Origin of the sequence: Kitasatospora sp. NPDC087314 (assembly GCF_044744365.1) — a bacterium.
Classification (GTDB): domain Bacteria; phylum Actinomycetota; class Actinomycetes; order Streptomycetales; family Streptomycetaceae; genus Kitasatospora.
The window spans coordinates 380209-467772 of sequence record NZ_JBIUYE010000006.1 but is presented as its reverse complement, the minus strand read 5'-3'; the positions used below and the strand labels follow the sequence as shown (position 1 = coordinate 467772).

Annotated in this window: 96 protein-coding genes and 6 pseudogenes; 48 read left to right on the top strand and 54 right to left on the bottom strand. The window is 72.6% G+C overall.

The window, feature by feature from the left end; translation table 11 throughout:
• Nucleotides 1–62 precede the first annotated feature (62 nt).
• From ACIO5E_RS16565 to ACIO5E_RS16550, 4 genes are all read right to left on the bottom strand, one after another.
• Nucleotides 63–557: an SRPBCC domain-containing protein gene (locus ACIO5E_RS16565; protein WP_400667912.1), complete on the bottom strand. Its 495-nt coding sequence runs from the start codon at nucleotides 555–557 to the stop codon at nucleotides 63–65.
• 628 nt (nucleotides 558–1185) lie between these two features.
• Nucleotides 1186–2661 carry an FAD-binding protein gene (locus tag ACIO5E_RS16560; RefSeq protein WP_400667910.1) on the bottom strand — a complete coding sequence of 492 codons (1476 nt, stop codon included), beginning with the start codon at nucleotides 2659–2661 and terminating at the stop codon, nucleotides 1186–1188.
• Between the two features lie 1685 nt (nucleotides 2662–4346).
• Nucleotides 4347–5984 carry a flavin-containing monooxygenase gene (locus tag ACIO5E_RS16555; protein ID WP_400667909.1) on the bottom strand — a complete coding sequence of 546 codons (1638 nt, stop codon included), beginning with the start codon at nucleotides 5982–5984 and terminating at the stop codon, nucleotides 4347–4349.
• Between the two features lie 17 nt (nucleotides 5985–6001).
• Nucleotides 6002–6889 carry a class I SAM-dependent methyltransferase gene (locus ACIO5E_RS16550; RefSeq protein ID WP_400667907.1) on the bottom strand — a complete coding sequence of 296 codons (888 nt, stop codon included), beginning with the start codon at nucleotides 6887–6889 and terminating at the stop codon, nucleotides 6002–6004.
• 1457 nt (nucleotides 6890–8346) lie between these two features.
• Between ACIO5E_RS16550 and ACIO5E_RS16545 the strand changes: the two genes are divergently transcribed.
• The 3 genes from ACIO5E_RS16545 to ACIO5E_RS16535 are packed head-to-tail and all read left to right on the top strand — an operon-like array spanning nucleotide 8347 to nucleotide 10363.
• Nucleotides 8347–8607 (top strand): hypothetical protein, encoded by a 261-nt coding sequence (locus tag ACIO5E_RS16545; protein WP_063350787.1) that lies wholly within the window; start codon nucleotides 8347–8349, stop codon nucleotides 8605–8607.
• Nucleotides 8608–8627: 20 nt separating this feature from the next.
• Nucleotides 8628–9611 carry a 3-oxoacyl-ACP synthase III family protein gene (locus tag ACIO5E_RS16540; RefSeq protein WP_400667905.1) on the top strand — a complete coding sequence of 328 codons (984 nt, stop codon included), beginning with the start codon at nucleotides 8628–8630 and terminating at the stop codon, nucleotides 9609–9611.
• Between the two features lie 38 nt (nucleotides 9612–9649).
• Nucleotides 9650–10363 (top strand): SDR family oxidoreductase, encoded by a 714-nt coding sequence (locus ACIO5E_RS16535; protein WP_400667903.1) that lies wholly within the window; start codon nucleotides 9650–9652, stop codon nucleotides 10361–10363.
• 266 nt (nucleotides 10364–10629) lie between these two features.
• On the opposite strand, the gene ACIO5E_RS16530 is transcribed toward ACIO5E_RS16535, so the two are convergent.
• The 3 genes from ACIO5E_RS16530 to ACIO5E_RS16520 all read right to left on the bottom strand — a co-directional run bounded on the left by ACIO5E_RS16530 (nucleotide 10630) and on the right by ACIO5E_RS16520 (nucleotide 12618).
• A complete protein-coding gene (locus ACIO5E_RS16530; RefSeq protein ID WP_400667901.1) occupies nucleotides 10630–11424 on the bottom strand; it encodes an MBL fold metallo-hydrolase in 795 nt (264 codons plus the stop codon).
• 381 nt (nucleotides 11425–11805) lie between these two features.
• A complete protein-coding gene (tpx, locus tag ACIO5E_RS16525; protein ID WP_400667900.1) occupies nucleotides 11806–12306 on the bottom strand; it encodes a thiol peroxidase in 501 nt (166 codons plus the stop codon).
• A gap of 177 nt (nucleotides 12307–12483) precedes the next feature.
• On the bottom strand, nucleotides 12484–12618 hold the full coding sequence (locus tag ACIO5E_RS16520; protein ID WP_400667898.1) for a hypothetical protein: 135 nt from the start codon (nucleotides 12616–12618) through the stop codon (nucleotides 12484–12486).
• Between the two features lie 126 nt (nucleotides 12619–12744).
• On the opposite strand from ACIO5E_RS16520, the gene ACIO5E_RS16515 reads away from it, so the two are divergent.
• Nucleotides 12745–13125, top strand: coding sequence for a hypothetical protein (locus ACIO5E_RS16515; protein ID WP_400667897.1), 381 nt, complete (start codon nucleotides 12745–12747; stop codon nucleotides 13123–13125).
• Between the two features lie 66 nt (nucleotides 13126–13191).
• On the opposite strand, the gene ACIO5E_RS16510 is transcribed toward ACIO5E_RS16515, so the two are convergent.
• Nucleotides 13192–13764 (bottom strand): TetR/AcrR family transcriptional regulator, encoded by a 573-nt coding sequence (locus tag ACIO5E_RS16510; protein WP_400667895.1) that lies wholly within the window; start codon nucleotides 13762–13764, stop codon nucleotides 13192–13194.
• A gap of 119 nt (nucleotides 13765–13883) precedes the next feature.
• Between ACIO5E_RS16510 and ACIO5E_RS16505 the strand changes: the two genes are divergently transcribed.
• Nucleotides 13884–14324 carry a nuclear transport factor 2 family protein gene (locus ACIO5E_RS16505; RefSeq protein WP_400667893.1) on the top strand — a complete coding sequence of 147 codons (441 nt, stop codon included), beginning with the start codon at nucleotides 13884–13886 and terminating at the stop codon, nucleotides 14322–14324.
• Nucleotides 14325–14455: 131 nt separating this feature from the next.
• Here ACIO5E_RS16505 and ACIO5E_RS16500 read toward each other — a convergent pair.
• Nucleotides 14456–14983, bottom strand: a pseudogene (locus ACIO5E_RS16500) (transposase); the annotation flags it as partial.
• A 666-nt stretch (nucleotides 14984–15649) separates the two neighbouring features.
• Here ACIO5E_RS16500 and ACIO5E_RS16495 point away from each other — a divergent pair.
• Nucleotides 15650–16444 (top strand): oxidoreductase, encoded by a 795-nt coding sequence (locus tag ACIO5E_RS16495; RefSeq protein WP_400667892.1) that lies wholly within the window; start codon nucleotides 15650–15652, stop codon nucleotides 16442–16444.
• A 412-nt stretch (nucleotides 16445–16856) separates the two neighbouring features.
• Here the strand turns inward: ACIO5E_RS16495 and ACIO5E_RS16490 are convergent, their stop codons facing one another.
• Nucleotides 16857–17933, bottom strand: coding sequence for a phosphotransferase family protein (locus tag ACIO5E_RS16490; RefSeq protein WP_400667890.1), 1077 nt, complete (start codon nucleotides 17931–17933; stop codon nucleotides 16857–16859).
• 251 nt (nucleotides 17934–18184) lie between these two features.
• On the opposite strand from ACIO5E_RS16490, the gene ACIO5E_RS16485 reads away from it, so the two are divergent.
• Both ACIO5E_RS16485 and ACIO5E_RS16480 read left to right on the top strand, forming a co-directional pair.
• On the top strand, nucleotides 18185–18685 hold the full coding sequence (locus ACIO5E_RS16485) for a hypothetical protein (RefSeq protein ID WP_400667888.1): 501 nt from the start codon (nucleotides 18185–18187) through the stop codon (nucleotides 18683–18685).
• The gene (locus tag ACIO5E_RS16480; protein ID WP_400667886.1) at nucleotides 18682–18996 is read left to right on the top strand and encodes a hypothetical protein; all 315 of its coding nucleotides are present in this window, start codon (nucleotides 18682–18684) and stop codon (nucleotides 18994–18996) included. The genes ACIO5E_RS16485 and ACIO5E_RS16480 overlap by 4 nt, the downstream gene beginning before the upstream one ends.
• 57 nt (nucleotides 18997–19053) lie before the next feature.
• On the opposite strand, the gene ACIO5E_RS16475 is transcribed toward ACIO5E_RS16480, so the two are convergent.
• A complete protein-coding gene (locus ACIO5E_RS16475) occupies nucleotides 19054–19905 on the bottom strand; it encodes an RCC1 domain-containing protein (RefSeq protein ID WP_400667884.1) in 852 nt (283 codons plus the stop codon).
• Between the two features lie 135 nt (nucleotides 19906–20040).
• Here ACIO5E_RS16475 and ACIO5E_RS16470 point away from each other — a divergent pair, with 135 nt between their 5' ends.
• Entirely contained in the window at nucleotides 20041–20364 is a 324-nt protein-coding gene (locus ACIO5E_RS16470; RefSeq protein ID WP_400667882.1) for a hypothetical protein, read from the top strand.
• A gap of 139 nt (nucleotides 20365–20503) precedes the next feature.
• Here the strand turns inward: ACIO5E_RS16470 and ACIO5E_RS16465 are convergent, their stop codons facing one another.
• The 3 genes from ACIO5E_RS16465 to ACIO5E_RS16455 all read right to left on the bottom strand — a co-directional run bounded on the left by ACIO5E_RS16465 (nucleotide 20504) and on the right by ACIO5E_RS16455 (nucleotide 22123).
• Complete coding sequence (locus tag ACIO5E_RS16465; RefSeq protein WP_400667880.1) at nucleotides 20504–20758, bottom strand: hypothetical protein; 255 nt, start codon at nucleotides 20756–20758, stop codon at nucleotides 20504–20506.
• Nucleotides 20759–20942: 184 nt separating this feature from the next.
• Complete coding sequence (locus tag ACIO5E_RS16460) at nucleotides 20943–21194, bottom strand: hypothetical protein (RefSeq protein ID WP_400667878.1); 252 nt, start codon at nucleotides 21192–21194, stop codon at nucleotides 20943–20945.
• Between the two features lie 134 nt (nucleotides 21195–21328).
• The gene (locus tag ACIO5E_RS16455) at nucleotides 21329–22123 is read right to left on the bottom strand and encodes an NAD(P)-dependent oxidoreductase (protein ID WP_400667876.1); all 795 of its coding nucleotides are present in this window, start codon (nucleotides 22121–22123) and stop codon (nucleotides 21329–21331) included.
• Nucleotides 22124–22188: 65 nt separating this feature from the next.
• Here ACIO5E_RS16455 and ACIO5E_RS16450 point away from each other — a divergent pair, with 65 nt between their 5' ends.
• Nucleotides 22189–23085 carry a LysR family transcriptional regulator gene (locus ACIO5E_RS16450; RefSeq protein WP_400667874.1) on the top strand — a complete coding sequence of 299 codons (897 nt, stop codon included), beginning with the start codon at nucleotides 22189–22191 and terminating at the stop codon, nucleotides 23083–23085.
• Between the two features lie 199 nt (nucleotides 23086–23284).
• Here ACIO5E_RS16450 and ACIO5E_RS16445 read toward each other — a convergent pair whose 3' ends face one another.
• On the bottom strand, nucleotides 23285–23632 hold the full coding sequence (locus ACIO5E_RS16445) for an ArsR/SmtB family transcription factor (RefSeq protein ID WP_400667872.1): 348 nt from the start codon (nucleotides 23630–23632) through the stop codon (nucleotides 23285–23287).
• Between the two features lie 265 nt (nucleotides 23633–23897).
• Complete coding sequence (locus ACIO5E_RS16440; RefSeq protein WP_400667870.1) at nucleotides 23898–24770, bottom strand: BTAD domain-containing putative transcriptional regulator; 873 nt, start codon at nucleotides 24768–24770, stop codon at nucleotides 23898–23900.
• Nucleotides 24771–25328: 558 nt separating this feature from the next.
• Between ACIO5E_RS16440 and ACIO5E_RS16435 the strand changes: the two genes are divergently transcribed.
• From ACIO5E_RS16435 to ACIO5E_RS16380, 12 genes are all read left to right on the top strand, one after another.
• Complete coding sequence (locus ACIO5E_RS16435) at nucleotides 25329–26540, top strand: aminotransferase class I/II-fold pyridoxal phosphate-dependent enzyme (RefSeq protein ID WP_400667868.1); 1212 nt, start codon at nucleotides 25329–25331, stop codon at nucleotides 26538–26540.
• A 110-nt stretch (nucleotides 26541–26650) separates the two neighbouring features.
• Entirely contained in the window at nucleotides 26651–27889 is a 1239-nt protein-coding gene (locus tag ACIO5E_RS16430) for a beta-ketoacyl-[acyl-carrier-protein] synthase family protein (RefSeq protein ID WP_400667866.1), read from the top strand.
• On the top strand, nucleotides 27886–28761 hold the full coding sequence (locus ACIO5E_RS16425) for a MaoC family dehydratase (protein WP_400667864.1): 876 nt from the start codon (nucleotides 27886–27888) through the stop codon (nucleotides 28759–28761). The genes ACIO5E_RS16430 and ACIO5E_RS16425 overlap by 4 nt, the downstream gene beginning before the upstream one ends.
• A gap of 5 nt (nucleotides 28762–28766) precedes the next feature.
• Entirely contained in the window at nucleotides 28767–30248 is a 1482-nt protein-coding gene (locus ACIO5E_RS16420; protein WP_400667862.1) for an AMP-binding protein, read from the top strand.
• Nucleotides 30249–30288: 40 nt separating this feature from the next.
• Nucleotides 30289–30561 carry an acyl carrier protein gene (locus ACIO5E_RS16415; RefSeq protein ID WP_400667860.1) on the top strand — a complete coding sequence of 91 codons (273 nt, stop codon included), beginning with the start codon at nucleotides 30289–30291 and terminating at the stop codon, nucleotides 30559–30561.
• 3 nt (nucleotides 30562–30564) lie between these two features.
• On the top strand, nucleotides 30565–31596 hold the full coding sequence (locus ACIO5E_RS16410) for a hypothetical protein (RefSeq protein WP_400667858.1): 1032 nt from the start codon (nucleotides 30565–30567) through the stop codon (nucleotides 31594–31596).
• Entirely contained in the window at nucleotides 31589–32458 is an 870-nt protein-coding gene (gene trpA / locus ACIO5E_RS16405) for a tryptophan synthase subunit alpha (RefSeq protein WP_400667856.1), read from the top strand. The genes ACIO5E_RS16410 and trpA overlap by 8 nt, the downstream gene beginning before the upstream one ends.
• 19 nt (nucleotides 32459–32477) lie before the next feature.
• Nucleotides 32478–32852, top strand: coding sequence for an ectoine synthase (locus ACIO5E_RS16400; protein WP_400667854.1), 375 nt, complete (start codon nucleotides 32478–32480; stop codon nucleotides 32850–32852).
• Between the two features lie 95 nt (nucleotides 32853–32947).
• Entirely contained in the window at nucleotides 32948–34093 is a 1146-nt protein-coding gene (locus tag ACIO5E_RS16395) for an acyl-CoA dehydrogenase family protein (protein ID WP_400667852.1), read from the top strand.
• Nucleotides 34090–34815, top strand: a complete 726-nt coding sequence (locus ACIO5E_RS16390) for an N-(5'-phosphoribosyl)anthranilate isomerase (protein WP_400667850.1) — start codon at nucleotides 34090–34092, stop codon at nucleotides 34813–34815. The genes ACIO5E_RS16395 and ACIO5E_RS16390 overlap by 4 nt, the downstream gene beginning before the upstream one ends.
• Complete coding sequence (locus tag ACIO5E_RS16385; RefSeq protein WP_400667848.1) at nucleotides 34812–35516, top strand: indole-3-glycerol-phosphate synthase; 705 nt, start codon at nucleotides 34812–34814, stop codon at nucleotides 35514–35516. The genes ACIO5E_RS16390 and ACIO5E_RS16385 overlap by 4 nt, the downstream gene beginning before the upstream one ends.
• On the top strand, nucleotides 35513–36442 hold the full coding sequence (locus ACIO5E_RS16380; protein ID WP_400667846.1) for an alpha/beta hydrolase: 930 nt from the start codon (nucleotides 35513–35515) through the stop codon (nucleotides 36440–36442). The genes ACIO5E_RS16385 and ACIO5E_RS16380 overlap by 4 nt, the downstream gene beginning before the upstream one ends.
• 59 nt (nucleotides 36443–36501) lie before the next feature.
• Here ACIO5E_RS16380 and ACIO5E_RS16375 read toward each other — a convergent pair whose 3' ends face one another.
• From ACIO5E_RS16375 to ACIO5E_RS16365, 3 genes are all read right to left on the bottom strand, one after another.
• Nucleotides 36502–36936, bottom strand: a complete 435-nt coding sequence (locus ACIO5E_RS16375) for a hypothetical protein (RefSeq protein ID WP_400667844.1) — start codon at nucleotides 36934–36936, stop codon at nucleotides 36502–36504.
• A 92-nt stretch (nucleotides 36937–37028) separates the two neighbouring features.
• Nucleotides 37029–37820, bottom strand: coding sequence for a hypothetical protein (locus tag ACIO5E_RS16370; RefSeq protein ID WP_400667842.1), 792 nt, complete (start codon nucleotides 37818–37820; stop codon nucleotides 37029–37031).
• A 186-nt stretch (nucleotides 37821–38006) separates the two neighbouring features.
• Nucleotides 38007–38960 carry an NAD(P)-dependent alcohol dehydrogenase gene (locus ACIO5E_RS16365; protein WP_400667840.1) on the bottom strand — a complete coding sequence of 318 codons (954 nt, stop codon included), beginning with the start codon at nucleotides 38958–38960 and terminating at the stop codon, nucleotides 38007–38009.
• A 111-nt stretch (nucleotides 38961–39071) separates the two neighbouring features.
• Between ACIO5E_RS16365 and ACIO5E_RS16360 the strand changes: the two genes are divergently transcribed.
• On the top strand, nucleotides 39072–39752 hold the full coding sequence (locus ACIO5E_RS16360; RefSeq protein ID WP_400667839.1) for a TetR/AcrR family transcriptional regulator: 681 nt from the start codon (nucleotides 39072–39074) through the stop codon (nucleotides 39750–39752).
• Between the two features lie 61 nt (nucleotides 39753–39813).
• Here the strand turns inward: ACIO5E_RS16360 and ACIO5E_RS16355 are convergent, their stop codons facing one another.
• The 4 genes from ACIO5E_RS16355 to ACIO5E_RS16340 all read right to left on the bottom strand — a co-directional run bounded on the left by ACIO5E_RS16355 (nucleotide 39814) and on the right by ACIO5E_RS16340 (nucleotide 41915).
• Nucleotides 39814–40461 carry a hypothetical protein gene (locus ACIO5E_RS16355; RefSeq protein ID WP_400667837.1) on the bottom strand — a complete coding sequence of 216 codons (648 nt, stop codon included), beginning with the start codon at nucleotides 40459–40461 and terminating at the stop codon, nucleotides 39814–39816.
• A 158-nt stretch (nucleotides 40462–40619) separates the two neighbouring features.
• The gene (locus ACIO5E_RS16350) at nucleotides 40620–40811 is read right to left on the bottom strand and encodes a DUF397 domain-containing protein (protein ID WP_400667835.1); all 192 of its coding nucleotides are present in this window, start codon (nucleotides 40809–40811) and stop codon (nucleotides 40620–40622) included.
• A gap of 70 nt (nucleotides 40812–40881) precedes the next feature.
• Nucleotides 40882–41088, bottom strand: coding sequence for a DUF397 domain-containing protein (locus ACIO5E_RS16345; RefSeq protein ID WP_400667833.1), 207 nt, complete (start codon nucleotides 41086–41088; stop codon nucleotides 40882–40884).
• Complete coding sequence (locus ACIO5E_RS16340; protein ID WP_400667831.1) at nucleotides 41073–41915, bottom strand: helix-turn-helix transcriptional regulator; 843 nt, start codon at nucleotides 41913–41915, stop codon at nucleotides 41073–41075. Before ACIO5E_RS16340 ends, ACIO5E_RS16345 begins: the two co-directional genes overlap by 16 nt.
• 116 nt (nucleotides 41916–42031) lie before the next feature.
• Here ACIO5E_RS16340 and ACIO5E_RS16335 point away from each other — a divergent pair, with 116 nt between their 5' ends.
• From ACIO5E_RS16335 to ACIO5E_RS16325, 3 genes are all read left to right on the top strand, one after another.
• On the top strand, nucleotides 42032–42232 hold the full coding sequence (locus ACIO5E_RS16335) for a hypothetical protein (RefSeq protein WP_400667830.1): 201 nt from the start codon (nucleotides 42032–42034) through the stop codon (nucleotides 42230–42232).
• Complete coding sequence (locus ACIO5E_RS16330) at nucleotides 42232–42477, top strand: hypothetical protein (RefSeq protein ID WP_400667828.1); 246 nt, start codon at nucleotides 42232–42234, stop codon at nucleotides 42475–42477. Before ACIO5E_RS16335 ends, ACIO5E_RS16330 begins: the two co-directional genes overlap by 1 nt.
• A 74-nt stretch (nucleotides 42478–42551) precedes the next feature.
• On the top strand, nucleotides 42552–43019 hold the full coding sequence (locus ACIO5E_RS16325; protein ID WP_400667826.1) for an NUDIX domain-containing protein: 468 nt from the start codon (nucleotides 42552–42554) through the stop codon (nucleotides 43017–43019).
• Between the two features lie 72 nt (nucleotides 43020–43091).
• On the opposite strand, the gene ACIO5E_RS16320 is transcribed toward ACIO5E_RS16325, so the two are convergent.
• The 3 genes from ACIO5E_RS16320 to ACIO5E_RS16310 all read right to left on the bottom strand — a co-directional run bounded on the left by ACIO5E_RS16320 (nucleotide 43092) and on the right by ACIO5E_RS16310 (nucleotide 45904).
• Nucleotides 43092–43763: a DUF6875 domain-containing protein gene (locus ACIO5E_RS16320; RefSeq protein ID WP_400667824.1), complete on the bottom strand. Its 672-nt coding sequence runs from the start codon at nucleotides 43761–43763 to the stop codon at nucleotides 43092–43094.
• Nucleotides 43760–44410: a hypothetical protein gene (locus tag ACIO5E_RS16315; protein WP_400667822.1), complete on the bottom strand. Its 651-nt coding sequence runs from the start codon at nucleotides 44408–44410 to the stop codon at nucleotides 43760–43762. The genes ACIO5E_RS16320 and ACIO5E_RS16315 overlap by 4 nt, the downstream gene beginning before the upstream one ends.
• Nucleotides 44411–44521: 111 nt before the next feature.
• The gene (locus ACIO5E_RS16310; RefSeq protein WP_400667820.1) at nucleotides 44522–45904 is read right to left on the bottom strand and encodes a pyridoxal phosphate-dependent decarboxylase family protein; all 1383 of its coding nucleotides are present in this window, start codon (nucleotides 45902–45904) and stop codon (nucleotides 44522–44524) included.
• 259 nt (nucleotides 45905–46163) lie between these two features.
• Here ACIO5E_RS16310 and ACIO5E_RS16305 point away from each other — a divergent pair, with 259 nt between their 5' ends.
• Entirely contained in the window at nucleotides 46164–47660 is a 1497-nt protein-coding gene (locus tag ACIO5E_RS16305) for a multicopper oxidase family protein (protein ID WP_400667819.1), read from the top strand.
• A 108-nt stretch (nucleotides 47661–47768) separates the two neighbouring features.
• Here ACIO5E_RS16305 and ACIO5E_RS16300 read toward each other — a convergent pair whose 3' ends face one another.
• Complete coding sequence (locus tag ACIO5E_RS16300) at nucleotides 47769–49262, bottom strand: FAD-binding protein (protein WP_400667817.1); 1494 nt, start codon at nucleotides 49260–49262, stop codon at nucleotides 47769–47771.
• Between the two features lie 61 nt (nucleotides 49263–49323).
• The gene (locus ACIO5E_RS16295; RefSeq protein WP_400667815.1) at nucleotides 49324–49659 is read right to left on the bottom strand and encodes a hypothetical protein; all 336 of its coding nucleotides are present in this window, start codon (nucleotides 49657–49659) and stop codon (nucleotides 49324–49326) included.
• A gap of 263 nt (nucleotides 49660–49922) precedes the next feature.
• Between ACIO5E_RS16295 and ACIO5E_RS16290 the strand changes: the two genes are divergently transcribed.
• Entirely contained in the window at nucleotides 49923–50222 is a 300-nt protein-coding gene (locus tag ACIO5E_RS16290) for a YciI family protein (protein WP_400667813.1), read from the top strand.
• A gap of 176 nt (nucleotides 50223–50398) precedes the next feature.
• Entirely contained in the window at nucleotides 50399–52039 is a 1641-nt protein-coding gene (gene pgm, locus ACIO5E_RS16285; RefSeq protein WP_400667811.1) for a phosphoglucomutase (alpha-D-glucose-1,6-bisphosphate-dependent), read from the top strand.
• 63 nt (nucleotides 52040–52102) lie between these two features.
• Here the strand turns inward: pgm and ACIO5E_RS16280 are convergent, their stop codons facing one another.
• A complete protein-coding gene (locus ACIO5E_RS16280) occupies nucleotides 52103–53329 on the bottom strand; it encodes an MFS transporter (protein WP_400667809.1) in 1227 nt (408 codons plus the stop codon).
• A gap of 140 nt (nucleotides 53330–53469) precedes the next feature.
• On the opposite strand from ACIO5E_RS16280, the gene ACIO5E_RS16275 reads away from it, so the two are divergent.
• Nucleotides 53470–53802: an ArsR/SmtB family transcription factor gene (locus tag ACIO5E_RS16275; protein WP_400667807.1), complete on the top strand. Its 333-nt coding sequence runs from the start codon at nucleotides 53470–53472 to the stop codon at nucleotides 53800–53802.
• A gap of 184 nt (nucleotides 53803–53986) precedes the next feature.
• Nucleotides 53987–54700: an HAD family hydrolase gene (locus ACIO5E_RS16270; protein ID WP_400667805.1), complete on the top strand. Its 714-nt coding sequence runs from the start codon at nucleotides 53987–53989 to the stop codon at nucleotides 54698–54700.
• A gap of 88 nt (nucleotides 54701–54788) precedes the next feature.
• Here ACIO5E_RS16270 and ACIO5E_RS16265 read toward each other — a convergent pair whose 3' ends face one another.
• Together ACIO5E_RS16265 and ACIO5E_RS16260 are read right to left on the bottom strand one after the other, a co-directional pair.
• The gene (locus ACIO5E_RS16265; RefSeq protein WP_280677697.1) at nucleotides 54789–55211 is read right to left on the bottom strand and encodes a tautomerase family protein; all 423 of its coding nucleotides are present in this window, start codon (nucleotides 55209–55211) and stop codon (nucleotides 54789–54791) included.
• A gap of 46 nt (nucleotides 55212–55257) precedes the next feature.
• A complete protein-coding gene (locus ACIO5E_RS16260; protein WP_280677696.1) occupies nucleotides 55258–55959 on the bottom strand; it encodes an SDR family oxidoreductase in 702 nt (233 codons plus the stop codon).
• A gap of 129 nt (nucleotides 55960–56088) precedes the next feature.
• On the opposite strand from ACIO5E_RS16260, the gene ACIO5E_RS16255 reads away from it, so the two are divergent.
• Both ACIO5E_RS16255 and ACIO5E_RS16250 read left to right on the top strand, forming a co-directional pair.
• Nucleotides 56089–56703, top strand: coding sequence for a TetR/AcrR family transcriptional regulator (locus ACIO5E_RS16255; RefSeq protein WP_400667802.1), 615 nt, complete (start codon nucleotides 56089–56091; stop codon nucleotides 56701–56703).
• Nucleotides 56704–57648: 945 nt separating this feature from the next.
• Nucleotides 57649–58128 carry a hemerythrin domain-containing protein gene (locus tag ACIO5E_RS16250; RefSeq protein WP_400667800.1) on the top strand — a complete coding sequence of 160 codons (480 nt, stop codon included), beginning with the start codon at nucleotides 57649–57651 and terminating at the stop codon, nucleotides 58126–58128.
• Between the two features lie 166 nt (nucleotides 58129–58294).
• Here ACIO5E_RS16250 and ACIO5E_RS16245 read toward each other — a convergent pair whose 3' ends face one another.
• Nucleotides 58295–58459, bottom strand: coding sequence for an RICIN domain-containing protein (locus ACIO5E_RS16245; protein ID WP_400667798.1), 165 nt, complete (start codon nucleotides 58457–58459; stop codon nucleotides 58295–58297).
• Here ACIO5E_RS16245 and ACIO5E_RS16240 point away from each other — a divergent pair.
• Entirely contained in the window at nucleotides 58425–58832 is a 408-nt protein-coding gene (locus ACIO5E_RS16240; RefSeq protein WP_400667952.1) for a polymorphic toxin-type HINT domain-containing protein, read from the top strand. The two genes, ACIO5E_RS16245 and ACIO5E_RS16240, sit on opposite strands and share 35 nt — an antisense overlap.
• 116 nt (nucleotides 58833–58948) lie before the next feature.
• Here ACIO5E_RS16240 and ACIO5E_RS16235 read toward each other — a convergent pair whose 3' ends face one another.
• The 3 genes from ACIO5E_RS16235 to ACIO5E_RS16225 form a co-directional block, all read right to left on the bottom strand.
• Nucleotides 58949–59614 carry a nitroreductase gene (locus ACIO5E_RS16235; protein WP_400667796.1) on the bottom strand — a complete coding sequence of 222 codons (666 nt, stop codon included), beginning with the start codon at nucleotides 59612–59614 and terminating at the stop codon, nucleotides 58949–58951.
• A 100-nt stretch (nucleotides 59615–59714) separates the two neighbouring features.
• Nucleotides 59715–60554: a transposase family protein gene (locus ACIO5E_RS16230; RefSeq protein WP_400667794.1), complete on the bottom strand. Its 840-nt coding sequence runs from the start codon at nucleotides 60552–60554 to the stop codon at nucleotides 59715–59717.
• Between the two features lie 72 nt (nucleotides 60555–60626).
• Nucleotides 60627–60848 (bottom strand): hypothetical protein, encoded by a 222-nt coding sequence (locus ACIO5E_RS16225; RefSeq protein ID WP_400667792.1) that lies wholly within the window; start codon nucleotides 60846–60848, stop codon nucleotides 60627–60629.
• 430 nt (nucleotides 60849–61278) lie between these two features.
• Here ACIO5E_RS16225 and ACIO5E_RS16220 point away from each other — a divergent pair, with 430 nt between their 5' ends.
• Nucleotides 61279–61779 (top strand): hypothetical protein, encoded by a 501-nt coding sequence (locus ACIO5E_RS16220; RefSeq protein WP_400667790.1) that lies wholly within the window; start codon nucleotides 61279–61281, stop codon nucleotides 61777–61779.
• A 119-nt stretch (nucleotides 61780–61898) separates the two neighbouring features.
• Here ACIO5E_RS16220 and ACIO5E_RS16215 read toward each other — a convergent pair whose 3' ends face one another.
• The 3 genes and pseudogenes from ACIO5E_RS16215 to ACIO5E_RS16205 all read right to left on the bottom strand — a co-directional run bounded on the left by ACIO5E_RS16215 (nucleotide 61899) and on the right by ACIO5E_RS16205 (nucleotide 63107).
• Nucleotides 61899–62099, bottom strand: coding sequence for a DUF397 domain-containing protein (locus ACIO5E_RS16215; protein ID WP_400667788.1), 201 nt, complete (start codon nucleotides 62097–62099; stop codon nucleotides 61899–61901).
• 156 nt (nucleotides 62100–62255) lie between these two features.
• Nucleotides 62256–62470: pseudogene (locus tag ACIO5E_RS16210) on the bottom strand (NUDIX domain-containing protein); the annotation flags it as partial.
• A gap of 46 nt (nucleotides 62471–62516) precedes the next feature.
• Complete coding sequence (locus tag ACIO5E_RS16205; protein ID WP_400667786.1) at nucleotides 62517–63107, bottom strand: DUF5919 domain-containing protein; 591 nt, start codon at nucleotides 63105–63107, stop codon at nucleotides 62517–62519.
• A gap of 561 nt (nucleotides 63108–63668) precedes the next feature.
• Here ACIO5E_RS16205 and ACIO5E_RS16200 point away from each other — a divergent pair.
• The 4 genes and pseudogenes from ACIO5E_RS16200 (at nucleotide 63669) to ACIO5E_RS16185 (ending at nucleotide 66110) form a co-directional block, all read left to right on the top strand.
• Nucleotides 63669–63917, top strand: a complete 249-nt coding sequence (locus tag ACIO5E_RS16200) for a hypothetical protein (RefSeq protein WP_280677675.1) — start codon at nucleotides 63669–63671, stop codon at nucleotides 63915–63917.
• Between the two features lie 78 nt (nucleotides 63918–63995).
• Nucleotides 63996–64115, top strand: a pseudogene (locus ACIO5E_RS16195) (VOC family protein); the annotation flags it as partial.
• On the top strand, nucleotides 64092–64379 hold the full coding sequence (locus tag ACIO5E_RS16190; protein ID WP_400667950.1) for an HAD-IA family hydrolase: 288 nt from the start codon (nucleotides 64092–64094) through the stop codon (nucleotides 64377–64379). The pseudogene ACIO5E_RS16195 and the gene ACIO5E_RS16190, both read left to right, overlap by 24 nt.
• 162 nt (nucleotides 64380–64541) lie before the next feature.
• Nucleotides 64542–66110, top strand: coding sequence for an AMP-binding protein (locus ACIO5E_RS16185; RefSeq protein ID WP_400667784.1), 1569 nt, complete (start codon nucleotides 64542–64544; stop codon nucleotides 66108–66110).
• A 141-nt stretch (nucleotides 66111–66251) separates the two neighbouring features.
• On the opposite strand, the gene ACIO5E_RS16180 is transcribed toward ACIO5E_RS16185, so the two are convergent.
• A complete protein-coding gene (locus ACIO5E_RS16180; RefSeq protein WP_400667782.1) occupies nucleotides 66252–67139 on the bottom strand; it encodes an NAD(P)-dependent oxidoreductase in 888 nt (295 codons plus the stop codon).
• A gap of 48 nt (nucleotides 67140–67187) precedes the next feature.
• On the opposite strand from ACIO5E_RS16180, the gene ACIO5E_RS16175 reads away from it, so the two are divergent.
• Nucleotides 67188–67538: a winged helix-turn-helix transcriptional regulator gene (locus ACIO5E_RS16175; RefSeq protein ID WP_400667780.1), complete on the top strand. Its 351-nt coding sequence runs from the start codon at nucleotides 67188–67190 to the stop codon at nucleotides 67536–67538.
• A gap of 286 nt (nucleotides 67539–67824) precedes the next feature.
• Nucleotides 67825–68304, top strand: a complete 480-nt coding sequence (locus tag ACIO5E_RS16170) for a hemerythrin domain-containing protein (protein WP_400667778.1) — start codon at nucleotides 67825–67827, stop codon at nucleotides 68302–68304.
• 64 nt (nucleotides 68305–68368) lie between these two features.
• Here ACIO5E_RS16170 and ACIO5E_RS16165 read toward each other — a convergent pair whose 3' ends face one another.
• The 3 genes from ACIO5E_RS16165 to ACIO5E_RS16155 all read right to left on the bottom strand — a co-directional run bounded on the left by ACIO5E_RS16165 (nucleotide 68369) and on the right by ACIO5E_RS16155 (nucleotide 70568).
• Nucleotides 68369–69178: a hypothetical protein gene (locus ACIO5E_RS16165; RefSeq protein ID WP_400667776.1), complete on the bottom strand. Its 810-nt coding sequence runs from the start codon at nucleotides 69176–69178 to the stop codon at nucleotides 68369–68371.
• A gap of 65 nt (nucleotides 69179–69243) precedes the next feature.
• Entirely contained in the window at nucleotides 69244–69750 is a 507-nt protein-coding gene (locus tag ACIO5E_RS16160; RefSeq protein ID WP_400667774.1) for a SigE family RNA polymerase sigma factor, read from the bottom strand.
• Between the two features lie 164 nt (nucleotides 69751–69914).
• Nucleotides 69915–70568: a TetR/AcrR family transcriptional regulator gene (locus ACIO5E_RS16155; protein WP_400667772.1), complete on the bottom strand. Its 654-nt coding sequence runs from the start codon at nucleotides 70566–70568 to the stop codon at nucleotides 69915–69917.
• An 82-nt stretch (nucleotides 70569–70650) separates the two neighbouring features.
• Here ACIO5E_RS16155 and ACIO5E_RS16150 point away from each other — a divergent pair, with 82 nt between their 5' ends.
• On the top strand, nucleotides 70651–71592 hold the full coding sequence (locus tag ACIO5E_RS16150) for an alpha/beta fold hydrolase (protein ID WP_400667770.1): 942 nt from the start codon (nucleotides 70651–70653) through the stop codon (nucleotides 71590–71592).
• A 25-nt stretch (nucleotides 71593–71617) separates the two neighbouring features.
• Here the strand turns inward: ACIO5E_RS16150 and ACIO5E_RS16145 are convergent, their stop codons facing one another.
• From ACIO5E_RS16145 to ACIO5E_RS16095, 11 genes and pseudogenes are all read right to left on the bottom strand, one after another.
• A complete protein-coding gene (locus ACIO5E_RS16145; protein ID WP_400667768.1) occupies nucleotides 71618–72409 on the bottom strand; it encodes an SDR family oxidoreductase in 792 nt (263 codons plus the stop codon).
• Between the two features lie 126 nt (nucleotides 72410–72535).
• Entirely contained in the window at nucleotides 72536–72739 is a 204-nt protein-coding gene (locus ACIO5E_RS16140) for a hypothetical protein (protein WP_400667767.1), read from the bottom strand.
• A 125-nt stretch (nucleotides 72740–72864) separates the two neighbouring features.
• The gene (locus ACIO5E_RS16135; RefSeq protein WP_400667766.1) at nucleotides 72865–73074 is read right to left on the bottom strand and encodes a DUF397 domain-containing protein; all 210 of its coding nucleotides are present in this window, start codon (nucleotides 73072–73074) and stop codon (nucleotides 72865–72867) included.
• Nucleotides 73059–73673 (bottom strand): DUF5753 domain-containing protein, encoded by a 615-nt coding sequence (locus ACIO5E_RS16130; protein ID WP_400667765.1) that lies wholly within the window; start codon nucleotides 73671–73673, stop codon nucleotides 73059–73061. The genes ACIO5E_RS16135 and ACIO5E_RS16130 overlap by 16 nt, the downstream gene beginning before the upstream one ends.
• Before the next feature lie 18 nt (nucleotides 73674–73691).
• A pseudogene (locus ACIO5E_RS16125) lies at nucleotides 73692–73847 on the bottom strand (helix-turn-helix domain-containing protein); the annotation flags it as partial.
• Nucleotides 73848–74015: 168 nt separating this feature from the next.
• A complete protein-coding gene (locus ACIO5E_RS16120; RefSeq protein ID WP_400667764.1) occupies nucleotides 74016–74789 on the bottom strand; it encodes a class I SAM-dependent methyltransferase in 774 nt (257 codons plus the stop codon).
• Between the two features lie 296 nt (nucleotides 74790–75085).
• A pseudogene (locus tag ACIO5E_RS16115) lies at nucleotides 75086–76210 on the bottom strand (DUF885 domain-containing protein); the annotation flags it as partial.
• The gene (locus ACIO5E_RS16110; RefSeq protein ID WP_400667948.1) at nucleotides 76171–76797 is read right to left on the bottom strand and encodes an AAA family ATPase; all 627 of its coding nucleotides are present in this window, start codon (nucleotides 76795–76797) and stop codon (nucleotides 76171–76173) included. The gene ACIO5E_RS16110 and the pseudogene ACIO5E_RS16115, both read right to left, overlap by 40 nt.
• On the bottom strand, nucleotides 76794–77456 hold the full coding sequence (locus tag ACIO5E_RS16105; protein ID WP_400667763.1) for an AAA family ATPase: 663 nt from the start codon (nucleotides 77454–77456) through the stop codon (nucleotides 76794–76796). Before ACIO5E_RS16105 ends, ACIO5E_RS16110 begins: the two co-directional genes overlap by 4 nt.
• A gap of 192 nt (nucleotides 77457–77648) precedes the next feature.
• Nucleotides 77649–78194 (bottom strand): DUF6328 family protein, encoded by a 546-nt coding sequence (locus tag ACIO5E_RS16100; RefSeq protein ID WP_400667761.1) that lies wholly within the window; start codon nucleotides 78192–78194, stop codon nucleotides 77649–77651.
• 29 nt (nucleotides 78195–78223) lie between these two features.
• The gene (locus ACIO5E_RS16095; protein ID WP_400667759.1) at nucleotides 78224–78787 is read right to left on the bottom strand and encodes a MarR family winged helix-turn-helix transcriptional regulator; all 564 of its coding nucleotides are present in this window, start codon (nucleotides 78785–78787) and stop codon (nucleotides 78224–78226) included.
• Nucleotides 78788–78836: 49 nt separating this feature from the next.
• Here ACIO5E_RS16095 and ACIO5E_RS16090 point away from each other — a divergent pair, with 49 nt between their 5' ends.
• The 6 genes and pseudogenes from ACIO5E_RS16090 to ACIO5E_RS16065 form a co-directional block, all read left to right on the top strand.
• Nucleotides 78837–79760, top strand: a complete 924-nt coding sequence (locus ACIO5E_RS16090; RefSeq protein WP_400667757.1) for a DMT family transporter — start codon at nucleotides 78837–78839, stop codon at nucleotides 79758–79760.
• 399 nt (nucleotides 79761–80159) lie between these two features.
• Nucleotides 80160–82283 (top strand): elongation factor G, encoded by a 2124-nt coding sequence (fusA, locus tag ACIO5E_RS16085; protein WP_400667755.1) that lies wholly within the window; start codon nucleotides 80160–80162, stop codon nucleotides 82281–82283.
• A 188-nt stretch (nucleotides 82284–82471) separates the two neighbouring features.
• A complete protein-coding gene (locus tag ACIO5E_RS16080; RefSeq protein ID WP_400667753.1) occupies nucleotides 82472–83368 on the top strand; it encodes a neutral zinc metallopeptidase in 897 nt (298 codons plus the stop codon).
• A gap of 73 nt (nucleotides 83369–83441) precedes the next feature.
• The gene (locus tag ACIO5E_RS16075) at nucleotides 83442–83702 is read left to right on the top strand and encodes an oxidoreductase C-terminal domain-containing protein (protein ID WP_400667751.1); all 261 of its coding nucleotides are present in this window, start codon (nucleotides 83442–83444) and stop codon (nucleotides 83700–83702) included.
• Nucleotides 83699–84853, top strand: coding sequence for a Gfo/Idh/MocA family protein (locus ACIO5E_RS16070; RefSeq protein ID WP_400667750.1), 1155 nt, complete (start codon nucleotides 83699–83701; stop codon nucleotides 84851–84853). Before ACIO5E_RS16075 ends, ACIO5E_RS16070 begins: the two co-directional genes overlap by 4 nt.
• Nucleotides 84854–84905: 52 nt before the next feature.
• Nucleotides 84906–85081 (top strand): annotated as a pseudogene (locus tag ACIO5E_RS16065) (IS630 family transposase); the annotation flags it as partial.
• Nucleotides 85082–85211: 130 nt separating this feature from the next.
• Here ACIO5E_RS16065 and ACIO5E_RS16060 read toward each other — a convergent pair.
• The gene (locus ACIO5E_RS16060) at nucleotides 85212–87542 is read right to left on the bottom strand and encodes a tetratricopeptide repeat protein (protein WP_400667749.1); all 2331 of its coding nucleotides are present in this window, start codon (nucleotides 87540–87542) and stop codon (nucleotides 85212–85214) included.
• Between the last annotated feature and the right edge of the window lie 22 nt (nucleotides 87543–87564).

Here is an 87564-nt window from a genome sequence, read left to right as displayed (position 1 = left end):
GGTGATGGTGACGGTGTGGGGGCCGGGGAGTTGGTGTCCGGGGTGGTCGGGGTGGTCGGGGTTCATCGGGTGCTCCTGGGGGTGGTGGGGGTGGTGGTGAGGTGGGTGTTGAGGTGGGTGAAGGCGTTGTGGGTGGCGGTGGAGTGTTGGGTGCCGATGTTGGTGAGTTTGGCGAGGAGGGTGAGCCAGCCGTGGGGGGTGGCGGTGAAGTGCATGGTGAGGCGGGTTTGGGTGTTGTGGTGGAGGGGGGTGAGGGTGTAGGTGGCGTGGCCGCGGAAGGCGCCGTGGGTGTAGTCGGTGGCGAGGTGGCGGTTGGGGGTGGTGTGGGTGGTGGTGGCGGTGAAGCGGATTTTGGGGCCGCCTTTGGTGTTGCCTTTGGGGTGGACGGTGATGTGGGTGGTGCCGCCGATGTGTTCGGGGCTGGTGGTGCCGGGTTGGAAGGTGTTGTGGGGGGTCCACCAGGTGGTGGTGCCGTTGAATTCGGCGATGAGTGCGTGCCAGACGTGTTCGGTGGGGGCGTGGATGATGGTTTCGTTGATGATGTCGTAGGTGTGCATGGTGGGTTTCCTTTCCGGGGCCGTGTTCGGGGTTTGGGTGGTTGTCCGGTGGTGTGGTGATTGTTTTCGGGGTTTGTTCTGTGGGGTGGCTGTTTCCTTGCCGGGCCTGCTGTTCTCTTTTTCTGGGTCCGTGGCGTTTTCTCCGGGTTGGGTGATGCTTTTTCTGGGCCGGTGACTCCTTTCTGGGTCTGTCGCCTCATTGTTCTGGGTCCGTGAAGTGTTCTCCGGGCCTGTCGTCCATTTTTTGGGCCTGTGGCGCGCTTTCTCTGGAGTTGTCGTTCAGTGTGGGTGGGTGTGGCGCCCTTTTTTGGGCCTGTGATGTCTTTCTTTGGGCTCGCTGTTCCCTTTCTTGGGTTGGTGGTGCCCTTTCTGGGGTCGTGGTGCCCTTTCTGGGGTCGGGGTCTTTTGTTGGGTTTGTGGTGTGGTGTGGTGTCTGGGCTGGTGTTGTTTTCTCGGTGGCTGTTGTTGCTTCGGGGTTTCTGCTGGTCCTTCGTGGTGTTTGTTGTTTGTTTCTGGGTGTTTGTTGTTTCTTTTCGGGGTTTGTTGTTCTGTTTTTTTGGTGTTTCGTTTATTTGGGGGTGTGTTGTTTTGTTTTTTGGGGGGTGGTGTTGGGGGGTGGGGTGGTGGTTTAGGTGAAGATGTTTTGGCCGGGGGTGAGGGTGTGGGTGGGGTCGTATCGGTTTTTGTGGGTGGTGAGGTTGTTCCATTGGGGGCCGTAGTGGTGTTGCCAGTCGGTTTGGGTCATGTGGGGGATGGCGCCGACGAGGTAGCGTTTGGCGCCGAGGGTGGTGGCGTGGTCGTAGAGGGTGCGGTTGCGTTGGAGGTGGGGGGTGGGGTTGGTGCCGGGGTGGGGGAAGGTGAGGAGGTCGAAGAGGTAGGTGGTGGGTTCGTTGGGGGTGATGGCGTAGGGGTGGGTGAGTTTGTTGGTGTGGAAGGGGTAGAAGAGGAGGAGGCCGGCGCCGAGGTCGTCGGGGGTGAGGGTTTGGGCGGCGGTGGTCATGAAGGTGTGGGCTTGGGTGGCGGGGAGGAAGAGGCTGAGCCAGGGTTTGGGTTCGTTCCAGTAGCCGAGGTTTTTGATGGTGTCGGCGAAGGTGTCGGCTCGGTAGGTGTATTCGCGGTAGGTCTGGTCGGTGATGGTGGTGTCGGTGGTGATGGGGGTGAGGTTGTGGAGGAGGGGGGTGGGGTTGGGGGGTGTGGTGCCGTTGTAGTAGGTGGCGGTTTCGATTTTGTAGCGGGGTGTGGTTCCGGGTTGGGGGATGACTTCGCCGACTTGGCTGTGGAAGCGGCCGTCGTTCAGGAGGGTTTCCTGGTCGGTGAGGTAGGTGGTGAGGTTGTTGTAGTAGAGGTTGAAGACGAGGGCGCGTTGGGGGGCGGGGATGAGTTTGACGGTGGCGCGGACGATGATGCCGAATTGGCCGGCGCCGGCGAGGGCGGCGTGGAAGAGGTCGCGGTTGTGGGTGGGGGTGGCGGTGAGGAGGTGGCCGGTGCCGGTGATGATGTCGATGGATTCGACGGTGTCGGCTTGGAGGCCGTATTTCTGGACGGTGGAGCCGATGCCGCCGATGCTGATGGTGCCGCCGATGGAGAGGTGGAGGTAGTCGGTGAGGCAGGGTGGGGTGAGGCCTTGGGTGAGGGCGGCGTCGGTGAGTTGGGCCCAGGTGACGCCGGTGTCGACGGTGGCGTTGGTGGGGGTGATGGTGTGGATGCGGTTGAGGCAGCGGGCGTCGATGCTGATGCCGCCGGCGGCGGAGGCCTGGCCGTAGTTGGAGTGTGATTCGAGGTCGTTGCCGGTGCCGCTGCGGCCGTTCATGGCGACTTTGAGGCCGTTGTGGCGGGCGTAGTTGACGATTTTGACGATGTCTTGGACGGAGCCGGGTTTGAGGACGGCGTGGGGGGTGGTGGTGGTGAGGCGTCCGAAGTCGTGGCTGAATTCGGTGAGGGTGGTGGTGTCGGTGGTGAGGGTGCCGTCGAGGGTGGGGACGGTGGCGAGGTGTCCGGTGGTGGGGGTGGTGGTGGCCCAGGTGCGGGTGGTGGTGTTGTAGCCGATGACGGTGGCGGCGAGGCCGGTGATGAGGGTTCGTCGTGACAGTGGTGTGGTGGTCATGCTGGTTCCTTTCGTGGGTGGGGCTGGTGTGCGTGAGGCCCGCTGGGTGGCGGGCCTCTTGTGTTGTCCACCCCGCCACCCAGACGCCCCTCCGCCCCTCCGCCCCTCCGCCCCGTCGCCCCGTCGTCCCGCCGCCCCGCTGCCCCGTCGTCCCGCCACCTCGCTGCCCCTCCGTCCCTCCGTCCCGTCGCCCCGCTGCCCCTCCGTCCCGTCGTCGTCGGGAGGGGGCTCGGTTGCGGTTTGTGGGCGGCTTGTTGGTGGCCTGGGTGGCCTGGGTGGCCTGAGTGGGCCGGTGGTGGTGGCCGGGGTGGCCGGGGTGGCTGTGGTGGCCGGGGTGGCTGTGGTGGGTTGGTGGTCGTGGTTGGTGGTTGGTGGTTGCTGGGGTCTGGTTGGTGCTGTGTCTGTCGGGTGGGGGTGGTGCCCGTGGCCGGCCTGGTGGGCCGGCCACGGTGGCGGCCTGGTGTGGTGCTGGTGGTTCGGGGGTGCGGTTGTGGCGGGTGTCGGTGTCGGTGTCGGTGTCGGGGTGGCGGTGTCGGTGGGTGGTGGTCGAACGCGGGTTCCGTTGCCTGTTTGTTCCGGTTGGGCTGTCGTCCGGGCTTGGCGGGGTTTCGGTGTTCGCGTGTTCGTGTGGTGTGGTCTGGACTGCGCGGGTTCCGTTGTTCGGGTGCCCGTGTCGGGTGGGCGGTAGCTGAACTCGTGTTCTGCGTCGTCTGTTTGTGCCGGTAGGTCCGTCGTCCGGATTTCGCCGGGTTCCGCCGGCTGTCTGCCCGTGTCGGGTGGACCGTTGCCGAACTAGCTATTCCCACGGCCTGTTTGTGGCCCGTGGCCGGTTGCCCGGTTGCCCGGTTGCGCGTGGCCTGTGGCTCGTGGCGCGTTGCCCGGTTCCGGTGGCTCGTCGCGCGTGGCGCGTTGCCCGGTTCCGGTCGCTCGTCGCTCGTCGCTCGTCGCTCGTCGCTCGTCGCGCGTGGCCCGGTTCCCATTGCGCGTTGCCCGTGGCTCGCTGCCGGTTGCCCGGTTGCCCGGTTGCCCGGTTGCCGGTTGCCGGTGGCTTGTGGCCGGGTTCCGCGGTTTTAGCGGTCTGCCCGTGTCGGGTGGGCTGTTGCCGAACTCACGCTTTCTGCGGCCTGTTTGTGGCCCGTGGCCCGTAGTCCGTCGTTTGTCGCTTGTCGCTCGGTGCGCGTGGCCCGGTTCCGGTGGCGTGTTGCGCGTGGCCGGTTGCCCGGTGGTCCGGTTGCCCGTGGTCCGGTGGTCCGTGGCTCGTTGCGCGTGGCCGGTTGCCCGTGGCTCGGTTCCGGTGGCCCGTTGCCTGTTGCGCGTGGCCCGGTTCCGGTTGCCGGTGGCTTGTGGCCGGGTTCCGCGGTTTTCGCGGTTTGCCCGTGTCGGGTGGGCGGTTGTCGAACTCGCGCTTTCCGCAGGCTGTTTGTGTCCGGTTGTCCGGTTGTCCGGTGGTCTGTGGCGCGTTGCCCGGTTGCCGGTTGCCGGTTGCCGGTTGCGCGTGGCCTGGTTCCGGTGGCCTGTTGCGCGTGGCCGGTTGCTGGTTGCTGGTTGCTGGTTGCCTGTGGTCCGGTGGTTCGTGGCCCGTTGCGCGTTGCGCGTGGCCTGGTGGCCTGGTGGCCTGGTGGCGGGTGGCCTGGTTGCTGGTGGCTTGTGGCTTGGTTGGGGTTTGGGGGTGGGGGTGGTGGTTGTTAGGTGGGGTTGGGGGGTTGGGGGTGGGTGAGGGTGGTGGTTTGGTAGTTGGGGAGGTCGAAGTGGCGGGTTTGTTTGCGGAAGCGGAAGGTGTAGGTGGGCCAGATGGAGGGGTTGTTGCCGTGTTTGTCGGTGTACCAGCTGGTGCAGCCGCCGGCGTTCCAGACGGTGCCGGTGAGGTGTTTGGTGAGGGTTTTGTTGTAGGCGGTTTGGGCTTCGGGGCGGATTTCGAGGGAGGTGAGGTGGTGTTTGTCGAGGGTTTTGAGGGCGTTGATGATGTAGGTGATCTGGGCTTCGATCATGACGGTTTGGGAGGAGTGGCCGAGGGTGGTGTTGGGGCCCAGGAGCATGAAGAGGTTGGGGAAGCCGTGGATGGTGGTGCCGCGGTGGGCTTGCATGCCGTGGGTGGTCCAGGTGTGGTGGAGGGTGTGGCCGTCTCGTCCGTGGATGCGGTGGGCGATGGGGCGGTCGGTGGCGGTGAAGCCGGTGGCGAGGATGATGGTGTCGACGGTGCGGTGGGTGCCGTCGGCGGTGGTGATGTGGGTGGGGCCGATGTCGGTGATGGTGTCGGGGATGATGTCGACGTTGGGTTGTTGGATGGCGGGGTACCAGGTGTTGGAGAAGAGGAGGCGTTTGCAGCCGACGGTGTAGTCGGGGGTGAGGCGTTGGCGCAGGTCGGGGTCGGGGACGGATTTTTTGAGGTGGCCGGCGGCCATGTTCTTCATGCCGGTGGTGCGTCCCGGGCGGGACATGAAGAACGCGACGATTTCGCGGCCGTGTTTGTTGAAGTTGCGGCGTAGGCGTTGGTAGCCGGGGAGGTGGCGCAGCATCCAGGTGTGGCGGGGGGTGTTGGGTTTGTCGGGTTTGGCGGCGACCCAGGGGGGTGTGCGCTGGTGGAGGTGGAGTCGGGCGACCTGGGGTTGGATGGCGGGGACGAATTGGATGGCGGAGGCGCCGGTGCCGATGACGGCGACGTTGCGGCCGGTGAGGTCGTGGTCGTGGCGCCATTGGGAGGAGTGGAAGACGGTGCCGGTGAAGGTGTCGAGGCCGGGTAGGTCGGGGATGGCGGGTTCGGAGAGGTAGCCGGTGCCGGTGATGAGGACCTGGGCGGTGTAGTGGCCGTGGGTGGTGTGGATGCGCCAGTGGTGGTGGTCGTGGTCCCAGGTGGCGTCGAGGAGTTCGTGGCCGTAGCGCAGGTGGGGTTCGATGCCGAAGCGGTGGGCGGTGTCTTTGAGGTAGGTGTGGACTTCGGCCTGGGTGGCGAAGGTGGATTTCCATTCGGGGTTGCGGGCGAAGGAGAAGGAGTAGAGGTGGGCCTGGACGTCGCAGGCGCAGCCGGGGTAGGTGTTGTCGCGCCAGGTGCCGCCGAGGTCGTGGGCGCGTTCGAAGACGAGGAAGTCGTCGGTGCCGGTCTGCAGGAGGCGGATGGCGGTGCCGAGTCCGGAGATGCCGGCGCCGATGATGGCGGCTTTGAGGTGGCGTACGCGCAGGGGGCTGGGGGTGGTGTGGTGGGGGGCGGTGGCGGTGTCGTCGGCGGCTTCGGGCACCGCGGTGGCCGGGGTGGCCGGGGTGGCCGGGGTGGCGGGGGTGGGGTCGTCGGGGTTGGCGGGGGGGGGGTGTTCGGCGGTGGTGGTCATGGACCGGTTTCCTCTTGTCAGGCGCGGCGGGTGAGGGTGACGCGGAAGTTGTTGAAGATGTGGTCTTCGAGGGTGTAGGCGAAGATGTCGAGGTAGCGTTCGAAGCGGGCGACGGTGGTTTCGTCGGCGAGGGTGACGGCTTCGTCGCGGCGGGCGGCCAGGAGTTGGAGCCAGGCGCGGCAGGCGCGGGCGAAGGACTCGGGTTCGTTGCGGATCTCGGTGACTTCGAAGAGGCCGTCGAGGCCGGCGGCGAGTTCGGGCAGGCGGGGGATGTGGCAGCCTTCGAACTCCTCGCGCTGGAGGAACTTGAGGTCGTCGAGGAGCTGGCGGCGCAGTGGGGGGTTCTCGACGGTCATGGTGTGCAGGACGAAGCGGGCGCCGGGCTTGAGGAGGGAGTGGACCTGCTTGAAGAAGACGCGGTAGCGCTGGGTGCGCTCCTTGGGGGTGAGGGAGGAGAGCACGAAGTGTTCGAGGGCGTTGATGCAGAACGCGGCGTCGTAGGGGTCGCCGTCGGCCTTGTGGTCTTCCCAGCTCTCGACGCGGGCGTGGATGGCGGGGTTGCCGAGGGCGGCGACGAAGTCGGCCTGGGTGCGGGAGAGGGTGACGCCGACGGCCTGCTGGACGCCGTGGACGGTGGTGAGGCGGTTGAGCATGGTGCCCCAGCCGCAGCCGATGTCGAGGACCTTGGCGGTGCCGGCGGCGCGGGCGAGGTCGGTGAAGACGTCGAGCTTGCGTTCCTGGGCTTCGTCGAGGGTGGCGAGGAGGTCCTCGCCGTCCTCCCAGTAGCCGCCGGAGTACATCATGGTGGGGCCGAGGATGAGCCGGTAGAGGTCGTTGCCGACTTCGTAGTGGTGGCGGATGGCGTCGACGTCGGGGTTGATGGAGCGGGTTTCGGCGGTGGTCATGTGGTGGGCCCCTGTTCTGGTGGTGGGACGGGTGGGGTGGTGCGGGTGCCGGGCCCGGTCGGGGCCGGGCGGTGGTGCGGGTGCGGGCGGGCCGTGGTGGCACGTGGCCGGGGGTGTCCGGCCTGGTGTGGACGGGGTTCGTCCTGGCCGGGCGGCCGGTGCCCGCCCGGGGGGCGGTCGGTCGTCCCGGGCGCGGGCGGTTGTGGCCTGCCGGGTGTGAAAGGCCGTTCGGGATCCGGCGGTTGGTGCCTTCCTGGTGTGAACGTCCTTGCGGGTGAAGCTGGTTGGTGACCGGCTTGGCCTGGGTGGCCTGGGTGACGCTGGTTGGTGACCGGCTTGGCCTGGGTGGCCTGGGTGACGCTGGTTGGTGACCGTCCTGGCCGGGTGGCCGGGTGGTCGTGGTGGCCGGGTGGTCGGGTGGTCGTGGTGGCGGCGGGTGGTTGGTGCCTGCCGGTGCCGGGCGGTCTTGCGGGGGTGGGCGGGTGGCCTTCGTCCGGGTGGCCGAGTGGGTCGTTCGTGCCGTGGGCGGTTGGTGTCTTCCGGGTGTGAACGGCCCTGCGGGTGGGTCAGGTTGGTGACCGTCCTGGCCTGGGTGACGCTGGTTGGTGACCGTCCTGGCCTGGGTGGCCGGGTGGCGGGGGCGGGTGGTGCCGGCCGGGCGTGGACTGCCGTGTGGGAATGGGTGGGCGGCGTGGTGGGTGGGCGTTCGCCTGCCGGTGTGGCCGGGGCGTCGCGTCCGGTGGGTGGTCGGTGCCCTGGTTCCTTGGACGGCCCGGCCCTGGAACGGGTGGCCGCTGCCCGTTGCCCGCTGTCCGTGTGAACGTTCCTCCCGTCGTGGACGGTTGGTGCCCGGCTGTTTGAGCGGATGTTCCCTGGCGCCGGTGGCCGGTGCCTGCCGCCTGTGTGATCGGCCTTCCCGCCGTGGGCGTCCGGTGCCCGGTGCTGGGCCGGCCGGGTGGCCGGGTGGCCGGTTGGTCGTCGTGCCGTGGGCGGTTGGTGATCGGTGTCCGCCGGTGTGGGTGTCCTTGCCGGCCTGGGCGGTTGGCTTCCGTCCGGGTGGCGGGGTGGCGGGGTGGCCGGGTTGGTGGGTTGGGTGTCGTGCGTGTGGGTGCGGTGTCTCGGGTCAGGTAAGCGTGTGTCTCGCAAGTGGTGCGCAAGCGTGGGTGTGGGGGTGGGGTTGCGGGGCGTTTGCGTGGGGGTGGGTTTCATGCGGTTTCGACAAGACATGTGGCCCCGATGGCCTTGCCGGGATGTTTCCGGGGGTTTCGGGTCGGCGTTGCCGGTGTTCTGTCGCCTGTGTGTCCCCGTTTTTTGGTGTGGTGTGTGTGGGGGTGCGGTGGGTGGCGGGGCGGGTGGTGTCGGTCCGGGTTCCCGGGGGTTGTTCGTTCCGGGTCTGTTCTGCTTCATCACGTGTTGGCGTCCCTGCAGGGGGCGTCCAGGGAAGGAAACGATCACTCATGTCCGACATCCCCACCATTGAGGACCTGGCCGCGCAGTTGCAGGCGGTGTCCGGGGCGCAGGAGATCGACGCGGACGCGGCGTTGCAGCACATCGCGGACGTGGATTCGTTGGATCTGATGGAGTGGCTGTACGGGTTCCAGAACCAGTACCCGCACATTCCGGCGGACGAGTCGTTGTTCGCGGACATCGATGACACGACGACGTTGCGGGTGGTGCACGAGCGGATTCTGGCGCTCGTGGGCCAGGCCGGCGTCTGAGCGCGCGGCCGGGGACGCAGATGAGCGGCTTCGACGTCACCGGGTGGGGGATCTCGGTTCCCGAGCGTGTGGTGACCAGTGCGCAGCTCGCGGAGCGTTTCGGTGTGGACGAGCACTGGATCGTGTCGCGGTGCGGGATCCGTGAGCGGCGGGCGGTTTCGGCGGGGCAGACGACGGCGTCGATGGCTGTGGAGGCCGGGCGGCGGGCGTTGGAGCGGGCGGGGTTGTCGGGTGCGGACATCGCGCATCTGATCGTGGCGACCGCGACTCCGGAGCAGCCCTCGCCGGCGACGTCGGCGTTCGTCCATGACGAGCTGGGGATCGCGGGCAGTGCGCACGATGTGAACTCGGAGTGTGCGGGGTTCGTGTACGCGTTGGTGACGGCGGTGGGTCTGCTGCGGATGGACCCGCGTCCGATCCTGGTGATCGGTTCGGACACGCACACGCTGACCGCCGATCCCGGGGACCGGGATCTGTCGATCCTGGTGGGGGACGGGGCGGGGGCGGTGGTCCTCGAGCCGGGTGAGGTGGACCGGATCCTGGCGTGGAACCTGGGCGCGGACGGCTCGTGCAAGGACAGTCTGAAGGTCCTGGCGGGGGGTTCGCGGATGCCGACCAGTGAGGAGACGGTGCGCCGGGGTCTGCACTACGCGCGGATCAACGGCAACGAGATCTACCTGAACGCGGTGCGGTACACGGTGCGTACGATCCGCGAGACGTTGGAGCAGGCGAAGCTGACGGCGTCGGATGTGGATCACGTGGTGCCGCACCAGGCGAACATCCGGATCATCAACTCGGTGCTCGGGCACACGGGGATCCCGGTGGAGCGGCTGGTGACGAATCTGGAGAAGTACGGGAACACGGCGTCGGCGTCGATTCCGATCGCGTTGGCGGAGGCGTTGGACGCCGGTCGGATCCAGGACGGGGACACGGTGTTGCTGGCCGGGTTCGGTGCGGGGATGACGTGGGGTTCGGTCCTGTTGACGTGGGGAGGGGCGCGGTGAGCGGCAAGGACGTGTTCGGGGTGCGGCCCGTCTCGCCGGTGGCGCTGGTGACCGGTGCCTCCGGGGGGCTGGGGCGGGAGCTGGCGTTGGAGCTGGACGCGGCCGGGTGCCGGGTCGCGGTGCACTACAACAGTGCCCGTGAGGCCGCCGAGGAGGTGGCGGGCAAGCTCGCGGGCGATCATGTGCTGGTGACCGGTGACGTGGGTGACTACGCGCAGGTGACGGCGATGTACGAGCGGATCGTCGCGGCGCTCGGGCCGGTGGACGTGCTGGTCAACAACGGGGCGGTCCGCAAGGACGCGCTGATGGCCATGCAGGATCCGGTGCAGTGGCGGCAGGTGATCGACACGAACCTGGTGGGGGCCTTCCATACCGCGCGGGTGTGTGTGCCGGCGATGCTGCGGGCGCGGTGGGGGAGGGTGGTCAACATCGTGTCGCCGTCGGCGTTGATCGCCACTGCCGGGCAGACCGCGTACGCGGCGTCCAAGGCGGGGCTGATCGGGCTGACCCGCACGCTGGCGGCGGAGTGCGGGCGCCGGGGGGTGACGGTGAACGCCCTGTCGCCCGGGTTCATGATCACGGGGATGACGGACACGCTGCCCGGGCACGTGGTCGCGGGGATGCGGGAGAAGGTGCCGGTGCCGCGGTTCGTCACCCCGCGTGAGGTCGCCCGTTCCATCGGGCTCTTCCTCGACCAGGACTGTATGACCGGTCAGGTCATCAGTATCGACTCGGGCGCCTCCATCACCTGACCCGCCCGCCCCGTGCGAGCCCGCCCCGTGCGCGCCTGTGCGTGTCCGTGTGCGCCTGTCCGGCCCGTCCCCGTCCCCCGGGGGCGGGCCGGCGGCGTGGGTGGCCGGTGGCTCCGGGGGACGTGGGGCGCGGTCTGGACGGTCCGGTGGCCCGGAGCCCGGAGCCCGGAGCCCGGGTGACCCGGTGGCCGGGTGGGCTGGAGGGGCTGGGCCCGGGGGGCCTGTCTGGGGGTGGGGTGGTGGGTCTGGTTCGGGTTGGTGTGGGGTCAGATGGCGACGAAGCGGCGGTCTGCGTCGCTGGTGATGATGCGTCCGAAGCGCATGCCGGGGAAGTGGGCGGCGGCGAGGAGGTCGCCGGTTTCGGCGGCCTGGTCGGCGATGCGGTTGCGGGCGGTGGATGCGGCGGCGGGGTCGACGTCCCAGATGACCTGCCAGTCGCGTTCGCTGAACTGGACCACGGAGTGGACCACGTCGCCGAGCAGGATGGCGCGTTGTCCGCCGTCGGAGAGGACGTAGACGGTGGAGCCGGGGGTGTGGCCGGGGGTGTGGACGGCGTCCAGGCCGGGGGCGATCGTGGTGTCGGTGTCGAACAGTTCCAGCCGGGGGCCGAGGGGGGTGAGCTTGTCGACGGCGTGGGGCTGCGGGTCGGGGCCGGTGACGAAGTGCTGCCAGTCGGCGCGGTGGGCGCGGTAGAGCGCGTTCGGGAAGACGGGGGTGCCGTTGTGGGTGGCCCAGCCGATGTGGTCGAAGTGCAGGTGGGTGAAGACGACGTCGGTCACGTCCGCGGGCGTGATGCCGTACCCGGCGAGGGAGTCGAGCAGGGCGCCGCCGCGGTAGCGGCCGTCGTCGAAGGCGCCCACCCCGGCGTCGACCAGCACGAGGCGTTCCCCGGTGCGCACGCAGAACCCGCCCAGCGGCAGGCGCAGGGTGGCGTCGTCTTCGCGGTGGTGGTCGTGGCAGGCCCACGGGTCGTCCACGCCTGGGCGGGTGAGGATGTCGGCGGCGACCTCCACGCCCACGCCGTCCGTCACCGCGAGGACCTCCATGCTGCCGATCTTCACGCCTGCCTCCGCGCCCGGGACGGACCGTGCGTCCGCCGACCACCGGCTGCAACCGGCCCGGGCGCCGCACCATTCCCCACCATTCCCCGGCGCGACCGGCGCGACCGGCGCGACCGGCGCGACCGGTGTTCCCGGGGTGGCCGGGGTGGCTGGTGTTCCCGGGCGGGGTGGCTTTCGGCCCGTTGTGTGCCGGGGGCGTCGTGGGGCGTCGTGGGGGCGTCTTGGGGTTGTGGTGGGGGAGTTCACCGGGCGGGGGTGGGGTGGTGGTGGGGACGGCGCCGGCCCGCCCCCCGTTGCTGTGGCAGGGGGCGGGCCGGGTGTGGTGCGGGTGCTGCGGGGTGCGGGGTGTCGGCGGGGCCGGTGTGTGCGTGCCGGGGGCCGTCAGTTGAGGGCGGCGAGGGCGGCGTCGTAGTCCGGCTCGTCGGCGATCTCCGCGACCAGTTCGGTGTGCAGGACGGTGTCGTTCTCGTCCAGGACGACGACGGCGCGGGCGGTCAGGCCGGCCAGCGGGCCGTCGGTCAGGGCCACGCCGTAGGACTCGTGGAAGTCGCGTCCGCGCAGGGTCGACAGGACCCGCACGTTCTCCAGGCCCTCGGCGCCGCAGAAGCGGGCCTGGGCGAAGGGCAGGTCGGCGGAGATGCACAGCACCACGGTGTTGTCCAGGGAGCCGGCCTTGGCGTTGAAGGTGCGCACCGAGGTGGCGCAGGTGGGGGTGTCGATGCTGGGGAAGATGTTGAGGATCTTGCGCTTGCCGGCGAAGTCCTTCAGCGAGGTGTCCGCCAGACCTTCGCCGACCAGCGTGAACGCCGGTGCCTGGCTGCCGGGCTGGGGCAGCGCGCCGCCGACCTGGACCGGGTTCCCCTTCAGCGTGACCTGAGCCATGAAAAGCCTCCTACCAGCGGTGGAATGTGGTGACAACGCCGTTGATCCTACTGCGCGCCCGGTGCCCGGCACGCCCGGTGACCACCGGCTGGACAACGCCCCCGCCTGCCCGGCCCGTCGCCGCTCCCGCCCCGGCCCGTTGTCCCGGCCGTTGCCGGGGCGTGTCCTGGCGGGGTGTCAGGTGGACCAGAACGGGTCGTCGTAGCGGGGGATGACGTCGAGGTTGCCGTTCGGCAGGGTCGGCTCGGGTACGTAGGTGCCGAAGGGGTCGCGGTCGCGGATGACGGGGAGGGGACGGCACCTACCCGTCACGGTGTCCGGTGAAGCGTCCGGCGATCCGGCCTCGGCCCCGGAGGTGAGCGGCGGTGAACTGTGAGCACCGGACCGGCCCGCCCGGCCGAGTCCCCAACACCCCCTCAACGCAAGGAGGACTGCGCCATGAAGAAGACCACCACCCCGGCGAAGGCCCCGGTCACGCTCGACCCGAAGAAGGTCGCCGCGCTCCGGGCGAAGGTCAGCCGGCTCGTCGGCACCGGCGCGCTGACCGCCGCCCCGCACACCTACCCACCACTGAGTGATCTCCGGGCGGGCGGGCGGCCCCAGCCGTCCCGCCCGCCCGGGCCGCCGCACCCCGGTCCCCGTACAGAAGGAGGAAAAGCCGTGGACACCCGCCTGGAGCTGACGTTCCTGGGCCACCGGACCTGGCTGGTCCAGGGCGGCGGCCACCGCGTCCTGATCGACCCCGTCCTCAAGAGCGCGTTCGGCCTGCCCGGCCGGGCCGAGATGATTGATCCCAAGGGGTCGGTCGGGCACCGCTGATGGTCGCAATGGCGGGCTGCCCGGGCTCCGTTGCGCAAGGCTGGGAGATGCCGACACGCCGCCGGTTCAGCGTGGCCGCAAGCCGTCGAAGACCACCTCGAAGATCCGTTCCCGGGCCGCCGGGTCCGTTGCGAGGTGCTCCATCGCCCTGCTGGTACCGGCCAGCAGGGCGATCAGTTCCGGCAGGCCGAGCTCCGGGCGGACCGCCCCGGCCTGTTGCGCTCCGGCCAGTAGCGCGGCCAGCTGCGTCTGGATCGCCGTGCCGGGCTCCTGCAGGGCCGCGTGCGCGTCCACGCCGGCTGTGGCGAGTGCCCGGGTGAACTCGCCTTTGCCTGCGGATTGGTCGATCACCAGGCGGAAGCAGGCGAAGAATGCCTCGGCGGGCTCGGCCTCGGCGGCCAGCCGTGCGGTCCGGGCGGCGATCGCCTCCAGCCTGCACACCATCACCGCCTCCAGCAGTGCCTCTTTCGTCGGGAAGTGCCGGAAGAGCGTGCCGACCCCGACCCCGGCGACCCGGGCGATCTCTTCGGTCGGCACGCCGATGCCGCGGGTGGTGAACACCTCCGTGGCGACGTCCAGCAGCCTGGCCCGGTTACGGGCCGCATCCGCCCTCAACGGGCGCTCCGTGCTGCCACTCATCCCTCCCGCTCCTTCCTGTTCGCAGTAGAGCCGCACTGGACAACCGGAGCGGCTAGTCCGTATCTTCGGAAACGGATTCGCTAGTCCGATTCTAGCGACGGATCCCGTGGGGGTTGATCATGCCCGAAACGCTGTCACCGAATGAGGTCTTCCAGACGCTGCTCGAGGGCATCGGCGAGGGGCGGTTCCTGGAGCTGGCCGGGCTCTATGCGGAGGACGCCGTGGTGGAGACCGTCTTCGAGCCGGTCGGGCCGCGCCGCATCCAGGGGCGGGCCGCACTCGCGGAGCGCTTCGCGGAAGTCGCCGCGAGCAGTCCCGTGGAACTGACCCCAAGGAATGTTGTGATCCGGGTGACCGACGACCCGGAGGTGATCGTCGCCGAGTGGGACTACCAGGTGCACCACCGGGTGACCGGGCGGACCTTCGAGGCCGCCAACATCCAGGTGCTGCGGATCCGCGACGGCCTGATCGTCAGCAGCCGGGATTTCCACGACCACCTGGCCCTTATCGTGGCCGGCGGCAACCTGCAGCAGCTGATCGCGGCCCTGGACGGCAAGTAGCGCGCGTGCAGGGCCGGGGCATGCCTGCGGGAATCCCGGCCTGCGGCGTGTTCCGCCGACGGCAGTCTCGGCCGGACCCGCGTGAAGACGGCCGCTCCGACGCCCCGTCGTGCCGACAAGCTGCTTCCGGGTCAGTGATCGTAGGCGGTCAGTGACCGCAGGACGGGCTGGCCGGTGTGGTGGTTGTGCCAGCTGGCGGCGGTCAGCACGAGGATCCGCTGGAGCACGCGGACGATCACGCCGGCGGGGATGCGGCCACTGTGGCGCTCGAGGTCGAGCCGTCCCTTGAAGGTCTCATGGATCGACTCGATGACCTGCCGCAGCGGCTTGAACCGCTGCGATCCGGCCCGCTCGGCCTCGCCCTTGCGGGCCGGACGCAGTAGCCGGACGCCCAGCTCCGTCAGTTGCGTCTCGAACTCACGGCCGAAGTAGCTCTTGTCACCGATCAGCGTCTGCCCGGGACGGTCGTCTACGAGTGCGGGCTCGGTGGCGAAGATGTCGAGCAGGGTCTCGCGCTCGTCGGCCTTCGCCCCGGTCAACGCGAAGGCGACCGGCAGCCCGCCGAGGGTGCACACCAGGTGCAGCCGAAGCCCCCAGAAGTAGCGCGAGTGGCTGGCGCAGTAGCCGTACTGGGCCCATCCGGCCAGGTCGGAGCGCGGTGGAACGTCGTCGGCAGCTCCTGCCAGATCTTGGTCGATCACTTGCTATACGGGAGGTCCCGTCCTCATGCCCGCAGTTCCGGCTGGCATCACTCTCTTGACGGACCCGCACGAGCCTTAACTCCGTGGCATTGCCTGTTCATCTCCTTCTCCAACCTCGGCATCACCGCCGGCAGCGCGGCCGGCGGCCTCGTCGTCTCCACCCTCGGCGCACGCCACCTGCCCTGGGCCGGAGCCGGCTTCGCCCTCGCCGCGCTCACCGCCGTCCTGCTGCACCGCCGCCTGGGCCCCGCCGACGCCGCGCCCGAGACGGCGGCCCCCGCGGCCGCTACGCCCGGACCCACCCGGGCCTGCGCCGGCTGACGGCGGGCCGTGGCCGGCCCGGGCGGGCGCGACCACGGCGGCGGGCGCCCGTCCCACACGGGCAGGGCGGGCCGGGCCGATCCGTCCCGGCCCGCCCTGCCGGCGCCGCTGCGGGGCGCCCACCGCCGCGCACCGGCGTGCGGCGACAGCGGGTCGTCGGCGCCGGCGCGGGTGGACGGGATTTCCCGGGACCGGACTCGTGGCGAGGGCCGGGGGCGGGCTCCCGTTGCGTGATACTGACAATTCGCCCTGACCACGTCGGGGGTCTTCCGGTTTCGACTTGCGGTACGGGAGTGCATGCCGATGAACCTGGGTCTCACCGACAAGGTCGCTGTCATCACCGGCGCCGGCAAGGGCATCGGGTTGGCCATCACCGAAACCCTCGGCCGCGAAGGCGCCCGCGTCGTCGCCGGCAGCCGCACCCGAACCCCCGAGATCGCCGCCCTGTGCGAGCGGTACGGGGGCGCGTTCGTTCCCGTCGACCTGGCGGAGGCCGGCGGCCCCGACCTGCTGGTCCGTACCGCCGCCGAGCGCCACGGCCGGATCGACGTGCTGGTCAACAACCTCGGCGCCACCAGCGCCCGCTCCGGCTTCCTGGACGTCGACGACGCCCAGTGGCAGCGCGTCTTCGACCTGACCTTCTTCAGCGCGGTCCGCACCAGCCGCGCCGCGCTGCCCCACCTGCTCGCCGACAGCGGCGGAGCGATCGTCAACGTCAGCTCCGTCAACGCGCGCCTGCCCTTTCCCACGGTGGTCCACTACTCGGCGGCCAAGGCCGCGCTGAGCAACCTCACCAAAGCCCTGTCGGAGGAGTTCGCCCCCCAGGGCGTACGCGTCAACTCCATCGCCCCCGGTCCGGTGCGCACCCCGTTCTGGACCGCCCCCGGCGGTCTCGCCGAGACCGCGGCGGCCGGCACCGGCAAAAGCGCCGAAGAGGCCCTCGACGAGGTCGTGCCCCGGCAGATGGGCATCTCCACCGGACGCATCACCGAGCCCCGGGAAGTGGCCGAACTCTGCGCCTTCCTGGCCTCCGCGCGCGCCGCCAACATCACCGGCGCGGAATTCGTCATCGACGGCGGCCAGATCAAGACCACCTGACCCCCGCCCCGCCGCCGCGCCACACCCGGCGAAGGATCCGCAGCCCCGAACCGGCCCCGGGCCAGCCCCGAACCGGCCCGGCCGCCCCGTCCGGCATCAGGCCGCCCTGGCGCCCCGACAGCAGCCGGCAGGTCCGCCGCAGCCGCTCGGACCTCCGCGACCCGGCCGCCTGCCGGATCCGGCGCTCGCGCTCCTCCCCGCTCCAGGCGCTCCCCGTGCTCCTGCCCGGACCCGGGGCTGCGCCGCTCGCCGGGTACGGGCACGGGCACGGGCCTGGGCCTGGGCCTGGGCCTGGGCGGCCCTCGGCTTTCGTCGCCAGCCCCTGACGGTCCGCCGCCGGGAAGGGCCGTCCACCGGGAACGGAACGGCCCGCCGCCGGGGCCGGCGGCGGGCCGGGTGCGGGTCCCCGGGATCAGGCGTAGCGGTCGAGCAGGGCCTCCAGGTAGTCCTCCAGGCGCCGGGTGAGCAGGGCCGGCGTCAGGTCGGTGCGGCCCAGCTCCCGCCACGGCACGGCGACCTTCTCCGCGTCCGGGGCGAACGCCAGCGCGTCCAGCAGCCGCCAGTACAGGTGGTCGCCCGGATCCGGTGCCAGCGTGCCGCCGGCCGCCCGGTAGTGGTCGGCGAAGCCCAGGCCGGTGTCCGTGCCGTGGAGCAGGGCCAGGGCGGTGGAGCAGTGGGCCACGTCCAGGTCGGCCGGGCCCCAGGACGTCTCCACCCAGTCCACGACCCCGCTGACGGCCAGGTCGGCGCCCTGCCCGGTGAACAGCACGTTGCCGGGGTGGAAGTCGCGGTGCAGGAAGCACGGCCGGTGGGCGGGCACCTCGCGGCGGATCACCTCCACCGCCCGCCGCCACACCCCGGGGCGCGCCGTGGCCGCGGGCACCCGCACCCGCTCCGGCGCCGTCCACGCCTCCCAGGCGCGGGGGCGGGCGTGCGGCGCCACCGGCAGGGCGTGGACCGCGGCCAGCTGCCCGGCCAGCAGGGCGGCCCGGCGCTCCACGTCGCCGTCCTGCGCCACGCGCACACCGCCCGGCAGCAGCGACATCACCAGTGAGGGGTGGTCGCAGAACTCGCCTTGCGCGTCCAGGGCGTGCAGCCGCGCCGCCGGCACGCCGCCGTCCGCGAGCAGGCGCAGCACGTCGGCTTCACGGGTCAGCAGGGCGGGCGCGTGGCGCCGGTAGAAGGGCTTGACGAACGAGCGCAGCACCAGCGCGTACCCGCCCGAGGCCGCGCCCGCGTCCGCGTCCGCGGCCACCCCCGCGTCCGCGTCCGCGTCCGTGCCCGTCGCCGTCGCCGTCGCCGTCGCCGTCGCCGTCGCCGGATCCGGGCCGGCCCCCGGGCCGTTGCCGGTGTCGATGTCCAGGCGCCGCATCCGCGAGGTCCAGCCGCCCCGTAGCTCGGTGACCGCCCGGACACGGTGGCCGGGGGGAAGGCCGCGCTCCACCCACCGCAGGGTGGCGGCCCAGTCCCGGTCCCGGTCCCCGTTCACGGGCGCCGCCCGGCGGGGGAGTGCACCGGGCGCGGGTGCAGGCGGTACGGGGTCCGGCGCGGGCGGATACGGTCGCCGCAGCCGGAGGTGCCTGGCGACCCCGGTGGGGGGACGGCCGGCCCGCGCGGATCGGACAGCGGTTCGAAGGCGCTCATCCGACGAAGGATACGAACGCCACCCACCCGCCGTCACACCGGTTCCCCCAAGGCCCCTGTCCGGCCGTCACATCCGGTCCCGACGCCCTGGCGGCCGTGCGCGCCGGCCTGGCCCGCCTGCCCCTGGACGACGACCACGCCGGTTACCTCGCCGACCTCTTCGCCCACGAGGCCACCGCCCGCATCGCCCAACGGCGCACCGAGGTCGGCGCGCTGCGCGCGATCGCCTTCGTCGACGTCCACGCCCACCCGATCTCGCCGCTGCCGACGCCGCTGCCGACGCCGCTGCCGACGGCGACCCGCCGGAGCCGGCGTGAGGCGCCTGTGCGCCCGGGCCGTGCGGTGGTGGTGTCTGTACGACCAGTTCTCCCTCCCCGTACGGGCGTTGAGTCGCCGGCGCCGCGCCGTCCGCGCCGAGGTGTGGCGCCGGACGGCCGCCCCCGGCAGCGCGCACGCCCTGCTGCGGGCCGTCGCGGACCGCGGGCCTTCGCGGCCCCCGTCCTGAGCCGCCGCCGGTCAGGCGACCAGGCCCGGGAGGACCTCGGCGCCCGGGGAGCCTTGTCCGGCGCCCGGGCGGGGTGGATCGGCGGGGCGTGATGCTGTTCGACGTCAACCTCAACTCCCTGCAAGCCGCGGTGATACCGGACGGCATGCGCAGTCGCGTGGCCGGCGCCTACAGCACGGTGAACTACGGCATACGCCCCGTCGGCGCCATCACCGGAGGCATGCTCGCCACCCACATCGGACTCAGGACCACCCTGATCACGGCCGCCGTCGGAGGAGCGCTGTCGCTGCTCCGGCTGCTCCCCTCACCGATACCGCGCATCCGCTCGCTGGCTCCGGACGGCGACGGCGTCGAGGACCGGGCCGAGGACGGCGGGCTGGTCTTGGGACTGGAATCAGAATGACGTCTCCGGGGCTCGGGAATGACGGCATGTGAGTTCGCGGTGGCGCGGCCCGGAGGCCTATGGAAGCTGGACTCCGGACCAGGCATCGACTTCGCACTGTCCGTCGGCATTGTTCCCTGCGGTCACGACTGTGCCGTTGGCGCGCAGGCCGAGGGTGTGCGTTGAACCGGCCGCCACGGCGACAATGTCGCGCCAGTCGCCGACTTCGCACTGCCCGTAGCTGTTGTCTCCCGTTGCGAGGACCCGTCCGGACGCAGTGACCCCGACGGTGTGGTGGCTGCCCGCGTCGAGCGCCACCACGTCTTCCCACTCATCGACCTCGCACGCCCCAGTTGCCCGGTCTCCGGTCGCTACTGCCCGTCCGTCGGCTCTGAGGCCGACGGTATGGAGATACCCGGCCGAAATGGCGGCCAGGTCACGCCACCCTTCAACGGCACACTGCCGTCGTCGGTTGTTCCCCGCGGCCAGTGCAGAACCGTCCGACCGGACACCGACCGAGTGCCAGTCACCACACGAGAGGACGACCATCTCGCGCCAGGACTGCACGTCGCACTGTCCTTCCGAACTCCGGCCAACCGCTAGCACGCGGCCATTCGCGAGCAGCCCGAGCGTGCGGCGCCAGCCTGCGGCCACGGCCGTGACGCCTCGCCATCCGGCGACATCGCATTGCCCATCGCCATTCCACCCCGTTGCCAGCACCGTGCCGTCCGACCGGAGTCCCACCGTGTGAGACCTGCCCGTGTTCGTCGCGGTATGGACGTTGCCGGCTGCCACCGCGACGACGTCTTCCCATCGCTCGACACGACATTCAGCGGCTGCGGTATCGCCCACGGCGAGAACGGTTCCGTCCCGGCGCCGTCCGACCGAATGACGCCTTCCGGCCGCCAGCGCCGACGAGTTGGCGAGCATTGCGCCTCCTTGCGCTTGGCGCGGGTTCGAGACATGGAAGTCCACCTTACTTTGGACTGGAATCAGTGCGGGGTCCTCAGTCGTCGCCAGCAGATGACGGCACAACCGAGTGTGATGAAGGCCTGATGGGGGCAGGTGTTCCCCCGCTGGACGCTGTTCCTGTCCGGACGACGGGTCCCACGCCTGCTGCCCTTGATTCCGGCCTGGCTGACCGGCATCCCGCTGACGATGTACGGGGCCGTCCTCACCGTCATGGCCCCGCTCATGGCCGTCGGCGTGCTGCCCAGGAGCAAGCCGTCCCCGCCGTTCACCTCCGGCTCGGGGACCACCTGGATGGTCGAGTTCGGCGGCCTGGCGTTCGGCGGTCTGGGCATCGGCCTCGTCGTGGCCGCTCGCTCCTACGCCGCCCGCACCCGCCCCGTCTGTTCCAGCGCCCTGGAAGTGACGCAGCCCGAGTAGCCGGGTATCGGAATGTCAACTTCCTGCTGGCGATCGACGCGCAGTCGGCGACGGTTCCCGATCGAAGTGCTCAAGCGCATCGCGTCAAGCCCGCTTCCTTCCCGGACTGAACGGCCCGGCCGCCAGAGGAGGCTGACGTTCATGGCCGACCTGGTTCCGCAGCGTCGGCGAGGCCGGCGGCACGCGCGGTGAGGTAGGTGGTCCAGTCGCGTTGAGCGTGACGGGCCCACATCAGTGCGGTGTGGATGTGGACGTCGAGGAGGCCGGCCGGCACTGGTGCGGGCAGGTCGGTGGCGAGAGCGATCAGGGCCGCGGTGCGCGCCGCTCTGGTGTGGACGCCCTGACGTACGAGCTGGTCGTTGAACGCTTTGCGGCTGAGTGGGTGACCAGGCACGACGCCGGGGAACAGCCACGGGGTTTGGCCGGTGAGGGTTCGGACCAGGGCAGAGCGCTGGCGTGGCGCGTCGGCACGTTGGTGAGGGAGTTCGGCCAGGCGGGGTGGGATCCACAGTCTCGCCTGGCCGAGCCGGAGGAACGTCTTTCCCATGGGTGCCGTGGATCTGGCCGGTGGTCAGGTGTCACAGGCGTTCGCCGGGGATGCCGTAGCGGAGGACGAGGGAGCCGGCGACGCGGACCTCCGGCGGCAGGGCGGTGTCGGTGAGGCAGCGGCGGAGCTGTTGCCGGCGTTCTTCCTCCGTGAGGACCGCGGCGGCGGTGGCGGTGGGTGGCGCGGCGACCGTGTGCGGGGCGGTGAGGCCGCGTCGGGCGGCCCAGTCGAGGAACGGTTTGATCTCGTAGCGGGGGCGGTTCGCGGCGAGCCGGGTGTCCAATCCGAGCCACCGGGATCCACCCGGAACAACACCGCGAGCGGCCACAGCACCGTGTACACCGCGATGCACGGCGACGTCCACGTCCACCACGAGGCCGGCCAGGACCCGCCCGGCACCTGAACCCTGCGGCGGGTCTACCCCCGCCGCAGGGCGTCCACCACCGCCGACAGGTCCTGTTCGGCGATCGACGGGTCCGCCAGCAGCACCTCGCGGGCCGCCGACAGCACCGGTCCGCCGCCCGCCAGGGCGAGGTCCTTGGCGGCCAGGCGGACCGGGAAGTCCGACTCCGTGCTGTGCGCCCGGGCCACCACCCCCGCGAGCGGCCCGGCCGCCAGCACCTCCCGCGCCTGCTCCCGCGGCACGCCCAACTCCTCCGCCACCGCGAGGACTTCACCGACGACGGTGACGGAGGCGACGATCGCGCCGATCACCACCAGCTTCAGCGCCGCGCCCGCCCCCGGGCCGCCGCAGCGCCGCACCCGGCCCAGGTGCTCCAGGACGGGCTGCGCGCGGTCCAGGTCGGCGTCCTCGCCGCCCGCGAAGACCACCAGGTCGCCGGCGGCCGCCGGGCCCACGCTGCCGATCACCGGCGCGTCCACCAGGGCGACGCCGTACGGAAGCCGGGCGCGCAGTTCGGCGCTGGCCCGCGGGCCGATCGAGGACATGTCGATCCACAGCGTGCCCGGCGCGAGCCCCGCCGTGAACCGGTCGGCCACCTCGGCGACGGCCGCCGGGGTGGACAGCATGGTGACGACGACGTCCGCGCCGCGCACGGCCTCGGCCGGGGTGGTGGCCCCGGTGGCCCCGGCGAGGCCACCGGCGCGGCCGGGGGAGCGGTTCCAGACGGTCAACGGGTGGCCGGCGGCGGCGAGTCGACGGGCCATCGGCAGGCCCATCCGGCCCAGCCCCAGGAAAGCGATCTTCTTCATGGCCACCACGCTAGGCAGCCACGAGACAGGCGACAAGCGAATGTCTCGCATGGTAGTCATGCGCAATGGACATGGCTTGGCTGGACGTCTTCCGCACCGTCGCGCACCTGGGCTCCTTCACCGCCGCCGGGGAGCGGCTGGGCTTCACCCAGTCCGCGATCTCCCGGCAGATCGCCACCCTGGAAGGCGAGCTGGGCACACCACTGTTCGACCGGCTGGCCCGCGGGGTGCGGCTGACCGAGCACGGCCGCGCCCTGCTGCCGCACGCCGAGGCGATCCTGGAACGGCTCGACACCACCCGGCGCGACCTCGCCGCGCTCACCGACCTCACCGCCGGGCGGCTGCGGGTCGGCGCCTTCGACAGCGCCAACGCCGCCCTCGTCCCCGGCGCCCTCGCGGCCTTCCGCGCCGCCCACCCGGACGTCGCGGTCAGCCTCACCGAGGGACTCTCCGCGCACCTGCTGGACCTGCTGGGCGGCGGTGCGATCGACCTCGCCCTGATCGCCTCGTACACCGAACCCGCCGATGACACCGAGCAGTTCGACTACCGGCTGCTGCTGGAGGACCCGGTGCTGGTCGCCCTCCCGCGCGGCCACCGCCTCGCCCGGCGCCGCCGCCTGCGGCTGGCCGAACTCGCCGACGAACCCTGGATCGCCGGCCGCCGCAACGCCGAGACCACCCTCCTCGCCGCCTGCTTCCGCAGCGGCTTCCACCCCCGCATCGAGTACGCGGTCGCCGCCTGGAGCGCCAAACTCGGCCTGGTCGCAGCAGGACTGGGCCCCACCCTCATCCCCTCCCTGGCCGCCCGCGCCGCCCGCCCCGACCTCGCCCTCATCCCCCTGCACCCGGACGACACCCCGGTACGGCACGTCTACACCGCCACCCTGCGCGGCCGGCGACTGCCGCCGGCGGTGGCCGCCTTCGAGGCCCTCCTGAGGCAGGCGGCCGGGACCCCCGGCTAGGGCCTGTCGTCAAACCCCCGTCGTCCCTGTCTTCGAGGGCCTCGACCGCGTCTTCGAGGGCCTCGGCGCCGTCGCCGAGGCCCACCGCCACCTGGAGGCCGCCGGCCAGGTCGGCACGATCGTCCTCACCGTCGAGAACCGACCCGCCCCGCCCCGCCGCCCGGGCCGCACGGCCGGCACCGACAGGGCCGAAAGGCCGTCAGATCGCCCGCCGGGCCTCGGCGTCGGCGGCGGCGACCACCGCCGACAGCAGGCCCGGGAAGCGCCCCTCAAGCTCCTCGGCGCGCAGCGCGTTCATCTTGGTGGTGCCGACGTAGTACTGGCGCAGCAGCCCGGCCTGGCGCAGCACGTTGAAGTGGTGGGTGGAGGTGGAACGGGAGACCGGCAGGTCGAAGGAGCCGCAGCTCAGGTCGGCGCCGGCGTGGGCGAGCCGGCGCACCACCGATCTGCGGGCCGGGTCCGCGAGCGCCTCCAGCACCTGCTGGACGCTCAGGTCCTCCACACCAGGGTGCACGATCACCCGCGCCGCCACGCGTGCCCGTCCCACACCCACCACCCCTTCCCAACGCTCGACCCCCGTCCCGGTCCGGTGAAAAGCCGCGCCACGCGCGCGACTTCGCGCCCGACGCTACTACGGGCAAGCCACCCGCCACGCCCACCGCAACACCTCCGCAACACGCGCACCCGCCCGCCGCCGCACCCGCGCCCCCTCCCGCACCCCCGCCCCCCCCGGCCACCGCCCGCATGCGCGAGGGCGGGCGGCCCGCTCGACCCGGGGCCGCCCGCCGCACCGCCCCCGGGGGGCCCGCTTCTCAGGCGGCGCGCACCGGCGGCCCGACCGGCCGGGCCAGGCGGGCCAGCGCCAGCGGCTCGAAGATGCCCATCAGCACCGGGTCCACCGGGCGCACCACCGCCGGCACGGGCGCGACGGGGGCGGGGGAGCGCAGCAGGGAGAGGTAGAGCTCCTGGGTCTCGGCCGCCGGGTCGATGCCCAGCTCCTCCGCGAGGACGTGGCGCAGCTGCTGGTAGCAGCGCAGCGCCTCCGCCCGGTTGCCGGCCGCCGCCAGCGCCTCCATGCGGCAGCGGTAGGCGCTCTCGCGGAACGGGGCCCGGCGCACCGCCTCGTCGGCCCAGCGCAGCGCGTGGTGCTCCTCGCCGAGCGCGGACGCCGACAGGCTCGCCGTCTCCAGCGCCGACATCCGCAGCTCCTCCACGTGCTCGCGCACCCCGCCCGCCCACTCGCCCTCGTGGTCGGGCAGGAACGCCCCGCGCAGGTTGGCGATGGCGCCGGCGGCCAGCTGCTGGGCCACCGCGTACGAGCGGGCCCCATACGCCTCCCCGGCCTCCCCGACCGCGCCGGCGGCGGCCTCCAGATCCACCGCCGCGTCCGCCGGCAGCCGCAGGACGTAGCGCCCGCCCTGGGCGATCAGCGGGGTGGCACCCGGGCCCTGGCCGGGCGCGGCGACGAAGGCCCGCACCCGGGAGACCACGCTGCGCAGCGCGGAGGCCCAGGTGTCGGGCAGCCCGTCGGGCCAGATGGTGTCGGCCAGCTGGTCGCGGCTGGTGCCCGCGGAGCGTTCCAGGACCAGGCGGGCGAACGCCACCTGGGCCTGGGCGCTGGACAGGTGCTGCGGGGCGCCGTGGTCGTGCTCGATCGTCACAAGGCCTGTCAGGCGGATCAGCATGAGGATGTCCCCGATCTGCCGGACGGACTGTCTTCCCGGAAGCCGTTCAACGTGCTCCAACCCCCTTGAGCCAAAGCGGAGCCGACGGCTCGTGACGCCGGGCCGACGGCGTGGGAAACCTGGACCGGAAATACCGCCGACCAGCCGTTCGGTTTCGGCGGATTTCGACCATACATTCGGCGCATCACACGGTGTCAACACTGGTTGGCAAAACATACCCACCGGCCGGTCCATCCGTCGTGGACGCAATGTTTCTGCACGTCAGAGCGTTACCGCAGGCCGGGAAGGCGCCTATTGCGGACGCCTTGCGCATCCTGCCGTAGAAATGTAGCCATCCTTGAGCACCCCGCGTGAAGCCTTCGAGAAAACACCGCCCCGGACCCGCCGCAAAAGGGCCGCAGCGCAATAGCGGAAACAAGTGGAAACAAGCCGGCGGCAAACCGGCCGCACCGCAAAGGCCCGGCAGGAACCCGGGCCCCAACGCCCCAACGCCCCAACGCTTCAAAGCCCCGGAGTGCCCGGGAGCCGCCCCGCCCCCGCCGAGAAGGAGACCCGCACGTGAACGCCACCGGAGCATGGGACCGCCTGGAGCCGAAGCTCGCCGCCACCCTGGACCGCGTGGCCGCGCTGGAGTCCGACCCCTCGCGCCGCAACAGCTTCGTCGCCTACACCATGGAACGCGACAGCGCCTACTGCGACCTCGACGGCGAGCGCCTGCTCATGATGTCCGGCTACAGCTACCTCGGCCTGGCCGGGGACGAGCGCGTGGTGGCCGCCGCCAAGGCCGCCGTCGACGTCTACGGCACCGGCAACCACGGCGTGCGGGCCCTGGCCGGCACCATCCCGCTGCACGAGGAACTGGAAGCCGAGGTCGCCCGCTTCGCCCGCCGCGAACGCGCCCTGGTCTTCGGCTCCGGCTACGCCGCCAACGTCGGCACCGTCGGCGCCCTGGTCGGCCAGGGCGACACCGTCCTGATCGACAAGTACGACCACGCCAGCATCGTCGACGGCTGCCGCCTGTCGGGCGCCACCGTCACCCGCTTCCGCCACAACGACGTCGACCACCTGGAACGCCGCCTCAAGGCCGCCTCCCCGACCGGGGTGCGCCTGGTCATCGTCGACAGCGTCTACTCCATGGACGGCGACATCGCCCCGCTGCCCGCACTACGCGCGGTCTGCGACGCCCACGACGCCCTGCTGATGGTCGACGAGGCCCACGCCCTGGGCGTCATCGGCGCCACCGGCGGCGGCATCGAGGAGCACTTCGGCCACCGCTACCGCGTCGACGTCAAGCTCGGCACCCTCTCCAAGGCCATCCCCTCCATGGGCGGCTGGGTCGCCGGCAGCCACGAACTCATCGGCCACCTGCGCTACGCCGCCCGCCCGTTCCTGTTCTCCGCGGCCCTGGGCCCCGCCCAGACCGGCGCCGCCCTGGAGTCCCTGCGGATCCTGCGCCGCGAACCCGAACGCGTCACCCACACCCAGGTCCAGGCCCAGCGCCTGCGCGAGCGCCTGAACGCCGCCGGCATCTCCACCATGGACTCCTCCACCGCCGTGCTGCCCGTCATCGCCGGCTCCGACGACGCCGCCTACGACTACGCCACCGCCTGCCGCAAGGCCGGCGTCATCGGCCTGCCCGTCGTCACCCCCGCCGTGCCCAACGACCTGGCCCGCCTGCGGATCGCCGTCACCGCCCGCCACACCGCCGCCGACATCGACTTCGCCGCCGACGCCTTCCTGACCGCCGCCGCCCAGACCGGCCTCATCTGACCACCCGCCCCGGCCGGCGCCCCAGCGCCCCGCCCCAGCGCCCCGCCACAGCACCCCAGGCCGGCGCCCCGCCCCAGCGCCCCCACCGACGCCCGGACAGGAGAAGGACCATGGCAGCACGCCCCACCCGGCCCCCGATCGCCGTCACCGGCCTGGGCGTCATCAGCCCCGCCGGCCACACCCTCGCCGACTTCTGGCACACCGTCCGCACCGCCACCCCCACCGCCACCGCCCTGACCGACCCGCAACTGGCCCGCCACCGCGTGCGCCTGGGCTGCAGGGTCACCGGCCTGCCCGAGAACGGCCCCGTCCCCGCCAAGGACGCCCGCCGCCTCGACCCCTTCGCCCACTACGGCACCCTGGCGGCCCTGGCCGCCCACCAGGACGCCGGAGCGCCCGAGCCCGCCCCCGGACGCAGCGCCATCGTCGTGGGCACCGCGGTGGGCGGACGCACCACCAGCGACCGCGAATCCGCCCTCTACACCACCGCCGGCCCGCTACGGGTGAGCCCGCTGATGCCGCTGGTCACCATGCCCAACGCCGCCGCCGCCCAGATCGCCATGCGCCTGGGCTGGAACGGCCCGGCCCTGACCATCGCCACCACCTGCGCCTCCAGCGCCGACGCCATCGGCCACGCCGCCCTGCTCCTTCAAAGCGGGCGCGCCGACGTCGTCCTGGCCGGCGGCTGCGAGGCCACCCTCACCCCCGTCACCCTCGCCGCGTTCGGCAACCTCGGCGCCCACTCCCAGCGCAACGACGACCCCGCCCGCGCCAGCCGCCCCTTCGACACCGACCGCGACGGCTTCGTCATGGGCGAAGGCGCCGGCTTCCTCGTCCTGGAACGCCTCGCCGACGCCCGCGCCCGCCACCGCACCCCCTACGCCCTGCTGGCCGGCTACGGCTCCAGCGCCGACGCCTACCACCTGTCCAACCCGCGCCCCGACGGCGCCGGCGCCGTCGCCGCCATGCACGCCGCCCTCGCCGACGCCGCCCTCACCCCCGCCGACATCGCCCACGTCAACGCCCACGGCACCTCCACCGTGCACAACGACCGCGCCGAAGCCGCCGCCCTGCGCACCGTCTTCGGCCCCCACGGCGTGCCCGTCACCTCCACCAAGGGCGCCATCGGCCACCTGATCGGCGCCGCCGGCGCCGTCGAACTGATCGCCGCCGTCCAGGCCATGAACACCGGCGAAGTCCCTCCCACCGCCAACCACGAGCACACCGAGCAGGGCCTGGACCTCGACGTCGTCCACGGCAAACCCCGCCCCATCCGGCCGGGCGCGGCCCTGTCCAACTCGTTCGGCTTCGGCGGCCACAACTCGACCCTGGTGGTGACCCCCGCATGACCACACCCGCGACCACACCCGCGACCACACCCGCGACCACGCCCGCCCCGACCGCACGGCGCACCCGCCTGACCGTCCGCGGCCAGGACCTCGCCGCCTACCGCCAAGCGGCCCGCACCGGCCTGCCGCCCGCCACCGGAGCCGCCACCACCGCCGCCTCACCGGCCCACCCCTTCGTCCTGGCCCACACCCTCGCCCAGCACACCGTCACCACCCTCACCCACGGCGACCCGGGCTTCACCGGCGTGGTCCACCTCGCCCAGGAGATCCACACCCTCACCCCCCTCACCGCCGGCACCGACGTCGACGTCCACACCGAGGTCACCGCCGCCCGCCGCGAGGCCCGCGGCACCCGCCTGGCCCTGACCACCCGCCTCACCACCACCGACAAACGGCCCCTGGCCCACCTGACCACCGCCGCCCTGCTGACCGGCGCCACCACCATCGAACCCTTCGGCACCCTCGCCCCCACCGCCCACCCCGGCAGCGTCCCCGACACCGAACCCCTCACCCTCACCCACACCCTCACCCCCCACGACGTCACCGCCTACGCCCACGCCGCCGGCGACCTCAACCCCCTGCACCTGGACGACGACGCCGCCCGCGCCGCCGGCTTCCCCGCCGCCATCGCCCACGGCATGCACCTGCTCGCCCTGGCCACCGAAGAGATCACCGACCGCTACGGCGCCGGCGATCCCGCCCGCCTCACCGCCCTGGGCGCCCGCTTCGCCGCCCCCGCCACCCCCGCCACCCCGCTGCGCCTGACCCTGCAGCCCTACGACCGGGCCACCGTGGTGCGCTTCACCCTCGCCACCCCCACCGGCACCGCCGTCAAAGCCGGCTGGGCGACCCTGGCCCCGGCGGGGGAGTGAGCGCCGTGACCACCCCCGCCCCGCCGCCGCTGTCGCTGCCCGACGCGTTCACCGCCCACGCCCGCACCCGGCCCCACGCCACCGCCCTGCTGTGGCACGAACGCGCCGTCACCTACCGCCAGCTCGCCGACCTCGCCGAACGCGAACGCACCCGCCTGCACACGCTGGACCTGGCCCCGGGCGAACCGGTGGGACTGCCGGGCGCCAAGTCACCCGAGCAGATCGCCCTCGTCCTGGCCTGCCTGATCGAGCGCCGCCCCTTCCTGCTGCCCTCCCCGCAGCTGGCCCCCGCCCTGCTCGCGGCCCTGTTCGCCCAGGCCGGCGCCCGCCACCTGCTCGCCCCCCTCGGCCAGGACACCCCCGCCCTGCCCGCCCCGCCCCGCCCCGCCCCCGTGCCCACCCTCGCCGCCGGCACCTCCTTCCTGCTCACCACCTCCGGCTCCACCGACCTGCCCAAGATCGTCCCCCTCGCGCAGACCGCGATCGACCGCTTCACCGCCTGGGCCCACGACACCTTCGACCTCGGACCCGGACGCGTCGTCGCCAACTACGCCCCCCTCAACTTCGACCTGTGCCTGCTGGACGTGTGGGCCACCCTCGCCGCCGGCGGCACCGTCCTGCTCATCGACCCCGCCCACGCGCTCAACGCCCGCCACCTGCTCACCCAGCTCACCCGCCACCGCCCGCACGTCCTGCAGGCCGTCCCCCTCGCCTACGCCCTCCTCACCCAAGCCGCCGGCGACCAGACGGTGCTGGACAGCGTCGAACACGCCGCGTTCACCGGCGACGCCATCGACGCCCGCACCCTGGCCGCACTGCCCGCCCTGCTGCCACACGCCGCCCTCTACAACATCTACGGCTGCACCGAGACCAACGACAGCTTCCTGCACCGCCTGGACCGCCTGGACGCCACCGCCGCCCTGCCGGTACCCATCGGCACCCCCCTGCCCGGGGTCCGCACCCTGCTCGCCGCCCCCGACGGCACCCCCGTCACCGGCCCCGGCCGCGGCGAACTGTACGTGTCCACACCCTTCCAGGCCGCCGGCTACCTGGACCGCTCCCGCGACACGGGCCGCTTCACCACCCAGCCGGACGGCGCCGGAACCGGCCGGCGCTGGTTTCGCACCGGCGACCTCGCAGTGCGCGACGAGCAGGGCCGCCTCCACCTGACCGGACGCGCCGACTTCCAGGTCAAAGTCCGCGGCGTCGCCGTCAACACCGCCGAGGTCGAACGCGTCCTGCTCGCCCACCCCGAGGTCCACGAGGCCGCCGTGGCCGCCGCCCCCGACCCGCTGACCGGCAAACGCCTGCACGCCGCCGTACGCCGCGCCCCCGGCTCCGCCCTCAACAGCCTCACCCTGCGCGAACACCTGGCCCGCAACCTGCCGCGCGCCGCCGTCCCCGAACGCCTGGCCATCCACGACACCCCGCTGCCCAAGACCGCCACCGGCAAGGTCGACCGCAAGGCCGTCCTGCCCACCGCCTGACCACCACCACCGCGCTTCCCACCGAAGGAGTCACCAACCCGTGAACAACATCACCCAGATCAAGCGGTTCCTCATCGAGGAGTTCCTGCCCGACGTCACCCCCGAACAACTCGCCGACGACCACGACCTCCTGTCCGACGGCGTCATCGACAGCCTGGGCGTCCTCAAGCTCATCGCCTGGGTCGAGGACCACTTCGCACTGCCCGTCGACGACACCGACCTCGACCCGAACAACTTCCGCTCCGTCACCGCCATCGACGCCTTCATCACCCAGCGCCGCGCCGTCCCGGCCAGCGCCGTGGCAGGCGGCTGACCCGTGCACCCGGCCCTCACCGCCCTGCTCGCCGGACACGACGTCGACCTGGACACCTGGCGCTCGTGGTGGGACCAGCTGGAACAGCCCGCCCCGGGCCCGGCCCGCGACAGCGACCGGGCCCAGGCCGCGGCCCTGCTGGCCGCCCTCACCACCCGCCTGCCCGGCCCCACCACCCTCACCGCCTTCACCACCTCACTGACCGAACGCAGCGCCCACCCCGGCCCCACCCACCCCGCCAGCGTCAACATCGTCGGCACCGGCGGCGGCCCCGCCACCTTCAACCTCTCCACCGCCGCCGCCCTGACCGCCGCCACCATGGGCATCCCCGTCGTCAAGACCGGCTCCCGCGCCTACACCAGCACCGCCGGCTCCATCGACCTGCTGGAACGCCTGGGCATCACCCTCACCTCCTCCCACCAGGCCACCGCCGAACACCTGCAGCGCCACGGCATCGCCTTCGCCGGCCCGCACGTCTACCCACCCGCCCTCACCCGCCTGGCCCGCGTCCTGTTCCCCCTCACCCTCAAACCCTTCGCACGCCTCCTCAACACCCTCGGCCCACTGCTGGCCACCGTCCCCGTCACCGCCCAACTCACCGGCGCCAGCGCCACCGCCGACCTGGACGCGCTGCGCCACCTCGCCCCCCGCACCCCCGGGCGCGCCGTATGGCTGGCCTCCAACACCGCCGGCGCCGACGAACTCCTGCCCTTCGCCGACAACACCCTGCACACCCCCGACACCACCATCCACCTGCCCGCCGGCGCCGTCGCCCCCGCCGACGGCACCCTGGCCGACCTCGCCCCCCACCCCGACGACCTCACCGGCCACTTCCTGAACGCCCTCGCCGGACGCGCCGGCACCACCGCCACCCACACCATCGCCCTCAACGCCGCCGCCCTCGCCCTCGCCTCCGGCCGCCACACCCACTGGCACACCGCCCACACCGCCGCCCTGGACGCCCTCGCCGACGGCGCCCCCCGCGCCCTGGCGATCCGCCTGCGCGCCGACCACAAGGCCCCCGCCCATGCCTGACACCGCGCTCCTGACCCCCCGCGCCGACGGCCGCCCGGGCCTGGCCCTGTTCCTCAACGCCGGCGACCCGCCCCAGCGCCTGACCGACCTGGCCCTCATGCTCGACGAGGAAGGCACCGACGTCCTCGAACTCGCCGTCCCCTTCCCCAACTCGCCCACCGACGGCCCCGTCATCCGCCGCTCCGCCGCCCGCGCCCTGGCCGCCGGCACCACCCTGGACACCGTCCTGGCCGAACTCGCCGACCTGCGCCCGCGCCTGAGGCACCTGAAGATCGCGCTGCTCGCCGACTGGAGCCACAGCCTGCGCCACCGCGACCCCGGCGCCTGCGCCCGCGCCATCGCCGCCGCCGGCGCCGACGCCCTGCTCGTCCACGCCCTGCCGCCGCGCCTGCGCCCCGCCTGGCGCCGGGCCTGCCACGAAGCCGCCCTGCCACAGGTCGCCACCTGCTACCCCACCTCCGGCCCCGAGGTCATCGCCGACGCCGCCACCGCCGCCCACGGCGCCTACGTCTACCTCGTCGCCCACTACGGCCGCTCCGGCACCGCCCCCGCGGCAGGCCACCACACCCTGGCCGCCACCGTCGCCGCCCTGCGCGCCGCCGCACCCGCCACCCCCGTCGCCGTCGGCTTCGGCGTGCGCAGCGCCGCCGACCTGGACGCGGTCGCCGCCGCCGGAGCCGACGCCGCGATCGTCGGCTCCGCCGCCGTCGCCCGCATCGAGACCGCCCTCACCGAGGGCCGCGACGCCGTCCAGGCCCTGCGCGCCCTCCTCCACGACCTCCGCCCGCCCGCGCCCCCCAGGCCCGGCCCGGCCGGACGCACCACCCGCACCGCCACCCGCACCACCACCCCCGCCCGCTGAGACGAAAGGCAGAACCAGCATGCTGATCCGCGACCTCGACGACGTCCAGACCGTCGAGTGGGGCAACGGCCTGTCCCGCCGCTTCCTGGTGGCCGGCGACGGCCTCGGCTACACCCTCACCGACACCGTCGTCAACGCCGGCACCAAGTCCCGCCTGGAATACCGCAACCACCTGGAGGCCTGCTACTGCATCGCCGGCTCCGGCGAGGTCATCGACATGGACGGCACCACCCACCCCATCACCCCCGGACGCCTCTACGCCCTGGACCGGCACGACGCCCACTACCTGGTCGCCAGCCCCGAGGAGGACCTGCGCCTGGTCTGCGTGTTCTCCCCGGCCCTGCGCGGCGACGAGGTCCACCAGCTCGACGCCCACTCCTCCTCCGCCTACTAGGCCGAGATCCCCCGTCGAGCCACGTGCCGGCGCCCCGCGCGCCGGCCTGCCACCCCGGGCCCCGCAGGCGGGCCCGGGAGGAAGGCGGCAACGTCATGATCCGCTGGAACGCCGACCAGAACGCCCTGCGCGAGGGCCTGGCCCGCTTCGGCGACGACCTGAGCGCCGGCCACATCGAAGGCGACGAACAGGCCGCCTTCTCCCACGACAAGTGGCGCCTCGTCCAGAAGACCGGCATCCTCTCCCTGCCCTTCGAGGAACGCTACGGCGGACTGGGCCAGTCCCTGCTCACCACCATGTACGTCCTGGAGGGCCTGGGACAGACCTGCCGCGACGGCGGCCTCAACTTCTCCGTCACCACCTCCCTCGCCTCCACCGGCGTGCCCCTGCAGGCCTTCGGCTCACCCGCCCTCAAAGAGGCCTACCTGCCGCGCATCGCCTCCGGAGAGGCCATCGGCGCCCACGCCATCACCGAGTCCGAGGGCGGCTCGGACGCCATGCAGATGCGCACCCGCGCCGAGCGCGACGGCGACCACTTCGTCCTCAACGGCGCCAAGACCTTCGTCAGCAACGGCCCCGTCGCCGACGTCATCGTCGTCTACGCCCGCACCCACCCCCAGGGCGGGGCACTGGGCGTCACCGCGTTCCTCCTGGACCGCGACACGCCCGGCATCAGCACCGGAAACCCCATCAAGAAGATGGGCCTGCGCACCTCGCCGCTGTCCGAGGTCTACCTCGACGACGTGCGGGTGCCCGCCACCCGGGTCCTGGGCCGCGTCGGCGGCGGCTTCCTCGTCCTGGACCACGTCATGAAACGCGAGATCCTCTACTCCTTCATCGTCAACACCGGCGAGATGCAGCACCGCCTGGCCCGCTGCCTCGACTACGCCAAGACCCGGATGTCCTTCGGCAAGCCCATCGGCTCCTACCAGTCGGTCGCCAACAAGATCGTCGACACCAAGATCCGCCTGGAGACCGCCCGCAAGTGGCTCTACGACACCGCCCAGCGCCTGGAAGCGGGCGAGAACGTCACCGTCGACATGGCGATCGCCAAACTCCTCACCAGCGAGTCCAACCTCGCCACCTCACTGGCCGCCGTCCAGGTCTTCGGCGGCAACGGCTACATGTCCGAGTACGGGCTGGAGAAGGACGTGCGCAACGCGGTCGCCGGCACCATCTACTCCGGCAGCAACGAGATCCAGTACAACCGCATCGCCGCCATGCTCGGACTCGGCAAGTGAGCGCCCCCGCCCCGCCCCGCCCCCACCCACCCGCACACCCCCGCCACCTCAAGGTGTGCGGGGCCCGCACCCGCGCCGACCTCGACCTGCTCGCCGCCGCCGGCCCCACCCTGGTGGGCCTGTGGCACGGCATACCCGGCGGCCCCGCCGACCTGTCCGAACCGCACCTGACCCACCTCGCCGCCACCGCGATCCGCCGGGGCCTGGAACCCGTCCTGGTCACCTTCCTCGACGACGCCGCCCACCTCGCCCGCCTGGCCCGCACCACCGGCATCCGCTGGATCCAGCTCCACGCCTACCAAAACCCCCACCTGGTCGCCGAACTACGCAGCCACCTGCCCTACGCCGTCCTCGTCAAGGTCCTGCACCTGTCCCGCGGCCGCTGCCTGGAACGCCCCTTCATCGGCGCCTTCGAACGCGCCGGCTGCGACCTGTTCCTGCTGGACACCGTCACCGACGACGGCCGCGTCGGCTCCACCGGCCACTGCCTGGAACCCGCCGACGTCCACACCCTGCTGCCCCGCCTCACCATCCCCTTCCTCCTGGCCGGCGGGCTGAACGCCGCCAACCGCGACACCTACCGCACCGTCACCGACCACCCCCTGTACGCGGGCGCCGACATCGACACCGCCGCCCGGGGCCCGGCCGGCGACTTCACCCACGAGGCCGTCACCGCCCTCGCCCACGCCTGGCACCCCCGGCCCAAGGAGGCCCACGTATGAGCGCCCCGCGCTTCGCCGACGCCCTGCTGGCCGCGCGACGCCCCCTGATCATGGAGGTCAAACTCCGCGACCCGCACGGCGCCGACCTGCTGGGCCCGCGCACCGTCACCGACCTCGTCACCCGCTACCACCAGGCCGGCGCCCCCTGCCTGTCCGTGGTCACCGGCCGCTGGTTCGGCGGCACCCCCCGCCTGCTGCGCGAGGTCACCGACGCCACCGACCTGCCCGTCCTGCAGAAGGACTTCCTCACCCGCCCCGCCCAGCTGGAGGCCGCCGCCGCCCTCGGCGCCGCCGCCGTCCTGCTCACCGCGGCCCTGCTGCCCGCCACCTCCCTGCGCCGCCTGGTCACCGCCGCCCTCGCCCTGGGACTGACCCCGTTCGTCGAGATCACCGACGAACGCGAACTGGACCTGCTGCCCGACCCCGAACACTGCGTCGTCGCCGTCAACAACAAGGACATCCGCACCCGCGAACGCGACCGCGGCGACCTGACCCGCAGCCTGCGCCTGCTGCCCGCGCTGCGCGCCGCCGGCATCCGCGCCCCCGTCTCCGCCTCCGCCATCACCGACCCGGGCGACGCCGCCCGCCTCCTGGACGCCGGCTACGCGGGCCTGCTGGTCGGCACCGCCCTGATGCGCACCCCCGACCCGGCCGCCTGGCTCGCCGACCTGGACGCCGCCCGCACGGCGGTGGCCGCATGAGCGCCACCCGCACCACCACCGCCCGCCCGGGCGGCGCCGGCCTGACCACCCGCTCCCTGGTCCTGGACGCCGGCGGCATCCCCGTCTCCGCCCTGGTCGCCGAACCCGCAGGAGCGCCCAAGGCCGTCATCCTCGCCATCCACGGCCGCGGCATGCGCGCCGCCTACTTCGCCGGCCCCGCCCACCCCGACACCGACCTGCTCACCCTCGCCGCCGACCTCGGCTACACCGTCCTGGCCCTGGACCGCCCCGGCCACGGCGCCTCCGCCCACCGCCTGCCCGACGGCCAGCTCATCGCCGACCAGGCCGCCACCCTGCACGCCGCCCTCACCGACTACGCCCGCGCCCACCCCGTCGGCGCCGGCGTCCAGCTCCTCGCCCACTCCTTCGGCGGCAAGATCGCCCTGCACCTGGCCGCCCACTGGCCCGCCGACCCCCACCTGCCCCTGCTCGGCGCCGACATCAGCGGCCTGGCCCAGCACTACGCCCCCGGCGCCTGGGAGCGCCCCGACGACCTCGCCGGCGGCGGCCGCCTCAACTGGGGCCCCCTGCACCTCTACCCGCCCGGCACCTTCCACGCCGCCCGCACCCTGCTCACCCCCGTCCCCGCCCTCGAATCCCGCGAACTGGCCACCTGGCCCGCCCGCTACGGCGCCCTGGCCGCCCGCGTCCGGGTCCCCGTGCGCCTGACCCTCGCCGACCACGAGGCCTGGTGGCGCCTGGAGGGCGCCCACCGCACCGCCCTGACCGCCGCCTTCGCCCCGGGACTCGCCCGCCTGGTCACCGCCCACCGCGCCGGCCACAACCTCTCCCTGGGCCACGCCGCCCGCCCCTACCACCTGCGCGCCCTCGCCTTCACCGACGACTGCCTCACCCACCCCCGAGCCCTCACCCCCGCACCCGTCCTCGCCGCCGCGGCCGCCTGACGGGAGCGCAAGCCCTTCCGGGGAGCGGTTCCACCCCGGCAGGGCCGTGCCAGGACCGTTCACCGGTCCAGGAGTTCAGCGAAGCGCTCCAGCGCACGATCGGTGCGGTCGCGGTCGCCGGTGGCCGTGAGATCGAACAGCAGACCCCGGACAACGGCCATGACCACCGTGGGCGTGACGGTGTCGTCGGGACCGGTGCAGACGTCGCGGAAGGTGGCACCGAGCGTGTCGAACCAGTCCGTGATCGCCTCGCCCTGGTCGGGGTAGGTCTCGGGGTGGACCAGCCCGTCGGCGTGCACCTCGAAGAACAGCCGGACGAACGGCGCACGTTCCAGCTCCTGTTTGCTGCCGAAGTCGTAGAGCAGCATCCGTGGGCTGGTGCCGAGGGCCGCGGCCAGTGGCCGCAGGCTCAGCCCGGCCAGGCCGGTGACGGGCGGGCGCCGGCAGCCCGCCAAAGGGGTCGCCGCCCAGGCCCCGACCCCTTTAGGCGGCACGGGCGCAGGTCCCCGGTGATCACCGCCCCCTGTGCCCGTCCTGCGTCCGGGGCAGCCCCACCGCGCCCGTCCGCGTCACCTCCCAGGCGCCCTCATCTGCGCATCATCCGCGCCCGTACGAACAGGGCGATACAGGTGATGCCCGCGATCAGGCACACCAGGATTGCGACGGAGAGCAGGAGTATCTGGGCGTCGCCGAGGCCGGGTACGTCGTGGACGAGAGCGATGTCGTGGGGGTCGGTGATCACCTTGTCCGGGTGGCCCGCGATGAAGAGGACCATGGCGACGACCGCGGCCAGGCATGCCGCGCCCGCGGCCAGCAGCCAGCCGCCCGCCTTGTGCTGCCACTCGTCACCGGTGAGCCGGGCCGCGTGCGGGCACCGGCTGAGCACCGCGAGGCCGAGCGCGCCGTGCCGTTCGGCCAGTCCGTCCACCCGGACCCGCCTGCCGTCGGCCAGGCGCAGCACGCACCGGTACCCGACGCCCAGTTGCCGGGAGAGCGCGGTGTCCCGCTCGCCCGTCCGAATGGTGATCGCGGTGACCCGGTCCCAGGCGAAAGCCGTAGGCCCTCGCCGCGAGCCGTGGACCATGCCGTGCTCGCGCACCTCGAAGTACTCCGCCGATCCACCACGCACCGCTCGAAGGGCCTGGGTCGCCGCGAGGTAGAACCCGGCCAGTCCGAGGCCGATGAGCACGCCTACCGCCTTGTTGGCACCGGCCGACGCGTCATCGCCACCGCTGGTCGCTCCCCAGAGGCCCAACCAGCCGAGCGGGACGCCGATGCCCAGTGCCCAGAGGGCGTTCACCCACCGCTTGCCGTTGGCCACCGGGTGCCTGCTGACAACGGGACCGAGTTCGTCGAACACGCCTGTCTTGCCTGTCATCGGGCAAGTTTAGGCAACGGCGCACAGCCGCCTCAAGGTTCGCCGCCCTGCGGCCGGACCGCCCCACGCGCCCCGTCTGCGCAACCGCCAGGAGCTCGGACACGACGAGCCGGCGGTCCGCTACGAGGCGACCGTCCTCATCGCTGCCATCGACGAGTGGCTGTGATCGGCACCTCCACCGGGGTCCTACGCGACCCTGACCACGTACTTGCCCTGGACGCCGCCCGCCTCCAGCGCCCGGTGCGCCGCTGCTGTCTCCTCCAGGGGGAAGACCGTGTCCACCGCGGGGCTCAGCTTGCCCTCGACCACATGGCGGGCGAGGTCGTCGAAGTCCTCCCGCGTGGGGTTGCCGCTGAAGTAGCGCACCCGGCCGCGTCCGTGGACCGTGCTGGCCGCGAGGTAGCCGAGCGTCGCAGCGGGCCGGTTCAGGTCGAAGGCGAGGGTGACCATGCGCCCGCCGGAAGCCAGGAGGCGCCGGAAGGCCCGCAGGTCGGTCCCCGCGGTGTCCAGGACCACATCGAAGCGGCCCAGCTCCGCCGGCCGCACGGCCTGGTGGTCGACGGCCTTGTGCGCGCCGAGCCCGCGGACGAAGTCGAGGTTGGCCGCGCGGGCGAGGGCCGTGACCTCGGCGCCGTACGCCCGTCCGAGCTGGACGGCGGCGTTGCCGACACCGCCCGCCGCGCCCCGGACGAGGAGCCGTTCGCCGGGGCGCAGCCCGGCTTTGTCCCGCAGCGCGGTGATGGCCGTGGTGGCCACCGGCAGCGCGGCGGCGTCCACCGGGTCGAGGCCGTCGGGGAGCCGCCCGACCCGCTCGGCGGGCACGGTCACGTACTCGGCGGCGCTGCCGAACCCGGAGGTGCGGCCCAGGACCCCCCAGACGCGGTCGCCGGCCGCGAACCGGGTGACTGCGACCCCCAGTGCGGCGACCTCGCCGGTGAAGTCCAAGCCGACACGCTTGGGGAATGTCCGGCCGCTCAGGAGGCGGAGACGACCGGCCCGGACTGCCAGTTCGCTGCCGTTGACGCTGAACGCGCGCACCTTCACCAGCACCTCGCCGGCGGTCGGCTCGGGGCGTGGCACGCGGCTCACGTTCAGCACCTCGGGGCCGCCGTAGTGGTCGTAGAGCACTGCCTTCATCATGCGGTCATTCAACGTTCTGCCTTTGCCGCCGGGGGCCGTACGGGTCTGGCATCGACCGTAGGCTCTCAAGTGGACGCAATCGTCCGTTTGGACCGGAAGCGAGAGACAGTGATGACGGAATCCTCTCGGATCACAGCCCGGGACGGGGTGCGGGCGGACGCCCGGCGCAACCGGGAGCGCGTCCTCGTCGCCGCCCGTGCGGTCTTCGCGGAGCACGGGATCGACGCCCCGATGGCGACCGTGGCCCGTCGGGCCGGGGTCGGCGTGGCGACGCTGTACCGGCATTTCCCGACCCGGGACGCTCTGGTGCGGGGCGCGTTCGCGCAGCAGACGGAGACCTGCGCGCGGGCGCTCACCGAGGCTCTGGCCGCCCCTGACCCCTGGCAGGGCTTCCAGCAGCTGGTCGAGACGGTCTGCGCTCTGCAACGGGAGGAACGCGGGTTCCCGGCAGCGTTCGTCACGGCCTTCCCGGACCGCACGTCGGAGCACGCGCAGTCCCGGCAACGAGCCGAGCGGGACTTCACGACCCTGGTCCGCAGGGCCCAGGCGTCGGGCGCGCTGCGGGCCGATTTCCACCCGTCCGACCTCGCCGTGGTCCTGTTGGCACACTGCGCTCTGGTGACCGCCCTGCCGGATGACGGTGCGGCGTCCCGGCGCCTGGTGGCCTATCTGCTCCAGTCGTTCCGCACCGACACGGCCAACGAACCGCTGCCTCCGCCGGCTGCGCTGACACTGCGCAACCTCCCGATGGCAACGCACGGTTCCCGGGGGCAGCGGCCCGCCGGAGCCTGACCCGAGACGGTACCTGCCGCAGGGCACGTCCAGTCCGACGACTCCGCTGTCGCAACAGGCCCTAGGAGAAGGACGTGTGCAGGTACCTGACGGTCGGCGTCGCGATCAGCCAGGCCGAGACGGCGAGGCCCAGGGTCACCGGGAAGGGCCCCTGCACCAGCGTGAGGAGGACGGCACCCATGGAGGTCACCAGGGCCGTCCCCATGAGCAGGATCGGCGAGCTGTTCCAGAACGCCGGGTTGCGGCCGGGCAGTCCGTGGGCGGTCACCACCGTGCCTGCGGCGGTCGGCAGCGCGGCTTCCGCCAGGCCGAGCCAGACGTGCCAGGACAGGGTCAGGGTGCTCACCTCGTGCCCGTCATGGGCGATCCGGACCACCGTGCCCTTCCAGATCTTCAGGTCCACGGCGGTGCCGGCCTCCACGTGCCGGTAGAGGGACTCGTCGACCTCGTACTTCTGGGCGGAGCCCGCCTCGCGTGCGATGTTCAGGTAGTAGCTGGTCCCGTCGTCGACGGAGGAGGACACCCACTTCCTGGTGACCTGGCCGCTCTCCAGCAGCAGGCAGTCGGCGTCCGGCCCGGGCGTCGGAGTGCCGCAGACGGGGGCGGTGCGGTAGGCGCCGCGCTCCTCGACCCGCCTGCGGCGCCCGCAGCTGCACGACGCCGACGAAGTGCGCGGCGTTGCAGCGCAGGTGGGTGGCGGGTCCCGCACGGTGACGTCCCAGCCGATGTCGGGGCGCTCCGGCCCGACCGAAGCCCCGCGACCAGCAGCCCTGCCCTGACCTCACCGCGAAACGGACATCAGCTCGCGAACCGCCCACTGAGAACGCGCCGCCGCCCCGGGGCAGGGGCGGCGGCGCCCAGGCAACGTCAGTCGGCGTCGAACTCGCCGGTGCGGACGGCGGTGACGAAGGCCCGCCAGGCGGCGGAGGAGAAGACGAGCGCCGGGCCGTGCGGGTCCTTGGAGTCGCGGACGGGCATGATGCCGGTGAAGCCGTCGGCGACCTCGACGCAGCCGCTTTGCCCACCGCTGTACGTGCTCTTGCGCCAGGTGGTGTCCATCGCGGTTGCCTCCTGTGGGTGGAGTGGGAAGTCGATGGGGGACGACTTCCCACTCTGGCGTCAGGTAGGCCTAGTTGGCGTCGAACTCGCCGGCGCGGGTGGCGGTGACGAAGGCCTGCCAGGCGGCGGCGGAGAAGACGAGCGCCGGGCCGTGGGGGTCCTTGGAGTCGCGCACGGGCATGATGCCGGTGAAGCCGTCGGCAACCTCGACGCACTGACCGCCACTGCCGCTATAGGAACTCTTGCGCCAGGAAGCGCGAGTCAGTTTGACGTCCATTCGAGGTCCCTCCGTACCGAGCGGATCATAGCTACTGAGTCGGCCTGATTCATGGCCTCGACCAGCAGCTGATCGTAGTCCCTGACCAAGGCTGCGATCGACTCGGTATCGCGGTCGAGGTAGCCGCGCTGCTCGGTCTCGCTGTAGGCGATCATCTTGCGTGTCGGCAGCATCAGCATGGTTACTACGCGAGTGAATGGCCTACTCTCGCCGAGAGAGTAGGGCGCCACCTGGATGAAGATCCTGGGTTGACTGGCCAGTCGTTCAAGGTGGAGTAGCTGCTCGATCATGACGTCTCGGCCGCCGATGGTCCTCCTGAGACAGCTTTCGTCCAGCACCGCGTGCAGGATCGGCGGAGGCGTTCGGTGAAGGGTTTGCTGCCGGGTGAGGAGGTAGTTGATGCGTTCTTCGGCTTGCTCCGGGGTGGCCGTGCCTCGCCTGATATTCCCCTGCTCCCAAGCGGTGGCGTATGCCTTGGTCTGCAGAAGGCCATGGATGACGTTGATTTCGAAGAGCTTGATCTGCTCCGCGGACGACTCGTAGTTGGCGTACTCGGGGAAGCCCGGAACCAGGGCAGTGTGTTTGAGCTGCCAGTACATCAGCAGCAGGGTCCCGCCGGTCTGCAGGACCTCGTCGGCTTTGGTAGCAAACTTCTCACTCGGGGGTCGCTGCGCAAGTTCTACGAACGAGACGTAGGACGGGTGGACTCCGACCTTGCGCGCGAGCTGTTCCTGCTTGAGGCCCATGGCCCTGCGTGACCTGCGGAGTTGGACCCCGAACGGTGCCCAGGGGGATGACTGCGGGTCAATTTCCTTGATGTTCACCATGGCTGCTCCAACTCTCCAAGCCACCGAGGTCAAGTCGTCTGCCACTTCCGATGCTAGGCGACGCAGGGCCACCATGTGCACAGAACGTGAAACGCTGATCGCGGAAGGTTATTCCCATGGTCGATGTCCAAGTTCCCCGGCTCCACGGCTACGGGGTCCGCTGGGACCCCGAGGGCCGGTGCTACCGGGTGCGGAACGAGACGACCGGGGAGTGGCTGTGCCAACCGGCCGGTGAGCGCAGCGGGTTCGCCTCCTTCGGCGCGGCCTTCAGTGCCTGGCGTGCGTTCGAGGTGCACAAGCGGCCGGGGGAGCGGTGATGGGCTCCATCCTCTCCCGGGCGACCGCCGAGCAGCGGCGACAGGCCGCCGCTGTGCTGGACGACCTGACCACCGTCCTCGCCCTCGGCGGGGTCCGGCTGCCCACCCTCGAAGTCGACTGGGACACCGGCCGGATGACGTGCAGCTACCTGCTGCGTCTCACCGCCCGGCCCGTCGACCTCCTGCGGATCGTGGACCTGCTGCGCAAGGGGCTGCGCTACGAGCGCCTCACCCATGACGACTGAACTCCTCGCTCGCCTGCTCTGGTGGGCCGGCTTCTCCCTCGTGCTCCTCGCCGCCCTCAGGAAGTGAACTCCCGATGCAAGACCCCCGCTTGCTCGCCAAGCCGCCGGTGTGCCGGCTCGGCTGCCTCGTCCTCGTGCGCAACCGGCGCGGCGACGTCCTGCTCGTCGACCCGGACTACATGGACGGGCTGATCCTGCCCGGCGGCGCCGCGAAGCCGAACGAGCCGCCGCACCTCGCCGCCGCCCGCCACCTCCACACCGAGACCGGGCTCAACCTGCGCCTCACCGATGTCCTCGCCGTCGACTTCACCCCCGCCGACCGCTACCTGGAACGCCTCAGCCTCGTCTTCGACGGCGGCACCGTCGCCGACGACACCCGCCTCACCGTCCCGCCCCAGCACAGGAGCGGCCTGCTCGGCGCCCGCTTCGTCCCCGTCCGCCGACTGCCCGACGTCATGGTCCCCTCCCAAGCCGCCCGTCTCACCGAGGCGTTGGCCAACCGCACGCTGCCCGTCCTCCTCCACGGACAGCGCGCAACCTGAGGACCGCAGAAAGAAGGGGCGCGCGCGGAGCCCGGGCGCCGACCGGGGCTCCGCGCGCAAGGGGGCCGCGGGTCAGGCGGCGCTCAGGCGCACCGCCCTGCGGTGCTCCGTCATCCCGCAGACCAGCTGGTCGCGGATGCGGGCCGGGACCTGGGGGGCGAACCGGGCCAGGTAGTGGGCCAGATGGGACTCGTCGTCGACGAGGAACGGCAGGTCGAACACCAGCAGTTTGCGCACCGCCAGCAGCGGCACCGGCGCGCGCAGCGGCCGGAACGAGCGGTTCCACAGCCCCGGCTCCTCGCAGGCGGGGTGGAACTGGCCGATCATCAGGCCCTGTTCGACGAACTCGTCCTTGGCCTTGCGCTGCGCCTCGTCCAGCACGGTGGAATCCGCCCGGTCCAGGCCGGGCAGCACCAGCAGCACGGTCAGCAGCTCCCGGTCCGACTCCTGCGTGAGGTCGGCGAGCAGCTGGTCGTAGCGTTCACGCAGTTCGGCCACCAGTGCGGGCAGATCGCCGCCGGCGCCGGTGTCGGCGACCGCGATGTGGAACAGGCCGCGGCGCAGCGAGGGCTGGGTGTAGGGGCAGACGGGGCCGGAGCGCCCCAGGTCGGGGTGGGCGGTGGTGAGGAAGCGCCGGCTCCAGGCGAGGACCTCGGCGGCCTCGGCGTGGCGGTCGGCCGCTCCGGCGTCGATCTGGTCGGCGGAGTGGACCCGCAGGGCGGCGTCGACGGTGTGCGCGCTCACCGGGCACCCCGCCACACGGGTGTCAGACGGGGGCCGCCGGCGGGCAGGGCGAGGGCGTCGCCGAAGCGGGTGAAGCCGGCGGCGGCGAGCAGGCGGGCGCCGCCCGGGGAGCTGGTCTCGGCGTAGGCGGCCTGGCCGTCGGCGTCGACGGCGGCCAGGAAGGCCCGCAGGAGGGCGGTGCCGGTGCCGGCGCGGTGGGTGCCGGGGCGGGCGCCGATGAACGCCGCGTAGTAGTGCGGGCGGTGGCGCGGGTGGCGGCGGGCCTGCAGCCGGGTGATGGCGGCCAGGCGGCGGGCGGATTCGGGGTGGGCGGCGGCGTCGACGGCCTCGTCCAGGGCGCGGGCCGTGCCGTCGTCGCGCAGGCCCGGGTCCTCCCACACGCCGGGGGGCAGGAACAGCAGCACGGCGTCGGCGTCCTCGGTGGTCAAAACGCCCCGGTGGGCCAGGCACTGGTCGACGTGGACGCGGAAGAAGGCGGGCAGGACGGCGGCGCGGTAGGCGTCGTCGGGGAAGGCCCAGCGGGTGAGCGGGTCGTCCTGGAAGGCGGCGGCGAGGACCCGGGCGAGGGCGGGGGTCTCCCCGGGGCGGGCGGGGCGGACCGCGGGGGCCGCGAGGGCGGCGCCCGGCAGGGCGGTGGCGGTGGTCAACGGACACACTCCTCGGCAGACAAGGGGCGGCAGGGGCGGCAGCGGCGGAACCGGAACAGGGCGCGGCGGGGCAGCGGTACGGCGGTGCAGCGGTGCGGCGGTGCGGGTGGTTCAGGGCCGGTGGGCGGCGAGAGCGGCCACCCGCGCGTGCAGGCGCGGCAGGTACTCCTCGGCCTCGGGCTTCATCAGGACGCTGCGCAGCACCCGGGCCCCGCCGGCGTCGGCGCCCGCGCCCGGGTGGCGGCGGGTGAAGTCGGCGGCGTCCACGCGCAGCAGGCTCAGGTAGACCGGGTCGTGCTCGTCGGCCATGCCCTGGCGCAGCACGCGCTCGCTGGCGGCGTCGACGGCGGACATCGACAGCGGCCCCCGGGGGGTGGGGAAGTAGGTGACGATGTCCAGCTGCGGGCGCTGGTGCAGGGTCAGCTGCGCGCTGTCGTCGACGAGCCGGGACCAGGCCAGCGCCGCGCGCCGCCCGCCGGCCAGGACGGCGCCCAGGCCCTGCGCGGTGAGCGGCAGCAGCTGCAGGGTCAGCCACAGGGCGGCGGCCGAGGCGCCGGCGCGCGAGCACTCCAGGCTGATCTCGCCCAGGTGCAGTTCGGCGTCGGTGAAGTAGGTGTAGGGGGAGTCGTGGGCGAAGTGGCGGCCGATCGCGGGGTCGGCGAACAGCACCGCGCCGCAGCCGTAGGGCTGCAGGCCGTGCTTGTGCGGGTCGACGGTGACGGAGTCGCAGCCGGCGATGGCCCGCCACGGGGCCGGGTCCAGCTCCAGCGCGGCGGCCTGGGCGTCGTCGGTGGCCAGCAGCGCGAAGAACCCGCCGTAGGCGGCGTCCACGTGCACCCGCACCCCGTGGCGGCGGGCCAGCGCCAGCACCTCGTGCACCGGGTCGACGGCGCCGAGCCCGGTGGTGCCGGCGGTGACGACCACCGTGCCGACGCGCCCCGTGGCCAGCAGTTCCTCCAGCGCGCCCACGTCCATGCGCCCCGCCGGGTCGGCGGGCACCGCGTGGCCCTGCACGCCCAGCACGTGGCACATCCGGCTGTGCGTGTAGTGGGCCTGCGCACTGTAGGCCACGCCGCGCCCGGGGTGGCTCTGGCGGGCCACGTACAGCGCCTCCAGGTTGGCGATGGTGCCGCTGCTGGTGAGGTGGCCCACGTGCCGGGGCAGGCCGAACACGGCGGCCAGCGCGGCCACGCACTCGCGTTCCATGTCGTTGGTGGCCGGCCCGCCCTCGTAGGCGTGGTTGTTGGGGTTGAACCGCATCGCCGTCAGGTAGCCCACGACGGCGGCCGGGTGCGGGGGCTTGACCATCTGCCCGGCGTAACGGGGATGGAAGAACGGGTAGTTGTGCTCCAGGCGCTTGGCGAAGCGCTCGAACGCGACGGCGAAGTCCGCGTCGTCCACCCGGTGCGAGGGGTGCGGGCGAAAGGGCCCGAACCGCTCGCCCCACCGCTCGGCCACCTCGGCCGCCCTCGGCAGCCAGTACCGCAGGTCCACGCTGTGGCCCTTTCCCTTCGAGGGATCCTCCAGTGCTTCCCGAGCCACGGTGACCGGCGCCCGCAAGCGGGCCGCAACACCCGCAGCTCACCCCGCGGCCCGCCACGGACCCGCCCTGGCACCCCGCCCCACCGGCCGGTAGGCCTCAGCCGGACCCCAACCGGGCGCAAGGACCCGCTGCTGCAATCACCCCCGGAACCCGCCCCCGCACCACCCGCCGGGGCGCCCACCCACCGGGCCGGCAGCAGGAGGACGCGCGATGGTGACCAGACGCAGGATGATCGGCGCCGCCCTGGCGACCGGGGGAGGGGTCCTGCTCATGCGCACCACCCTGCGCCCGGCCGCCCCCGTCGCCGCCGCGGCCGAGGGCCACGACCACGGCGGCCCGGACCCCGCCGCCCCCGACCCCGGGCCCGACGCCGGGCCCGCGCTGGCACCGAAGTTCACCACCGCCATGCCCGTCCCCCCGGTGCTCGCCCCGGTGTCCACCGGCGGCGGCGCCGACACCTACGCCATCACCATGCTCCGCGCCTCCGCACGGATCCTGCCCGGCCACCGCACCGACGTCCTCACCTACAACGGGTCCTTCCCCGGCCCCGTCATCCGCGCCCGCTCCGGGCGCCCCGTCCTGGTGCGCCAGACCAACCTCCTGGACGACCCCGTCTCGGTCCACCTGCACGGCGCCCGCGTCCCCGCCGACAGCGACGGCGGCCCGATGAACCTGATCGCCGCCGGCCGCACCCGCACCTACACCTACCCCAACGACCAGGCCCACGCGAGCCTGTGGTTCCACGACCACGCCCACCACCTGGAGTCCGAGCACGTCTACCGCGGCCTGGCCGGCACCTACCTGATCACCGACGCCACCGAAGCCGCCCTGCCGCTGCCCGCCGGCCAGTACGACCTGCCCATCGCCCTGCGCGACGCCCGCTTCGACCAGGACGCCAACCTCGTCTACCGGATGGACGACCCCTTCAACCGCACCACCATCCTCGCCAACGGCCGCCCCTGGCCCAAGGTCGACGTCGCCGCCCGCAAGTACCGGCTGCGCCTGCTCAACTCCTCCAACCTGCGCTTCTTCTCCCTGCGCCTGGCCGACGGCGGCCCCCTCACCCAGATCGGCTCCGACGGCGGCCTGCTGGAACGCCCCCACGTCACCGACACCGTCGACCTGTCCCCCGGGGAGCGCGCCGACGTCGTCGTCGACTTCTCCCGCTACCCGGTGGGCACCAGCATCGTCCTGACCAACTCCATGCCCCCCGGCCCCACCGAACACGTCGGCCAGGTCCTGCGCTTCGACGTCACCCGCCCCGCCCACGACCCCAGCTCGGTGCCCGCCCGGCTGCGCACCCTGCCCCCCGTGGCCGCGGCCGTGCGCGAGCGCACCGTGGTCCTGGAGTACCAGGAGAGCCCCGGCGCCGCCCCCCTCGGCCTGATCGACGGCAAGGTCTACGACCCGGCCCGGGTGGACGCCCAGGTGGCCTTCGGCACCTCGGAGATCTGGACGGTCGTCAACGCCAACAAGGACGTGCCGCACAACTTCCACCTGCACCTGGTGCAGTTCCGGGTCCTGGCGCGCAACGGCGCCGCCCCCTCCCCGGCGGAGTCCGGGCTCAAGGACACGGTGCGCCTGCTGCCGGGGGAGAGCGTGCGCCTGCAGGCCGTCTTCGACGCCTACCGCGGCCGCTACCCCTACCACTGCCACCTGCTGGACCACTCCGCGATGGGCATGATGGCGCAGATGGAGATCGCCTGACCCCGCCCGTCCGTCCGCCTGACCGCACGCCCGTCCGCCGGGCCTCGGGCCGCCCGTCCGCCTGCCGGGCCTCGGGCCGCCCGCGGGTGCGGGCGGCCCGAGGGGGTGTCAGGCGGCGTGGATGCCCTGGCCCGGCGTCAGGATCCCCGCCGGGTCCCACCGCCGCTTGGCCCGCTCCACCCGCTCCCACAGGCCGCCGTAGTGACGCCGCCAGTCGGACGCCGTCATCCCCGGCACCGCCCCGATCAGGTAGCGCTTGCCGCCCAGCTCCACCGCCCGCTCGTACAGGCGCCGGTTGCGCTCCAGCATCGCCGCCGTGTCCGCCCCCGGCCCCGGGAACGCCAGCAGGTCGAAGTGCCAGCCCACCGGCTCCTGCGGCAGCACCGCCAGCGGCGCCTTCACCCGCTCCCGCGCGTACGGGTAGAACAGCAGCAGCCCCGCCCCCAGGTCCGCCGCGGTCAGCACCTCGGTCGCCTCCCGCATGAACACCCCCACCGTCGAGGCCGGCAGGAACAGGCTCAGCCACGGCTTCGGCAGCCCCCAGAACCCGGCCGCCCGCAGGTACCCCGCGAACGCGTCCACCCGGAACGCGTACTCGCGCCAGCTCTGCTCCACCACCGACGTCTCACCCGCCACCGGGCGCAGCCCCGCCAGCAGCCGCTCCCGCTCCACCGCACGCCCGGCGTCCCCGAAGGCCACCAGCTCCGCCGTGTAGCGCCACCGCGAACCGTCCGCGCTGCGCACCACGTTGCCCACCTGGAGGTCGAAGCGGCCCTCGGCCATCACCTTCTCCTGGTCCGCGCGGTAGACGTCCAGGTCGTCGTAGGCCAGGGTGAACACGGTGGCGCGCTCGCGCGCCGGCACCAGCGCGAGCGTGGCCCGCACGATGATCCCCACCTGCCCGCCGCCGGCCAGCACCGCCTCGAACAGCTCCCGGTTGCGCTCCGGCGAGGCCGTCACCAGCTCGCCGGTACCGGTGACCACCTGGAGCTCCTGCACGGTGTCCGCCTGCAGGCCGTGGCGCTGTACCGCCCCGCCGATCCCGCCCACGCTCAGCGTCCCGCCCACCGACAGGTGCAGGTAGTCCGTCAGGCACGGCGGCGCCCAGCCCTGCGCCAGCGCCGCGTCCGTCAGCTGCGCCCAGGTGGCGCCGGCCTCGACCACGGCCCGCCCCGGTTCCACGGAGACGATCCGCGACAGGCCACGGGAGTCGATCGCGATCCCGCCGCGGGGGTTGGCCTGGCCGTAGCTGGAGTGCGACTCCAGCCCGTCCGCGCCGACCACCGCCTGGTCGCCGCTCTGCCCGTTGACGGCCACCGGGATGCGGTGGCGCCGGGCGAAGGCCACCACCTTCTGCACGTCGCGCACCGAGGCCGGGCGCAGCACCGCGCGGGGCGCGGCGGTGACGAGGTGTCCGAAGTCGGAGGAGAACCGCTCCAGGCCGGCGCCCTGCAGGGTCACCGTGCCGTCCAGGGCGGGCAGTTGCTCCACGCTCTCGCCCGGCTCGGCGGCCCAGGCGCGGGCGGTGGTGTTCCAGCCGACGACGACGGCGGCGCCGGCGCCGGCGATCAGTGCGCGGCGGGACAGGCCTGAACTGCTCATATCAACTTCTCCGATCAGTCGTCAAATAGGGATTGTTGTACCGCAACCACCCCGCGACCACCTACTGCCCCGCACGTCCCTGCTGCTCCAGCATCGTCAGCTCGGCCACGGTGTACTCCCACATCCGCACCTGGTGGGCCGGGGCGTCGGCGGGGATGTGCGCGGCGGCGGCCCGCGCCTCCTCCAGCAGCGCCCGCCGTGCCTGCGGCAGGTGGGCCACCCGCGGCGAGGCGGCGGCCGTCCGCAGCACGTAGGCGAGCTTGTAGGCGTACACGTGCGGGCTGACCGGGAACAGCGCCCGGTACACCCACAGCCCCTCCGGGGCGTCCAGGATCCTCTCGTTGTGGCTCAGCAGCCGCACCCGCGCCTTCAGCACCAGGTCCCCGTGCACCGTCACCCTCACGTCCCCCTTCGTCCGTCCACCCGCCTTCGGCCCCCAGGGCAGCACGACGCGCGCACCGGCTGCCCTGGGCAGGGGCCGGTGCGTGGCCGAAGGAGTGGATGCCGACGAGTCTGCGGCGTGCGCCCGCCCCCGGGCAAGGCGAAACCCGCGTGCCCTGCGTCCTACCGCAACCGGCCACTGAGCTGGCAGGATTGGGTCTGGCACCCCCGCAGGACCCCGGCGCCGCGGCCCGCCCGGTGCGGGGCTAGCCTGGGCGCATGTTCGTACTGGAGCTGACGTACACCGCCCCGCTGGAGCGCATCGACGCCGTCCTGCCGCAGCACGTCGAGTGGCTGAACGGGCACTACGAGGCCGGCACCTTCCTCGCCTCGGGCCGCAAGGTGCCGCGCGAGGGCGGGGTGATCATCGCGCTGGGCGAGGACCGCGCCGCGGTCGAGGAGCTGACCCGCACCGACCCGTTCGCCCGCGAGGGCCTGGTCACGTACACGGTGACCGAGTTCCTCGCCACCACCACCGCCCCCGCCCTGGACGCCTACCGCCAGCAGCTGCCCGCCTGAGCGCCGCTCCCGCCCGAAGCCCGGCCGCCTGAAGCCCGTTCGCCCGACCCCGGCCGTCCGAACGCCGGCCTCGCCGTGCCCCGTTCCGCCCGCCGGTACGGGGCACGGTCGCGTTCTGGCTACGATCGGTAAGCACGGGGCAAGGACGCGTCTGGGAAGTTGGCGGGAGAAGACGGATGGCACACGCACGGGCCGGGCAGCCGGCGCAGCCGGATGATCTGGTGGATGTGGCGCGGCTGGTGACGGCGTACTACGCGCTGAAGCCGGACCCGCAGGAGGTCGGCCAGCGGGTGGCGTTCGGGACCTCGGGGCACCGGGGGTCCTCGCTGGACGCCGCGTTCAACGAGGACCACATCGCGGCGACCACGCAGGCGATCTGCGAGTACCGCTCCGGGCAGGGCATCGCCGGCCCGCTGTTCCTGGGCGCGGACACGCACGCGCTCTCGGAGCCGGCCAAGGTGACGGCGGTGGAGGTGCTGGCGGCCAACGGGGTGCAGGTGCTGCTGGACTCCGCGGACGGCTACACGCCCACCCCCGCGGTCTCGCACGCGATCCTGGCCCACAACCGGCGCAGCCCCCGGGCGCTGGCGGACGGCATCGTGGTGACGCCCTCGCACAACCCGCCGCGCGACGGCGGCTTCAAGTACAACCCGCCCAGCGGCGGCCCGGCCGGCTCGGAGACGACCGGCTGGATCCAGGACCGCGCCAACGAGCTGATCCGCGAGGGCCTGCGCGGGGTCAAGCGGGTGCCGTACGCGCGGGCGCTGGCCGCGGCCACCACCGGCCGCCACGACTTCCTGGGCGCCTACGTCGAGGACCTGCCCGCGGTGCTGGACCTGGACGCGGTGCGCGCGGCGGGGCTGCGCATCGGCGCGGACCCGCTGGGCGGGGCGTCGGTGGCGTACTGGGCGCGGATCGCCGAGACGCACCGCCTGGACCTGACGGTCGTCAACCCGGTCACCGACCCGACCTGGCGGTTCATGACGCTGGACTGGGACGGGAAGATCCGCATGGACTGCTCCTCGCCGGCCGCGATGGCCTCGCTGATCGGGCGCCGCGAGGAGTACGCCATCGCCACCGGCAACGACGCGGACGCCGACCGGCACGGCATCGTCACCCCCGACGGCGGGCTGATGAACCCCAACCACTACCTGGCGGTGGCCGTCGACTACCTGTACCGCCACCGCGCGGACTGGCCCGTCGACGCCGCGGTCGGCAAGACGCTGGTGTCCTCCTCGATGCTGGACCGGGTCGCCGCCGACCTGAAGCGGGAGCTGGTGGAGGTGCCGGTGGGCTTCAAGTGGTTCGTCGACGGGCTGCTGGAGGGCTCGATCGCCTTCGGCGGCGAGGAGTCGGCCGGCGCCTCGTTCCTGCGCCGCGACGGCGGGGTGTGGACCACCGACAAGGACGGCATCCTGCTGGCGCTGCTGGCCTCGGAGATCACCGCCGTCACCGGCGCCACCCCCAGCGCGTACTACCGCGAGCTGACCGGGCGCCACGGCGCCCCCGCCTACGCCCGCGTGGACGCCCCCGCCGACCGCGAGCAGAAGGCGCTGCTGGCCCGGCTGTCCCCGGAGCGGGTCACCGCGCGCGAGCTGGCCGGCGAGGCGGTGACCGCGGTGCTGGCCAAGGCGCCCGGCAACGGGGCGGCGATCGGCGGCATCAAGGTGTGCACCGACAACGCCTGGTTCGCGGCCCGCCCCTCGGGCACCGAGGACGTGTACAAGATCTACGCCGAGTCCTTCCTCGGCGACGGGCACCTGGCCCGGGTGCAGGAGGAGGCCCGCGCCCTGGTGGGCGAGGTCCTCGGCGCCTGACCCGCGCTCACCCCCACGCCCCGGACCGGGACTCCCGGTCCGGGGCGCGCGTGCTTCCCCCGGTCAGGCGCCGGTGGAGCGCGGCGCGGACGGGGCGGCGCAGCGGGGCGGCCGGGGCGTCGGCGACGGCGTCCCCGGAGCCGGCTGCGGCGCCCGCCCCTCCCGGGTGGTCGCCGCCGCCACCGCCGTCGCCACCAGCGCCAGCACCGCCGCCGCGACCGGGAACCACCGCCCGCCCAGCACCGCGATCGCCGCACTGCCCGCCACGCCCCCGGCCGCCGTCCCCAGGTACAGCGCACTGCTGTTCAGCGAGATCAGCAGCGGCGCGTTGCCCGGATCGATCGACGCCAGCCGGTGCGGCAGCGCCACCGACACCGCCCACCCCGCCAGCGGCACCACCGCCGCGTACACCAGCGCCCCCGGCATGCTGCGTCCCAGCCACGGCAGCGCCGCGAACGCGCACGCCGCCACCGCCGAACCGGCCAGCAGCACCCGCCGCACCCCCGCCCGGTCCACCAGGCGCCCGCCCAGCCAGCTGCCCGCCACCGACATCACCCCCGTCGTCAGCAGCACCAGGCTCAGCCGGTCGGCGTCGCCCCCGGTCGCCCCCGAGACGGCGGTGGCCAGGTAGATGTAGACGCACTGGAAGGCCAGGAAGAACACCAGCGTGGTGGCCGCCGCCCCGAGCACCCGCCGCTGCCCCAGCGGCGCCAGCCGCGCCCGCAGCCCCGGCGCGGCGACCGGCTGCGGCAGGTCGCGCAGCAGCAACGCCAGCCCCACCAGCGCCGCCACGCCCAGCGCCGTGACCAGCCACATCGTCATCCGCCAGTCGCTGCGCCCCACCCAGGTGCCCAGCGGCACGCCCAGCGCGGTGGCCACCGTCATCCCGCCCAGCACCGTGGCCAGCGCCCGTCCGCGCCGCTCAGGGGCGACCAGGGTGGTGGCCACCGCGTTGGCGGTCGGCGTGTACAGCGCGGCGCCGGCCGCCGCCAGTACCCGACTCGCCAGCAGCAGGCCGTAGTCCGGCGCGAGCGCGCTGAGCGCGTTGGCCGCGCTGAACACCACGAGCGCGGTCAGCAGCAGGCGCCGGCGCGGCCAGCGGGCGGTGAGCGCGGCCAGCACCGGGGCCAGCAGCGCGTAGCCGAGCGCGAAGACGGTGACCAGCTGGCCCGCGGCGGGCACCGACACCCCCAGGTCGGCGGAGACCGGGCCGAGGATGCCGGCGACGACCATCGAGTCGGTGCCCATGGCGAAGGTGCCGAGGGCGAGCAGGAGCAGGCGTACGGGCACGGGAAAGCCCCCCGATTGTTTGACGATAGGGCAACAGTTTGACGCTCGTCAAACACTAGGGATTGGTGGATGATTGTCAAACCAACCCCGGCCCGTCCGGCCCCGTCCGGCCGGCCCTCACCCGACGAGGATCACGCGCCATGCCCGAAGACGAGCGGCTTCCCCAGCCCGCCACCGCCGACATCGACCTCGTCACGGTGCTGCACGCCCTCGGCGACCCGGTCCGCATGACGCTGCTGCTCAGCTACGCCGACGGCGCCGAACACTCCTGCGCCCCCCGTGACCTGGGGCTGGAACACCTCCACAAGTCGACCGTCTCCCACCACATGCGCGTCCTGCGCGAGGCCGGCGTCACCACCACCCGCGTCGCCGGACGCAACCGCTTCGTCAGCCTGCGCCGCGCCGACCTCGACGCCCGCTTCCCGGGCCTGCTCGACGCCCTCCTGGCCGCAGCGCCCGCCGCGTCCGCCTGAGCGCTCCACTCCGGGGCCTATGACCGAGGTCGTACCCGCCGCCCGCCGCTCCTCCGCCGGCCCGACGCGCCCTGCCCGCACCACCCCGAGATCACCCTCGACCGCTGAGCCCCGGGCGCGGGGCCCCGCCGCACGCGTGGGATGCTCACCCCGGCGGGAAACCGGATCGGGAAGGGGTGGCGGCGTGCCGATCAGGGGCGTGCTCTTCGACGTCGACGACACCCTGTTCGACTACTCGGGCTCGGAGGAGGCCGGCATCCTCGCCCACCTGCGGGACCAGGGGCTGCTCGACCGCTTCCCCGGGCCCGGGGCGGCCCTGGCGCTGTGGCGCGCGGTCATGGAGGCCCAGTACGCCCGCTTCCTGGCCGGCGAGCTCACCTTCACCGGCCAGCAGCACGAACGCGTCCGGCACTTCCTCGCCCACCTCGGCCAGGACACCGCCGGCCTGCCCGACCACGAGGCCGCCGCCTGGTTCGCCGGCTACGCGGCCCACCGCGACGCGGCCTGGGCGGCCTTCCCCGACGCCGGACCCGTCCTGGCGAGGCTCGCCCCCGGCTACCGCCTCGGGATCGTCTCCAACTCCAGCGCCGACCACCAGCGCCGCAAGCTCGACGCCGTCGGCCTGCTGCCCTACTTCGGCGACACCCTGGTCTGCTCCGACCAGCACGGCGAGGCCAAGCCCGCGCCGGGCATCTTCCTCGCCGGGTGCGCCGGCCTCGGGCTCGCGCCGCGGGAGGTCGCCTACGTCGGCGACAAGTACGCCCTCGACGCCGTGGGGGCCCGCGACGCGGGACTGCGCGCGTACTGGCTCGACCGGGCCCGCAGTGGCGCACCGGTCACGGACGGCGTCCGCGTCCTCCACGCCCTCGACGACCTGCCCGCCGCGCTCGACGGCTGAACCCACCGCTTGTCGCCTGCCGGGTCGGTGGGTCCCGGAGCGGGAAGTCGGCGGGGCCGACTTCCCGCTCCGCGCGCCGAGGTGTCCGTCAGTAGGGGATCGGGCGGTTCTCGCGGGCCCACAGCTGTTCGGCCTCGCTCTGGGGCGGGGGCGGGGAGATCCCGTCCATCATCCACAGGTCCCGGGGCGTCTCGTCGATGTGGAACTCGCAGTACAGGCCACGCCCGGTGGTGTGGGGCGCGAGGAGGGCGGCGAGGGCCTCCCGGGTGCGCTTGCGCAGGTCCGGGTCCTCGGTGTGCCGGGCGATGTGCTCGACCACGATCCGCACCGCGTCGTGCGCGGGCTGGTCGCCGACGTGGAAGGAGTCGGCGGCGATCTCGTGGAAGAGCGTCACCACGTAGAACTTCGGCAGCCCGAAGCGGGTGTAGAACCCGGTGATGTCGGCGGCGAGGCGCTGCTTCTGGTCGGGGGTGTAGGTGCCGGGAGGGTGGTAGACGTGCCACAGGGGCATGGGTGTTCTCCTCGGGATCGGGCGTGGTGCAGGAAGGGGGCGCGGCTCAGCGGCCGATGGGCAGGGTGAGGCCCTCCACCGGGCCGGAGAGCGCGGACTTGAGCGCCCGGGTGACGTCGTCGACGAGCACTTCGCGCTCGCCGCGCTCGACGCCGTCCAGGACGATGCGGGCCACCTCGGCGGCCGGGAGCTTGTCGACGGGCAGGGCCGCCACCATGTCGGTGTCCGCGAAGCCCAGGTGCACGCCGACGACCTGGGTGCGCTGGGCGGCGAGCTCGACGCGCAGGGAGTTGGTGAGCGACCACAGGGCGGCCTTGGAGGCGCCGTAGGCGCCGGCGCCCGCACCCCAGGACAGCGCGGAGTGGATGTCCACCAGGGCCCCGCCGCCGCGGCCCGCCAGCACCGGCGCGAAGGCCTGGGCGATGCGCAGCGGGCCGAGCACGTTGGTGTCGAAGGTGGCCTGGACCTGGCGCAGGTCGGCGGTGAGCAGCGCCCCCGGATACAGGACGCCGGCGTTGTTGACGACGATGTCGACGTCCTGGACGCGCTCGGCCAGGGCGGCCACCGAGGCGTCGTCGGTGACGTCCAGGGCGAGGACCTCCACCCGCTCGTCCTCGCTGCGGTCGGGCGTGCGGGCGGTGGCGTAGACCTTCTTCGCGCCGCGCGCCAGCAGCTCCTCGACGAATGCCCTGCCGAGGCCGCGCCGGCCTCCGGTGACCAGGGCGACGGAGCCTTCGATCACGGTCATGTGCGTGTTCCTCGCTCTCAAGGTGGCGGTGTCCGTGTCCGGCACCACCCTTTTAGATTACTATCATCATCTAAAATGGGTGGGAAGGTGGGAGCACCACAAACAGGAGCGAAGGAAGGGAGCGCAGGCATGCCCCGCGTGTCACGAGCCGAGGCCGAGCGCCGCCGCCGCCAGGTGATCGACAGCACCGCCAGGCTGATCCGGGAGAAGGGCGCCGACCAGGTCAGCGTCCCCCAGGCGATGGCCACCGCGGGCCTCACCCACGGCGGCTTCTACCGGCACTTCGCCTCCAAGGACGACCTCGTCGCCCAGGCGCTCGGCGCGGCCTTCGCCGAACGCCGCGAGGCCATCGACCACCTCGCCGACGAACCCGCGGCCGAAGGTCGCACCCCCCGCGCCGAGTTCCTCGCCCGCTACCTCTCCACCCCCCACCGGGACAACCCCGGCCAGGGCTGCGCCGCCGCCGCGCTGGCCGCCGACGCCGCCCGGGCCGAGCCCGGCACCCCGCTGCGCACCGCCTTCACCGCCGGCCTGCGCGACCTCGTCGACGGCTTCCAGCACCTGCCCGACCCCGCCGAACGCGAGGCCGCGCTCGCCGACCTGTCGACCCTGGTCGGCGCCCTCCTGCTCGCCCGCGCCAGCGAGGATCCCGCCCTGTCCGCCGAGTTCCTGGACGCCGCCCGCCACCGGCTGTCCGCCCCCACCCCCGCCCCCGCCGCGGACGCGGACACGCCGTCCGTGTAAGGGCCGCAGCCGGACCGGGGGAGGGGCCCGCAGGCCCGTGATCGCGCGCACCCCGCCGGGGTCCAGGCGGAGCTCGTACGCGGTGCTGCACTCGCTGATGAGCGTGCCCACCTTCGCGCCGCAGGGGCGCAGCTGATTCATGCCGCTCCGGCCGTCGAGGCCGCAGCGCCCCCGGGAGCGCCTCCAGCCGGGATGCGGCTGGAGTGACGGTGCGTCATCGGGGTGCAGGACCGCGGTGTTCCGGGGTCCCGCGGACACCAGGAACCCGTCGCCGTCCGGATCGCCGACGCAGGGACCCCCGGCGAAGACCGGCAGGCAGGCGTCGGAGGGCACGAGCGGGGCGCCCCACGGCCCGGGTTCCAGGGCGAAGAAGCCGGGCGGCGCGACGGGATCCGTCGGCCTCGCGATAGCCCTGGCCCATCGGACGGGCGGGCACCTCGGGCAGCCTGGTCAGCGGTCCGGCGATTGGATGATCGCAGGTCGCCCACACGAACACGGCCACGGTCACCCGGTGTTCGTAACACCCGGCGGGCGCCCCGCCAACCGGATCGGCCGCCGTGGTTTAGCCGTCGGCGCCGAACAGCGCGCGGTAGCCGGCCAGCCCGCTCACGCAGACCGCACCGGTTTACGCCCCGCAGGTCCGGGCGGGCACCACGACCCCGCCCCACGCAGGGCCGGCCGCACCGGCCGACACCGACGACCCGGCCATCGGCACCGTCGGCGCCGTCCAGGCCGCCGCCGACGCCGCCACCTACACAGGCGTCGCGGACGTGGCCGCCCACCGGGCCCGCCAGGCGAAGGCTCCGTTCCGGGGGAGCCTTCGTCATACCGCCCGCGACGGCGCTTGCCGTGGTGTCGCGGCACGTGATCGGATGATGGCAGCATCGCGTGCCGGTGACGGACCGCGTCAGGCATGGAGGTGTGGAACCGAAGGGACCGCCCTCCGTGGCTTCCCCCGACGGCGACCGTGTGGTCGCCCTGAGCCTTCAGCTCTCCCAAACACATCAGGAACTGCGCCGCCGGATCGGCGCGGTCAGGGCCGGAATCGGCCAACGCCGGCTGGACGACGACACGCTGCGCACCCACTGCCTGGCCTTCTGCGCCGCGCTGACGGCACACCACCAGGGCGAGGACGAGGGCGTGTTCGCCCACCTCGTGCGCGAACGCCCCGAGCTCGCCGGGACGGTCGCCAAGCTCGTCGAGGACCACGAGATGATCGCTGCCATCCTGGCCAGGGTCCGCGAACTCGCCGACCACGCCGCCGAATCGCCCGGCGAAGGCCTGGAGGCGATCGGGCGCGAACTCGACGGACTCACGGCGATCATGGAATCCCACTTCGCCTACGAGGAACGGACGATCAGCAAGGCCCTCGACAGCGCCGTACCTGACAGCGGCTGGTCCGACCAGGTGTTCCGGTTCGGCTGACAACGTCCGTCGGCACGTCACCTGCTGCGGGCGGACGGCGCGAAGGTCGCCGTGGCGCAGTGGAACGGCGCCGACGGGACCGGGATGCCTCCGGGCACCCCGGCGCTCACCGTGGACCGGTTCAAGGCCGTCGCCCCCGCTCCGCCCTGGTGGGGTGTGGCGGGGGTCAGAACTTCCAGACCTGGTCGTCGAAGGCGGGGACGCAGTCCCACACCTTGGCGGGGGCGCCGTTTTCCTGCCAGGAGGGGAGGGCGAGGCAGCGGTTGTTGAAGGTGTTGCGGAGCTGGTAGCCCTTGGTGTCGACCCGCGGGCAGCAAGACGGCGGCGACACCGACACCACCCTGGAGAACGGGGGGTCGCTCACCAGCACCGACCACCACCCGTTCTGGTCCGAGGACCAGCGCACCTGGCTCGACGCCGCCGACCTGAAGACCGGTCAAGCACTCCGGGACCCCGCCGGCCGGCCGCAGCGGATCGAGGACATCCGGCACTGGAACACCCTCCAGCCCGCCTACAACCTCACCGTCGAGGACCTGCACACGTACTACGCGGTGGCGGGCGACACACCGGTGCTGGCGCACAACGCGGACGTCTACTGCCCGGCGCGTCTCGCCCTCGGTGCCACGGAGGACTGGAACACGGGCACCTTCGATATTCTGAGCCAGCGCCATCTTGAAGTTGGCTGGTGGGAGGGGCTGGCGTGACTCCGTTCCGGGGGCTCGCGCTGGTGGCGGGCGGCAGTCTGGCCTCCAGATCATCTGCCGGGGGTCTTTCGCCGGTTCCGGCCCGTCCGCGCAGACGGGCCGGAACCGGCGAACGGTCACACTCCGATGAAGCTCACCGTCTCCGTCATGTCCGCCCGCCCGGTACGCAGCCGCGGCACGCCTTCCTTCTCGAATCCCACCGCGACACCGCAGAACAGTGCGAGCCTGTCATCGGCTCCGACTATGTGGCTGACGGTCTTTCGGTACATCGTCCACATCACCTGGGGGCAGCTGTGCAACCCTTCCGCCCTCAGCAATAGCATGACCGTCTGCAAGTACATTCCCGCGTCCCCCCACTGGCCGGGCCCCATCGTCCGGTCGAGGTAGCAGAACAGCACGACCGGCGCCCCGAACGCCTCCGAGTTCAAGGCGGCGATCTTTGTGGGCCTGTCGGGGTCGTCGCGCTCGATTCCCAGCGCCTTGTACCGCTGGGCGGCCGCGGCGGAGAAGCGATCCAGATACGGCGAGGTCAGTTCGGCCGGGTACATCGGATACTCCCGCTCATCGCCCGGGTCTCCCGCCAGTGCCCGGGCCGTCGCGCGTTTCTTCAGTTCGGCCAAGGGCTCGCCGGTCACGACATACACATGCCACGGCTGGAGGTTCCCACTCGACGGAGTCCTCGTTGCCGCGGCCAGGACTCGTTCGAGTACCCCTTTGGGTACCGGCTCATCGCTGAACGCCCGCACGGCCCGGCGGCTGTCCACGGCTTCATACACATCCATGTCTTCTCGTCCTCTCGCTCAGCGACAACCACCTCTCTACCCCTTCAGCACGCACAAGGAGTTCTTGGTGGTGGGCGCAGTCTGCCGTGTGGATCGTCTGTCAGCGGGCGACTTCGAGGTTGGTCAGGACGAGCAGGACGAGCAGGGCGCGCAGGGCGCGCAGGAGCTCGGTGGCGCGGACGGGGGCGGTGCGGAGTTTGGTGAGAATCCGCCAGTTCTTCAGGTGGGCGAAGCCGTGTTCGACTGGGGCGCGTCCGGCCGCGAGGATACGATTGGCCACCTTCTGGCCAAGGGTGAGCTTGCGGGCGCGGGTGGCCTTGAAGCCGGTGACGACCACGGGGTCGTCGGGGTCGTCGTCCAGGCCAAGGAAGCCGGGGTCTGCCAGCGCACCGAGCCCGGCGTCGCGCAGGTGGTCGCGGCGGGCGGCGGTGATGTCGTGGGTGCGGCCGGGGCGGGCGGCCGAGATCCAGACCAGTCGGCCCTTCTCGTCGGTCAGGGCGAGGAAGCGCAGGCCGGGGCGGTGGTGCTTGCCGGAGTAGTTCGGGCGGTTGTCTTTGCCGGTACGGCGCTGGGTGGGGATGAGGGTGCCGTCGACCAGGACGACCTCGCCGCCCCGTTTGGCGATGTTCTTCAGAGCGCGGTCCAGCCGTGGGGCCTTCGCGGCCAGCAGGCCGATCAGCTCGTCGCGCCAGCGGCGGACGGTGGTGGCGGAGACGCCGTTGCCGCCGGCCATGTCGGCCAGGCGCTGGTCGTGCCGCAGAACGGCCAGGACGATCACCGCGATCCGGCCCGGCGGCAGGGCCCGCCAGCGTGAACCTATCGCCTTCAGATGGCGTCGCAGCAGGTCAGCGAGGTGGGTGACGGTGCTCGTGGACAGCGGCAGACGGCACTTGTAGACAAGGGGGACGGTGTCCCCGGTCGGCTCTTCGGTTTTGGTCACACAATCCCAACTGCCGTCGACGGCAACCTGGTTACGCCAGAACCAGACCTACGGCCAGGCGGCCGCCGCGGGTCACGGACGGGTGGAGCACCGGCCGTCGGGGAACTTGCGCAGCCAGCCGCGCTCGGCCAGCTTGGTCAGCTTCCCGCGCAGCGGCTCCAGCTTGCCCCGGATGCCGGTGTCCAGGCCGAGCACCTCGCCGACCTGCCGGACCATGACCGGGGCGCCCGCCTGCCGGACGACGGCGAGGATGCGCTGGTAGTCCGGCGGGAGCGCCGACTGGAACGGAGTCACGCCAGCCCCTCCCACCAGCCAACTTCAAGATGGCGCAGGCTCTCTGAAGGACTTCGCCGACAAGGTCGTCAAGGCGAAGTCCTACCATGACTTCCCCGCCGGGGCGAAGCGGACGGAGACCACCAGGGCTTCGTGATGTGCAGCCGCATGCGCATCTCGTCGCTGACCTGACCGGAGGTGCCCCGGCGGATCCGTCCGCCGGGGCACCTCGGCACAACCACCCGCCTCGCCCCGCCCACTGGCACGGACGTTCCGTGGCCGCGCATCCCCGGGGAATGGGAAGCCGGTCGTGCCGAACTTCCCGCGAGGGGCGTTCGGCGGGGCGCGACGGGTCCGTTCTCGGCCGCGTGACGGCCGACCAGCGAGCCCCCGCCGGCGGGGGAACGGAATCGTGTTGTGACGTGCGGGCCGACGCTGTAGACATGCCGCGATGACGATTTTTCATTGCGCCGTCTGCGGCGAGGCTCTCACGCCTGACCTTGAGCTCCTCCCGGCGGTTCCTGCCCGGCACGTGTTCGAGGGCGAGCTCGTCAACGGCTGGCGACAGGCCCCGCCCACCGTGCCCCGCGGCCACTACGCCGTCGATCCTGAGCCGCACGGACCGCCGTTCGTCCCGGCCGAGGACCAGGACGACTGCCCCGCCGCCTACCCCGGCGGCCCGTGCATCAGCGACTTCGACGGAATGGTCGTCGTCTCGGCCGGACCCCGGAACACCTTCGTCCTGCACCCCGAGGACGGGACCGGCATCACCGGGCACGCGACAACGAGCGGGCCACCCGGCTGCTGCGGAGCCCCCGGCGACGGCCCACCCAACCGCGCCTGCCGCTGCGGCGTCGTGGTCGGAGGTGAGATGTCGGACTGCTACACGCCCTACGAGCTCCACCTGCTGCCCGACGCCGTCCGCCTGGCCTCCAGCGCTCCGAACCGCTGACGCACACGGGCATACGGATTCCATGGGTGACTGGACGGCCGAGACAAGGCAGTCACGCGCACACAAGCTGTCGGCTCAGCGGCATAGGCCAGTTCCTTTTCCCCGCCCAGGAGTCGCTGCTACCGGGCGTCGAACTCGCCGGCGCGGACGGCGGTGACGAAGGCCCGCCAGGCGGGGGAGGGAAAGAGGAGGACGGGCCCATCGGGGTCCTTGGAGTCCCGGACGGGCTGCACATCGGTGAAGCCGTCGGCGACCTCGATGCAATCGCCGCCCTGGCCGCTGTAGCTGCTCTTGCGCCAGGTGGTGGGGTGGTTGCTCATCAACGCGGTTGCGTCCTGATCGGGCGGTGCCAACTGGCAGCCACCGTACGGTCGGCGTGAGAAGTCGGCGGGGTCGACTTCTCACGCGGGGTGCTTGGGGGCGGCGAGGCGGTGGCCGTCGTGGGAGCGGATGCGGACGGCGTAGACCTCGCTCATGTCGACGCCGACCTTGATCCCGGTCTCGTCGAAGATCTCGCGGCGCAGGCCGTCCTCGACGGTCTCGGTCAGCTCCAGCACCCCGCCCGGGGCTCCCCGGTCCCGTTGTCGGCCCGGCGGATCGCCAGCACGCGCCCGTCCGCGCGGACGACCGCCCCCGCGACGGATACGGAGTGCAGCGGTGTTGGGTTGGGCGACTCGGCATGGTTGCTCATGGGCAGCAGGAGGGCAGGGGTTTCGTCGTGGGCGGCGCCGCAGCCATCAGTGCGGGCCGGTGCGGATGTCGCGGCCCCGGGACCAGAGTTCCTCGATGTGCTCGGCGAAGCGGTCGAACATACCGTTCTCCTCGCTGCGCCGCAGGTGCATCAGTGGCGAGTCGTGGCCGACGGCGCGGGCGAGATGGGGTGTGACGAGGGCGTGCTCGTCGAATCGGAAGACAGAGAGGCCGACGTGGTTCGGGCCGTCGTCCGGAGCACTGAAGCGGGCCTCGACCCACTCGGAGCCGGAGAGTTTGGCCAGGTTCTCCAAGGTGACCCTGATCCTGGTGGACACCGTGAGGGCGACGTCCTCGATCTGCTCGCGCTGGCGCGTCGTGTCGGAGTCCGGATCCCCGAGGAGAAAGCGGACCCGGCAGCCGCCCTCGGCCTTGCGCCGAAGGGTCTGCAACAGGGCGGGCTGCTCCAGCCAGACGAAGTAGTTGGTGTAGCCGGCGAGGAACACGTCGGACCGGGCCTCGGCGATCAGCTGCGCCCAGACCGACTGCGGGCAGGCCGATCTGTACGGGTAGACGGCGAACACCTCCCGGTCGTGCCCGGTCTTGACGTTCGCCCGGACGGTGTTGGGCCAGATCACTCGTTCATCAACCCCTAAAGCCGCGCAGACATCGATGCGGTTCCGCTGATGCGGCACCAGCGATGCATCAGAGAGCCAGCGTTCCACTGTCTTAGGTGTAACACCGACCCGGGCAGCCAGTTGACGGGGGGATAGGTGCGCAGCGGTCATACCTTGCTGGAGCGCAGTGTTCAAGAGGAATCCTGAGACGTTTGGGCTTTCTTGGACGCTAGTGCCAAGACGTGGCAGTTGTCTTCGAGATGGAACACCTATAGGCCGTTTGGGTGCCGATGATTCTCGTGAAAGCCGCGTGAAGGGAGTCGTGCACATGGAATCAGACGCGATCAATGAAGTGAGTCCTGGGGGAGGCGGGGGCGTGGTTAGCCAAGCTGGCACCTCGCCCCGACTCCACGGCTACGGGGTCCGCTGGGACCCGGAGGGCCGGTGTTACCGGGTGCGGAACGAGACGACGGGGGAGTGGTTGCGTAGCGGCGCCTCGGGTGAGCTGGCTTCCTTCAGCTCGTTCACGGTCGCGTATCAGGCGTGGCGGGGGTTCGAGGTGCGGCGGCGGGTGGGGGCGTGATGGGGTCCATCCTCAACCGGGCCACCGCCGATCAGCGGCGGGATGCGGCCGACGTCGTCGACGACCTGACCACCGTCCTTGCCCTCGGCGGGGTGAAGTTGCCGTCGGTGGAAGTGGATTGGGAGCACGGGCGGATGACCGGGTGCTACCTGATCAGCCTGGGCTCGGCCCGTCCGTCCGAACTCCTCCGCGTCGTCGACCTGCTGCGCAAGGGTCTGCGTTACGAGCGCCTGACGTATGACGACTGATCTGGCCGCCCGCCTGCTCTGGTGGGCGTGTTTCGCCGCCGCTCTCCTCGCCGGGTTCAACTGGCGTGACAGCAACACCCGGGTGATCCGGAGACTGAGGTGATGCTCCCGGAGGGCCCGCTGCTGCACTTCAACCAGGTGCCGGAACCGAAGACGATCAAGAACAGGTTCCGCCTGTGCCTGCGTCCGAAGACCACGCCGCTGGTCTGCTCCGACCAGCACGGCGAGGCCAAGCCCGCGCCGGGCGTCTTCCGCGCCGGCTGCGCGGCCCTGGACCTGGCCCCGCACGAGGTCGCCCACGTCGGCGACAAGTACACCCTGGACGCCGAAGGCGCCCGCGACGCCGGGCTGCGCGCCTACTGGCTCGACCGCACCGCCTCCGGCCCCCCGGCCGCGGACGGCATCCGCGTCCTGCGCGGCCTCGACGCCCTGGCGGCGGACCTCGACACCCTCGACGACTGAACCGTGCGCGGGGCCCCGGCCGGGCTCGGCCGCCCCGCCCCCGCCGCTCCGCCCGCCCGTCTCTCCCCCCGCACCCGCAGGCCGCGCCGGGGAGACGGGCGGGGGAGACAGGCGGGGCCGAACTGCCCTGAAACGAGCGGGGGATGGGGTTAGGGTGAGGATATGGTTGCACACTACAAGGAAGAAGCGGCCACGGCTGACCAGGAATTCGTCAGCGCCCCCGCCCTGATCCTGCAGTCCCTCGCCGCCGACCCCGACCGGCACGCCCTCACCACCGCCGACGGCACCGAGATCACCGCCGGCGACTTCGCCGCCGCCACCTACCGCCTCGCCCACGAACTCCTCGCCCGCGGCGCGGCCCGCGGCGCCACCGTCACCCTGCTCACCGGCAACACCGCCGAGGCGCTGAGCGCCCGCTATGCGGCGGGCCTGGCGGGCGCGCGGGTGGTCAGCCTGTACGACGGCATGAGCGCCCCGGTCCTGGCCGAGATCGTGGCGAGCGTCGACACCGCCGTCCTGCTCGTCGACGCCGAACGCAACGCGGTGGCAGCCGAGTTGCTCCCGCTGGTCGACGTGCCCACCGTCCTCGCCCTGGGCCCGGGAGCGGCGGCGGCCGGCGAGGACGTGATCGCCGCCGCCGCCCACCACCCCGCCGAACCGCCCGCCGTCCGGGTCGGCCCGCACGACGACCTCGGCATCCGCCACACCGGCGGCACCACCGGCATCCCCAAGGGCGTCCTCAGCCAACACGGCCCCTACCGGCGGGTCTTCGACATCCCGTGGGGCGGCGGCGCGGACACCGGCGCGCCCCGCTTCCTCGCCGCCACCTCGCTCGCCCACCTCGCCGGGATCTACTCCGACCTGACGCTCCACCACGGCGGCACGGTGGTCCTCCAGCGCGCCTTCGACCCCGGCGCGGTGCTCGCCGCCGTCGAACGCGAACGCATCACCGACCTGTGGGTGCTGCCCCCGCTGCTCTACCAACTGCTCGACCACCCGGCGATCGGCCGCACCGACCTGTCCAGCCTGCGGCGCATCTCCTACGGCGGCTGCGCCGCCTCACCGACCCGGGTGCGCGAGGCGCTCAAGGTGTTCGGGCCGATCCTGGCGAGCGGCTACGGCATGTCGGAGGCACAGAACATCGCCATGCTCGCCCCGCACGAGCACGACCGCATCGGCCGCGGCGGCCAGGTCGCGGTCGGCCGCCCGCTGCCGGGCGTCGAGGTGGCGATCCGCTCCGCCGACGGCACCGAACTGCCGGCCGGCGAGCAGGGCGGGATCTTCGTGCGCTCGGCCACCCTGATGGCCGGGTACTGGAAGCGGCCCGACCTCACCGCCGAGGTCCTGCGCGACGGCTGGCTGGACACCGGCGACATCGGCTACCTCGACGAGGACGGCTACCTCTACCTGGCCGACCGCCTCAAGGACACGATCATCGTGGTCGGCGGGCACGTCTACCCCTCCGAGGTGGAGGACCTGCTCCTCACCCACCCCGCGATCGCCCAGTGCGCGGTCTTCGGCGTGCGCGACGCCCAGGAGGCCGAGCACGTCCACGTCGCCGTCGTCCCGGCGCCGGGGCGGCGGCCGCAGCTGGAGGACCTGCGCGCGTTCGTCACGGCGGGCAAGGGGCGCATCTACGCGCCGCAGGCCCTGCACCTCGTGGACGCGATCCCGCTGACGTCCGTCGGCAAGCCGGACAAGAAGCGGCTGCGCGAGCTGGCGGCGGGCTGAGGGCACCCCCCGGGGGGAACCGGACGGCGCGGGAAGTCGGCGGGGCCGACTTCCCGCGCGCGCCTGCGCCCGATGCCGTTCCCGCCCGGCCCCTTCCCGCGCAGCCCTGTTCCCGCCCCCGCCCCCGCGCCGGCCCTGCGTTCAGCGCCGGCCCAGGACCTCCGCGATGCGGATGAACCCGTCCTCGCCGTGGCCCAGCCCGATGGCGCGGCGGGCCATGCCCTCGGCCGCGCGCATCACGCCCGCGTCGATGCCGTGGCCCTCCGAGGTGTGGACGATGTGGGCCATGGACGACACCGCCGAGGTGAGCGGGTTGCCCTCGCCGGAGAAACCGCCGCCGTCCACTCCTTCCGCGAGCTGCTCGAAGAGCGGCGGCAGGATCGCGCCGATGCCCTGGGCGAACGGCGCCAGCTCCCGCGCGGTGACACCCTCCGCCCGCGCCACCGCCAGGGCGTGCGCATAACCCGCCATCGCGGTCCAGAAGACGTCCAGCAGCGCGATGTCGTAGGCCGCCGCCCGCCCGATCTCCTCCCCGAGGTGGGTGTGGGTGCCGCCCAGCGCGTCCAGCACCGGCCGGTGCTCCCGGTAGAGCTCCTGCGGGCCGCTGTGGATGAACACCGCGGCCGGCGTCCCGATGGTCGTGGTCGGCGTCATGATCGCGCCGTCCAGGTACCCGATGCCGTGCCCGGTCGCCCAGGCCGCGGTGGCCCGGGCCCGGGCCGGGGTGTCGGCGCTCAGGTTCACCACCGTGCGCCCCTTGAGCGCACCGGCGACCACGTCCGGCCGCAGCACGGCGTCGGCCGCGTCGTAGTCCACCACGCAGAGCACGGTCAGAGCGCTCGCGGCGACCGCCTCCTGGGCCGACCGGGCGCCGATCGCGCCCCGCTCGACCAGTTCGCGCTCCCTGCCCGGCGTCCGGTTCCAGACCGTGGTCCGCAGACCGGAATCCAGGAACGCCCCGGCCAGGGCCCGACCCATCGGACCCAGACCGAGCACGGTGACGGCAGACTGTCCGTCGTGAGGGGACATGAAACAACTCCCTTGAAATATCGGCATACAGTGACGAACGGGACGAGGATGACGCGCAGCCGTGCCCAGGAGACGAATGTCTGCGGAGTGACCGCCGCGATCGCCGTGATCGACGGCAAGTGGAAGACCGTTCTCCTGTGGCTGCTGGAGTCCGGTCCGCACCGCCCCGGCGAGCTGCGCCGGCTGCTGCCGGGCCTCAGCGAGAAGGTGCTGACCCAGGCGCTGCGCGAGATGGAGGCCGACGGGCTGGTGCACCGGGAGGTGCACGACGGGCTGCCGCTGAAAACGGTGTACTCCCTGACCGCGTTCGGCCGCGAGCTTTCGGAGGCGTTGGCCCCCGTCTCCGACTGGGGCCATCGCCGCCTGGAGAAGCTCGCCGAGGCCCGATCGGCCTCCTGATACCTCGACACCCCCGTCTCGCGTGGACCCGGCAGCCCCGCGACCGCCCACCACCAGGTTCGCCTCGCCCCCGCGCGCCGACAAGTACCCACTAAAAAGTGGCCACCGCCCGACTCGGGGCCGATCAGCCCGCAGCGCCGGGCCGACGTCCGCGCCGCCGCGCCGCCGCGCCGCCGCGACGGCGTTTGCCGCGGCGCCGCGGTGCGTGGTCGGATGGCGCCAGCATCGCGTGCCGGTGACGGACTGCGTCAGGCATGGAGGTGCGGAACCGAAGGGACCGCCCCCCGTGGCCTCCCATGACGGCGACCGTGCGGTCGCCCTGAGCGTTCAGCTCTCCCAAGCACACCAGGAACTGCGTCGCCGGATCGGCCGGATCAGGACGGGAATCGGACGACGCAGCCCGGACGACGACACACTGCGCACCCACTGCCTGGCCTTCTGCACCGCGTTGACGGCGCACCACCAGGGCGAGGACGAGGGCGCGTTCGCCCACCTCGTGCGCGAACGCCCCGAACTCGCCGGGACGGTCGCCAAGCTCGTCGAGGACCACGAGATGATCACCGCCATCCTGACCAGGGTCCGCGAACTCGCCGACCACGCGGCCGAGTCGCCCGGCGAGGGGCTGGAGGCGGTCGGGCGCGAACTCGACGGACTCGCGGCGATCCTGGAATCCCACTTCGCCTACGAGGAGCGGACGATCAGCGAGGCCCTCGACAGCGCAGTGCCCGACACCGGCTGGTCCGACAGGGTGTTCCGCTTCGGCTGACAGCACCCCTCCGGTGGACGGGCGGTGACGAACGCCCGCAGCCCGAACCCCGCAGTGCAACGGGTCAGCCCACGGCACCGAGGACCGGCGCCCAGACGGCACCGGTGAGTGCGGCCACCGCCTGCTGCTCGGAGAGCGGGGGAGTGGCGCGGGTCGGCTTCGGTTCGTCGGCGCCACTGCCGCCGCCGGTGCTGTTCCACTGCACCAGCTGAATCTGCGCGCCGGTCGACTTCAGGGTCACCGTCACCGTCCAGCGGTGGGCGGTGTCGGCACCGGCCGGGTGCTTGGCCGCGTTCCGCTCCGACATCACCACGGCCCCGCCGGGAATCGCGGCACTGCTCGGCAGCTCGCTCAACGTGCAGGTGTCACCTGCGGCACGCGCGGACTTCTTCTGGTCGCAGCTCAGCCCGTCGCCGTCCCTGAGCGGCAGCTTGAGCCGCAGCGCCGAGACGCCGACCGAGGCGAGGCCGTGCCCGTCGTCGACGACCACCGCACCGTTGGCGACGAGCCCGGCGGACGGATCCGAGGGGTTGTTGCTCTGCCCGTGCTCCTGGCTGAACCGGGCCCCGGGGAACATCATCTCCACGGCCTCGATCATCTGGGTGTCGGTGACCGCGGAACGCGGCATCGCCAGCGCCGCCGGCTCGATGTCGGATCCCGCGGAGCGGGTCCCGGCGAGCACGCCGGGGATCACCAGACCGGCCGCCACGATCACGGCGCAGGCGCCCCCGACCCCGGCGACGACGCCGGCGGTGCGCCGACGCCGACGGCTGCGCCCGCGCTCGACGGCCCCGCTCAGGAGCGTGGTGAGATCGGGTTCGAGGGAGTCGGTCGTGCGGTCCAGGGCATGGGCGAGGTCTGCTTCGAACGGCATGCCGGTGTCACCTTTTCTGTCGCTGATGGGAGGGTTGTGACGGATTCGACCCGCGGGCACGCTGTTCAGTGCGGAACCAGGTCGGACAGGCTGTCGCCGAGCAACGCCCGCACCCTGCCGAGTGCACGGGTGCCCTGGGAACGGACCGCACTGCTGCTCAGCCTGAGCATCCGGGCGGTCTCCTCGATACTGCGGTCCTCCCAGTAGCGCAGCAGGAGCACCGCCCGGTCGCGGGGCGGGAGTTGGCCGAGCGCGTCCAGCAGGGTGAGCCGCAGCGCGGTGTCCGGGCCGGACGCCGCACCGTCGGGCATGTTCGCGATGGGGCGCTCGCCGGTGCTCCGCCGACGCCGCAGACTGAGGAAGGTGCGGACCAGAACCGTCTGGGCGTAGGCCACCGGGTTGTCCGCACCGGCCACCCGGTTCCAGTGCACGTACACCCGGCTGAGGGTCTCCTGGACCAGGTCCTCGGCAAGATGCGAGTCGCCGGCCGCGAGGACGTACGCCGAGCGGTACAGCGCCTTCGCCCTCGTGGCCACGAACTCCAGGTACTCATCCTCCTGTGCTGATTTCACTCGGTTCCCGCCTGTTCCCTTGTGCTGTGATCCCCGTGCATACCCCTCATGACTACGTGAGGCGTCGGGATGTCGCGCGGACGGGACGCCTTCTCCTTCACCGGGCGGTGCGGAGGCGGCGGCGGGCGGCGGCGGGTGTCAGCCGAGGAAGTCGACGCGGTCGATCAGGCACCGGAGCCGGAGCCGCCGGAGCCGCCGGAGCCGTCGGAGGCCCGCGAACCGGGGAAGAGCCGGCCGAGGTGGTAGTGCAGGACCGCGGCCGCGTCCTGCGCCGTCCGCTGGCCGAGCAGGACGCTCAGGCCGAGGCCGGCGGAGGCCGCCAGCAGGACGACGGCCTCCTGACGGGCGTCCATGCGCGGATCGGTGTCCCCGGCCTGCTGGGCGGCGGTCAGCAGGCCGACCAGGAAGTCCTCCATCTCGTTGGGCGCCGAGAGGAACGACTGGCCGGCGAGTGCGGGGTCGGTGACGGAGAGCACCGCGTACTCGGTGTAGACGAGGTGGAAGGTCCGGCTCTCCTCGTCGGTCGGCACGGCTTCGAGCAGGACCGCCTCGATGATGTCGCGCGGAGCCGTCGAGGACCCGGCCGTCCTCACGCGGTCGCGGATCCGCTCGCCCATGCGGACGGCCAGGCGGGCCAGGGCGGCGAGCAGCAACTGCTCCTTGGTATCGAAGTAGTACTGCACGAGCCGTACCGAGACGCCCGCCTCGACCGCGACGGACCGCATGGTGACGGCGTGCAGCCCGCTGTCCGCGGCCGAGCGGAGCAGCGCGTCGATGATGTGGGCCCGCCGCTCCTCGTGATCCACCAGCTTCGGCATCGGGCTCCCTTCAAACGTTTTTATGGTACAAACATACCATCAAGTGCTGCTGTTTCGTGCATCTCGTGCACCGGGAGGGAACATGACCAGGACAGGCATCGGACACTTCGTCAGCGAGGAAGCCCGCGCGAAGTTCCTTGCGGCCTACGACCGGGCGATGGAGCTGTGGCCGAGCCCCCGTCGGGAACTCGACGTCGAAACCACCTACGGCACCGTCCACGTCCACCACTACGGACCCCGCAGCGGCGAACCGATCGTGCTGCTGCACGGCCACGCCGGACACCCGTCCAACTGGTACCCGCAGATCGCCGCCCTGGGCGAGCACCACCCGGTCTACGCGATCGACACCCTCGACGACCCCGGCCGCAGCGTCCAACGCGCCGTCGCCGCCGGCTCCACGGAGAACGCGGCCTGGCTCAGCGAGGTCTTCGCCGGCCTCGGACTGGAACGGATCCACCTGGTCGGCCTGTCCTACGGCGGCTGGCTGACCCTCAACCAGGCCGTCCACGCACCCGAGCGCCTCGCGTCGATCGCGCCGCTGGACCCCGGCGGGATCGAGGAGGTCCCCGCACGGTTCTACGCCCACATGATCGGCGGCCTGTTCGCCATGCTCGCCCCGCGGCGCCTGCGCCCCGCGCTGGGACGGCTGCTCGCCAACCCCGCCCTCAGCGCACCACCCGAGATGATCGCCCCCCTGATGCTGGGCATGCGGACCTACAAGCCGAACACCCGCCCCGCGGCCAGGCCGTTCACCGACGAGGAACTGAGCTCCATCCGGCTGCCCACCCTCGTCCTGGTGGGCAGCCGCAGCGCCCTGCTCCGGCCGCACCAGGTGCTGAAGAGGGTCACCGCGCTGATCCCGGGAGTCCGGGCCGAGATCGTGCAAGGAGCCGGCCACGGACTGAACCTGGAACGCCCCGACCTGGTCAATGAGCACCTGCTGCAGTTCATCACCGATCTGGTCGCCGACCCGGTCGCCGATCCGGCCGGCGACCCGCGACCTCGTCCGTCGCGCCCCCGCTGAGGTGGACGCTGCCCGGGGTCGGGGGTTACTGGGCGGGGATCGGGCCGAGGTAGGTGCCGCCGGAGGCGTCGATGGTCTGGCCGGTCACCCAGCGGCCCTGCGGGCCCGCGAGGAAGCCCACCACGTCCGCGACGTCCTCCGGTTCGCCGATCCGTCCGAGTGCGGTGATCGATTCGAGTTCGGCCAACGCCTCGGGGGTGGTGGAGAATCCGGCGGTCATGTCGGTGCGGATGACACCGGGGTTGACGGTGTTCACGGTGATCCCGCGTCGGCCGAGCTCGTTGGCGAGCGGTGCGCCGAGGGCCGTCAGTGCCGCCTTGGTGACGGTGTAGCCGATCTGGATGGGGAGGGCGATCCGGGTGGCGGCCGAGGCGATGTTGACGATCCGCCCGCCGTCCCGCAGCAGTGGCAGGGCCCGTTGGATCACGAAGAGCGGCGTGCGCACGTTGACGGTGAGCAGCCGTTCGAACTCCTCCTCGGTGAGCTGTCCGATCGAGCCGATCGAGTGGATGCCCGCGTTGTTGACCAGGATGTCCAGACTGCCGGCGCCGTGGTCCGCGCCGTGCTCCGCGAGTCCGGCGGTGAGGCCTTCGAACAGCCGGTCCACCGCGCCGCTCTCGCCGAACCCGGCCTGCACGGTGAAGGCCCGGCCGCCGGCCTTGGCGATCAGTGCCACGGTCTCCTCGGCGGCGGCCTGGTTGCTGCCGTAGTGCACCGCGACCAGCGCCCCGTCGGCGGCGAGCCGCAGGGCGACCGCGCGCCCGATCCCGCGCGAGCCGCCCGTCACCAGTGCGGTCCTGCTGTCCAGTTGTCCCACGATCGCCTCTTCCCTCGTGCCGCCCCGGCCGGAAGTCCGGGGCCGGTCTCCGGTTGTCGCGGCCCGGTGCCGGACATCCTCCATCCCTGCCCAGGGCCGGGCCGCTGATACCGCCCGGTCCCGGAACTACCCGTCCAGGCGGCCCCGGTCCGGGTCAGTGCCGCCGTCGTTGCCGGGGACGATCGGCAGGCCGAACGTCGACAGCGGCGGGTCGGGCGCGATGAACCGGCTGAGGTTGTCGGCCGAGACCCAGGCCCAGTGGGCGCCGCGGGTGAACATCGTCTGTTCGTAGGTGTCCACCGCCGAGGCCAGGTCGCCGTCGCCGTGCACGGCCGCCGCGATGGCGATGGCGAGTTCGGCAACCGGCCAGGACGTAGGCGGCCAGGCGCAGGCGGCCCTCCACCGGCTGCCACCGCGCGGTGGCAGCCGGCCGGGACGGTACCGCGAGTTCGGGTTCAGCGGCGGGCGTCGAACTCGCCGGTGCGGACGGCCGAGACGAAGGACTGCCAGGCGGCGGAGGGGAAGAGGAGGGCGGGGCCGTGGGGGTCCTTGGAGTCGCGCACGGGCATCACGTCGGTGAAGCCGTCGGCGACCTCGACGCATGTGCCGCCGCTGCCGCTGTGTGAGCTCTTTCGCCAACGGGCGTCAGTCAGGTCGACATCCATTCAAAGTCCCTCCGTACCGCACGGATCATGGCTACTGAGTCGGCCTGGCTCTGGGCCTCGACCACGAGTCGATCGTAGTCGTCGACCAGCGCAGCAATCGTTTCAGCATCTCGATCGATGTAGCCACGCTGCTCGGTCTCGCCGTAAGCGAGCATTTTGCGTCCGGGCATGGTAAGGAGGTGCACCAGGCGGGTGAATGGCCTGTCCTCGCCCAGCGAGTACGGGGCCACTTGAATGATGATGTTGGGCCGCTTGGCCAGCTGTTCGATATGGAGCAGCTGCTCGATCATGATGTCTCGGCCGCCAATTGGCCGCCTGAGACAGCTCTCGTCCATCACCACATGCAGAAGTGGTGGCGGTGCACGGTCGTAGATGTTCTGTCGGGCGAGCAGAAACTCGATTCGCTCCTGGGCCTGTTCTGGTGTGACGGTTCCTCGTCGGAGGTTGCCCTGCTCCCAAGCGGTCGCGTAAGGCCGGGTTTGCAGGAGCCCCGGGATGACGTTGAGCTCGAAGAGCTTGATCTTCTCCGCGCGAGACTCGTAGTTGGCGTACTCCGGAAAGCCCGGAACCAAGGCCGTGTGCCGGAGTTGCCAGGACATCAACTGCAGTGTGCCGCCGGTCTCCAGGACCGCATCGGCCTTGATGGCAAATTTCTCACTCGGCGGTCGCTGCGCAAGTTCGACGAACGAGACGTACGACGGGTCATGCCCGACCTTGCGCGCGAGCTGCGCCTGAGTGAGGCCCTTTGCCTCGCGTGACCTGCGGAGTTGGATCCCAAAGGGGCCCCAGTCGCCGCCGAGGCTGGGCGAGCGACAGTTCGCTCAGTGGCCGTTGCTGTTCCGATCTTGAGCAGTGTCGCTCGAACGGGAGTATCGATCTCGGATGACTGCGGTGGGTGCCGGGCCGAGACTCGTGATGGTCCCGAAGGAGGAATGTCGCCCCTACTCGGATCGCCGGCGCGCGAGATGGACGATGATGTCGGCAGCGATCTCGACTGTCTCGGGCAGGACCTGCGTGATCGCGTCATACGCCTGCTGTCGCCTCGATTGCGGCAGCTGGAGATACGCCGAGACGGTCGACAGGTAACCAATGTAGTCAGCAGACCTCATCGTCAAGCGCCGCTCGATGACGGACTGCTGAACGTCAAGGAACAGCTGAGACCGTTGCAGTTCCGTACCCGGCCACTGCATCTCCTCCTCCGGAGCAGTCCCGTCGGGAGAGGGAACCTCATCGCTTTCCAGGAACGGCGCCCGTGCAGCACGCACCGACTCCTCGACAGCTGGGTCAGCCAGCTGAACCGGGGCACCGCATGAGGCGAACACACCCTCCGGCTCAAGGAGCGCTGCCACCCTCGACCATCGACCCTCCGGGCGTGTCCAATGCAGGGCAGACGCCGCATAGACCAACCCGTAGGGTTCACGTGGCCGCAGGTCCTCGAACGCGGCCCGCACGGTCGTCACGTTCGCAGGCACCGTCTTGTTCAGCTCGGCAAGCATGGCAGCGTCGGGCTCCAACGCCGTGACCATGACCCCGTGCCCCGCGAACAGGCGGGTTGCTTTGCCTGTCCCTGCACCGATCTCCAAGGCCGTCCGAACCGGCCGGCCCGCATACGTCATCACCAAGTCGAAGAGCTCTTCGGGATATCCCGGCCGGAACCTTTCGTAGGCTTCCGCGATCGCGCCGAAGCTCAGTGCACGAGCAGACATGTCGAGCATCTTGGCACGTCCGGGACGGACACCGCTTGGCAATACTCGGTGACCCTTGGTGGCGGCGCTTGGAGCCTGGCTGGTCTTCGAGGACGAGGCCGGGGTCTCGATGACGCCGCCAAGTGCCCGCACCTGGGGGCGCCGCGGTCCCACCTCATAGACGGCTGCCTGGCCGAGACCGGACTGATCACCGCCCCACCCTGACCACCGTGCTCTCCGCCTCAACCAGAGCTCGAGGAAAAGCGCGAGCGGACCCCGTTCCGGCGGTCGGCATCCTCGTGGAACGGGGTCCATTGCTGCCGCGCCTACAGTGCGGCGAGGTGGTCGACCAGGTCATCGAGACCGAGCGAGCCGAGGGAGAGCGCCTTCATGTGCCAGGCCCTGAGGTCGAACGCTGCGCCCAGTCGGCGGCGGGCGGCTTCGCGCCCCTTCAGCCAGGCGCGCTCACCGAGCTTGTAGCCGATGGCCTGACCGGGACAGCCGAGGTAACGGACGATCTCGCTGCTGCGCAGTTCGGTGGGGCTGCCGTTGTAGGTGGCCATGAACTCCGTGGCAAGGTCCGGGGTCCAGCGCTCGCCGGGGTGGAAGCCCGTGTCGGCGGGGATGGCCAGGCCCAGGTGCATGCCGATGTCGATGATCACCCGGATGGTGCGCAGCATCTGCTCGTCGAGGAAGCCGAGGCGGTGGGCGGGGTCGGTGAGGAAGCCCAGGTCGTCCATGAGGCGTTCGGCGTACAGGGCCCAGCCTTCGGTGTTGGCGCTGACCATGCCCAGCGTGGTCTGGTAGCGGCTCAGCCGGTTGGCGAGGGCGACCCACTGGGCGAGTTGCAGGTGGTGGCCGGGGACGCCCTCGTGGTACCAGGTGGTGACGAGCTGCCAGGTCGGGAACGCGTTCCGGCCGAGAGTCGGCAGGTACGTGCGCCCGGGTCGACTGAAGTCCAGGCTGGGGCCGGAGTGGTACGGGGCCGCAGCGCTTCCGGCCGGGGCGATCCGGGACTCCACCTTTCGCACCGGTCCGGAGATGTCGAAGTGGGTGCCGTCGAGGGCCTCGATCGCCTCGTCCATGATCTCCTGCAACCAGTCGCGGATCCCCTCCTCGCCCTTGACCGTGTGGCCGTGCCGCTCAAGGTGGTCCATGGTGTCGAGGACGCCGGCCCCGGGCAGCACGCGTTCAGCCTCAGCCCGCATTTCGGCGGCCGTGCGGTGAAACTCGCTCCAGGCCCAGGTGTAGGCCTCGTCCAGGTCTAGCTCGGCGCCGGTGTGGTGACGCACGGCGAGCCGGTACCGATCCCGTCCGACGGCGTCCGGGGTGTCGGCAGTGGCGGGGGCGTAGATGTCGCGAAGCCAGTTGCGGAACTCGGCGACGGCGGCGGTGGCCTGACAGGCGGCCGTCAGGACTGTGGGGCGGCGAAGGCGGTGATGTCCGCCAGCGGCGGCCGGTAGCCGTCGGTGGTGTCCACGCACAGGCGCGGCACGGGCAGGGACAGCGGGGTGAAGTCGTCCAGCAGGTTGCCCGCTCCGGGCGGGGCCGCGAGCAGGTCCCGGTCGGCGTGGGCGCTTCGGCGGCCGTCCGCTGCCAGGCGGGTCCGGAGTCGTTCGCGGGCCACCGCCGGGTCCACCTGGCAGCGCACGATGCGCAGTTCGGTGTGCGCGGCGAGCGGTGCCAGGCCGGGGCGCCACAGCCGGTCCTGGAACGCGGCCTCGGCGATCACGCTCACCCCTGCGCGCACCAGCACTCCCAGGACGTCGAAGAACGCCGCGCGCACCACCTCGTTCGGGTTCCCGGCGCAGGTGCCCGCGTGGACCAGGCCCTCCTTCAGCTCGTCCCGGCACACCGCCGGGCAGCCGACCGCCTGCGCCAGCGCGTGTGCCAGCGTCGTCTTCCCGCTGCCCGGCCCGCCGCTCACCACGATCAGCACCGCTCGTCCCCTTTCCGGCGCGGCCGGTGCGTGCCGGCCCTCGTCCCCATTCTCGGCGGGAAGGGCCGGGAAGGGGCGGCGCCCCGGCCCGGGCGTCAGGCGAGGGTGTGGTGGAGGCGGTCGGCCAGGGTGGGGTAGGGGCGGCAGTCCAGGACGGGCAGGTGGTGGGTGCGGGCCTGGTCGGCGAGCCAGGTCGAGTAGCGGGCGCTGACGGCGGCGCGGCGCTCCTGCGGGCCGCAATCCGGTTCCCGCCGGCCGTAGTTGGCGCTGATCCGGGCCGGGTCGCCCTCGTGCAGGAACACCGCGCGCACGCGGCGGCCCCGCCCGGCGGCCTCGGCGGCGATGCGGGCGGCGGCGGCCGGGGTGAGGTAGTCGCCTTCGACGATCGCGGGCACGTCGACGGTGAGGCGGTTGCGGACGACGCCGAGCAGGGCCGGTTCCAGGGCGCGGGCGGTGGCGATCTGCAGCTCCAGGACGCGGTCGGCGGGCAGCGCGTCGGGGTCGGGCAGGGCGTCGAAGTGGTGCAGGCCGGGGTGGCCCTCGGCGGTGGTGGCGGCGTGGAGGGCGGCGACGACGTCGTCGAACTCGACCACGAACGCGCCGCTGCACCGGGCGAGGTGGGCGGCGGCGCGGCTCTTGCCGATGCCGGAGGCCCCGCCGAGCAGCAGGACGTCCCAGGCGGGCGCGCCGCCGTCCCCGCAGCCGCCGTCCCCGCCGCCTGCGGTGCTGCCCCTGCCGTCGCTGTCGTTGCTGTGCATCCGGGCACGGTACCCGCCTGTCCGGGCGGGGCGGTAAGCGGTTTCGGGTGCGGGTGGGCTCTGAGGGGTGAGGGAGGTGTGCACCTCCCCGGCCTGGCCCCCGGCGCCCGACAGCCGGCCCCGGCCCGGTCCCGTCCGTCACCCGCGTCCGCTTGCCGCCGGCGTGGCGCGGGTGACGGGAAGCGGGGCGGGTCAGTCGGCGTCCCGCAGCGGGCGGCGCACTGCCCAGGGCAGGACGAACCACAGCCCGGCGAAGATCAGCGCGACCACGCAGGTGATCGCCACGGCCGTGCCGCCCCCGAGGACGACGTCCAGCACCAGCAGGACGGCGCCGGTGAGCGCGCCGGCGAGCAGCAGCAGGCCGAGTTGGGCGATGTGGACGGAGACCTTGACGATCCGCGCCTTGCCGGGGTGGCGGAACAGCCCGCGGTGCAGCGCCACCGGGGTGGCGAACACGGCCGAGGAGATGACGGCCAGCAGCAGGGTGGTGACGTAGATGTCCTGCTGGCCGTCGGTGAGTTCGGCGAAGCGCGGGGTGAAGGCGACCCCGAGCAGGAACGCGAACACGATCTGCACGCCGGTCTGCAGCACCCGCAGCTCCTGCAGCAGCTCCACCAGCCGCCGGTCGGCCCGGGCTCCCGGGCTCTCCGGTCCGAACGCCGCCGGGGCGGCGGGCTGCGACTGCGGCTCGGGTTCGGGCCGGGGTTCGGGCTGGGACGGCTGCGGGGTGCTGGTCATGGGTCACATTCTGCGGGCCCGCCGCGCGGTCAGCCGTCCGCGGCGCCCGGCCGGGTGCCGTCCAGGCGCTGCTGCCAGGTGGTGAGGAGGGACCGCAGGGCGGCGGACTCCTCGGGGGAGAGCAGGGCGAGCAGGCGGTGCTCGTTGCGCACGTGCGCGGTGAACGCCTCGTCGATCAGCCGTAGGCCGGCGTCGGTGAGGGCGACGACGCGCCCGCGCCGGTCGTCCTCGGCGTGGCGGCGGGTGACCAGTCCGGCGCGTTCGAGGCGGTCGATCCGCTTGGTCATCGCGCCGGTGGTGACCATGGTGTGGGCGGCGAGTTCGCCGGGCGCCCGCTCGTAGGGGGCGCCGGCGCGGCGCAGCGCGGCCAGGACGTCGAACTCGCCCTCGCTGAGGCCGTAGCGGGCGTAGACCAGGGTGAGTTCGCCGGTCAGGCGGGCGGCGAGGCGGTGCAGGCGCCCGATGACGGCCAGCGGGGAGACGTCGAGGTCGGGGCGTTCGCGCCGCCACGCGGCCTGGATCAGCGCCACGTGGTCGGCGTCCGGGCCCGGCTGGGTGCCCACCTGGGCGTGCTGGTGCTGGTGGTGCTCCATGGCGGCCATCCTACCGCCACTACCTTCCCGGGAAGGTATATTGCCTTCCATGGAAGCCAATCTGCGGTGGGTCCTGCTGACCGCGGTCGCACCGCTCGCCTGGGGTGCCAACTACTACGTCACCCACGCCTACCTGCCCGCCGACCGCCCCCTGTGGGGCGCGGCCCTGCGGGCCCTGCCGGCCGGACTGCTCCTGCTGGCCCTGGCCCGCCGCCGCCCGCACGGACCCTGGTGGTGGCGCAGCGCCCTGCTCGGACTGCTCAACACCGCGGTGTTCTTCGTCCTGCTCTACCTCGCCTCCCAACGGCTGCCCACCAGCACCGCCGCCACCGTCATGGCCGCCTCCCCACTGGCGATGCTGCTCACCGCCTGGGCACTGGCCGGCCAGCACCCGCAGCGCGCCCACCTGGCCGGCGCGGTGGTCGGCCTGGGCGGGGTGGCGCTGACCCTGCTCGGCGCCGGCGGCGCGGTCGACGGGGCGGGGCTGGCGGCGTCGGTGGCGGCCATGCTGGTCTCCTGCGTCGGGTACGTGCTGGCCGCCCGCTGGCGCGACGGCGCGGACCCGCTGGCCGCCACGTCCTGGCAACTGACCGCCGGCGGCCTGATGCTGCTGCCCGTCGCCGCCGTCGTGGAGGGCGCGCCCCCGGCGATGGACGCCCGCACGCTGCCGGCCTTCGGCTACGTCACGCTGGTGGCCACCGCGCTCGCCTTCGCCCTCTGGTTCGCGGGCCTGCGCCACCTGCCGGCCGGCACGGTCGGCCTGCTCGGCCTGCTCAACCCGCTCGCCGGCGTCCTGCTGGGCGTCGCGCTCGCGGGGGAGGGGCTCGGCGCGCGCCGACTGTGCGGACTGGCCCTGGTCCTGGCCGGCGTCCTCCTGGGCCGCCCCCGCACCCGGCCGCCCGCACCCGCCGCAGGACCGACGGGCCGCGGCCGGAGCCCGGCGGTGCCGTCGGGACGACGGCCGACGAGTTAGCCGGCCCGGCCCTCACGCGACGGCCCCCGCCAAGGGCGGGCGCGGCACCGAAAACCCGGTGCCGCGCCCGCCCCGGCTTCCCTACACTCGCCACGCAGATGCGCGCCGCCGCCCCGAGGGCCCCGGCGCGCTCCCGTGACGACAAGGCGAGAGGGAGGGACCGGCCGTGCCGAAGCGCAGCGCCGCCGCCGTCTCCCCCGCGTCGCGGTACGAGGTGATCCTGGTGTCCCCGGCCCTCCGGTGCCCGCTGCGCGGCCGGCACCGGGGGACCGCCGCGACCGTCTGACCGCATGGAAATCGCCACAACGGCCTTTCGTGACACCCCATCTGACGATCCGTCGGCACAATCGCGCGCCCGCCCACCCCTGACCCACGGGTCACTTCGAAAGGCACCGGGCCATGCGCACCGACACCACCGACACCACCGCCACCATCGCCGCCGTCCGCAACCTCGGCATCCTCGCCCACGTCGACGCCGGCAAGACCACCGTCACCGAGCGGATCCTCTACCTGACCGGCACCACCCACAAGCGCGGCGAGGTCCACGACGGCACCACCGTCACCGACTTCGACCCGCAGGAACGCGACCGCGGCATCACCATCTTCGCCGCCGCCGTCAGCTGTGCCTGGGACGGACACCGGATCAACCTCATCGACACCCCCGGCCACGTCGACTTCGCCGACGAGGTCGAACGCTCGCTGCGCGTCCTGGACGGCGCCGTGGCGGTGTTCGACGCAGTGGCCGGCGTCGAACCGCAGAGCGAGTCGGTCTGGCGCCAGGCCGCACGCCACGGCGTGCCCAGGATCGCGTTCGTCAACAAACTCGACCGCGCCGGCGCCGACCTGGACACCGCACTCGCCTCCATCCGCGAGCGCCTGCACCCGCTCCCGCTGGCCGTCCAACTGCCGATCGGCGCCGAGGACGCCTTCACCGGCGTCGTCGACCTGCTCCACCTGCGCGCGCTCACCTGGCCGGACGGACAGACGGACATGCGGCAGGGCCCGGTGCCCGCGCACCTCGCAGACGAGGCGACAGCCCGGCGCCGCACCCTGGAGGAGAAAGTCGCCGAACTGCACCCCGGCGCCCTGGAGGAGTTCTGCTCCCACGGAACGCTCAGCGCCGCCACCCTGACCGCCGCCCTGCGCGACCTCACCCGCACCGGCGAGGCCGTCGTGGTGCTGTGCGGCTCCGCCTACCGCAACCGCGGCATCGAACCGCTCCTGGACGCCGTCACCGCCTACCTGCCCTCCCCGCTGGACGTCCCACCCGTCCGCGGCGCCCGCACCACCACCGACACCACCGAGGAACAGCGCGCCCCCGACCCCCAACAGCCCTTCACCGCCCTGGCGTTCAAGGTCAACGCCGCCCCCACCGGCCGCCTCACCTACCTGCGCGTCTACGCCGGCACCCTGCACCGGGGGGACACCGTGCTGGACACCACCACCGGACGCACCGAACGCGTCGCCCGCATCCTGCGCGTGATGGCCGACCGCCACACCGAGACCGACCACGCCCTGGCCGGGGACATCGTCGCCGTGATCGGCCCCAAGGCCGCCCGCGTCGGCGCCACCCTGTGCACACCCACCCGCCCGATCCTCCTGGAGGCCCCCGTGAGCGCCGAACCGGTGGTCACCGTCGCCGTCGAGGCCCGCCACACCGCCGACACCGACAAACTCGCCACCGCCCTGGCCCGCCTGGCCGAGGAGGACCCCTCGCTGCGCCTGCGCACCGACCCCGAGACCGGCCAGCGCACCCTCTCCGGCCTGGGCGAACTGCACCTGGAGGTCGCGGTGGAGAAGATCCGCCGCGACAACGGGATCGACACCGTGGTCGGCCGCCCCCAGGTCGCCCTGCGCGAGCGCCTGGTCGAGGGCGTGTCCGGCTTCGTCTACCGGCACGCCAAACAGGACGGCGGTGCCGGCCAGTTCGCCCACCTCGTCCTCGACGTCCGGCCCATCCAGCCCGACCGGCCCATCCAGCCCGACCAGCCCGACCGATCAGCCCACCCCGCCCAACACGACACCACCGAAGGGGACTTCGTGTTCACCTCCACCGTCACCGGCGGACGGGTCCCACGCGAGTACGTGCACGCCGTCGAGGCCGGCTGCCGCGACGCCCTCACCGAGGGCCCGCTCACCGGCCACCCCGTCACCGGAGTCGCCGTCACCCTCACCGACGGGGCGACCCACCCCAAGGACTCCTCCGAACTCGCCTTCCGCACCGCCGCCCGCCTGGCCCTACGCGAGGCCCTGCGCACCGGACGGCTGCACCTGCTGGAACCGCTCGCCCAGGTGAACGCCACCGTCCCCGAGGACGCGCTCGGCACCGTACTCGGCGACCTCGCCGCCCGCCGCGGCCACGTCCAGGCCACCACGACGGCCGGCACCGGCACCGCGCAGGTCACCGCGCTGGTACCGCTGGTCGAACTCTTCGGCTACGCCACCCGGCTGCGCAGCCGCACCCAGGGCCGCGGCACCTTCACCACCCGTCCGGCCGGCTACGCCCCCGCACCGACCGCGTGAGCACCAGCCCGCCCCCCGCCACCCCGGCCGGGGGCGGGCACCCCGCAGCCCTACGCAGGCCGACCGCCCTCAGGCCGACCGCCCCGCCCCGCTGCGCCACGTCGTCGCCCGCTGCCCGTAGGCTGGGCGGGCCGTCACCGGCACAGACCGTCACCAGCACTGACGAACAAGACAGAACGGGCAGGGGCATGCAGTTCGACGACCAGGGCGACCTCGACACCTCCCAGGTGGACGACCGGCGCGGGATCCCGGGCGGGAAGGTCGCCATCGGCGGCGGGGCGGTGGGCCTGATCGCGGTGCTGTTCGCGGTCATCCTGGGCGTGGACCCCCAGCTGCTGGGCCTGTCCTCCGGCGGCGGCGCCACCGGCTCGGGCGGCGCGCACACCGCCGGCGAGGTGCGGCAGGCCTGCAAGACCGGCGCGGACGCCAACAAGCGCCAGGACTGCCGGATCGTGGCGGTCACCAACAGCCTGCAGGACTTCTGGCGCACCGAGCTGCCGCGGCGCACCGGCACCGCCTACCGCAACGCCGAGACGGTGCTGTTCACCGGTCAGGTCTCCACCGCCTGCGGCCCGGCGACCTCCGCCGTCGGCCCGTTCTACTGCCCCGGCGACCGGAAGGCCTACTTCGACCTCGGCTTCTTCAACGAGCTGTCGGCCCGCTTCGGCGCCAAGGGCGGGCCCTTCGCCGAGTCCTACGTCGTCGCGCACGAGTACGGCCACCACATCCAGACCCTGACCGGCACCATGCAGAAGGTGGGCAACGACCGCCAGGGCGCCAACAGCGCCGCCGTGAAGCTGGAACTGCAGGCCGACTGCTACGCCGGGGTGTGGGCGCACCACGCCACCACCACCCCGCAGCCCTCCACCGGCCGGCCACTGATCGCCTCCCTCACCGACCAGGACATCGCCCAGGGCCTGGACGCGGCCGCGGCCGTCGGCGACGACCGGATCCAGAAGCAGGCCACCGGCCGGGTCAACCCGGAGAGCTGGACGCACGGTTCGGCCGAGCAGCGCAAGACCTGGTTCACCACCGGCTACCGCACCGGCGACCTCGCCCAGTGCGACACCTTCAGCAAGCTCTAGCCGAAATCCTTCCGAATACGGTCAGTGGTCAAAGGCGGTCAGTGAGCGGCTGACCGCCTGACCAGGCCAGTGCGTGCTGACCGCACCCGACGCGGACCTGCGCGTCATCTCCGGCGACCCGTCCACCGGCCGCTTCACCGCCGCCTACGGCCACCAGGGAGCGGTGGCCGGCGTGCTCGGCTGGAACAACCCCCGCGAACCGCGCACGCTGCGCCGACTGGTCGTCGAACACGCACCCTGGACCACCGTCACGGCCGCCGGGCCGTGTCCTCCACTCGCTGGTGATCGTTGCTGGGAGAGCATACGACCTCGAACACTTGGGGTGTACTCATGACATCCGCTTCCCCTCGTCAGCGACCGATTCGCGTCGGCGTCGTGGGTCTGAGCGCGCGCGGCGGGTGGGCGGCCACCGCCCATGTGCCGGCACTGACCGGGCTCGACGGATACGAGCTGCGGGCCCTCAGCGCCGGCAGCGCCGCATCGGCGCGCGCGGCCGGCGAGAAGTACGCGGTACCGCTGACCTTCAGCAGCGCGGAAGAGCTGGCCCGCAGCGAGGAAGTCGACCTCGTGGTCGTGACGGTGAAGGTGCCGCACCACCTCGAGCTCATCCGACCCGCGCTCGAGGCGGGAAAGACGGTGTTCAGCGAGTGGCCGCTCGGTGCCGACCTCGCGCAGGCCGAGGAGCTGGCCGACCTCGCGAACCGCAGGGGAGTGCTGACGGCCGTCGGCCTGCAGGCCCGGTCGGCTCCACCGCTTCGGTACCTGCGCGACCTGGTCGCCGAAGGCTACGTGGGGCGGGTGCTGTCGACCAGCATGCTCGGCTGGGGCGGGCCCTGGGGGGCCACCTACGACGATGACCACGCGTACGTGCTGGACGTCACGAGCGGCGCCACCCTGCTGTCGATCCCCTTCGGGCACTCGGTCGACGCGCTGACCATGGTGCTCGGCGAGTTCCGCGAGGCATCGGCTCACATCGAGAACCTGCGCCCCGAGGTCACCCACGTCACCAGCGGGGCGGTCGCGGCCAAGAGCACCGAGGACCAGATCGCCGTGACCGGTCTGCTCGAATCGGGGGCCGTGGCCACGACGCACTTCCGCGGCGGCACATCCCGCGCCACCGGGTTCCACTGGGAGATCAACGGCACCCGGGGCGATCTCGTCGTGAAGGCCGACCACGACCTGTGGTGGATGGGGCGGCTGCGCCTGTACGGCGCCCGAGGCGACGACGGCGGCTTGGTCGAACTTCCGGTCCCCGCCCGCTACCAGCGGTCGCTGACACACTGGACCGAGCGAGCCGCCGAGCCCGCCTACAACGTCGCCCACGAGTACGCGCTGCTGCGCGAGCAGATCACCGGGAGCCTCGCGCCGGGCGCGGACGGCGTTCCCGACTTCCGGCACGCCGTCCGGCGGCACCGCATGCTGGAACAGATCCGAGAGGCGGCACGGACCGGCCGGAGGACCACGCTCGCACCCTGGGGCCCGTAAGCCCCTTGCCGTGCGTACCTCCGGCCGAGGGCTGGGGCGCGCCGAGCACCCTTACCTGTGGGCCCACATCAAGCGCAGTCTCGCGAACCTCGCCAGCGTCGCCCTCGACCGACTCGAAGCCCTCGTCCGCAACCGACTCAAGCGACTGCAGTACCGCGCGCAGACGTCCTCGACGGCTTCCTCGCCGGAACTGGACTCTCCCTCGACCTCCCACCGCCATCACCTTGAGCGCCGAGGTCAGTAACGCTGGCCGCCAAAGCCGTCGCAGCTCTGGAGCTGCAGGGCTGAAAAGGGCTCACCGACTCCGACGGTCCGGCTGCCCGCGCCAGCCGCCACCGGGGTAAGCGGCCTGCAAGGGCTACCTCCTTCGTAGCCACCCCCTGCCCCGGGATTGTTCCTGCCAGTACGTGAGTGCCTGCTGGGTGGTCGCGAGGTCGGGATGGTCCGGGCGGAGGACACGCAGTTGCTCGTTCAGCAGGTCGGAGAGGAGGGTCACTGCGCCGCGAGGGTCGCCGGACTGGCCGCGCCAGCGGGCGAGGGCGGCGCGGGTGCGGAAGATCGCGGACCGGTCGGTGTTGGTGGCTACCGCGTACGGGTTGGACCACGTGTCCCGGGTGCCCTGGGCGATCTCGTGCGACTCCAGGCGGAGTTGGTCGTTGAGCAGGTCGGTCAGGACGGTCACGGCCCCTCGTGCGTCGCCCGACTCGCCCAGCCAGTGGCCGAAGCTGAAACGGGTGTCGAAGGTGCCCGAGTTCTCCGGCCCGCGCGTGCGGAACTGCTCGTTGACGAGCTGGCGGTACACGACCACTGCCCCGGCCGCGTCTCCCGCCTTTCCCTGCCACTCGGCGGCGTCGCGGCGCAGAGTGAAGTCGGGCGGGCCCGTCCGTCCGTCGACGGCCGCGATGTAGCCGTCATCGGCGAGCAGGTCGCGATAGACGCGTGCGACGCCCGGCAGGTCGCCGGCCTGTTCGAGCCAGTAGGCCAGGCGGTAGCGCAGCTCGGTGACCTCCTCGACCAGGTGGATCCGCTGGGAGGGGTACAGCTCGTACTCCGGGGCCAGCAGGGCCAGTTGATCGTCGATCATCCGACGGTACTCGGTGATCGCGGCGGCGAGGTCGCCGGATTCCGCCCGCAGCCGCGCGATCCGGCCGCGCAGCTTCGTCACGGACTCGTGTCGGGCTCCCAGCCGGTCGGCCGTCGTCGGCAGCAGCGCTACGAAGTAGTCCAGTGCGGCCTGTGGCCGGCCGTCGTCCGCCAGCGTGTCGCCCACCCGGAGTACGAGGTCGTGCAGCTCCTGACCGGTACTCCACCCGTACCGAAGCTCGGGCTCGCCGGAGCCTAGCATCATGGCCGGGGCATTGCGGGTCAGCGCTTCGACGTTGGAGCGCAGCACGTCCGGAGGGAAATCGAGGGCGCGCGAACGCAGGTGCGGAGCCCGACCCCTCGGGGGAACCAGGAAGAACGTCATCGAGTTCGCCTCGTCCGCCGACGTCCGGGACGCGACGAAGAGCAGGTTGGCGGCCACGTCGGCCAGCTCTGCGGCCCGGCTCGCGGGCACGCCCTCGCGGACGGCTCGCTGCAACATCGGGTGGACCCGCACCGACCGGTCCTGGTCCGCCGGGTCGTAGTCGAGCAGGCTCCACCGGTGCAGCAGCGCGAGCGTCTCGTCGGCGCGCTCGTCCGGCTCCGCGTCCTCTGCCGGGCGGTCGGTCCGCTGCCGGTCGAGGTACCTGACCGCAGCGATCAGCACGGCAGCCGGGATGCCGTCGGAAGCCAGCGGCGCCGCCAGTTCCAGCAGCATCCGCGCCGTCCCGACCGGCGCCAGGGCGTCGGCGCGCTCCAGCGCGAGGTCCCAGGCGTATGGCAGCGGCAGGCTCTGCTCGTCCGGCAGTCCGCCCGGGTCCGGCACGAGGTCGGCCAGCCGCCGACCGTCGTCGCCGAGCAGGCGCAGGTAGTCGGCGCAACTCAGACCGGTGCTGCCCAGGTAGGCGGCCGCCTGCGCGAGCGCGAGCGGCAGGTGTCCCAGCTCGCGGGCGAGCGCCTCCAGTTGCTCAGGCGGCTCGACCCGGCCGGACGCGGCGAGCACCGCCGTGAGGTAGCCGAAGGCCTCGGCGGCGCTGAACGACGGCACGGTGACCACCTGTCGGCCAAGCCCCTCGCGGGCCAGGTCCCGGCGCCAGGTGGTGACCAGGGTCCGCCCCACGGGCTGGTCCGGCGGCCAGAGTCCGCGCAGGTCGTCGGGGTCGACCAGACCGTCCAGGACGATCAGCCGGCGAACCGTCTCCCCGGCCCCGCCCGGCCGGAGCCAGGCCAGGAACTCCCGCGCGCCCTGCTCCGGATCGGCCGGGTCACTACCGGTGATCTCGGCGATGGCCTGGGCGTAGGCGGTCAGGATCGCCGCGCGGCTGTCGGCGGTGACCCAGACCAGCAGGTCGAGTTGCCCGGCCTGCCAGGCAGTGCGGGCCTCGTTCGCGGCCAGCTGGGTCTTGCCGGCCCCGGCGGCGCCGACCAGTATCCGGCAGCGCACAGGGGCGTCGGGAGTATCGAGAACGGCCCGGCGCTGGAAGCAGTGCGCGGTGTTTGGGGCCGCCCCAACCTGGTGCGGCCAGGCGGCCGGGGCATGCCGGCCGGCGTAGTAGGCCACCTGGTCGGCGTGGCCGACGGCGAAGCTGTGGTTGCTCGCCTGCACCCCTGTGAGCGGCGGCGGTGGC

What these genes read in the sequence shown, in the direction of transcription:
- ACIO5E_RS16565 (WP_400667912.1), bottom strand. Translation starts at nt 557, where the DNA reads ATGCACACCTACGACATCATCAACGAAACCATCATCCACGCCCCCACC.
- ACIO5E_RS16560 (WP_400667910.1), bottom strand. Translation starts at nt 2,661, where the DNA reads ATGACCACCACACCACTGTCACGACGAACCCTCATCACCGGCCTCGCC.
- ACIO5E_RS16555 (WP_400667909.1), bottom strand. Translation starts at nt 5,984, where the DNA reads ATGACCACCACCGCCGAACACCCCCCCCCCGCCAACCCCGACGACCCC.
- ACIO5E_RS16550 (WP_400667907.1), bottom strand. Translation starts at nt 6,889, where the DNA reads ATGACCACCGCCGAAACCCGCTCCATCAACCCCGACGTCGACGCCATC.
- ACIO5E_RS16545 (WP_063350787.1), top strand. Translation starts at nt 8,347, where the DNA reads ATGTCCGACATCCCCACCATTGAGGACCTGGCCGCGCAGTTGCAGGCG.
- ACIO5E_RS16540 (WP_400667905.1), top strand. Translation starts at nt 8,628, where the DNA reads ATGAGCGGCTTCGACGTCACCGGGTGGGGGATCTCGGTTCCCGAGCGT.
- tpx (WP_400667900.1), bottom strand. Translation starts at nt 12,306, where the DNA reads ATGGCTCAGGTCACGCTGAAGGGGAACCCGGTCCAGGTCGGCGGCGCG.
- ACIO5E_RS16515 (WP_400667897.1), top strand. Translation starts at nt 12,745, where the DNA reads ATGAAGAAGACCACCACCCCGGCGAAGGCCCCGGTCACGCTCGACCCG.
- ACIO5E_RS16510 (WP_400667895.1), bottom strand. Translation starts at nt 13,764, where the DNA reads ATGAGTGGCAGCACGGAGCGCCCGTTGAGGGCGGATGCGGCCCGTAAC.
- ACIO5E_RS16505 (WP_400667893.1), top strand. Translation starts at nt 13,884, where the DNA reads ATGCCCGAAACGCTGTCACCGAATGAGGTCTTCCAGACGCTGCTCGAG.
- ACIO5E_RS16495 (WP_400667892.1), top strand. Translation starts at nt 15,650, where the DNA reads ATGAACCTGGGTCTCACCGACAAGGTCGCTGTCATCACCGGCGCCGGC.
- ACIO5E_RS16475 (WP_400667884.1), bottom strand. Translation starts at nt 19,905, where the DNA reads ATGCTCGCCAACTCGTCGGCGCTGGCGGCCGGAAGGCGTCATTCGGTC.
- ACIO5E_RS16455 (WP_400667876.1), bottom strand. Translation starts at nt 22,123, where the DNA reads ATGAAGAAGATCGCTTTCCTGGGGCTGGGCCGGATGGGCCTGCCGATG.
- ACIO5E_RS16450 (WP_400667874.1), top strand. Translation starts at nt 22,189, where the DNA reads ATGGACATGGCTTGGCTGGACGTCTTCCGCACCGTCGCGCACCTGGGC.
- ACIO5E_RS16440 (WP_400667870.1), bottom strand. Translation starts at nt 24,770, where the DNA reads ATGCTGATCCGCCTGACAGGCCTTGTGACGATCGAGCACGACCACGGC.
- ACIO5E_RS16430 (WP_400667866.1), top strand. Translation starts at nt 26,651, where the DNA reads ATGGCAGCACGCCCCACCCGGCCCCCGATCGCCGTCACCGGCCTGGGC.
- ACIO5E_RS16425 (WP_400667864.1), top strand. Translation starts at nt 27,886, where the DNA reads ATGACCACACCCGCGACCACACCCGCGACCACACCCGCGACCACGCCC.
- trpA (WP_400667856.1), top strand. Translation starts at nt 31,589, where the DNA reads ATGCCTGACACCGCGCTCCTGACCCCCCGCGCCGACGGCCGCCCGGGC.
- ACIO5E_RS16400 (WP_400667854.1), top strand. Translation starts at nt 32,478, where the DNA reads ATGCTGATCCGCGACCTCGACGACGTCCAGACCGTCGAGTGGGGCAAC.
- ACIO5E_RS16395 (WP_400667852.1), top strand. Translation starts at nt 32,948, where the DNA reads ATGATCCGCTGGAACGCCGACCAGAACGCCCTGCGCGAGGGCCTGGCC.
- ACIO5E_RS16385 (WP_400667848.1), top strand. Translation starts at nt 34,812, where the DNA reads ATGAGCGCCCCGCGCTTCGCCGACGCCCTGCTGGCCGCGCGACGCCCC.
- ACIO5E_RS16380 (WP_400667846.1), top strand. Translation starts at nt 35,513, where the DNA reads ATGAGCGCCACCCGCACCACCACCGCCCGCCCGGGCGGCGCCGGCCTG.
- ACIO5E_RS16370 (WP_400667842.1), bottom strand. Translation starts at nt 37,820, where the DNA reads ATGACAGGCAAGACAGGCGTGTTCGACGAACTCGGTCCCGTTGTCAGC.
- ACIO5E_RS16365 (WP_400667840.1), bottom strand. Translation starts at nt 38,960, where the DNA reads ATGATGAAGGCAGTGCTCTACGACCACTACGGCGGCCCCGAGGTGCTG.
- ACIO5E_RS16360 (WP_400667839.1), top strand. Translation starts at nt 39,072, where the DNA reads ATGACGGAATCCTCTCGGATCACAGCCCGGGACGGGGTGCGGGCGGAC.
- ACIO5E_RS16350 (WP_400667835.1), bottom strand. Translation starts at nt 40,811, where the DNA reads ATGGACACCACCTGGCGCAAGAGCACGTACAGCGGTGGGCAAAGCGGC.
- ACIO5E_RS16345 (WP_400667833.1), bottom strand. Translation starts at nt 41,088, where the DNA reads ATGGACGTCAAACTGACTCGCGCTTCCTGGCGCAAGAGTTCCTATAGC.
- ACIO5E_RS16340 (WP_400667831.1), bottom strand. Translation starts at nt 41,915, where the DNA reads ATGGTGAACATCAAGGAAATTGACCCGCAGTCATCCCCCTGGGCACCG.
- ACIO5E_RS16335 (WP_400667830.1), top strand. Translation starts at nt 42,032, where the DNA reads ATGGTCGATGTCCAAGTTCCCCGGCTCCACGGCTACGGGGTCCGCTGG.
- ACIO5E_RS16330 (WP_400667828.1), top strand. Translation starts at nt 42,232, where the DNA reads ATGGGCTCCATCCTCTCCCGGGCGACCGCCGAGCAGCGGCGACAGGCC.
- ACIO5E_RS16325 (WP_400667826.1), top strand. Translation starts at nt 42,552, where the DNA reads ATGCAAGACCCCCGCTTGCTCGCCAAGCCGCCGGTGTGCCGGCTCGGC.
- ACIO5E_RS16305 (WP_400667819.1), top strand. Translation starts at nt 46,164, where the DNA reads ATGGTGACCAGACGCAGGATGATCGGCGCCGCCCTGGCGACCGGGGGA.
- ACIO5E_RS16300 (WP_400667817.1), bottom strand. Translation starts at nt 49,262, where the DNA reads ATGAGCAGTTCAGGCCTGTCCCGCCGCGCACTGATCGCCGGCGCCGGC.
- ACIO5E_RS16290 (WP_400667813.1), top strand. Translation starts at nt 49,923, where the DNA reads ATGTTCGTACTGGAGCTGACGTACACCGCCCCGCTGGAGCGCATCGAC.
- pgm (WP_400667811.1), top strand. Translation starts at nt 50,399, where the DNA reads ATGGCACACGCACGGGCCGGGCAGCCGGCGCAGCCGGATGATCTGGTG.
- ACIO5E_RS16275 (WP_400667807.1), top strand. Translation starts at nt 53,470, where the DNA reads ATGCCCGAAGACGAGCGGCTTCCCCAGCCCGCCACCGCCGACATCGAC.
- ACIO5E_RS16265 (WP_280677697.1), bottom strand. Translation starts at nt 55,211, where the DNA reads ATGCCCCTGTGGCACGTCTACCACCCTCCCGGCACCTACACCCCCGAC.
- ACIO5E_RS16260 (WP_280677696.1), bottom strand. Translation starts at nt 55,959, where the DNA reads ATGACCGTGATCGAAGGCTCCGTCGCCCTGGTCACCGGAGGCCGGCGC.
- ACIO5E_RS16255 (WP_400667802.1), top strand. Translation starts at nt 56,089, where the DNA reads ATGCCCCGCGTGTCACGAGCCGAGGCCGAGCGCCGCCGCCGCCAGGTG.
- ACIO5E_RS16235 (WP_400667796.1), bottom strand. Translation starts at nt 59,614, where the DNA reads ATGGATGTGTATGAAGCCGTGGACAGCCGCCGGGCCGTGCGGGCGTTC.
- ACIO5E_RS16220 (WP_400667790.1), top strand. Translation starts at nt 61,279, where the DNA reads ATGACGATTTTTCATTGCGCCGTCTGCGGCGAGGCTCTCACGCCTGAC.
- ACIO5E_RS16215 (WP_400667788.1), bottom strand. Translation starts at nt 62,099, where the DNA reads ATGAGCAACCACCCCACCACCTGGCGCAAGAGCAGCTACAGCGGCCAG.
- ACIO5E_RS16200 (WP_280677675.1), top strand. Translation starts at nt 63,669, where the DNA reads ATGGGGTCCATCCTCAACCGGGCCACCGCCGATCAGCGGCGGGATGCG.
- ACIO5E_RS16185 (WP_400667784.1), top strand. Translation starts at nt 64,542, where the DNA reads ATGGTTGCACACTACAAGGAAGAAGCGGCCACGGCTGACCAGGAATTC.
- ACIO5E_RS16180 (WP_400667782.1), bottom strand. Translation starts at nt 67,139, where the DNA reads ATGTCCCCTCACGACGGACAGTCTGCCGTCACCGTGCTCGGTCTGGGT.
- ACIO5E_RS16175 (WP_400667780.1), top strand. Translation starts at nt 67,188, where the DNA reads ATGACGCGCAGCCGTGCCCAGGAGACGAATGTCTGCGGAGTGACCGCC.
- ACIO5E_RS16165 (WP_400667776.1), bottom strand. Translation starts at nt 69,178, where the DNA reads ATGCCGTTCGAAGCAGACCTCGCCCATGCCCTGGACCGCACGACCGAC.
- ACIO5E_RS16155 (WP_400667772.1), bottom strand. Translation starts at nt 70,568, where the DNA reads ATGCCGAAGCTGGTGGATCACGAGGAGCGGCGGGCCCACATCATCGAC.
- ACIO5E_RS16150 (WP_400667770.1), top strand. Translation starts at nt 70,651, where the DNA reads ATGACCAGGACAGGCATCGGACACTTCGTCAGCGAGGAAGCCCGCGCG.
- ACIO5E_RS16135 (WP_400667766.1), bottom strand. Translation starts at nt 73,074, where the DNA reads ATGGATGTCGACCTGACTGACGCCCGTTGGCGAAAGAGCTCACACAGC.
- ACIO5E_RS16130 (WP_400667765.1), bottom strand. Translation starts at nt 73,673, where the DNA reads ATGTCCTGGCAACTCCGGCACACGGCCTTGGTTCCGGGCTTTCCGGAG.
- ACIO5E_RS16120 (WP_400667764.1), bottom strand. Translation starts at nt 74,789, where the DNA reads ATGCTCGACATGTCTGCTCGTGCACTGAGCTTCGGCGCGATCGCGGAA.
- ACIO5E_RS16105 (WP_400667763.1), bottom strand. Translation starts at nt 77,456, where the DNA reads ATGCACAGCAACGACAGCGACGGCAGGGGCAGCACCGCAGGCGGCGGG.
- ACIO5E_RS16100 (WP_400667761.1), bottom strand. Translation starts at nt 78,194, where the DNA reads ATGACCAGCACCCCGCAGCCGTCCCAGCCCGAACCCCGGCCCGAACCC.
- ACIO5E_RS16095 (WP_400667759.1), bottom strand. Translation starts at nt 78,787, where the DNA reads ATGGAGCACCACCAGCACCAGCACGCCCAGGTGGGCACCCAGCCGGGC.
- ACIO5E_RS16090 (WP_400667757.1), top strand. Translation starts at nt 78,837, where the DNA reads ATGGAAGCCAATCTGCGGTGGGTCCTGCTGACCGCGGTCGCACCGCTC.
- fusA (WP_400667755.1), top strand. Translation starts at nt 80,160, where the DNA reads ATGCGCACCGACACCACCGACACCACCGCCACCATCGCCGCCGTCCGC.
- ACIO5E_RS16080 (WP_400667753.1), top strand. Translation starts at nt 82,472, where the DNA reads ATGCAGTTCGACGACCAGGGCGACCTCGACACCTCCCAGGTGGACGAC.
- ACIO5E_RS16070 (WP_400667750.1), top strand. Translation starts at nt 83,699, where the DNA reads ATGACATCCGCTTCCCCTCGTCAGCGACCGATTCGCGTCGGCGTCGTG.